General features: G+C 56.8%; 103 protein-coding genes, 1 tRNA gene, 1 other RNA gene and 2 pseudogenes (2 of these 107 cut by a window edge). 40 read left to right on the top strand and 67 right to left on the bottom strand.

Translation table 11 applies throughout. The features are described 5' to 3' along the window. The 4 genes in view from ACUZ79_RS09830 to ACUZ79_RS09815 are tightly spaced (at most 24 nt apart) and all read right to left on the bottom strand, a layout consistent with a single transcriptional unit that may run on beyond the window. On the bottom strand, window positions 1–1,920 hold the 5' portion of the coding sequence (locus tag ACUZ79_RS09830) for a PD-(D/E)XK nuclease family protein (protein ID WP_449251471.1). Its footprint begins 1,068 nt before the window's first position; 1,920 of the gene's 2,988 nt are visible here — the first part of the coding sequence; the start codon lies at window positions 1,918–1,920; its stop codon lies beyond the left edge, outside the window. Beyond that, window positions 1,917–5,228 carry a UvrD-helicase domain-containing protein gene (locus ACUZ79_RS09825; protein WP_449251470.1) on the bottom strand — a complete coding sequence of 1,104 codons (3,312 nt, stop codon included), beginning with the start codon at window positions 5,226–5,228 and terminating at the stop codon, window positions 1,917–1,919. Before ACUZ79_RS09825 ends, ACUZ79_RS09830 begins: the two co-directional genes overlap by 4 nt. Window positions 5,229–5,236: 8 nt before the next feature. Further along, a complete protein-coding gene (locus ACUZ79_RS09820; RefSeq protein ID WP_240824318.1) occupies window positions 5,237–6,541 on the bottom strand; it encodes an ATP-dependent 6-phosphofructokinase in 1,305 nt (434 codons plus the stop codon). A gap of 24 nt (window positions 6,542–6,565) precedes the next feature. Continuing rightward, window positions 6,566–7,126, bottom strand: coding sequence for an HD domain-containing protein (locus ACUZ79_RS09815; protein WP_449251469.1), 561 nt, complete (start codon window positions 7,124–7,126; stop codon window positions 6,566–6,568). Between the two features lie 182 nt (window positions 7,127–7,308). Between ACUZ79_RS09815 and ACUZ79_RS09810 the strand changes: the two genes are divergently transcribed. Both ACUZ79_RS09810 and metG read left to right on the top strand, forming a co-directional pair. Then, window positions 7,309–8,379 (top strand): PSP1 domain-containing protein, encoded by a 1,071-nt coding sequence (locus ACUZ79_RS09810; RefSeq protein ID WP_449251468.1) that lies wholly within the window; start codon window positions 7,309–7,311, stop codon window positions 8,377–8,379. A gap of 23 nt (window positions 8,380–8,402) precedes the next feature. Then, the gene (gene metG, locus ACUZ79_RS09805) at window positions 8,403–10,415 is read left to right on the top strand and encodes a methionine--tRNA ligase (protein WP_449251467.1); all 2,013 of its coding nucleotides are present in this window, start codon (window positions 8,403–8,405) and stop codon (window positions 10,413–10,415) included. A 98-nt stretch (window positions 10,416–10,513) separates the two neighbouring features. Here the strand turns inward: metG and ACUZ79_RS09800 are convergent, their stop codons facing one another. After that, entirely contained in the window at window positions 10,514–10,705 is a 192-nt protein-coding gene (locus ACUZ79_RS09800; protein WP_192111773.1) for a hypothetical protein, read from the bottom strand. A 113-nt stretch (window positions 10,706–10,818) separates the two neighbouring features. Between ACUZ79_RS09800 and ACUZ79_RS09795 the strand changes: the two genes are divergently transcribed. The 4 genes from ACUZ79_RS09795 (at window position 10,819) to ACUZ79_RS09780 (ending at window position 13,810) form a co-directional block, all read left to right on the top strand. Next, the gene (locus ACUZ79_RS09795; protein WP_449251466.1) at window positions 10,819–11,616 is read left to right on the top strand and encodes an undecaprenyl-diphosphate phosphatase; all 798 of its coding nucleotides are present in this window, start codon (window positions 10,819–10,821) and stop codon (window positions 11,614–11,616) included. Window positions 11,617–11,682: 66 nt separating this feature from the next. Beyond that, window positions 11,683–11,759: transfer RNA gene (locus ACUZ79_RS09790), tRNA-Met, on the top strand. A 248-nt stretch (window positions 11,760–12,007) separates the two neighbouring features. Next, a complete protein-coding gene (locus ACUZ79_RS09785) occupies window positions 12,008–12,379 on the top strand; it encodes a RidA family protein (RefSeq protein WP_449251465.1) in 372 nt (123 codons plus the stop codon). Between the two features lie 429 nt (window positions 12,380–12,808). Then, a complete protein-coding gene (locus tag ACUZ79_RS09780; RefSeq protein WP_449251464.1) occupies window positions 12,809–13,810 on the top strand; it encodes a GNAT family N-acetyltransferase in 1,002 nt (333 codons plus the stop codon). Between the two features lie 47 nt (window positions 13,811–13,857). On the opposite strand, the gene ACUZ79_RS09775 is transcribed toward ACUZ79_RS09780, so the two are convergent. Further along, the gene (locus ACUZ79_RS09775) at window positions 13,858–14,685 is read right to left on the bottom strand and encodes a class I SAM-dependent methyltransferase (protein WP_449251463.1); all 828 of its coding nucleotides are present in this window, start codon (window positions 14,683–14,685) and stop codon (window positions 13,858–13,860) included. 314 nt (window positions 14,686–14,999) lie between these two features. Between ACUZ79_RS09775 and ACUZ79_RS09770 the strand changes: the two genes are divergently transcribed. After that, window positions 15,000–16,241: an ISL3 family transposase gene (locus ACUZ79_RS09770; protein ID WP_449250523.1), complete on the top strand. Its 1,242-nt coding sequence runs from the start codon at window positions 15,000–15,002 to the stop codon at window positions 16,239–16,241. Here ACUZ79_RS09770 and ACUZ79_RS09765 read toward each other — a convergent pair. Beyond that, a complete protein-coding gene (locus ACUZ79_RS09765) occupies window positions 16,236–17,525 on the bottom strand; it encodes a dicarboxylate/amino acid:cation symporter (protein ID WP_449251461.1) in 1,290 nt (429 codons plus the stop codon). The genes ACUZ79_RS09770 and ACUZ79_RS09765 overlap by 6 nt on opposite strands. 668 nt (window positions 17,526–18,193) lie before the next feature. Between ACUZ79_RS09765 and ACUZ79_RS09760 the strand changes: the two genes are divergently transcribed. The 4 genes from ACUZ79_RS09760 (at window position 18,194) to pgm (ending at window position 23,939) form a co-directional block, all read left to right on the top strand. Beyond that, entirely contained in the window at window positions 18,194–19,663 is a 1,470-nt protein-coding gene (locus ACUZ79_RS09760) for a 30S ribosomal protein S1 (protein WP_449251460.1), read from the top strand. 14 nt (window positions 19,664–19,677) lie between these two features. Next, the gene (locus ACUZ79_RS09755; RefSeq protein WP_449251459.1) at window positions 19,678–21,105 is read left to right on the top strand and encodes a DegQ family serine endoprotease; all 1,428 of its coding nucleotides are present in this window, start codon (window positions 19,678–19,680) and stop codon (window positions 21,103–21,105) included. Between the two features lie 53 nt (window positions 21,106–21,158). Beyond that, window positions 21,159–22,184 carry a glycosyltransferase family protein gene (locus tag ACUZ79_RS09750; protein ID WP_449251458.1) on the top strand — a complete coding sequence of 342 codons (1,026 nt, stop codon included), beginning with the start codon at window positions 21,159–21,161 and terminating at the stop codon, window positions 22,182–22,184. A 105-nt stretch (window positions 22,185–22,289) separates the two neighbouring features. Then, the gene (gene pgm, locus ACUZ79_RS09745; protein ID WP_240824330.1) at window positions 22,290–23,939 is read left to right on the top strand and encodes a phosphoglucomutase (alpha-D-glucose-1,6-bisphosphate-dependent); all 1,650 of its coding nucleotides are present in this window, start codon (window positions 22,290–22,292) and stop codon (window positions 23,937–23,939) included. A 221-nt stretch (window positions 23,940–24,160) separates the two neighbouring features. Here the strand turns inward: pgm and ACUZ79_RS09740 are convergent, their stop codons facing one another. Continuing rightward, window positions 24,161–25,324 (bottom strand): pseudouridine synthase, encoded by a 1,164-nt coding sequence (locus ACUZ79_RS09740; RefSeq protein ID WP_449251457.1) that lies wholly within the window; start codon window positions 25,322–25,324, stop codon window positions 24,161–24,163. Between the two features lie 467 nt (window positions 25,325–25,791). On the opposite strand from ACUZ79_RS09740, the gene rdgC reads away from it, so the two are divergent. The 7 genes from rdgC to ssrA all read left to right on the top strand — a co-directional run bounded on the left by rdgC (window position 25,792) and on the right by ssrA (window position 31,713). Further along, window positions 25,792–26,415 carry a recombination-associated protein RdgC gene (gene rdgC / locus ACUZ79_RS09735; RefSeq protein WP_240824331.1) on the top strand — a complete coding sequence of 208 codons (624 nt, stop codon included), beginning with the start codon at window positions 25,792–25,794 and terminating at the stop codon, window positions 26,413–26,415. An 18-nt stretch (window positions 26,416–26,433) separates the two neighbouring features. Beyond that, complete coding sequence (locus ACUZ79_RS09730; RefSeq protein ID WP_192111784.1) at window positions 26,434–26,961, top strand: hypothetical protein; 528 nt, start codon at window positions 26,434–26,436, stop codon at window positions 26,959–26,961. 9 nt (window positions 26,962–26,970) lie between these two features. Beyond that, window positions 26,971–28,002 (top strand): ABC transporter permease, encoded by a 1,032-nt coding sequence (locus ACUZ79_RS09725; RefSeq protein ID WP_449251456.1) that lies wholly within the window; start codon window positions 26,971–26,973, stop codon window positions 28,000–28,002. Continuing rightward, window positions 28,002–28,838 (top strand): ABC transporter permease, encoded by an 837-nt coding sequence (locus ACUZ79_RS09720; protein WP_297891608.1) that lies wholly within the window; start codon window positions 28,002–28,004, stop codon window positions 28,836–28,838. Before ACUZ79_RS09725 ends, ACUZ79_RS09720 begins: the two co-directional genes overlap by 1 nt. Window positions 28,839–28,915: 77 nt before the next feature. Then, window positions 28,916–30,520, top strand: a complete 1,605-nt coding sequence (locus tag ACUZ79_RS09715; protein WP_449251455.1) for a DNA repair protein RecN — start codon at window positions 28,916–28,918, stop codon at window positions 30,518–30,520. 229 nt (window positions 30,521–30,749) lie between these two features. Next, window positions 30,750–31,286 carry a hypothetical protein gene (locus ACUZ79_RS09710; RefSeq protein WP_449251454.1) on the top strand — a complete coding sequence of 179 codons (537 nt, stop codon included), beginning with the start codon at window positions 30,750–30,752 and terminating at the stop codon, window positions 31,284–31,286. 47 nt (window positions 31,287–31,333) lie between these two features. Further along, window positions 31,334–31,713: a transfer-messenger RNA gene (gene ssrA / locus ACUZ79_RS09705) on the top strand. A 145-nt stretch (window positions 31,714–31,858) separates the two neighbouring features. Here the strand turns inward: ssrA and ACUZ79_RS09700 are convergent. The 20 genes from ACUZ79_RS09700 to fabG form a co-directional block, all read right to left on the bottom strand. Then, entirely contained in the window at window positions 31,859–33,070 is a 1,212-nt protein-coding gene (locus ACUZ79_RS09700) for an AMP-binding protein (protein WP_449251453.1), read from the bottom strand. Further along, window positions 33,070–33,945 (bottom strand): beta-ketoacyl synthase chain length factor, encoded by an 876-nt coding sequence (locus ACUZ79_RS09695; RefSeq protein ID WP_449251452.1) that lies wholly within the window; start codon window positions 33,943–33,945, stop codon window positions 33,070–33,072. The genes ACUZ79_RS09700 and ACUZ79_RS09695 overlap by 1 nt, the downstream gene beginning before the upstream one ends. Beyond that, window positions 33,942–35,159, bottom strand: coding sequence for a beta-ketoacyl-[acyl-carrier-protein] synthase family protein (locus tag ACUZ79_RS09690; RefSeq protein ID WP_449251451.1), 1,218 nt, complete (start codon window positions 35,157–35,159; stop codon window positions 33,942–33,944). The genes ACUZ79_RS09695 and ACUZ79_RS09690 overlap by 4 nt, the downstream gene beginning before the upstream one ends. A gap of 8 nt (window positions 35,160–35,167) precedes the next feature. Then, window positions 35,168–35,440, bottom strand: coding sequence for a phosphopantetheine-binding protein (locus tag ACUZ79_RS09685; protein ID WP_449251450.1), 273 nt, complete (start codon window positions 35,438–35,440; stop codon window positions 35,168–35,170). Further along, the gene (locus ACUZ79_RS09680) at window positions 35,437–36,339 is read right to left on the bottom strand and encodes an LpxL/LpxP family acyltransferase (RefSeq protein WP_449251449.1); all 903 of its coding nucleotides are present in this window, start codon (window positions 36,337–36,339) and stop codon (window positions 35,437–35,439) included. The genes ACUZ79_RS09685 and ACUZ79_RS09680 overlap by 4 nt, the downstream gene beginning before the upstream one ends. After that, window positions 36,329–37,516, bottom strand: a complete 1,188-nt coding sequence (locus ACUZ79_RS09675; RefSeq protein ID WP_449251448.1) for a DUF2062 domain-containing protein — start codon at window positions 37,514–37,516, stop codon at window positions 36,329–36,331. The genes ACUZ79_RS09680 and ACUZ79_RS09675 overlap by 11 nt, the downstream gene beginning before the upstream one ends. After that, window positions 37,504–37,986 carry an acyl-CoA thioesterase gene (locus ACUZ79_RS09670; protein ID WP_449251447.1) on the bottom strand — a complete coding sequence of 161 codons (483 nt, stop codon included), beginning with the start codon at window positions 37,984–37,986 and terminating at the stop codon, window positions 37,504–37,506. The genes ACUZ79_RS09675 and ACUZ79_RS09670 overlap by 13 nt, the downstream gene beginning before the upstream one ends. After that, complete coding sequence (locus tag ACUZ79_RS09665; protein WP_449251445.1) at window positions 37,983–38,348, bottom strand: hypothetical protein; 366 nt, start codon at window positions 38,346–38,348, stop codon at window positions 37,983–37,985. The genes ACUZ79_RS09670 and ACUZ79_RS09665 overlap by 4 nt, the downstream gene beginning before the upstream one ends. Further along, window positions 38,345–38,896 carry a hypothetical protein gene (locus ACUZ79_RS09660; protein ID WP_449251444.1) on the bottom strand — a complete coding sequence of 184 codons (552 nt, stop codon included), beginning with the start codon at window positions 38,894–38,896 and terminating at the stop codon, window positions 38,345–38,347. The genes ACUZ79_RS09665 and ACUZ79_RS09660 overlap by 4 nt, the downstream gene beginning before the upstream one ends. Then, window positions 38,893–41,076 carry a hypothetical protein gene (locus ACUZ79_RS09655; protein WP_449251443.1) on the bottom strand — a complete coding sequence of 728 codons (2,184 nt, stop codon included), beginning with the start codon at window positions 41,074–41,076 and terminating at the stop codon, window positions 38,893–38,895. Before ACUZ79_RS09655 ends, ACUZ79_RS09660 begins: the two co-directional genes overlap by 4 nt. A 175-nt stretch (window positions 41,077–41,251) precedes the next feature. Further along, window positions 41,252–41,980 carry an outer membrane lipoprotein carrier protein LolA gene (locus tag ACUZ79_RS09650; RefSeq protein ID WP_449251442.1) on the bottom strand — a complete coding sequence of 243 codons (729 nt, stop codon included), beginning with the start codon at window positions 41,978–41,980 and terminating at the stop codon, window positions 41,252–41,254. Then, window positions 41,980–42,303 (bottom strand): hypothetical protein, encoded by a 324-nt coding sequence (locus tag ACUZ79_RS09645; RefSeq protein ID WP_449251441.1) that lies wholly within the window; start codon window positions 42,301–42,303, stop codon window positions 41,980–41,982. The genes ACUZ79_RS09650 and ACUZ79_RS09645 overlap by 1 nt, the downstream gene beginning before the upstream one ends. A 71-nt stretch (window positions 42,304–42,374) precedes the next feature. Beyond that, complete coding sequence (locus tag ACUZ79_RS09640) at window positions 42,375–43,610, bottom strand: ISL3 family transposase (protein ID WP_096152604.1); 1,236 nt, start codon at window positions 43,608–43,610, stop codon at window positions 42,375–42,377. A 131-nt stretch (window positions 43,611–43,741) separates the two neighbouring features. Then, window positions 43,742–44,158 (bottom strand): hypothetical protein, encoded by a 417-nt coding sequence (locus tag ACUZ79_RS09635; protein WP_240824346.1) that lies wholly within the window; start codon window positions 44,156–44,158, stop codon window positions 43,742–43,744. Window positions 44,159–44,163: 5 nt separating this feature from the next. Continuing rightward, a complete protein-coding gene (locus ACUZ79_RS09630) occupies window positions 44,164–44,697 on the bottom strand; it encodes a lysophospholipid acyltransferase family protein (RefSeq protein WP_449252174.1) in 534 nt (177 codons plus the stop codon). A 202-nt stretch (window positions 44,698–44,899) separates the two neighbouring features. Then, a complete protein-coding gene (locus ACUZ79_RS09625) occupies window positions 44,900–45,169 on the bottom strand; it encodes an acyl carrier protein (RefSeq protein WP_022658786.1) in 270 nt (89 codons plus the stop codon). After that, window positions 45,166–46,407: a beta-ketoacyl-[acyl-carrier-protein] synthase family protein gene (locus ACUZ79_RS09620; protein ID WP_449251440.1), complete on the bottom strand. Its 1,242-nt coding sequence runs from the start codon at window positions 46,405–46,407 to the stop codon at window positions 45,166–45,168. Before ACUZ79_RS09620 ends, ACUZ79_RS09625 begins: the two co-directional genes overlap by 4 nt. Further along, window positions 46,389–47,846: a phytoene desaturase family protein gene (locus ACUZ79_RS09615; RefSeq protein ID WP_449251438.1), complete on the bottom strand. Its 1,458-nt coding sequence runs from the start codon at window positions 47,844–47,846 to the stop codon at window positions 46,389–46,391. The genes ACUZ79_RS09620 and ACUZ79_RS09615 overlap by 19 nt, the downstream gene beginning before the upstream one ends. Beyond that, window positions 47,846–49,060: a beta-ketoacyl-[acyl-carrier-protein] synthase family protein gene (locus ACUZ79_RS09610; RefSeq protein WP_449251437.1), complete on the bottom strand. Its 1,215-nt coding sequence runs from the start codon at window positions 49,058–49,060 to the stop codon at window positions 47,846–47,848. The genes ACUZ79_RS09615 and ACUZ79_RS09610 overlap by 1 nt, the downstream gene beginning before the upstream one ends. Window positions 49,061–49,066: 6 nt before the next feature. Beyond that, complete coding sequence (gene fabG / locus ACUZ79_RS09605; protein WP_449251436.1) at window positions 49,067–49,795, bottom strand: 3-oxoacyl-ACP reductase FabG; 729 nt, start codon at window positions 49,793–49,795, stop codon at window positions 49,067–49,069. 119 nt (window positions 49,796–49,914) lie between these two features. Between fabG and ACUZ79_RS09600 the strand changes: the two genes are divergently transcribed. Together ACUZ79_RS09600 and ACUZ79_RS09595 are read left to right on the top strand one after the other, a co-directional pair. Next, on the top strand, window positions 49,915–50,082 hold the full coding sequence (locus ACUZ79_RS09600; RefSeq protein ID WP_449251435.1) for a hypothetical protein: 168 nt from the start codon (window positions 49,915–49,917) through the stop codon (window positions 50,080–50,082). A 218-nt stretch (window positions 50,083–50,300) separates the two neighbouring features. Next, a complete protein-coding gene (locus ACUZ79_RS09595) occupies window positions 50,301–51,248 on the top strand; it encodes a hypothetical protein (RefSeq protein ID WP_449251434.1) in 948 nt (315 codons plus the stop codon). 115 nt (window positions 51,249–51,363) lie between these two features. On the opposite strand, the gene ACUZ79_RS09590 is transcribed toward ACUZ79_RS09595, so the two are convergent. Together ACUZ79_RS09590 and ACUZ79_RS09585 are read right to left on the bottom strand one after the other, a co-directional pair. Beyond that, a complete protein-coding gene (locus tag ACUZ79_RS09590) occupies window positions 51,364–52,296 on the bottom strand; it encodes a hypothetical protein (protein WP_449251433.1) in 933 nt (310 codons plus the stop codon). A gap of 64 nt (window positions 52,297–52,360) precedes the next feature. Next, window positions 52,361–53,428, bottom strand: coding sequence for a hypothetical protein (locus tag ACUZ79_RS09585; protein ID WP_449251432.1), 1,068 nt, complete (start codon window positions 53,426–53,428; stop codon window positions 52,361–52,363). 250 nt (window positions 53,429–53,678) lie between these two features. Between ACUZ79_RS09585 and ACUZ79_RS09580 the strand changes: the two genes are divergently transcribed. From ACUZ79_RS09580 to ACUZ79_RS09555, 6 genes are all read left to right on the top strand, one after another. After that, on the top strand, window positions 53,679–54,242 hold the full coding sequence (locus ACUZ79_RS09580; protein WP_240824355.1) for a LemA family protein: 564 nt from the start codon (window positions 53,679–53,681) through the stop codon (window positions 54,240–54,242). Continuing rightward, window positions 54,226–54,522, top strand: a complete 297-nt coding sequence (locus tag ACUZ79_RS09575) for a hypothetical protein (protein WP_240824356.1) — start codon at window positions 54,226–54,228, stop codon at window positions 54,520–54,522. The genes ACUZ79_RS09580 and ACUZ79_RS09575 overlap by 17 nt, the downstream gene beginning before the upstream one ends. 54 nt (window positions 54,523–54,576) lie before the next feature. After that, a complete protein-coding gene (locus ACUZ79_RS09570) occupies window positions 54,577–56,643 on the top strand; it encodes a DUF2207 domain-containing protein (protein ID WP_449251431.1) in 2,067 nt (688 codons plus the stop codon). Window positions 56,644–56,713: 70 nt separating this feature from the next. Beyond that, the gene (catA, locus tag ACUZ79_RS09565; protein ID WP_449251430.1) at window positions 56,714–57,364 is read left to right on the top strand and encodes a type A chloramphenicol O-acetyltransferase; all 651 of its coding nucleotides are present in this window, start codon (window positions 56,714–56,716) and stop codon (window positions 57,362–57,364) included. 114 nt (window positions 57,365–57,478) lie between these two features. Next, on the top strand, window positions 57,479–57,820 hold the full coding sequence (locus ACUZ79_RS09560; RefSeq protein ID WP_449251429.1) for a helix-turn-helix domain-containing protein: 342 nt from the start codon (window positions 57,479–57,481) through the stop codon (window positions 57,818–57,820). Window positions 57,821–57,832: 12 nt separating this feature from the next. Further along, window positions 57,833–59,125: a type II toxin-antitoxin system HipA family toxin gene (locus ACUZ79_RS09555; RefSeq protein WP_449251428.1), complete on the top strand. Its 1,293-nt coding sequence runs from the start codon at window positions 57,833–57,835 to the stop codon at window positions 59,123–59,125. A gap of 122 nt (window positions 59,126–59,247) precedes the next feature. Here ACUZ79_RS09555 and ACUZ79_RS09550 read toward each other — a convergent pair whose 3' ends face one another. The 25 genes and pseudogenes from ACUZ79_RS09550 to nikA all read right to left on the bottom strand — a co-directional run bounded on the left by ACUZ79_RS09550 (window position 59,248) and on the right by nikA (window position 85,047). Further along, window positions 59,248–60,672, bottom strand: a complete 1,425-nt coding sequence (locus tag ACUZ79_RS09550; RefSeq protein WP_449251427.1) for an NADH-quinone oxidoreductase subunit N — start codon at window positions 60,670–60,672, stop codon at window positions 59,248–59,250. A 31-nt stretch (window positions 60,673–60,703) separates the two neighbouring features. After that, window positions 60,704–62,227, bottom strand: a complete 1,524-nt coding sequence (locus tag ACUZ79_RS09545; protein ID WP_411330670.1) for an NADH-quinone oxidoreductase subunit M — start codon at window positions 62,225–62,227, stop codon at window positions 60,704–60,706. A 25-nt stretch (window positions 62,228–62,252) separates the two neighbouring features. Beyond that, window positions 62,253–64,043, bottom strand: a complete 1,791-nt coding sequence (locus ACUZ79_RS09540) for a Na(+)/H(+) antiporter subunit D (RefSeq protein WP_240824366.1) — start codon at window positions 64,041–64,043, stop codon at window positions 62,253–62,255. Then, window positions 64,036–64,287 (bottom strand): hypothetical protein, encoded by a 252-nt coding sequence (locus ACUZ79_RS09535; RefSeq protein ID WP_192111821.1) that lies wholly within the window; start codon window positions 64,285–64,287, stop codon window positions 64,036–64,038. The genes ACUZ79_RS09540 and ACUZ79_RS09535 overlap by 8 nt, the downstream gene beginning before the upstream one ends. Beyond that, window positions 64,284–65,777 carry a monovalent cation/H+ antiporter subunit D family protein gene (locus ACUZ79_RS09530; RefSeq protein WP_449251426.1) on the bottom strand — a complete coding sequence of 498 codons (1,494 nt, stop codon included), beginning with the start codon at window positions 65,775–65,777 and terminating at the stop codon, window positions 64,284–64,286. Before ACUZ79_RS09530 ends, ACUZ79_RS09535 begins: the two co-directional genes overlap by 4 nt. Window positions 65,778–65,789: 12 nt before the next feature. Next, window positions 65,790–66,116, bottom strand: a complete 327-nt coding sequence (nuoK, locus tag ACUZ79_RS09525; protein ID WP_192111823.1) for an NADH-quinone oxidoreductase subunit NuoK — start codon at window positions 66,114–66,116, stop codon at window positions 65,790–65,792. Further along, on the bottom strand, window positions 66,116–66,640 hold the full coding sequence (locus ACUZ79_RS09520; protein ID WP_449251425.1) for an NADH-quinone oxidoreductase subunit J family protein: 525 nt from the start codon (window positions 66,638–66,640) through the stop codon (window positions 66,116–66,118). Before ACUZ79_RS09520 ends, nuoK begins: the two co-directional genes overlap by 1 nt. Next, the gene (locus ACUZ79_RS09515) at window positions 66,640–67,080 is read right to left on the bottom strand and encodes a NuoI/complex I 23 kDa subunit family protein (protein ID WP_233482932.1); all 441 of its coding nucleotides are present in this window, start codon (window positions 67,078–67,080) and stop codon (window positions 66,640–66,642) included. The genes ACUZ79_RS09520 and ACUZ79_RS09515 overlap by 1 nt, the downstream gene beginning before the upstream one ends. 1 nt (window position 67,081) lies before the next feature. Next, entirely contained in the window at window positions 67,082–68,074 is a 993-nt protein-coding gene (gene nuoH / locus ACUZ79_RS09510) for an NADH-quinone oxidoreductase subunit NuoH (protein ID WP_449251424.1), read from the bottom strand. A gap of 11 nt (window positions 68,075–68,085) precedes the next feature. After that, the gene (locus tag ACUZ79_RS09505; RefSeq protein WP_449251423.1) at window positions 68,086–69,204 is read right to left on the bottom strand and encodes an NADH-quinone oxidoreductase subunit D; all 1,119 of its coding nucleotides are present in this window, start codon (window positions 69,202–69,204) and stop codon (window positions 68,086–68,088) included. Beyond that, a complete protein-coding gene (locus tag ACUZ79_RS09500) occupies window positions 69,201–69,779 on the bottom strand; it encodes an NADH-quinone oxidoreductase subunit C (RefSeq protein ID WP_449251422.1) in 579 nt (192 codons plus the stop codon). Before ACUZ79_RS09500 ends, ACUZ79_RS09505 begins: the two co-directional genes overlap by 4 nt. Before the next feature lie 179 nt (window positions 69,780–69,958). Beyond that, window positions 69,959–70,426, bottom strand: a pseudogene (locus ACUZ79_RS09495) (NADH-quinone oxidoreductase subunit B); the annotation flags it as partial. Beyond that, window positions 70,411–70,821, bottom strand: a complete 411-nt coding sequence (locus ACUZ79_RS09490; protein WP_192111829.1) for an NADH-quinone oxidoreductase subunit A — start codon at window positions 70,819–70,821, stop codon at window positions 70,411–70,413. The gene ACUZ79_RS09490 and the pseudogene ACUZ79_RS09495, both read right to left, overlap by 16 nt. A 620-nt stretch (window positions 70,822–71,441) precedes the next feature. Next, window positions 71,442–72,860: a [FeFe] hydrogenase H-cluster radical SAM maturase HydG gene (gene hydG / locus ACUZ79_RS09485; protein ID WP_449251421.1), complete on the bottom strand. Its 1,419-nt coding sequence runs from the start codon at window positions 72,858–72,860 to the stop codon at window positions 71,442–71,444. Between the two features lie 400 nt (window positions 72,861–73,260). After that, a complete protein-coding gene (locus tag ACUZ79_RS09480) occupies window positions 73,261–73,635 on the bottom strand; it encodes an iron hydrogenase small subunit (RefSeq protein WP_022658755.1) in 375 nt (124 codons plus the stop codon). Between the two features lie 12 nt (window positions 73,636–73,647). Further along, window positions 73,648–74,904 (bottom strand): [FeFe] hydrogenase, group A, encoded by a 1,257-nt coding sequence (locus tag ACUZ79_RS09475; RefSeq protein WP_240824376.1) that lies wholly within the window; start codon window positions 74,902–74,904, stop codon window positions 73,648–73,650. A gap of 84 nt (window positions 74,905–74,988) precedes the next feature. After that, on the bottom strand, window positions 74,989–76,017 hold the full coding sequence (hydE, locus tag ACUZ79_RS09470; RefSeq protein ID WP_449251420.1) for a [FeFe] hydrogenase H-cluster radical SAM maturase HydE: 1,029 nt from the start codon (window positions 76,015–76,017) through the stop codon (window positions 74,989–74,991). A gap of 374 nt (window positions 76,018–76,391) precedes the next feature. Next, window positions 76,392–77,624 carry a [FeFe] hydrogenase H-cluster maturation GTPase HydF gene (gene hydF, locus ACUZ79_RS09465; RefSeq protein WP_449251419.1) on the bottom strand — a complete coding sequence of 411 codons (1,233 nt, stop codon included), beginning with the start codon at window positions 77,622–77,624 and terminating at the stop codon, window positions 76,392–76,394. A 39-nt stretch (window positions 77,625–77,663) separates the two neighbouring features. Continuing rightward, window positions 77,664–79,100 carry an aspartate ammonia-lyase gene (locus ACUZ79_RS09460; RefSeq protein WP_449251418.1) on the bottom strand — a complete coding sequence of 479 codons (1,437 nt, stop codon included), beginning with the start codon at window positions 79,098–79,100 and terminating at the stop codon, window positions 77,664–77,666. Window positions 79,101–79,168: 68 nt separating this feature from the next. Continuing rightward, window positions 79,169–79,948: a class I SAM-dependent methyltransferase gene (locus ACUZ79_RS09455; protein WP_240824380.1), complete on the bottom strand. Its 780-nt coding sequence runs from the start codon at window positions 79,946–79,948 to the stop codon at window positions 79,169–79,171. A 34-nt stretch (window positions 79,949–79,982) separates the two neighbouring features. Beyond that, window positions 79,983–80,741, bottom strand: coding sequence for an ABC transporter ATP-binding protein (locus tag ACUZ79_RS09450; protein ID WP_449251417.1), 759 nt, complete (start codon window positions 80,739–80,741; stop codon window positions 79,983–79,985). Beyond that, window positions 80,734–81,609: an ABC transporter ATP-binding protein gene (locus tag ACUZ79_RS09445; protein ID WP_449251416.1), complete on the bottom strand. Its 876-nt coding sequence runs from the start codon at window positions 81,607–81,609 to the stop codon at window positions 80,734–80,736. The genes ACUZ79_RS09450 and ACUZ79_RS09445 overlap by 8 nt, the downstream gene beginning before the upstream one ends. After that, window positions 81,606–82,451, bottom strand: coding sequence for a nickel/cobalt ABC transporter permease (opp1C, locus tag ACUZ79_RS09440; protein ID WP_449251415.1), 846 nt, complete (start codon window positions 82,449–82,451; stop codon window positions 81,606–81,608). Before opp1C ends, ACUZ79_RS09445 begins: the two co-directional genes overlap by 4 nt. Further along, window positions 82,448–83,383: a nickel/cobalt ABC transporter permease gene (gene opp1B / locus ACUZ79_RS09435; RefSeq protein WP_449251414.1), complete on the bottom strand. Its 936-nt coding sequence runs from the start codon at window positions 83,381–83,383 to the stop codon at window positions 82,448–82,450. Before opp1B ends, opp1C begins: the two co-directional genes overlap by 4 nt. 65 nt (window positions 83,384–83,448) lie before the next feature. After that, on the bottom strand, window positions 83,449–85,047 hold the full coding sequence (gene nikA / locus ACUZ79_RS09430) for a nickel ABC transporter substrate-binding protein (protein WP_449251413.1): 1,599 nt from the start codon (window positions 85,045–85,047) through the stop codon (window positions 83,449–83,451). A 147-nt stretch (window positions 85,048–85,194) separates the two neighbouring features. Here nikA and ACUZ79_RS09425 point away from each other — a divergent pair, with 147 nt between their 5' ends. The 6 genes from ACUZ79_RS09425 to ACUZ79_RS09400 all read left to right on the top strand — a co-directional run bounded on the left by ACUZ79_RS09425 (window position 85,195) and on the right by ACUZ79_RS09400 (window position 92,389). Continuing rightward, a complete protein-coding gene (locus ACUZ79_RS09425) occupies window positions 85,195–86,784 on the top strand; it encodes an outer membrane homotrimeric porin (RefSeq protein WP_449251412.1) in 1,590 nt (529 codons plus the stop codon). Window positions 86,785–87,140: 356 nt separating this feature from the next. Next, window positions 87,141–89,237 (top strand): TonB-dependent receptor, encoded by a 2,097-nt coding sequence (locus ACUZ79_RS09420; protein ID WP_449251411.1) that lies wholly within the window; start codon window positions 87,141–87,143, stop codon window positions 89,235–89,237. A 50-nt stretch (window positions 89,238–89,287) separates the two neighbouring features. Beyond that, window positions 89,288–89,896, top strand: coding sequence for a class I SAM-dependent methyltransferase (locus tag ACUZ79_RS09415; protein ID WP_449251410.1), 609 nt, complete (start codon window positions 89,288–89,290; stop codon window positions 89,894–89,896). A gap of 12 nt (window positions 89,897–89,908) precedes the next feature. Continuing rightward, complete coding sequence (locus ACUZ79_RS09410; RefSeq protein ID WP_449251409.1) at window positions 89,909–90,730, top strand: metal ABC transporter solute-binding protein, Zn/Mn family; 822 nt, start codon at window positions 89,909–89,911, stop codon at window positions 90,728–90,730. After that, the gene (locus ACUZ79_RS09405; protein WP_449251408.1) at window positions 90,727–91,503 is read left to right on the top strand and encodes an ABC transporter ATP-binding protein; all 777 of its coding nucleotides are present in this window, start codon (window positions 90,727–90,729) and stop codon (window positions 91,501–91,503) included. The genes ACUZ79_RS09410 and ACUZ79_RS09405 overlap by 4 nt, the downstream gene beginning before the upstream one ends. A gap of 37 nt (window positions 91,504–91,540) precedes the next feature. Further along, window positions 91,541–92,389, top strand: coding sequence for a metal ABC transporter permease (locus tag ACUZ79_RS09400; protein WP_449251407.1), 849 nt, complete (start codon window positions 91,541–91,543; stop codon window positions 92,387–92,389). A 3-nt stretch (window positions 92,390–92,392) separates the two neighbouring features. Here ACUZ79_RS09400 and ACUZ79_RS09395 read toward each other — a convergent pair whose 3' ends face one another. Beyond that, a complete protein-coding gene (locus ACUZ79_RS09395; RefSeq protein WP_449251406.1) occupies window positions 92,393–93,196 on the bottom strand; it encodes an energy transducer TonB in 804 nt (267 codons plus the stop codon). Window positions 93,197–93,824: 628 nt separating this feature from the next. Between ACUZ79_RS09395 and ACUZ79_RS09390 the strand changes: the two genes are divergently transcribed. Further along, window positions 93,825–95,348 carry a nitrate- and nitrite sensing domain-containing protein gene (locus ACUZ79_RS09390; protein WP_449251405.1) on the top strand — a complete coding sequence of 508 codons (1,524 nt, stop codon included), beginning with the start codon at window positions 93,825–93,827 and terminating at the stop codon, window positions 95,346–95,348. A 6-nt stretch (window positions 95,349–95,354) separates the two neighbouring features. On the opposite strand, the gene ACUZ79_RS09385 is transcribed toward ACUZ79_RS09390, so the two are convergent. Then, window positions 95,355–96,590: an ISL3 family transposase gene (locus ACUZ79_RS09385; protein ID WP_096152604.1), complete on the bottom strand. Its 1,236-nt coding sequence runs from the start codon at window positions 96,588–96,590 to the stop codon at window positions 95,355–95,357. A gap of 144 nt (window positions 96,591–96,734) precedes the next feature. Here ACUZ79_RS09385 and ACUZ79_RS09380 point away from each other — a divergent pair. The 6 genes and pseudogenes from ACUZ79_RS09380 to ACUZ79_RS09355 all read left to right on the top strand — a co-directional run. Further along, window positions 96,735–97,277 (top strand): annotated as a pseudogene (locus ACUZ79_RS09380) (methyl-accepting chemotaxis protein); the annotation flags it as partial. Between the two features lie 129 nt (window positions 97,278–97,406). Continuing rightward, on the top strand, window positions 97,407–98,507 hold the full coding sequence (locus ACUZ79_RS09375; RefSeq protein ID WP_449251404.1) for a hydrogenase small subunit: 1,101 nt from the start codon (window positions 97,407–97,409) through the stop codon (window positions 98,505–98,507). An 11-nt stretch (window positions 98,508–98,518) separates the two neighbouring features. Further along, a complete protein-coding gene (locus ACUZ79_RS09370) occupies window positions 98,519–100,333 on the top strand; it encodes a nickel-dependent hydrogenase large subunit (RefSeq protein ID WP_449251403.1) in 1,815 nt (604 codons plus the stop codon). A gap of 51 nt (window positions 100,334–100,384) precedes the next feature. After that, complete coding sequence (gene cybH / locus ACUZ79_RS09365) at window positions 100,385–101,089, top strand: Ni/Fe-hydrogenase, b-type cytochrome subunit (RefSeq protein ID WP_449251402.1); 705 nt, start codon at window positions 100,385–100,387, stop codon at window positions 101,087–101,089. Between the two features lie 122 nt (window positions 101,090–101,211). Continuing rightward, entirely contained in the window at window positions 101,212–101,745 is a 534-nt protein-coding gene (hybD, locus tag ACUZ79_RS09360) for a HyaD/HybD family hydrogenase maturation endopeptidase (protein ID WP_449251401.1), read from the top strand. A gap of 204 nt (window positions 101,746–101,949) precedes the next feature. After that, window positions 101,950–102,402 (top strand): acyl-CoA thioesterase, encoded by a 453-nt coding sequence (locus ACUZ79_RS09355; protein WP_240824397.1) that lies wholly within the window; start codon window positions 101,950–101,952, stop codon window positions 102,400–102,402. A gap of 70 nt (window positions 102,403–102,472) precedes the next feature. Here the strand turns inward: ACUZ79_RS09355 and lolA are convergent, their stop codons facing one another. The 3 genes from lolA to efp all read right to left on the bottom strand — a co-directional run bounded on the left by lolA (window position 102,473) and on the right by efp (window position 106,274). Then, entirely contained in the window at window positions 102,473–103,144 is a 672-nt protein-coding gene (gene lolA, locus ACUZ79_RS09350; protein ID WP_192111850.1) for an outer membrane lipoprotein chaperone LolA, read from the bottom strand. 40 nt (window positions 103,145–103,184) lie between these two features. Further along, window positions 103,185–105,632, bottom strand: a complete 2,448-nt coding sequence (locus tag ACUZ79_RS09345; RefSeq protein ID WP_449251400.1) for a DNA translocase FtsK — start codon at window positions 105,630–105,632, stop codon at window positions 103,185–103,187. A gap of 84 nt (window positions 105,633–105,716) precedes the next feature. Continuing rightward, window positions 105,717–106,274 carry an elongation factor P gene (gene efp / locus ACUZ79_RS09340; protein WP_022658729.1) on the bottom strand — a complete coding sequence of 186 codons (558 nt, stop codon included), beginning with the start codon at window positions 106,272–106,274 and terminating at the stop codon, window positions 105,717–105,719. 184 nt (window positions 106,275–106,458) lie between these two features. Between efp and yihA the strand changes: the two genes are divergently transcribed. Further along, window positions 106,459–107,127 carry a ribosome biogenesis GTP-binding protein YihA/YsxC gene (gene yihA / locus ACUZ79_RS09335; protein ID WP_449251399.1) on the top strand — a complete coding sequence of 223 codons (669 nt, stop codon included), beginning with the start codon at window positions 106,459–106,461 and terminating at the stop codon, window positions 107,125–107,127. Window positions 107,128–107,324: 197 nt separating this feature from the next. On the opposite strand, the gene ACUZ79_RS09330 is transcribed toward yihA, so the two are convergent. The 7 genes from ACUZ79_RS09330 to ACUZ79_RS09300 all read right to left on the bottom strand — a co-directional run. After that, the gene (locus tag ACUZ79_RS09330; protein ID WP_449251398.1) at window positions 107,325–108,782 is read right to left on the bottom strand and encodes a cation diffusion facilitator family transporter; all 1,458 of its coding nucleotides are present in this window, start codon (window positions 108,780–108,782) and stop codon (window positions 107,325–107,327) included. Between the two features lie 181 nt (window positions 108,783–108,963). Further along, entirely contained in the window at window positions 108,964–109,695 is a 732-nt protein-coding gene (locus tag ACUZ79_RS09325; protein WP_192111853.1) for an outer membrane protein assembly factor BamD, read from the bottom strand. Continuing rightward, entirely contained in the window at window positions 109,688–110,614 is a 927-nt protein-coding gene (gene trxB, locus ACUZ79_RS09320) for a thioredoxin-disulfide reductase (RefSeq protein WP_449251397.1), read from the bottom strand. The genes ACUZ79_RS09325 and trxB overlap by 8 nt, the downstream gene beginning before the upstream one ends. Beyond that, entirely contained in the window at window positions 110,611–110,934 is a 324-nt protein-coding gene (trxA, locus tag ACUZ79_RS09315) for a thioredoxin (RefSeq protein ID WP_192111854.1), read from the bottom strand. Before trxA ends, trxB begins: the two co-directional genes overlap by 4 nt. Window positions 110,935–111,095: 161 nt before the next feature. After that, entirely contained in the window at window positions 111,096–112,157 is a 1,062-nt protein-coding gene (gene tsaD, locus ACUZ79_RS09310; protein WP_449251396.1) for a tRNA (adenosine(37)-N6)-threonylcarbamoyltransferase complex transferase subunit TsaD, read from the bottom strand. 74 nt (window positions 112,158–112,231) lie between these two features. Further along, a complete protein-coding gene (gene fbp, locus ACUZ79_RS09305) occupies window positions 112,232–113,239 on the bottom strand; it encodes a class 1 fructose-bisphosphatase (RefSeq protein ID WP_240824403.1) in 1,008 nt (335 codons plus the stop codon). Between the two features lie 216 nt (window positions 113,240–113,455). Beyond that, a protein-coding gene (locus tag ACUZ79_RS09300) for a hypothetical protein (protein WP_240824404.1) crosses the window boundary here: on the bottom strand, window positions 113,456–114,258 show its 3' portion. It continues 574 nt past the right edge of the window; only the last 803 of its 1,377 coding nucleotides appear in the window; its start codon lies beyond the right edge, outside the window; the stop codon is at window positions 113,456–113,458.

Genomic DNA, 114,258 nt, shown 5'->3' with positions numbered 1-114,258 from the left:
CAGTTGCTCCACAAAGCGGCTGCGGCTTTTTTTGCCGTCAAAAAGCGCAGAACGGCTGATGCCCTCCTGCCAGAAAAAGCGCACCTCCTGCGCTCCGGCGCAGAGCCGATACAGCGTGTGGGCAGTGGCGCGCTCACGCCTGCGGGCATCCGGCAGGCCAAGCACCTGCCGCAGCGAATCGGGCAGCAGAGGATCCTGCGCAGGGTTGCCTGGCAGTTTGTCGTCCGTGGCATCCACAATAAGTACCCTGTCAAAGTGCAGCAGGCGCGTTTCAAGCATGCCGAGCACCTGCAAGCCCGTGAGCGGCTCCGCCTCAAACGGTACTCGCTCCTGTTGCAGCACCTCGCGCACTATGCCGTGCAAGACGCTGGTGGGAAAGGGCGTCTGCGCAAGGCAGTTTTGCCGCAACACAGGGGCCGCGTGGCGGGCAAGGCGGTACATGGCCTCCGCATCCAGCGGAAAATGCCGCCACATGTCGCCGCCGTTGCGCAGCAGAAAATCGCAGATGTTTTGCAGGCACAGGGCCATGCCCTCGGTGGTGTCCACCTGCCCCGGCTGACGCACCAGCACATTGAGCGTGGCTTCAAAAAGCTCAAAAAGCGCAGGATGCATGCCCGGGGCGCACTCCCGCGCAACCTCGTTCATATCCACAAACCGCGCCCCGCCGCGAATCATGCCCTCAATGCGGCGCAAGACCTCGCGCAAATAAAGGGGCGTTGCGCTGCCGTCATCCACGCGCAGCAGGTTCAGGTAAGGATGCCGCAGACACTGAAGCAGATTGCGCCAGTAATAGCGGCCATCTTCCGTCCTGTTTTCCTGCAATTGCAGCAGAGCCTCAAGCAGGCGGTTAAGGGGCGAGCGCTCCAATGGGTAGCCCATGGAAACGTTGACGTCCTTGTTGGGCAGATGGTGCAGCACTGGCATGAGCAGGGCGCTGTCCGTGAGCACAACCGCCGTGGAAAGCCCGTCAGGCGCGCCTAAATCATTGCTGCCGCCCTTGCTGTCGCTCGGCGCCGCCAGTTCTTCATGCAAAGCTTTAAGCTGCGAATGGCAATCGTACCCGGCAAAAAACGATATGCGCGGCTTATGTGCGGCCTCGGCGTCCGTGGGCTCCACGGCAAGGCGAGCAGTGGCCTTCCAGCGGCGCAGCCACGCAGCCTGCGCGTCACATGCCCAGTGCGGCGCGGTACCCAGAGCCAGCGCCGGGTCTGCATGCAGGCATATCTGCCCGCCTGCCTGCCACAGCCTGTGCAGCAGGGCTTCCTCACTGCCGGTGAGCAGCGAAAATCCGGCCATCACAACGGGGCGGTCATCTGCGGGCGTAAAAAAACGAGGCAGGGCAAGTACGTCTTCGCTGACGGTAAAGGCGTCCAATCCCGGCGTTGTCCAGCGGCGGGCCTCCAGCGCGGCCGCATAGGCCTTGCCTATGCGGCCCAGAGCGCCCAGCAGGGCAGCCGCAGGGCCGGAAACCTCCTGCTCCACATGGCTGAGATCCACAGCAGCCACACGCTGGCCCAGCATTTCTTCCAGCAGGTTTGAAAGCCGCAAGCCCCAGGGCAGAAAGTGCGCCATGTCCATGCGGGCAAAACGTGCGGCAAGGCCTTCGTCATCCTGCGCGAGACCCATTACGCACTCGTGCAGCAGGGCGACCCTGTCCAGCACGTTGGCCGTGTGCAGAGGATCTGCGCTGGTTTGCGAGCGCCAGGCCGAGATAACATCCGCCAGAGTCATGACCTTGGGCAGCAAGCCCTGATAGCCTTCTTCCGCATAGAGCTTGGTGAGGTAACGCCAGGGCCGGTTGTGGGGCACGATCAGCAGGGTTGCACCTGCCCGCCCCTTGCCGATGCGGGTCAGAAAGGCTTTGAGGTCGGGCAGAAAGGGCCGCTGCCAGGGAAAAACAAGAATCGGCGATGCGCTCATGCCTGAGCCTCCGTGGCGGGCAAAAGATCGCTGCAACGCTCGGCAAGGGCCGAAACGCCGTGCGCTTCCACAAGCTGAAACCGCCGTAAATCAAGGTACACCAGCAGGCCGCGCGCACTGCCGGGGGCGCAGTCGTTCCCGGCTTCCAGACAGGCAAGGTAGGTCTGTAGCTGCGCCACATGGTCGGCTTCGGGCTGACCGCTTTTATAATCAAGCACCAGCGGCCCCCATGGCTCATGCACCAGCAAATCCATGCGCAGCAAGCGCCCTTCGGCATCCATGAGCGAATGTTCGGGCCAGCCCGTCTGCAGCCAGCGCGCCGCCTGCGGTTGCGAGGCAAACCATTGCAACGCCGCAGCGGCATTTTCCCGCAACGCGGCCTCGTCCGGCACTGGCAATGAAAAATGCCCAAGGCCGAAGTTCAGCGCCGACTGGGCGTCTGCCTGCGGATTGCCCGTTATGTGCAGATGTTCAAGGCACAGATGCAGAAAGCTGCCCCTGTCTTCAGCGCGAAAACTGAATCCTGCCAGCGGATTACGAAAAATCTTGAGGCGCGGCAACCATTGCATGGGCCGCCATGCGGGGTTGGCAAAACCAGCGGAATCCGCAGAATCATTGCCATGAGCACCATCCGCAGAAGTAGCTATTTCCTCTCCTTCCGGGCTTTCCGCAGTCTCTACCTTGCGGCCCCAAGGGGCCGAGGCAGAAGCTTTCGCGGCAGTTGCAGCCGGGGCGGCATCGTGCGCGGCTGGCTCCTCGCCCACGGTGTAAGGTGCGGTGAACCCGGCCTCTCCCATGAGCATGTCCAGCACATCACTGGTAGAACCCCGCCCGCCCACAGTGCTGGTACGCAAAACATAGAGCGCATCGCGCGCACGGGTAAAGGCCACGTAGAGCAGGTGGACGTTCTCCCGGCACTGGCGGGCAAGCTCCTGATGATAGGGTGCGCCCAGATGCTTTCTGTTGCCCACGGCAAGGCGCAGACCATCACGCTCGACCATCACGGTTTCATTGCCCATGCGGGCGCGCAGGTCTGTCCACGGCACAATGACCACCGGGGCTTCCAGGCCCTTGGATTTATGGATGGTCATGACGCGCACGGCATCCATGTTTTCGGGCATGGGCACCTTTTCTTCGCCGCTCTTGGCGCGCCAGTGCTCCAGAAATGTGGGCAGGGTGGCAAGGCCCTTTTCTTCCGCGCTGTGCAGCACTTCCATAAAGCGGCGCAAAAAGGTCTCCGCCTCGGGGTAGCGCCGCTCCACATCCAGCCGGGCAAACCATTCGAGCGTCATGTCATAGGGCGTCATGAGGCCGGACTGACTGTGGAACGGGGCAAGCAGCCGCTGCCAGATTTCGGGCCAGCGTCTTTTGAACCGCTGGAACAGCGGCCCGCCCTTGGATGCGGCGCACCAGCCAGCAATGTCCTCGTGCGCAAGGGCCGCAGCTTCGGGATGCTCCCTGAATATGCTGCCGCACACAAGACTCATAAAAGCAATGTCGTCCTCTGGATTATCAAGAAAGGAGAGCAGGGCCACGGACTGCACCACCAGAGGATGCGCGGCAAGCCGCAGGCTGTTTTCTGTAATTACAGGGATATTTTCGCGGATGAGCCTGTCGGCCACAAGGGTGGCCTTGCCGTTGCTGCGCACCAGAATGAGCACATCGGCCCAGGGATGGTGCGGCTCAATATCTTCACGGAGCAGGGTGCAGAGGCGTTCAAGCACATCTTCGCCCAGAGCCTCGGCATCCACGGAAAGGATGGTTTCCACGCGCACAAGGCCGCCCTCGCGGGCATTTCCTGGGCATTGCTGCTCAGTGCCCGCAAAGGCGCGTACAAGGCCCTGAGCGGCCTGTCCGCAGATTTCCGGCGGGGTGCCCGATGGCAAAAGTGCGGCCATGACCTTTGCGGCCATGTCTGGCTGCGCAAGCGGGCCGAAGATGCCGTTGTTATGCTGCACGATTTCGCGGCGGCTGCGCCAGTTGTAGGGCAGATTGTCGCGCTGGCCATCGGGCGCAAGGGCAGTGAGGCCCGCATCGTCAAACACGCCGTCAAAAAGTTCCGGCTCGCCCCCACGCCAGCCGTAAATGGACTGCTTGACGTCGCCCACCCAGGTGAGGGAACCACCGCGCGAGAGGGCTTCTTCCACAAGGGGGCGCAGGGCGTACCACTGCTCATTGCTGGTGTCCTGAAATTCATCCACCAGAAAATGCGTGAGGCGCGAGCCCATGCGGCACAGGGCCTCGGGCACGCCGTTGTCGCTTTCAAGCACCTGCCGCGCCATGTGCGGAATCAGCAGACCCGGCAGGCTGCCTTCCTGCCGCTGGTTTTGCACAAAGGCCTGCACAAGGGTACGGGCCAGCAAGAGCACGGGGGCAAGCCCCACAGCCTGACGCAGTAGGGGAGCTGTTTCCACCAGAACCCCGGCGGCGCGGGCAAAGGCCTCGTAGGTTTTTTGCACTTCGTCGCTGACTACGGGCTTTTTCAAAAACAGATCAGACGCGCTGTCCTTGCTCAGATACGCCGAAGTTTTGCACTGACCGGCGGCAATGGCTTCCACAGCCGCGAGGGCGTTTTTGCTGAAATGGTGTCCGCTTGCAGCCGCAGCAGCCAGAAAAATATTGGCATGGGTAACGGCCATGCTTTCTACTTCGCTCAGCCGCTTGTGCAGGTTTTCTGTGGACGAAATATCTTCAAAGCGCCCGAGCAGCACGTCATCCAGCAGGCCGCGCAACTGGTTGAGCAGCTTTTCGCCCGCAAGAAAGCCCGTGCTGTTCTCCCGCCAGGCCATGGCCCGATAGACCTCGCGCAGCAGGGAACGCATGGTTTCATCGCCTTGCCATGCGCGTTCAAGCAATACATCAAGGTAAGGGGTGAGCACTTCTTCCGTGGCAAAGACGGGCTGAAAATCCGGGTGCAGATCAAGTTCCAGCGCCGCAGCGCGCACAATGAGGTGCAGCAGGCTGTCGATGGTGCGGATGTTCAGCGCGCCCATATCGCGCATGATCACATCCACCCAGCGGGAGGCCTGCTCGGGTGATAGCGCAAGCCCGCCCATGGGCTGCCCAAGGGCCGCGCTCTTGAGCTGCCGGATAACGCGGTCGCGCATTTCGGTAGCAGCAGCGTTGGTAAAGGTAATGGCGAGGATGTCGCCCCAGCCGCAGCGGCCCCCCGGAAAAAGCGCGCAAGCCGAGGAAGCGGAAGCGCTTGCGGGCGGCCCGCTCTGCACCAGCCTTTGCAGAAAACAATGCGTCAATTCATAGGTCTTGCCGGAACCGGCAGAGGCCTTGACCTGTCTGAGATGCTTCATGCTGCCGGTTACGCCGGGGGCAGCATGCCGTGCAACATGCCCTGACCGGTGGATTCAAGCACAGCCCGCCACAGGTCGGAATAGATGTTGAGCTTGCGGCGCTTGCGGGTCACAAGCTCCAGCGGCAGATGGACGTAACGGTCCTGAATCTTGCCCACCACCATGTCTGTGCGACCGGCCATGGCGGCGTGCACGGCGTACTGGCCCAAAAATCCGCAATAGACCTTGTCATTGGCGTTGGCCGGGATGGAGCGGATGATATAGCTCGGGTCAATATATTTCAGCGAATGCTCAATGCCGCGCGCACCAAGATACGAGCTGATATTTTTGCGCAGCAGGTCAGACACATCTCCAAGTACGGGATTGCCCGACACATCCTTGGCTGCGTGGTTTTCCATAAGGTGCTGCCCCGCGCCCTCGGCTGCCACAATAACGGCATGCCCGCGCGAGCGCAGGCGTTCTTCCAGCGCAGGCAGAAGCCCGCCCTCGCCCTCAAGGGCAAAGGGAGCTTCCGGAATGAGCACAAAGTTCACTTCTTTCAGGGCCAGAGCCGCGCGCGCGGCGATAAAGCCTGATTCGCGCCCCATCAGCTTGACCAGCCCAATGCCGTTGGGTACGCCGCAGGCCTCGGTATGAGCGCATTCAATGGCCTCCGTGGCCTTGAAGGCGGCAGTTTCAAAACCGAACGACTGGGGAATGAAATTGATGTCGTTATCAATGGTCTTGGGGATGCCGATGACGGATATCTTGAGCCCGCGCGCCTGCACCTCGCTGCTGATGGCGAGGGCGGCCTTCATGGTGCCGTCGCCGCCAATGACAAAGAGAGCGTTGACGTTGCTGCGTTCAAGGGTATCCACAATTTCTTCGGCAGACTGCGGCCCGCGTGAAGAACCAAGCATGGTGCCGCCAAAACGGTGAATGTCCGCCACGCTTGAAGGCGTAAGCTCAAAGGGAGCATGCCCGTACTTGGGAATAAAGCCCTCAAGCCCGTAGGCGATGCCCAAGATGGAGGGCACGTTGTAGGCGTGGAAGGCCTCCATCACAATGGCGCGGATGACATCGTTGATGCCGGGGCAAAGCCCGCCGCAGGTCACGATGGCGCACTTGGCGCGGGTGGTGTCAAAATAGAGTTTTTTGCGCGGGCCAGCGGCCTCAAGGCATACGCTGAAGGGCGCGTTCACTTCTTCCGACAGTTCCTCATCCACAACAATCTGCACGGTCTTGTTGTCTGCCCAGGTGCGGTAGGGCAGCACAGAATCAAGCTTGCAGGGGCCAAGCGTGCGGATTTCCGTTTGCAGCGAACATTCTTGCATGGTGCAGCCTCGGCTGTTTTGGAGCTATTTGCTTAAACCAAGTTCCGCCGCACGGGCGCGCATGGCTTCGATGGACAGAGCCAGAAAAGCATCAAGCTCAAGCCCGGCCTCGGCGCACTGGCGGATGTTGTCGCGGCACACGCTGGCCGCAAAGGCTTTATCCTTCATCTTTTTCTTTATGCTTTTAACTTCCATGCCTTCCATACCCGTGGGGCGCATGAGCGCAGCGGCAGAGATAAGCCCGGTGACGGTTTCGCCACAGCGCAGGGCGTAATCAAAGCGCGAGGCAGGGCCAGCCGCGCCGTTCATTTCCGCATTATGGGCGCGAATGGCTGTAAGGGCCTCATCCGGCAACTGACCAGCCAGCATTTCTGCGGTGTCCAGGCCATGCCGGGCGGCGTTTTCCGCCGTGGCGGGGTAGTCGAGGTCGTGCAAAAGGCCCGTGAGGCCCCAGATGTCTTCATTTTCGCCAAAATGTTGGGCAAGAGCGCGCATTATGGCCTCGGAGGCCAGCGCATGCTGCAACAGGGAAGGCGGTGTTTTTTGCTCGGCCAGCAGAGCGAGGGCCGATTGACGATCTATCATGGCAAGTACTCCCTTATGTTTAAAAATGTAAATCAGGCAACCCGGCTTTGCAAGCCGCGCGAGGTGAATGGCCGATGCGCAGCCGTGGCCCGACCCGCAGCCCAGTTGACAGCACGGCATTAATGACGGAAAAGAACCTTTTCGGAATACATATTCCACTACCTTTGCCGAAGCGACTATTTATGCCCATATACGGTCTCCGTTTCAGAACGCTTGGACAAACAAGCTACTATACCGGCCCCTCCGGCTTCAAACGGGGGGATCATGTACTTATTGAGGCAGAGCAGGGCCAGACCCTCGCCGAAATAGTATCCGGCCCCGCAGAGCATTTGCCCGGACAGATGGAGCAGGAACTGCCCTCCATTCTGCGTCATGCCGGTTCAGAAGACATCCACCGTGGGGAAGCCAACGAGCAGATGGCGCGTGAAGCGCAGCAGTTCTGCCGCCAGTGCATCCGCGACCGCAACCTTGATATGAAGCTTGTGGATGTGGAGGTCTTTTTTGACCGCAGCAAGCTCATCTTTTACTTCACCGCGCCTTCCCGCATTGATTTTCGCGATCTGGTCAAAGACCTTGTGCGCGAATACCGCGCGCGTATCGAGCTGCGCCAGATTGGCGTGCGCCACGAAACGCAGATGGTGGGGGCTGTGGGCAACTGCGGCATGGTCTGCTGCTGCCGCAGGTATCTGCGCAAATTCGCGCCCGTGACCATCCGCATGGCAAAAGAGCAGAATCTCTTTCTGAATCCTGCCAAAATTTCGGGAATTTGCGGTCGCTTGCTCTGCTGCCTTTCTTACGAGCAGGACAACTACGACCATTTCCACCGCATGTGCCCGCGCCTCGGCAAGAAATACCAGACGGACAAAGGCCCCATGAAGGTTCTGCGGGCCAACATGTTCCGCAATTCCCTTTCTGTGCTGACGGAAAATAACGAAGAAGTCGAACTGAGCCTGGACGACTGGCAGGCGCTTTCGCCCCACAGGCCGGAGGCCCCCCAGGGCGTACAGCCAAAGCAGCCGCCCAAAGGCCCCATGAACGACAACGGCCTGCTTGTGGTTTCCGCCACGCCGGATACTCTTGACTCTCTTGATTTTATGGATGAATTCCGTCAGGACGAGCGCGATACCCAGACCGAGGAATCCGCCCCCGCCGAATCCGGCGAGCGCGCCCCCGGTGGGGAGGCTCAGGCCGAACCGGGCAAGAATCGCCGCAAACGCCGCCGCAACAAGTCGCAGCGGCCCGACCACGACTAGCAATTAAGCTTACGGAGCCTTGAGTGAACAGCTTTTTCATCACAACGCCCATCTATTACGTCAATGCCAAACCCCATCTGGGACATGCCTATACCACAGTGGTTGCCGACGCCATGGCCCGCTACCACAAGCTGATTGGCGAGGATACCATGTTCCTCACCGGTACGGACGAGCACGGCGACAAGATTGTTCAGGCGGCTGAAAAACAAGGCCAGACTCCAAAAGAGTTTGTGGACGACATCAGCGCCCGCTTCCGCGCCTTGTGGCCCAAGCTTGACGTTGCCAACGACCGTTTTGTGCGCACCACCGATCCCGAGCACATCAGCGCCGTACAGGCCTTTTTGCAAAAGGTCTATGACGCGGGCGACATTTATTTTGGCGAATTCGGCGGGCATTACTGCTACGGCTGCGAGCGGTTCTATACTGAAAAAGAGCTGGAAAACGGACTCTGCCCCCAGCACCTGACCAAGCCGGAATTTATCAGCGAGAAGAACTACTTCTTCCGCATGTCCAAGTATCTGCCCTGGCTCAAGGAGCACATCGAGGCCAATCCTTCGTTTATTCGGCCCGAGCGCTACCGCAGCGAAGTACTGGCCATGCTCGAATCCGGCGCGCTGGAAGACCTGTGCATCTCGCGCCCCAAATCGCGCCTGACCTGGGGAATTGAGCTGCCCTTTGACAAGGATTACGTCTGCTACGTGTGGTTTGACGCGCTGCTCAACTACATCAGCGCACTGAACTGGCCCGAAGGCGAAGATTTTAAAAAGTTCTGGCCTGGCGAACATCTGGTTGCCAAGGATATTCTCAAGCCCCACGCCGTATTCTGGCCCACCATGCTCAAATCTGCGGGCCTGCCGCTGTATGAGCATCTGAATGTGCACGGCTACTGGCTTGTGCGCGACACCAAGATGTCAAAATCGCTTGGCAATGTTGTGGAACCGAGCGACATGGCCCAGCGTTTCGGGCCGGATGCCTTCCGCTATTTCCTGCTGCGCGAAATGCATTTTGGTTCTGACGCCAGCTTTAGCGAAGACGCCCTTGTGGGCCGCATCAACGCCGACCTTGCCAACGACCTCGGCAACCTGTTCAGCCGCGTGCTTTCCATGACGGCCAAGTATTTCGGCAGCCGCGTTCCCATGCCGAAGGCGCTTCAGGAGGACGACAAGGCCATTGCCGATCTGTGCGCCAACTCCATGCGCAACTTTGTACAACTTTTCGGCAACGTGCAGTTTGCCCAGGGGCTTGAATCCCTGTGGGAACTTGTGCGCGCCCTGAACAAATACGTGGACACTCAGGCCCCATGGACGCTCTACAAGCAGGGCAACATGGAGCGCCTCGCAACCGTCATGTACGTCATGCTGGCGGCCATGCGCAAAACAGCGCTCTGCCTCTGGCCCGTCATGCCTGTGGCCTCTGGCAAAATGCTGGCCCAGCTTGGGCAGCAGGTGCAGGAAGGCCAGCCCCCGGTTGCCAATGTGGAAGACGAAATTGCCCATTTTGAAGGCCTTGAACCCGGCACCCAGGTGGCGGAAGGCTCCAACCTGTTCCCGCGCATTGAAGTGAAAAAGGACGGCGCGGACAGCAAGGAACCCAAGGCTCAAAAGAAGGACAAGCAGGCGGAAAAACCGCAGGAAAAAGCCGCACCCAAGCAGGCTGCACCCAATCAGGCTACAGCAGGGCAGGGCGGGGCGGACGCGCCCGCCGGCAAACCAAATGTAGAATTTGACCAGTTCAAGGCTCTGGATCTGCGCGTGGGCACAGTGAAAGTGGCGGAAAAACACCCCAATGCCGACCGTATTCTGCGGCTTGAAATTGACTTTGGCGAAGGTGAGCTGCGTCAGATTCTCTCTGGCCTGGCAGAACACTATGCACCGGAAGATGTGGTGGGCAAGCGCGTGTGCGCAGTGCTGAACCTTGCTCCGCGCAAGATACGCGGTCTGGTTTCGCACGGCATGGTGCTTACGGCCGGAACCGACAGCGCACTCGGCCTGCTTGCTGTAGACCGCGATGTGCCTGACGGCAGCGAAATAGCATAATTCGGGCGTGGTAAGCGGCGTCGCACCCCTTGCTCAAATGGGCGCGACGTCTGCAACCACCATCAGTAAACTGAATACAGAACGATGGACGGAATGCTCTAGTGGGCCTTGGCCTCTTCTTCACGGAACAGGCGCTCAAGGGCGGCGGCATCAAGCGGAGTAAGGTTGAAACGCATACCCGCTTCATCCAGAAGGGCAGACAGGCTCTTGCCGGTATGCAGGGCGCGCTGTTCCGCCAGATAGGCCGCAGCCTTACGAACAAGTTCACCTTGCGGCATAATGGTTGTCATGGAGATATCCTTTTTTATTCACCCATAGCCGTTGTGCCGCCTTTTGGCAATGCTCTGCCCGCAGGGCGACACATCCCACACTAGGCGACAGGATTTCGCGCCAGAGGGTTTTTATGGATAATCTGTTTACTGCGGTAATTTTGAGCATTGTCGAGGGGCTGACGGAATTTCTGCCTGTTTCCTCATCCGGCCACCTTATTCTGGTCGGCGATCTGCTCAACTTCATGGGCGAAAAGGCCGCCACCTTTGAGGTGGTTATTCAGCTTGGCGCCATCATGGCCGTGGTTGTGCTGTACTGGAAGCGCTTCTGGGGCCTTGTGCGCCCCCAGCCCTATGTGCGTTTTGCGGGCATGCGCGGCATCATGCTGCTTATCCTTACATCATTGCCCGCCAGCGTGCTTGGTCTTTTGCTGCACTCGACCATCAAGACCTATCTGTTCCGTCCAGAAACCGTGCTCATTGCGCTGGTTGTGGGCGCAGTGATGATGATAGTGGTTGAAAAGCGCAAGTTCAAACCCTCGTATATTACGCTGGACGACATGACGCCCAAGCTGGCCCTTGGCATCGGCTGCTTTCAGTGCCTTGCCCTGTGGCCCGGTTTTTCGCGCTCGGCTTCAACAATTATGGGCGGCATGCTGCTTGGCGGCAAGCGCTCGCTTGCGGCGGAGTATTCGTTCATCGCCGCCGTGCCCATCATGGTTGCCGCCACCGGCTACGACATGCTGAAAAGCTGGCATCTCTTCAGCACTGCGGACATTCCTTTTTTTGCCGTGGGCATGATCGGTTCGTTCCTCTCGGCCTTGCTGGCGGTCAAGGTGTTTATCGCCCTCATGGGCCGCGTGACCCTGGTGCCTTTTGCCGTGTACCGCCTGCTTATTGCCCCATTTATTTATTATTTCATGGTGAACTAAAAAAAATGCTTGCCAAGGGGCGGCAATTTTTATAAATAGATCGTCGCGCTAACGAGGCGCTGACACGGCAAGGTAGCTCAGTTGGTCAGAGCATGCGGTTCATACCCGCAGTGTCGGGGGTTCAAATCCCTCCCTTGCTACCAGAATTTCAAACCCGGAAGTCTTACGAGACTTCCGGGTTTTCTGTTTTTAGGCGCACACAGCGGTTGAGCAGCAGTGTGCGCCTAAGGCAACTCCCATACTTTTTTTCACTACCGCGACATGATGCTTTCAAAATTTTTGTAATGGTGTTATTCTAAAAGTCCTGCACCACACTCCGTCAGATCAACAATTTGCGGTCTTTCCGCCTATAAAAATGAAAAACAGCACCATTTAAAACAAAGAGAACACCATGAAGGCCATTATAAGAAAAACACCAAAGAGCATGTATCAGCCTGTTGGAAACTATTCACATACAACCATCATCCCCGCTGGTATGGACACCTATGTGTTTTCAGGGCAAATCGGTATTGGGGACGACGGAACTTTCCCTCCGGATTTTAACAATGAAGTGCAGCAACTTTTCAAGAATATTAGAGCATTGCTCGATACGGAAGGGCTGACCGGAGCAGATATTACCAAGGTTAATATTTGGTCCGTGAAAGAAATCAACTGGGACTATTTCGACAGCAAGTGGGATAAGCTTTTTGGCAGCTCTGGGCTGCAAAACAACCTCAGGGCTAAGTGCAGCAGGGTGCTCTTCATGAGCAGAAGGGCGCCCTAACCACATGGATAGCTGGCATATTGCTCTGGCAGGGGAATTGATAACCTGCACCATACATGGTAATTTATTGAAAGTTCTTCATTGGCTACCTTGGGGGCATTATGAAAGAAAAAACTGTCTACCGCTGCAAGCGCTGTGGCGACGTTTTTTATTGCCCGACTGGCATGCTGGACAAAGCCTTCTTCAATTTTCGGCTCTTTTTCAAGTTATTGTCCTGCCCACGATGTGGGAGTACGCTCATACATGAAGAAGAATACGTAGCTGAAAAAAGGAAACAGGACGACTCAGCAACAGACAAATAGCCTGATTTTGTAATGTACAGGCAGCAAAGCTGGATCGTATTATAAACCAACATATACGGCGTTTATGCCTTGTGGTGTGCACGAGCGCACAGGGCATAGACGCCTTGCCTTTTACTCCGGTGCCTTCATGCAGTTTATACATTTGCCCCACAACGCCAAGCCCGAGCAATACGCAACATGGCACAGCGCAGCGCTGCACAGTGCTCAAGCCGACCCTTTCAGTTGCACGCCAGCATGGCAACTTGCTTTTCATGATGCCTTTGGCCCCAAACGGCGTTTGCTGTTTGCAGAAGCTGACGGAAGCGTTATTGCCCTTGCGGAAGGCCTTGTTTCGGAAGAAGAAATATATATCACACCTCTTGAGCCCTCGTGGTTCTTTGGCTGCCCGCTGCTGGGCAGCAATGCCCCGCAGCTTTTTGCCGAGGCCATGCACTTTTTTTCCAAGACCTATGCCCCCCAATTTCCCAATGTTCTTGTGGGAGGCCTTGGCCCTGGCCTGGATTATGTGCAGAACATGCTCAACAAAACGCGCATGCCCCTCCAGGCGCACCTCGTAAAAGCGGGTATTCAAGGATCGGCTTCGCTTGCTGGCGGGCTGGACGGCTATCTTTCGCGCCGCTCGGCCAATCTGCGCCGCAATCTTAAGCGTTCGGCAACTAAGGCGCACGAGCTGGGCATCTATTATGAACGCGTGCTGCCTTCAACGGAAGATGAAGCAAAGGCGACTTTCTCCCGCATGATCGCCGTTGAACGCACAAGCTGGAAGGGGATTGATCACTGCGGCATGGCGGAGCCGGGCATATGCGATTTTTACGCATATCTGCTCCAGCGGCTCGCGCCAGAGAAAGGCGCACGCGTCATTTTTGCCCGTCGTGAAAATACGGATGTAGGCTTTATTTTTGGCGGCCTGGCCGGGGATATCTATCGTGGGCAGCAGTTCAGCTATGCGCAGGATTGCCATGAGCTTTCACTGGGCAACCTTATGCAGATTGAAAAAATCCGCTGGCTCAGTGAGGAAGGTGTGCAACGCTACGACATGGGGCCGCTCGATGGCCCCAAGATGCAGTATAAAACGCACTGGACAGAAACGGCCTTTCCCATCAGGACATGGCTCATAGAAAAGGCCTGAAAACCGCCAAAAGGGCAGTGGGCAACAGGCCCGCAGCTTTCATGTCCTCATAGGTTGGCGTTCCAGAAAAGCACGCCCACCCGCGAGCTGCCAGTTTCGTGCACCATGCCGTTCTTGCTTATGGCGCACAGTTTGTCTGCCAGGGCGATCTCTTGCTCCTCTGTGAGCTGGCCTCTGCTGTTAAAATGCCGCGTGTACATCACAATGGCTTCTTCCAGCGGGCATTCAGAATCCCACGTGCGCTCAATATATTCCACTTCGGGATAATAGCCCTGCAACCACAGAATATTGAAGGCGCTGTACAGCCCCCGGCGGGTATAGTCATCGTGATTTTCGGCGCCAACAACAGGCGCAAGTTCCCTGCGCACAGAATTGTCGCCCGTAACCTGCGTGATAAGGCAGCAGTAGCCCCGCGAGGCCTCTGTCATTTTTTCAAGGGTAGCACGGTCATATACGGCAGGCGTGCGCGAGGCGAAAACAAGCTGAAACCTTTTTTGCCAGCCAAGCTGTTTCATATCCACAGTATCCCAATCAAGCACACGAAAACAGGCGTTTTCCGTTCCCGCACGCTGCGCATTTTCATTTGCGTATTCGATCATGCCGGGCGCGATATCAAACCCCTCAACCTTGCCAGCCATCTCCGCAAAAATCAGGGCATGCCTGCCCGGCCCGCAGCCGATGTCCAGCACTGCATCAGCCTTGCCAACCTTGGCGCGCGCCGCAACCTTTGCAGCTAAATTACGGCGGTACGCACTGGAATCTGCCTCGGCAGAATGGGTATTGAACGACTGGGCACGGCGGCTCCAGAACTCCGCCAGATCTGACCGATCCGGCTGCCTGTCTGCCCAGAATGCTTCAAATTCTTTTATTTCCATGTTCAAAACCTTTGTTTGCGCGCAATGCTGCGCCGTATTCCCAATGTTTTGCAAGGTTACAAGGAGACGATGTGGGAATAAAGAAAAATCAGCCCGACATATTTGCGGGCTGACAGGCATTCGATGAGTGGGTTTTGAAAATCTGTGAAGCAGGGGGATCTGCCCCTGCCCGGTCAATATTACCGGGCAGAGGCTGTCTATGAAGGCTAAACAGTGGGGACGGGCTGGCCGACTACTTTTTTGGTTCTTCGTCGTTTGATGTGGAATTGACCGACCTCAATCAGTTTGGATAGCCCTCCTTTAGGAGGACTGCCATGCAAGCTGAAGAAATCTTTGCCTTGGGCCTCGGCCTCACGCCGCCCTGGAAAGTTATGAGCCAACGTCTTGATACCGACCATACGCCAACCAAGCTCCACCTGGAGATCGGTGCCGACCGCGGAGCGCTGTATCCGTGTCCCGAGTGCGGAGCCGCGTGCAAGGCTCACGACTTCAAGGAATTCACGTGGCGGCATCTCAACTTCTTCCAGCATCACTGTTACCTCACAGCCCGACTGCCGAGGATCAATTGCCCGGAACATGGAATCCGACGCGTCGAAGCCCCATGGGCCAGGGAAGGCAGCCGGTTTACCCTGCTTTTTGAGCAGGTTGTCATGAGCCTCGTTCGAGAGATGCCGGTCAATGCCGTAGCGCGTCATGTCGAGGTCACGGATACCCGCCTGTGGCGCATCGTCCATCACTATGTGGCCAAAGCCATCAATGCGCTGAACTTGAAAGACATCAAGGCCATCGGTCTGGATGAGACCGCGTCCAAGCGTGGGCACAATTACATCACCGTCTTCATTGACCTGGATCGTTCCGACAGGCCCGTGATCTTCGCGACTCCAGGTAAGGGCAAGGAATGCCTGACTCAGTTCTGCGCGTTCATTGAAGCCCATGAAGGCTGTCCTGAAAACATCGTCGAGGTAGTTTGCGACATGTCGCCTGCGTTCCTCTCCGCCGTCGAACAGAAGTTCAAGTCTGCCTCGGTGACAGTCGACTGGTTTCATGTCGTCCAACTCTTCACCAAGGCCGTCGATGACGTCAGAAAGCTTGAGGCCAGGCAGTCAAAGCTGCCGGACCACACCCGTTGGGCCGTACTCAAGGGCGCCGAGACAATACGCACGCAGAATCAGGAGAGTGCTCTCCTGGAACTCGTCGAGCAGGGCTTCGCTACCGCCAAGGCCTACCGTGTCAAAGAACTTCTGCGCTGGGTTCGACGGGCCGAATCGAAGCAGGCCGCCAAGTGGCGCATAACCCATTTTCTCAAGCATGCCGCCGAGTACGCGGCCGACTGCCCGCTATTGGAACCCGTGCGCGGAGCATTGGCCAGCTTTGAGAGGCATTTGCCGCGAATCCTTCATCGTTGGCATTCCTTGCACACCAATGCGAGGCTCGAAGGCTTCAATGGCCTGTTCCAGGCGGCAAGGGCCAGGGCCCGAGGATACCGGAACGTGGAGAACTTCATCACCATGGTCTACCTGATTGCGGCCCCGATTCAGGTCGTAGTGGCTTCATGAATTCCACATCAAACGACGAAGAACCACTTTTTTGCGGTCAAGCTCTTCATGCAGCTTTTCCACATCCAGATTGCCGGTAACCCTTGAAACAAAGATGGTCGCAACGCCATTGCCCACAAGGTTGGTGAGCGCGCGGGCTTCAGACATAAAGCGGTCGATGCCGAAGATAACGGCAATGCTCTCGGGCGGGATGTTGCCAACAGAACTCAGCGTTCCGGCCAGCACAATAAAACCGCCGCCGGTAACTGCAGCCGCCCCCTTGGACGAAATAAGCAGAATACCCAGGAGCACAAGCTGATCGCCCATCGGCATGGGTGTATTGGTGGCCTGGGCAAGAAATATTGCCGCCATTGTGAGATAAATGGCTGTTCCATCAAGGTTAAAGGAATAGCCAGCGGGAATCACAAGATCCACAACACTTTTGTTGCAGCCAACTTTTTCCATTTTGCGCAGCATGTTTGGCAGCACAGATTCGGAAGAAGAGGTGCCAAGCACGATAAACAGTTCTTCACGAATATAGCGCACAAACTTGAAAATGCTGAATCCGCAGCTGAAGGAGATGGTCCCCAGAATGAACACGACAAAAAGAATGCTTGTAACATAGAAGCACACAATGAGCTCGCCAAGAACAAGCACAGAGCCAATACCCTCCTTGCCAATGGTAAAAGCCATTGCGCCAAATGCGCCGATGGGGGCCACGTGCATGATGATACCGATAACCTTGAACAGCACTTCAGAAAGGCTCTTGATGAGGTCAAAGCACAGCTTGCCCTTTTCGCCGCTATAATTGAGGGCAAAGGCAAACAGCATGGCCACCAGCAGCACCTGGAGGATTTCGCCGCTGGTAAAGGCAGAAACAAAGGTATTGGGAATAATATTGAGGAAAAAGTTGACGATGTTGTTGTCTTTTGCCTTGCCAGCATACTGGGCGGCAATGTTCTTGTCCGCAGCGTTGAAGGTGCTTACGTCAACGTTCATGCCAACACCGGGCTGGGCCAGATTGACCACCACAAGGCCAATGGCAAGGGCCGTAAGCGTGATGACGGTAAAATAGACAAGCGCTATTCCGCCAGTTTTGCCCACAGCCTTGATATCTTTCATGCCGGCTATGCCGGTAACAACGGTTGAAAAGATCAAGGGCGCGATGATCATTTTAATGAGGTTGATGAAGCCCTTGCCCAAAGGCTGCATCTTGACGGCCAGTTCAGGATAAAAGTGACCCAAAAGAATGCCAATGAATATGGCAATGAGAACCTGCACATACAAAATTTTCAAATATTTCATGGCGGGAATCCTGGCTTATGGCCTGATGTAAGTCTGGTTTCTCAGCTCCTGATACAGCAATAATATGTTATCCACCCAGTTTTTATTCAATATCACTAGGGCGGCAACATTTTTCCATATAGATATAAAATTGAATTATTCATTTTTGAAACAGAAAAAAAATCATTTTTATTTTTTTCAACTACTAAATAAGAAATACTAAAATCATATATTAAATGGATGCTCAGCGTATTCAATATTTCCATACACAATCTCGCTTCATATGCAAAACTGTTTGATCATTCCAACAACAATTCGATGAACTATGCACAGGCAAAAGGTGTCTACAATTAACACTGCACACAATAAAAATGCAATCAAAATATTTTTTTAACTAGTTGCATAACAAAAGTTATTGTTTGATCAAACAATACAGTTTTAATTCTTAGTACACGTAAATAAGTATCATTTCCCTCCATTATTATTTCTCGGCCTGTCCTGAATTTTCATTTTTGCTTGCCACTTGAGAGGGCAGCATGCTTAAAAAATATCCACCTGTATAAATTTGATTCAGCCCCAACCAAAGGCCCGGAAAAATCAGGACTAAAAAGACAATTGTTTTCCTTGTTCGGATGGCGTAATATGGCGGACTTGAGCAATAAGCCCAGCTTGTAAGGAGCAGGAAAACTATGACCGAGGATAAGTTCGCAACCTCCGTGTCGGAGGAAGGCGCTGAGGATTTTGCCGCCATGCTGGCGGCCCACGACACCGCTTCAAACCGCCTGCAGCCCGGCCAAAAAGTGACCGGGACTGTAATCGCCATCACTGGCGACAGCGTTTTTGTGGACGTGGGCATAAAGGTTGACGGCATCATTGACCGCAAAGACATTCTTGATGCCGAGGGCAATGAAAGCGTTAAGCCCGGCGACAGCCTCGAAGCGTGGGTTACTGGCGTTTCCTCGCAAGAGATTCGCCTTTCCCGCTCCATGAGCGGCAGCGGCGTTGCCGCGCTTGAAGAAGCCCGCGATGCGGCAGTGCCGGTTGACGGCCGCATAACCGCAGTGTGCAAGGGCGGCTACACGGTTGACGTGCTTGGCAAGCAGGCATTCTGCCCAGGCAGCCAGCTTGGCGTTGCCACGTCTGAAGACGCCGCCGAGGTTGTGGGCCGCAGCATGCCGTTTCTGGTTATCCGCGTTGAAAATCGCGGCAGAAACGTTGTGGTTTCGCACCGCGCCATTGTTGAGCGCGAACGCGCCGAACAGCTCGACGCCCTGCTTGAAAGCCTCAAGCCCGGCGATATGGTTGAAGGCAAGATCACGCGCTTCGCCGCTTTTGGCGCGTTCATGGAGCTTGCTCCTTCTGTTGAAGGCATGATCCACCTTTCCGAACTTTCCTGGTCGCGCGTGGGGGCTCCTGACGAAGCCGTGTCGCTTGACGACACAGTGCGGGCCAAGGTTATCTCCATCAGCAAGGACAGCAAAGGCCACGTGCGCATTTCGCTTTCGCGCAAGCAGGCCGAGGGCGATCCGTGGCAGGATGTGGCCACCAGGCTTGAACCCGGCACGGTTGTTTCCGGCAAGGTTGTACGCCTCGCGCCCTTTGGCGCGTTTGTGGAACTTCTGCCCGGCATTGAAGGCCTTGTGCATATTTCTGAACTGTCGTGGACAAAGCGCGTTGCCAAGGCCGAAGACGTGCTTGCGGCGGGCGAAGTCGTTTCGGTTAAAATCAAGGAAATCAACCTTGAAAACCGCCGTATTTCTTTGAGCCTGCGCGATGCGGAAGGCGACCCGTGGAAGGAAGCCGCCCAGCAGTTTGCCGTGGGTTCAACGGTGAGCGGCACGGTTGAAAGCCGCACCCCCTATGGCCTCTTTATTACGCTGGCCCCCGGCATCACTGGTTTGCTGCCCGCTGGCGTCATCAAGAATTCCAAGCAGGGCAAGCAGTACAGCAAATTGGACAAGGGCGATGCCGTTACCCTTACTGTACAAAATTTGGACACCAGCGCCAGGCGCATCAGCCTTGCCCCTGAAGGTGAACAAGCTGCCGAACCCGCCGAAGACAAGGCGTGGAAGCAGCATGCATCCGCCGCAAGCTCCAACAGCGGGTCTGGAATGAACATCATGGCACAGGCTTTGCAGAAGGCTCTGAAAAATAAGTAACCAGGAGCTTTTCCATGATGATAAAAAAATGTCTTGCAGCCATGCTTGCCGTGACCTTTCTTGCGGCATCGCAGCTTGCCCAGGCAGCCAATCTGCCCGACTTCAGCGAACTGGCGGCCAAAAGCGGCCCGGCAGTCGTAAACATCGGTACGGAACGGAAGGCCAGCGGTAACAGCCAGGACGATCTCATGGGGGAAATGTTCCGCAATATGCCGCCAGGATTTGACAAATTCTTTGACCAGTTCGGCGGCAAGCGCGGTGGCAAGCGCCCCCAGATGAAACAGAAGTCTCTGGGATCCGGCTTTATTGTCTCCGCTGACGGCTATATTGTTACAAACAATCATGTGGTTGCAGATGCGGATGTTATCCGTGTGACCCTTGATCAGAGCAATGGCAAAAGCGAAGCCATCACGGCCAAGCTGGTTGGCGCGGATGAAGAAACCGACCTCGCCCTGCTGAAAATTGAAACCAAAAAGACCTTGCCTTTCCTTGCGTTCGGCAATTCGGACGAACTGCGGGTAGGTGAGTGGCTGCTGGCCATCGGCAATCCCTTTGGCCTCGACCACACGGTGACGGCAGGTATTCTTTCGGCCAAAAACCGCAACATACACGCTGGCCCCTTTGACAACTTCCTGCAGACGGATGCCTCCATCAACCCCGGCAACAGCGGCGGCCCGCTGCTGAACATGGCCGGGCAGGTGATCGGCATCAACACGGCCATTATGGCAAGCGGGCAGGGCCTTGGCTTTGCCATCCCAAGCAACATGGCCGCCAAGATCATCGACCAGATCAAGTCCGGCAAAAAAATCAGCCGTGGCTGGATTGGCGTTGGTATTCAGGATGTTGAAGAAAATACCGCCAAGGCGCTGGGCCTCAAGGACGCCAAGGGCGCGCTTGTGGGCAGCGTTATGGAAGGCGAACCCGCTGCCAAGGCTGGCATGAAAGACGGCGACATCATTGTTTCCGTTGACGGCAAGGCCATTGAAGACGCTGCGGCCCTGCTGCGCGTGATTGCCGACAAAACCCCCGGCAGCAAGGCTGCAATAACGGTGTGGCGCGATGGCAAAACCACTGACCTTACTGTGACGCTTGGCGAGCGCAAAACGTCGCAGACTGGCGATCAGAACGGCAAGGATCAGAAGCAGAAGGACGAAGGGTTGCTCGGCATTTCCGTCCGTCCTCTGACGGATGAAGAACGCCGCGAACTCAAGATTGAGAAAAACGAAGGGCTGGTCATCATTGACGTCAATCCTGACAAGCCCGCCGCCGAAGCTGATTTGCGCCCCGGCGACGTGATTCTCAAGGCCAACCTCAAACCCGTTCGCAGTGCTGCGGATCTGTCGAAAATCGTCAACGATGAGGGCGTCGCTCGAGGCGCAGTCATGTTGCAGATTTCACGGCGAGGCGATGTGTACTTCCGAACTGTAAGCCTGAGCAAGTAGCAGGCACAAACTACACGGGCTGCCTCTTAACCGGGGCAGCCCTTTTTTTATCCATGAGCTTACGCATACTCAACATTGGCGGGTCGTATCTGGCACCAGCCCTCAAACGCCTTGGACACCACATCATCACGGCGTATCCAGCAGCTGACGCCGACATTCCCTCACCACACCCATACTCTGTGCGGCGGCTCCTGAGCCGCCTTGACGCGCTCGGTTTTGCCCCTGACGCACTGTTCTACTGCGATGACGGCAACATGCCGCAACTGCTTGATCCGGAAAATGCCCCCTGGCCTTCGGTGCGTTATTCCATTGATACCTACTGCAACCCCTGGCACATCCCGTATTCCAATGGTTTTGACGCAACCCTTGTGGCGCAGAAAGACTATGTGGAAGTATTTTCGCACGAGGGCATACCGGCGCACTGGTTTCCACTGTTTTATCCCCAGCTTCTTGAGCCAGTGGGAGATTTTACATTACGCGATATCCCGGTGGCCTTCGTGGGAACCCTTGGGCACAAAAATAATCCAGACCGCGCTCCTTTTCTCAAGGCCTTCCGCGCCAGGCACCCTCTGGTGGCAATTTCTGGCGATTACAAGCCCATCTTTACGCGCAGCCGCATTGTTCTTAACCAGACGGCGGCTTCGGAAGTGAATTTTCGCTGCTTTGAGGCTATCGCCTGCGGCGCGGCCCTCCTGATGGAAACCTGCGGCAACGGCCTGAACGAACTCTTTGTCCCCGGCGAGGAAATTCTGCCCACCTACCAGCGCAACGATGCGCAGGCAGCTGCGGCCATTGCCGCCACTGCGCTTGCAACCCCCGAAAGGCTCGCGGAGGTTGCGCAAGCCGGGAGCCGGGCAGTAGCCCGGCACCATACGGACACGGCGCGCGCGGTCAGCCTGACGCAGATGCTCGCTGAAATGTGCGCCACTCAGGCTCACCGTGAGCGGCTTGAACAATCGCTTGAAAAACGCACAGCTCTTGTACGTGGCGCTTATGGAATGCTTTCCAGCGAGCTTTTTGACCCCCAGCTTGAAGGACACCGCGATTTTTTTGAAAAAATGTGCCTTCATCAACAATAGCGACCATAACTACTTGCAGTAACACATCAAGGGATGCATCCTGCATTGCAGGCATGCGCGATAGGGCATATAGTCGGCAGAGCACCACTTTTTGGAGGAATATCAATGCCAGTTGTGCATAGCGACGCCGGGCATCTGCCCGGGCTGGATAAGCTGGAGAACATCCCCGCGCTCATGAGCGCGTACTACACCGAATTTCCCAATCCGGCGCTTGCGGCCCAGCGTGTTGCCTTTGGCACCTCGGGGCATCGCGGCACGTCAGTGCTGTGCAGCTTTAACGAGGAGCACATCTACGCCATCACTCAGGCGGTGTGCGACTACCGCGCCGCCAAGGGCATTGACGGGCCACTGTTTCTTGGCGGCGATACCCATGCCCTGTCTGAAGCCGCCTTTCGCTCCGCGCTGGAAGTGCTGGTAGCCAACAATGTGAATGTGCGCATTTCTGCTGGCGGGGCCTACACTGCCACTCCGGCGATTTCCCACGCAGTGCTCAAATGGAACGCGGGCCGTGTTAACGGCTTGGCCGATGGCATTGTCATCACGCCTTCGCACAACCCCCCGCGTGACGGCGGCTTCAAGTACAATCCGCCCCACGGTGGCCCTGCAGAAGCCGAAGTCACCAGCCAGATTGAAAAATGCGCCAATACCTATCTCGAAAACGGCAACAAGGGCGTAAAGCTCACCCACCTGCGGGCGGCGCGCGCCTCTTCGCTTGTGGAAGAATACGATTTCATCGGCAGTTATGTGGAGGATCTGGCAGGGGTGCTGGACATGAAGGCAATTGCCTCCTCTGGCCTGCGCATCGGCGTTGACCCCCTTGGCGGCGCAAGCCTGCCCATGTGGGAACCCATTGCTGAAGCCTACAGAATTGACCTTGAAGTGGTGAACAGGGCAGTGGATCCTACTTTCCGCTTTGTTCCCTGCGACAAGGACGGCAAAATCCGCATGGATTGCTCCTCGCCCTATGCCATGAGCCGCCTGCTGGATCTGCGCGACCATTTTGACCTGAGCTTCGCCTGCGACCCGGATTCCGACCGCCACGGCATTGTGACGCGCAACGAACTGATGAACCCCAATCATTATCTGAGCGTTGCCGCATGGTATCTGTTCCGCACCCGCAGGGAGTGGCCCGCACAGCGCGGCATAGGCAAAACCCTTGTGACAAGCGCCATGCTCGACAGGGTAGGGAAGGATCTTGGCCGTCCGGTTGTTGAGGTGCCTGTTGGCTTCAAGTGGTTTGTGCCCTATTTGCTCAATGGGCGTTGCGGCTTTGGCTGCGAGGAAAGCGCGGGCGCTTCCTTCCTGTGCTTTGACGGCACGCCCTGGAGCACAGACAAGGACGGCCCCCTCATGTGCCTGCTGGCGGCTGAAATGATGGCAGTGGAGCAGTCCTCGCCCGATGAACTTTACACAAAACTGACCGAGCGCCTCGGTGCGCCCGCCTATCAGCGGCTTGATGCCCCGGCGGATGACAACGTGCGCGCAAAGCTTGCGGCGTTGACGCCTGAAAGTGTGAACCTTAAAACGCTGGCAGGCTCACCTGTTACCAGTGTGCTTACCCGCGCACCCGGCAATGATGCGGCCATCGGCGGTGTTAAGGTGGTCAGCGATGACGGCTGGTTTGCCGTGCGTCCCTCTGGTACAGAAGCCATCTGCAAAGTATATACGGAAAGCTTCAAGGGAGAAGACCACCTGCAAGCCTTGCAAAAGGACGCCATCGATTTTCTCGAGCACTTGCTGAAAGGTGATGCCTGATAGAGTACAGGTAAGCTTTTTTTGCTATGCGCGCGTAGCGCGCGGCAATTTTTTACGGTTCAAAAAAAGGTAGCTTGCTCTTCAATCAGCAAAGCGCAGTCGCAATACCGGGTATCCGATCATTGCGACTGCGCTTTTTGTAAATAATTCTGGCTAAATGTACGATCTTGCCAAGGGGATTACTGACTACCAACAGGCAAGATTGCCAGACCAGCAAAGGTCTATCGCGCGGCGGGCAGTCCTGCGCTTTCACGCAGGCGGGCAACCTCGGCATCCGTAAGGGGCCGGGCCTTGCCGCTGGCCAGATCCCCAAGGCGCAATGAGCCTTGGGCGACGCGGCACAAGCGCAGAATGGTCAACCCCAGATCGCGGCACATGCGGCGTATCTGGCGGTTCAGCCCCTGGCGCAGCACCATCTGCAACTGGGTATTGCCGCCTACCTGCTGAGCGATCACGTCCACAGGCATGATATCTTCACCTTCGGCAAGGTGCATGCCGCGCCGCATGGTCTTGAGCGCCCCTTCAGGCGCAGTGCCGCGCACAAGCACCTCATAGGTCTTGGGCTGGTGATGCCGGGGATGGGTGAGACGCTGGGCCAGTTGACCATCATTGGTGAGCAGCAGCAATCCCTCAGAAAAATAGTCAAGCCTGCCAACAGGATACAGCCTGAGCGCCTTGTATTCAGGCGCAAGGCAATCCAGTACGGTGGGCCTGCCTTCCGGATCGCTCACTGTGCAAACCACATGCACGGGCTTGTTGAGCATGAGGTAGGTATAGGACTGCGGGGCCGACAAAATGCGCCCATCCACGGCAATGCTTTCAAAGGGCAATACCTGACGCCCAGGGCTGGGCTCCGGCTTGCCGTCAACACTGACGCGCCCGGCAAGAATAAGCTCGTCTGCCTTGCGGCGCGAGCATAGACCAGTTGCGGCTATGGCCTTGTTAAGGCGTATGCCGTCAGCTGTATTGGCGTCAGCATCGGGCTGAGGTTTTGAGGGTGCGGCAGGGCTTGCAGAATGATTGGCGTCAGATTTGACGGCCTGGGGCTGCGCAGGTTTGCGTTGCGAAAAGCCGTCTCGGGCCTCACGGGCGTTCGGCTGCGTACCTGACCGTGAATCTGTCCGCGAACCAGAACGGCCATTTGGTCCATTGGCAGACCAGCTATCAGAACGGGGGGCATGATTCTTGCGCGCGTCCGCAGGCTGTTCCTTTTTATGGGAGCTGGCGGACGAACTGTTTTTGCTGCGGTTTCTGGCGGATGATCCGGCATTGCCGGAATGTTTGGGCGGCACGGTGATTCTCCTTGGCAAGATGCGCTCATGGTGCGTGAAGTGGGGCATGCCGTCAAGGGCAAGCAAGAGGTGCATGCATGGCTGACACGGCATTACGGCGGCTTCCAAACTTCAAAAGTTTACATAATTATCATTATGGGACATTTTTAAATACTGTATGTAAGGTGAACCAGGATTCAAAACAGACTCAAAAACACGCTTAGAATGTCACTGGCGGCACCACTGTCAAACCATCCATGTTCAGAAAATTAGAAATGAACGAACCGCCATGAATTTTCCCGCCGTTCCATGAATTCGGATCAGCTCAGCCCGTGTATTCAGTTTTTTCGCAATCATTTGATCCTTTCCTTATATATAGATGTCCCCGATCGCCGCTCATGAATCCTGTCCAGATCGACCAGCCCAATAAGGCCGAAATGCCCACCTTCCAGATTCACGGCCACAACTCGCTACTCAACCTCCTTAACGGGCGTAAAACCAGGGGCCAGCCTTGCACTTGCTCCCGAAGCGGCTCTGACGTACAACACTGCCAACACTGGTTTTCACAGCAAGGAGTTTCCATGGGCTTTGCCAACAGCTCTTGCAGCTTTACACGGTTCCGCATTCTTGATCCTGTTCCGGCCACGCTCTGGCCGCAGATACCGGACAAACTGAAACAGTTCGCCATGCGCGACATTGACGATATTCCTGAAATGCAGGGCCAGGGATGGACCTGTTTTGAGGACATGCTTGATACTGACTGGGTGACGGCCCCGCCCCAGAAAGGCGCGTACATCGTGTTTTCTCTGCGGCTGGATATGCGACGCATACCAGCTGGCGTGGTCAAAAAACACGTTGCCCTTGCCCTGAAGGAAGAAAAAAAACGCATGGGCGAACAGGGCAAGAACTACATTGCCCGCGAGCGCAAAAAAGAACTCAAAGAACAGGTGCTGCTGCGCCTGCGCTCCCGCTTTTTGCCCGTTCCCGGCGAATTCAACGTGCTCTGGGCCACAGACAAGAACGAGGTCTGGTTTGCCTCCACCCAGAACAAGATGATCGATCTCTTCCTGGAAGAGTTTCTCAAAACTTTTGAGCTGCACCTGGAGCAACTGACGCCCTACAATCTGGCGGTCTCCATGCTGGACGAAGAAAGCCTGATCCGCCTGGACAAGCTGGAACCCACGCAGTTCGCTCCCCTTTCCTGATGACGGCACGGAGACCCCATGAACATGCCTTATCTTGGCGAATCCACTGACAGCATTCTCGGCAAGGAATTTCTGACCTGGCTCTGGTACCAGAGCGACACTGCCCCCGGCGCGTTCACTGACAAGGACGGCGCGCCCTTTGCCGTTTCCATGGAACAGCGTATCGTGGTGGAAGGCGGCGAAGGCGATGCCCGCGAAACAGCCTCTGTTTCCGGCTCGCTCTCCCCTCTCCGCGAGGCCCGCTTTGGCCTTGGCACCGGCAAACAGGTCAGTCGCGCCCTGCTGCGCCTTGAAAAAGAAGAACTCGCCTTTCAGGTCAGCCTCAAGGCCGAGGATTTCTGCCTCAACAGCCTCAAGACCCCCAAGCTCGACAAGGGCGACAGTGATGACGACCCGGACGCCCTGCTGCTTGAAAAGTTCTATCTGATGGAAGTGTGCACCGGCCTGCTGGATGCCCTGTACGCCCGCTTTCTGAAGCTGCGCCTCTCGTCTGGCTGGCAGAAGGAAGTGGACGACATGCGCCAGTGGATGACCCGCACGGAGTAAGCTTTTTTCATGTCCACCCTGCCCGCATCAGCCGCAAAAGGCCGTTTTTCCGGCCCGCTACTGCACGTTTTACGCAAAACGTTGTGGATGCTGCTTGTGCTGTGGGGCATCACCATCATCAGCTTTTGGGTCATCCATCTGGCCCCCGGCTCGCCCACAGATATGGAAACCACGCTCAATCCGCTGGCTGGCGCTGCGGCGCGTCAGCGGCTTGAGGTGCTTTACGGGCTGGATCGCCCCCTCTATGTGCAGTACTGGGACTGGCTGACCCGCATCGTGCATCTGGATTTCGGCAACTCCATGTCTGCTGATTCCCGCCCGGTGCTGACCAAGATTCTTGAGCGCCTGCCCCTCACCGTGGGCATGAACGTTATTTCGCTGGTGCTCACCCTGCTCATTGCCATTCCGGTGGGCATTGTTTCCGCCTGCCGGCAGAACTCGCTGCTGGACAAGTCGGTCACCGTGCTAGTTTTTCTGGGTTTTGCCATGCCGTCCTTCTGGCTGGCCCTGCTGCTTATGATGTTTTTTGGCATTGAGCTGCAATGGCTGCCCATCTCCGGCCTTACATCCATGAATTACGAACAGTTGAACGCCTGGGGCAAGTTTTGCGATCTGGCGCGGCATCTGGCCTTGCCCACACTGGTGTATACCGTGGGCGGGCTGGCGGGCATGTCGCGCTACATGCGCGCCTGCATGCTTGAAGTGCTGCGGCAGGATTATATTCTTACAGCGCGGGCCAAGGGGCTGGGCGCTGGCGCGGTTATCTGGCGGCATGCCCTGCGCAACGCCCTGCTGCCTGTCATTACCTTGCTGGGCCTTTCAGTGCCGGGGCTTATCGGCGGCAGCGTCATCATTGAGTCCATCTTTGCCCTGCCGGGGCTGGGCCAGCTGTTTTACGGCGCTGTTATGGCGCGCGATTACACTATGATCATGGGTAATCTGGTGCTTGGGGCGGTGCTCACACTCGCGGGCAACCTGCTGGCGGATTTCTGCTACGGAATCGCGGATCCGCGCATCCGCAACGCAAAGGACAACGCCTGATGCTGCCCCGCGCCGTCAAAAAGCTGCTTGGCCGTAACCTCATGCTTGCATTGGGGCTTGTTATTGTGCTTGCCATGTCGCTGGCGGCGCTTCTTGCCCCATGGATTGCTCCCTTTGACCCCAACGCCCTGCATCTGGATAATATTCTGGAGCCGCCCTCCTCCCGCTTTCTGCTCGGCACAGACCGCCTTGGACGCGATGTTTTTTCGCGCCTGCTATACGGCGGCAGGGTTTCTCTTTGGGTAGGCTTTGTGGCTGTGGGCATATCGGTTAGCATCGGGACTGTTCTTGGCCTTGTGAGCGGCTATTTTCGCCGCTGGGTGGACGAGTGCATCATGCGCGTGGTTGATATCATGCTCTGCTTTCCGTCATTTTTTCTTATTCTGGCGGTTATTGCCTTTCTTGAACCCAATCTTACCAATATCATGGTGGTTATTGGGCTTACCTCGTGGATGGGCGTTACCCGCCTTGTGCGCGCAGAGGCGCTTACCCTGCGCGAGCGGGAATTTGTCGATGCCGCGCGGCTTGCAGGCACATCCACTGCGGGCATATTGTTTCGACATATACTGCCCAATGCCCTTGCGCCCGTGCTGATAACCGCTACACTTGGCGTTGCCGGGGCCATACTTGTGGAATCAAGCCTCAGCTTTCTAGGGCTTGGCGTGCAGCCCCCGGCAGCCAGTTGGGGCAACATGCTCATGGACGGCAAAGCCGTGATTGAAACCGCGCCCTGGTTGTCGGTGTATCCCGGTCTGGCCATCCTGGTAACGGTATTGGGCTATAACCTTCTGGGTGAAAGCCTGCGGGATATCTTTGATCCGCGCCTTCGCCAATAGTTTGAAATGTAAGGGCATCCAAGATAGTTAAAGTTTTACATTAAGCACATAAACCGCCATAAAAATACGTTAAAGCCATGCTTGAATACCTGCGCATTCGTAATCTGGCCCTCATTGAGGACATGGAACTGGAGTTTTCGCCCGGCATGAACGTGCTGACGGGTGAAACCGGGGCGGGGAAGAGCTTTATCCTTAAAGCGCTGGGTTTTCTGCTTGGCGACAAGCTTTCGGCGGATATGGTGCGCGCGGGCGCTGAGCGCGCGCAGGTGGAGGCCCTCTTCAGCACAAAAGATGCCGACATGGTTCTGCGCCGCGAGATTGTGGCGGAGACAGGGCGCAGCCGCCTGTACATCAATGATGAACTGCGCTCGCAAGACAGCCTGCGCGACCTGCGCAACCGCCTTGTGGCCCACACCAGCCAGCACGCCCAGCAAAAACTGCTTCAATCCTCATTTCAGGCCAAACTACTGGAAAGCGGCCTGAGCTGCCCCGAGCTTCTACACCAGCGGGACGACCTGCTTGCGCGCCTTCAGGCCAATGCGGCCCAGCGCTCTGCCCTGCTTGAGCGTCAGGCCGGGCTGGGCGAACGGCGCGAACTGCTTGAAATGCAGCAGCAGGAGATCGACAAGGTCTCTCCAGAAGAAGGCGAAGAAGAAAAGCTGGAAGAAATCCGCGCGCTGGCCCGCTCCATGGAGCACCAGCAGGAGAATTACGAACAGGCGCTCATTTTGCTGCAAGGCGATGAGCAGGAAGGCGTGATCGACCAGTTGGGCCAGCTTGAAAAACTCTTGCAGCGCATGTGCCGCGAGGACGATTCCCTCCAGGCCGATGCCGATGCGGTGGCAGCCCTGCGGCAGCAGTTGGCCCACCTTGGCGGCAGGCTTCGCCGCCCGCCTGCCTTGCCGGGGCTGGACGAAATGCCCGACATGGATCATCTGGAAGAACGCCTGTTTGCCCTTGCGCAACTCAAGCGCAAGCTGCACAGAACCCTGCCGGAGATTCTTGCCCTGCGCGAAGAAATTTCCGAAAACCTTTCCTTCCTTGATGTCTGCGCGCTGGACATCACCCGGCTGAACAAGGAAGCGGCAGCTCTTGCCGCAGAGCTTGCCGCCGTGACTGCCCGCATCATCCCGGCGCGCCGCGAGGCAGCAGCCGTCATTGCGACCAAGCTCGAAAATGAACTGCGCCAGCTGGGCTTTTCGGACCAGGTGCGGGTATTGCCGGATTTTGCCGTGCAGGAAATCTGGCCCGACGTTACGGACGAACGAGGGCGCATCCTATGGGCACCCAACCCCGGCCAGCCCCCGCAGCCACTGGATAAAATAGCATCGGGCGGCGAGCTTTCGCGCTTTTTGCTGGCCCTTGCCAGTGTGCAACAGGATGACGAAGGCGCTACATTCATATTTGACGAAGTCGATGCCGGCGTTGGCGGCATGACCCTGAACAAGCTGGCCGAAAAGCTCTACGCACTGGCCGAAACGCGCCAGATGCTGCTCATCACCCACTGGCCGCAACTGGCAGCCCGCGCCCGCAGACACTTTCAGATTGTTAAGATGGTGCGTGACGGGGAAACCTTTACCCTCTGCTCCCCACTTAACAAGTCAGACCGCCACGCTGAGCTTGCACGCATGGCAGGCGGCGGCGAACAGGGCGAGGCGCTGGCCCGCAGCCTGGAAAAATAGCACTCTGCAAAATTTGCCGTATGGTTTATGCCATGCGGCATTTTTCTTTCATGCTTGCCGCGACATTATCGTACTGCGGCCAGTATCTACGCATCTTTCTGACAATTTTTTGACTTTTTCTAAACTTTTTGCCCTTTTTCAGGCCTGCAATGAGAACTGGCACTTATCTTGCTAATACCTTCCCCAGATAACGAAAAGGCAAATTTGACCATAGCCACAGGGGGAGCATGTGACTAACGAAAATAATAATTGCATAAGCGCCATGCTCCATATGCAAACTGGCGCTCCCGAAGCCGCCTCGCATGTTCGGCACGGGCAGATTGCGGGGCAACCGCTTTCGGGCCTGGACGAAGCATCGGTCAGGACTTTGAGATGTCTGGCAAAGGATGGCGAAGGGCTTGTTACGGCGCTTGAAGCACGGCTTGATTCGCTTCAGGAAGCCTTTATGGACATGCTGAACACCCAGCTTGAAGAACGCCACCTCCGGCCCGAAGACCGCCTGCATGTGTATGTTTCGCCAGAGGGAACCCTGGTGGTTGAAGGCAACGACAACGACGCCAACCTGCTGTGTGACATCATCACGCGCAAGCCGGATTTGCAAAAGAGCTTCAAGCAGATGGCCCAGGTGGCCATGCTCTCGCACGGTGTAGAACTGGCAACCCAGATCCATAACGATATTATCGATCAGGTTGAAGACACCAATCCCCTGCTTGGGCACTACCATATGTGCCTTAAGGGCCCGCTCTCGCATTTCTACATCCGTTAGAGCTTGCCAAAGTCGAACAAGCGACTTATTGTAATGCTTGACCAAATGGGGGCGCACTGGTTTCGACGGGGACGTGGAAGCCTTAGCGGCAGGTCGAGGCGCCGCTGGCCTCGTAAAAAGCGGCAACAAAAGTAATTGCCAACAACGATTACGACTACGCTTACGCTGCCTAAAAACAGCGAGGCAACGATCGCCTAGGCGGTCACGTCATTCTGGGCCATGTCTGATAACCCTGAATGGCGACACTTATCAGGCTGGCGGAAACTGGCTCTTACCGGGGTTTTCCGCGAGGAGTTTACCGGCGAGATTGCCGTGAGGCGCCCGGTCAGGGGCTACCACCACGGTGAAATTAATACCTGACATAAACCTGTAGATGCTTCGTGTGGACAGTTCTCGGACGGGGGTTCAACTCCCCCCGCCTCCACCAACCCCCACAAATTAAAGTGGCTTATACGATCTGAATAAGACGTATAAGCCACTTTTCGTTTCCCAGAATTTCTTCCTCATTGTACGTACTGTTATTTTTTTACAGTCCGTACCCAATATCATTCAGTGACATCTTGGGGCCGTCCCTACCAATCCATCGGCTTGCCAAGCGGCCCTCGGGGGATATCCGGCCCAAAGCTATAGGCACCGGGGCGTTGTACGTCGCTCAGTTCACGGCGGGCATGCAGAATCAGCTCCTTGTGAAGTGCTGACACGTCATAACCCGGATGCGGCACCACAAAGGCTTTGAGTCTGTAGCCCTCGTCCTGCCGCATCAGCCGCACTAGGCACTGCTTAACCCCTTCGTGGCGCTCGATGACCGAGGCCACATACAGGGGAAACACATTGATGCCGCCCACCTGCACGGCTTTGTCGATGCGCGCGCCCGGTCGCAAGTGTCGCTGGCCTGTCCAGGTTACGTTATCCATCAGCGGGTAGTGCTGCACCACGCCATCCGGAAGGCAGCGCACCAGCGCGTTGCCGTGCTCCCCTTCTCCCCGCGCCACATGCGGCAGCAGTTCATAATCGGCTTCCGGCTCAAAACGGCAGCAAACCACACCCATCTCTGACGAGCCAAAAAATTCCATTACACGAAAGCCCTGCCGCTCCAGCGCATGCATCACCTCGGGCGGCGTGGGCGAAGTACCAGTCAGCAGGGTAATGCCCTGCCCCGCCTCTGAGCTGGAAGCCTGCCATCCGCGCATATCCACAAGGCGCGACAGCAACAGCGGTATGCTGATAACAAGATCGCCGGGGCGCATCTGCGCCTCAACCATTGTTGGCAAAGGCGGCACACTGCGGAGAGGAACCCCGAGGCTCAGGGGCAGCAGCAAGCCAAACGTAAAGCCGTACATATGATGCATGGGGACGGTGATCAGCGCCGAGGTTCTGTCCGCGACAATGGGGGCCAGACTGGTCACTTCCTGCCGGATATGGCTTTCTTTATGCGTACAGGGCTTGGGTTTGCCAGTTGAACCGGAAGTAAAAAAAGTGAGCGAGCGGTCGCTGTTTTCCCACTGCTGCAAAACCCGTTGCGAAAAATCGCCGCACAGCTCGCCAACTTTGGGCGCTACCGCAGTGGTGTGAAACATGGCATTGCAGCGCTGCGCCATATTTTCCAGCGCAGTTGCATCAAGCCCAAGCGCTTCCCAGCGCATGGATGCAAACTCGTGCGGCGCGCGCGACTCAAAGCTCAGGGGATTGCGCTGGCTCAACTCTGCCTGCGCCACGGATTGCACAATCGCCGTAACAGCCCTGAAATCAAGAATTGCAATCCGCTCAAGCGGCCAGGATTCCATTACGCACCCCGCACTTCGATTAATGCCTGTCTGCCGCTTGCAGCAGCAGCGCAGACGCAGTTAACAGCTTCGGCCCTGGTCGTCTGCGGCATGTTTAAGGCCAGCAGCACATCCAGAGCCTGCGCCAGCGGCCCATGACCGTACAGATGTTCATGATTTGTCCAGCCCGGCCCGGATGCAGCACCCGAGGCAAAAACAGGGCCGCCCGTCTCCGGCTCTTGCCCCCAACGCACTTGCAGAGAGGGCGCACCCGCAGCTTGCCTGCCCAGACACAGGGCAACGGCCCCTTCCGTTTGGGGGTACTTGCTGCTTAAATATTCCGGGCAGCAGCGGGAAAAACGGCTGTCGGTTTCGTCCACCGCGCACAGCAGCACCCTCTCGGCCCGGCCCGCGCCCAGCAGGGCTGCCGCCGTGCTCACAGCACCGGCGAAAGAAAGCTCGAACTGCGAGATGGTAAAACACGGCCCCTCAATGCCAAGCATCAGGCTGAGCAGACCAGCGCCCATATTGTTGACGGCATGCGAAAAGGCAGTTGGCGAAGAAAGATGCGGCCCGTTGTCCAGAATGGAATCCATAAAATCCATGCTCATTTGCGAGCTGCTGTAGGCCGTGCCAAAAACAAGGGCTGTACGGTGCAGGACTTCTTTTTGCCGCCAGCCCGCCGCATCCAGAGCCTGCACGCAGGCCAGAAGCGCCATACGCGCATACCGGGGAATGCGGCGCAGCGACACGCCCGGCAACAATGCCGCGAGAGAAGAAATATCGGGGGCAGATATGGCAGGCGCTTGCCCTTGCTGTATGGCTGCAAGGGCATCCTTGCCGCCAATGCTGTGCACAAGCCCGGTTCCCGTCACAGAAAGCGCAGCGCTGCTCATGGCTTTACCCTCCCCAGAACCAGAGCGGCATTGCCGCCGCCAAAACCCAGCGAGGTTGAAAGCGCAAATGGAGAAGATGCCGCAAGGGCGCTCTGCGTGGGCGCAAAACCTATTTCAGGGTCAATAGTGTAAAACCCCGGCGAAGCCGGAACCGTGCCGTTGCGCAGGGCCGCGAGCGTCAGCACGGCTTCCAGCGCGCCAGCGGCCCCGAGGGTGTGCCCCGTGCCGCCCTTGCTGGCCCATACGGGCACTCCCGGCAGCAGGGTGCGCAAAAGCCGCCCTTCAACCTTGTCGTTCTCACGGGTAGACGTGCCATGCGCGTTCACAAAGGCCATATCCGCCGCTGTGAGGCCTGCCTGATCCAGAGCCGAGCCAATGGCAAATGCCAGCCCCCGCCCTTCTGGATGCGGCGCGGTAAAATGATGCGCGTCTGAGGCGTTGCCGTAGCCCAGCACATGCCCGAGAACGGCGGCATTGCGTTTGCGGGCATGCTCAACGCTTTCAAGCACCAGCGCGGCTGCGCCTTCGCCAAGATTCAGGCCTTTGCGGTCGCGGTCAAAGGGGCGGCACGGCTGGTCGGAATATATCATCAACCGCGCAAAACCCGTATGCGGTACGAGGCTCAGGGCATCGGCGCCGCCGCACAGCACGCACTGGCACTGGCCTGTGGTGATGAGATCCATTGCCAGACCAATGGCGTCCGCGCCCGATGTGCAGGCGTCGGTAACGGTCAGGCGCGGCCCGTGGGCCTCCACGTCCATCTCCAGCGCAAGATTGGCGCTAAAGTAGTCGTCACGGTCAGCCCCCTGTGCGCAGTTGCATACAGGCGGTGCCGACGCAGCAACCTGCTCTGGCGTGGTTCCACGGCTGGCGGCGTAAGACTCCAGAAAATGCGATGCGCTCCCGGCGGTTGTGCCAAGCACAATGCCCGCCGCAAGCAACAGATGCTGGGGCAGCGCTGCCTCGGCCAGCGCGCTATGGCACACGGCCCTTGCGAGCGTGAGGGTATCCTGCGCGGAATGCTTGCGCCCGCCGGGAAAGTGCTTTTCAGCAAGTCCGAAAAACGGATATGGCAAGGCCCGGCTGTCCAGCACACTAGCCGCAACAAGTCCGCCCCGCCCGCTTTGCAGGCCATCCAGAACCGCAGCCGGGCTGTCACCCGCCGCGCACAGACAGGCCATGCCTGTTACAACAACGCCTGAACCGTGCTGCATTGCTTTTCTCACGCCTGCGCTTTGCGGGCGCAGATAAAGTCTGCAAGGCCGCTCACTGAGGTAAAGGCCTTGCGGGCTTCTTCCGCATCAGCAATGGCAACGCCAAAGTGCTTTTCAACCACTACCACAAGCTCCACCGCATCCAGCGAGTCCAGCATCAGGCCGGAATCCCCAAACAGCGGGGCCGAGGAATCAATGTCTTCCACAGTAACGTCTTCAAGGCGCAGGCCATCAATAATCGCCGATTTCAGGGCGGCTTCCATTTCGTTTTTTGTCATCATTGCGACCACATATCGTAAAAATTAAAGAACTGGTACGGGTGCCGTTCCACAACAGTCTCCAGAGCTGCGGCAAACTGTTGCGCATACGGCTGAAAAACAGAAACATCACGGCGCGGCAAACCAGCGGGAACCGCCAGCCGCTCCGCCTTAAAAACCTTTGTGACGCCTTTTTCCCGCACGGTAAAAAGCATGAGCAGTTCCGCCCCCGTAATGGAAGCCAGTGCATAGGCGCTGGCAGGGATGCGGATGCTCCCCCCCATAAACATGACCTCAACGCCCTGCCCGGCCTGACGTGTGCCGTGCAGCCGATCGCCCATGAGGCAGACAACCTCGCCACGCCGCAGCGCTGCCGCAGCCTCGACCATGGAACCCACAGGGTCCGCAGAATCAATGATCTTGAAAGGCCTGCCCCTGCCGTGCTGGAAGTAGTGTTTGCCCTGATCCTCAGGATTGTGCAACTGCACCACGTTCACCGGGCGGTCAAACTGCTCCAGCCCCGCAATCCCCACCTGCCATGCGCCAATGTGGGCCGTCAGCACAATGCAGCCATGCGGGTTGGCCCCTGCCTCTGCAAATCGCTGCCGCACATACTGGTCAGTTTCGCAAAAAGGAAACCGCCCTGTGACCCCGGCAATCATCCTGTCCAGCAGCACCTGCCCGAAATTCAGATACAGGCGGTAGGCATGCACAAACCTGCTCCAGGCTCCGGCGCGGGGGAAGCGGCGGTCAATATAGGCCGCGCAGCGCTGGCGCACATGGGGCAGCATGGCATAGTACAGAACAACAAAGGCCAGTACCATTCGCGCTGCAAAGACCATCCTGCAACGCACCAGTACTTCAAAAAAGCCGTACTGAAGCCGGGAGCCAAGCGCGGCGACCACTGGTCGCTTATTCTGCATGGCTGCCGCCGTTGCCGCTTTCTTGCCGCATGCGCGTCATGCCGCGCGCCGCAAGATAGGCCAGCGCGCCCACTACGGCCCCTGACAGCAGGCCAAACAGCGGTGCAAGAACAAGCGCGCCCACAAACCAGTCGAGTATGCGCTGGGGAGCTTCATAGCCGAGGGTCTGCAAAGAAAATTCCGTCAACCAACTTCCCTTGCGCAGCCTGTAACCAAGCAAAACCCCAAGGCCCGGCACAAATGGGGGCCACGTGAGCGGGATCATTGCCAGCGCGCAAAGCCTGTTCAACCGCAGCCAGCCGATGCACAACAGGAGCAGAATGCTCTGCAAACCCGGCAAAGGCAGTGTGGAAACAGCTATGGCAACTGCCGCCGAACGCCCCAATTGCCACGGTGTGGCCCTGTCTGCAAGCAGGCGGCGCAGGGAATCCATAGGGCGCAGCAGAGAAATGCGGCCCTGCCCGTCCACGCTGTGCTGCCGAAAAGGCACAGGCACCAGGGCGCGGATAGTCAGCCGCGTGTTCAGCAGAGAAATACGGATATTGTCCTTGAGCGCCTTGAAATGTGAAACGCGCTCTTCCCTCGGCGGATAGTACACCCGAATGTCAATTTCGCGCACGTCAAACCCGGCCCATGCGGCGCGCACCAGCACTTCAACCTCAAAGGCGTAGCCCGGCTCCGTGAATTTCAGGCAATCCAGCACACGCAAGGGATAGGCGCGGAAGCCGCTCTGCATGTCGCGCACCCGCTCCCCTGTCTGCACGCGCATCCAGAAGGCGGAAAACGCCCTGCCAAAACGGGATGAACCCGGCACATGCGGCACGTTGAAATCGCGGCAGCCTACAATAATTGCGCCGGGGTGCTGCGCAATGGCCTGCAAAAAAAAGGGGATATCCTCCGGGTAGTGCTGCCCATCGGCATCCAGCGTAATCATGTACGTTGCGCCAAGCCGTGCGGCTTCCGCCGCGCCAGCCAGCAGGGCCGCGCCCTTGCCGCCGTTGCGGGGCAGACGCACAAGCGTGATGGGCAGGCCTTCCAGACTGTCAGCACTGCCATCTGTGGAGCCATCGTCCACCACAATGACCGTGCTGCACTGATTCTGGGCGCGCTGCACCACATCGCGCAGGCTTTCACGGTGGTTGTACACCGGAATGACCACGGCGATTACTGGCGGCATACGACCTTGCCCTGACGCCACTGGGCGCAGAATTCGCGGTAAAAGGCTGGCGGCTCCATGAGCAGCTTGCCGTCCAGATCGAGCATGAGCTGGGTTGTGCTGGCGGTGGTGGTCACAAGGCCTGCCGCATCTTCAATGCGGTATTCAAAATCCAGCACTGCAGCCTCATTCCAGAACAGCTCGGCGTGGATGGTGTATGTCTGGCCGTAGAGCAGCGGGTGGTGAAAATCCAGATGAAAAAGCTTGAGCGGCACAACAACGCCATTATCACGAAAATCGAGATAGCTGATACCATAGGCACGGCCCATGGCCTCCCGGCCATCCTCAAGCCAGCTGGCATAGCGGCCATGCCACATGAAGCGCACGGCATCCACCTCTTCAAAGCGCACCGTGCGCTGAGCGCTGACGCAGAGAGAAGGCACCTCCGGCGTGCTGCGACGGCGAGGACGTGAAGCGCGGTGCAGGCTCATGGGGCGGCAACCTCCACCTGTATGCGGGCTGCCAGCGTTTCACCGCTGTGCAGGGTGCATTCCCAGCGCCCCTCACGCCGTCCCTTGTTCAGGGTCAGCAAAATATCCACATCCGGCCCAAGCGGCGCAAGAAATTTGGCCTGCGGCACACATGCCAGATCTGCGGATTGCCCCATTGCTTCAAGTGCAGCCTGAACCATGAGCACCTGAACAACAGCGGGCAACACAGGATGCCCCGGAAAATGCCCGGCAAATACCGCACTGTCTGCCGCAAAACAAAAGCTCTGCCGCCACGCGCCCTGCTCTGGCGAATGTTCCAACTGGCTGGCCGCATGCAGCACGGCATCACGCATCACGCTCATAAATGCGAAATCTCCACAAAATACATGTCGATGGTCATTCCATCGTGCTCACTGTACACGCCATTCAAGCCATCCGCAGTCGGGCTGAACCGAGCCTTCCAGCCTTTGCCCTCAAGGTTCGTCAGCGCCGGATCCTGACCGAGAGCTGGCAATATTCTGTATACGGCCACACCAGCGCGAACAAGCAGGCTGGCGGCCTCCCTGCCCATACCTTCCGCCGGGATGCATTGCATTTTTACAGACTGCGCACTTGTTGCACCCTTTGGCTCACTGTCTAACGCAACATCCGGGCTGTACGTGCAGACGCCCAAAGTTCTGCCATGTGGCAGAATAAGCGCCAGACTCCCGCCGGATTCAGTCATTTGCACTTCGCCCTGCACAGGCGCGCTCTGCCCGGCAAGGGTCAGCCGCGCGCCAAACTGCGCCACAAGCGAATCGCTCTGCTGGCTTGCCTGAAGCGGCGGCAACTGCATTGTGCGCTTTTGCGCACCGCAAGCGGCAACAAGCCCCAGAAGCAGCAGCAAGCCTAGGTAGCGCACGGCCTTCATGCCTGTTTTCCTTGCACCCGGCAGAGTCTGGGCAAAAACCACAAGGCCACAGGAACCTCCACAATCAATCCCCAGAAAATAACTTCACCCATAGCTTTAAGGGCCGGGTGTTGCGCAAGGGCCAACAGCCCCATGCCTGTAAACGTGGTGAGCGAAGACACCACAACAGCACGTTCCACACCCATTTTCACCCCGCTGACAAGATCGTGCGTGACCACAATACCGTGATCTGCCGCAAGGCCAAGCACCAGCGGCATTGCCGCCATGCCCGCCAATGTCAGGGGGTGGCTGGTGATGGACATCCACGCAAGTATACAAGCAACGGAACACAACGGTGGCAAAGATGCAAGCAAGGTTCGCCGCGCATCGCGGAAGTATAAAAACAGAAGCGCCAGGCAGGCCATCCAGGCCAGGGGCACAAGCCTTTTTTCCATGGCAAGCTGCTGCAACAGCGTTGTTTCAAGCTCGCCGGGGGCCAGCGCAATGGTTTGCGCGGCGAGGGCAGGCTCCAGACGGCTCACATCCGCTTTTTTGTCGGTAAAGAGCAAAAGCCGAGCTGTGTGGTCATCAGCCTGCGGCGCATGCAAAAAGACGTCTACCATTTCGCCAAGGCCTGCGGCGCGCAGCACTGCAGGGTCAAATTGCGCCACCGGGCGTTCAAGCAACTGCGCAAAGGGGGCAAAGGCGTTAGCGGTGAATCCATAACGCTGCGCCGCAGAGGTCAAAAGCGCCTGAACACGCGGCCCTTCCGCCTTTGCAAAGGCTTCCCACCGTTGCACGTTGGCCTGCGCCTGTTCTGGCGAAGGCCACACATCGGTAAGGGTGCCGATCTTGTTTTCCGGTTCCAAAACGCGCAGGGCCTGCGCTACGGCGCGGCCATTGGCAAGGGCGGCGTCCGATGTCGGGCCTTCAACCACGAGGATGTCGCTGTCGCGCGATCCCCAAATGGACTTGAGCTTCTCGCCATCCTGCTGCAATTGCGCCATATCCGCCCCCATGGTGCGGGGCGAAACATCCACGCGCACAAGAGAAAACAAGGCGTAGCACAACAGCAATAATCCAAAAACACTGACAAAAACACGCAGGGGCACAGGCTGACGCGGCGCTGTATTTTCCTTGCGCACAGGCAGGGGCGGCGTATTGAACCAGGGGCACACAGGGAGCACAACAACAGCCAGCGCAAAGCCCGCGCTCAAGGTCAGCAGGGCAAAGAGGGCCAGCTGCCGCACCGCCGGAATGCCCGAAAGCAACAATACGGCAAAGCCGGAAGCATTGACCAGATATCCCTGAAACAGGGGCGGCGTGATATGCTCCAGTACACTCTCAGTTGAGTCGCCGCTGCGCAGGGCAAAATGCATATGCACGGCGTAGTCTTCCGCCACGCCAAGTACGGACGCGCCGAAACCCAGGGCCAACCCGGAGAGTGCTGGCGAGAGCAGGGTCATGCCGCCCAAGGCAAAGCTGGCGGCAAACGCAGGCACCAGCATAAGCCACAGCGCGCCACGCGAGCGCACCAGTAGGGCGTACACCAGCACAAACCCCAGCATGGAAAAAAAGACGATATTGGTCACATCGCGCTGGATAACCTGCGAATTGACGGCGCTGTGCCTGTGCCCGCCCACCACAAGGCCCTGTATATCCGGCGCGAGGTGTTTTTGCATGGCGGCATAAATGGCGTCCATCAACTGAGCGGCGGCGCTGACATCGTGCAGGGAATGGGCTGGTCGCAACACCAGCAACAGGTGTTTGCCGTCCGCACTTACCGGATAGCCCAACACAGGATCGGGCATGGCTCCGGCATGTTCTGCTGGCAGGCGCGAAAGCACAAATCGGCGCAAACCCAGTGGATCAGCCCGCAGCCATTCCTGGGCAGGGCCAGCGGCAAGGAGGCTGTTCAGATTGTCGTGAGCCGAGCGCACGGCAACATCAATCTGCGAGGCATCGGCTGCCTGTTGCAGGTGGCCCAACGTGGCATCATCCATAAAATAGGGCAACAGAGCCATGAGAGCCTGGGCATCGGGCATGCCCACGGCCCCCACCCTTTCAGCCATATCCGGCGGCAGATCGCCCACGATGGCATCGGCAGCGCTTGCAAGCGCATACTTTCCGCCCTGGCGCTCTGTGGTAAGATCAATAAACAGCAGGCCAGAAGCCGGGGAAACATCCAGGGCTTTGGCCATGCGGCGCACCTGCGGCGCATCATCGGGAAAAAAGGCCAAACTGCTGGAATCTGGCTGTATTCGGGCAGCCAGCAAGGCAAAAACCGCCCAACAAACAAGAACCAGGCTGAATCCCAGAATCTTGTGCGAGCGTAACCAGCAATGAAGCCTGACAATAAAAGGCTTGCCCATAGGCCTACTGACCACCGCTCCCCGCTACCTCAAGCACGGCGCAGGGCGTTGGCAATGCCTCGTTGACCCGAGTTTGTTTAAAGGCAATGCGCACCGTATCGCCGTTACGTTCCGCAAAGGTCAACTGGCGTACACTTCTGAGATCATCGGAGAAGGTTACTTCAAGGCTTGCAAAAAAAGACTGACGAAGGGGATACAGCAGCAGCATGGGTTTGTCGGCCTGCGGGCGCTCAAGCCTGTAGGTGGCGCGCAGGGCCGCCGGATCAATGCTGATCCAGTCCAGAACATTCCGGATTATCGCTGTAATAACAGTGGATTCCCGCTCATTGGCAGGGCGCGTTGCTTCCGGTGAGCCTTCCCACAGTGCGCCCTTTCCATTCTTGTAAATGAAGCCAGAGGCAAGAGGACGAGTATACGCCCAAAGCAGGCTGTCGGCTGTTTCAAAGCCCTTGTCATCCCTACTGGCTGCACGCGCCGGGGCATTGGCAGCATTGGCGCCACGGCGCAGACAAAAATAGCCTTGCGAGGTCATGGGGCGGGCCAAAACGGCCATGGATTTTTCCTGCACAAAATCAGCGCTCAGGCTGGCAATGCCAGCACTTTGCTTTGCGGCAGCATCCAGCAGAGCCTCAGCGCTTGCAAACGGCTGCCCCTGCGCAACCGCAGAGGTGGGCAGCGCGGTAAAAGCCATAATAAACCCAGCCAAAAGCAGCATGCCCGCAGATGAACGCATCAGGCCGTTTCCTCCGGCATAAATATCTTGAACTGCCCGGTGGCCAGCAGCTGTCCCTCTGCATGCACCTCGCCGTCAACAACCGCAATTTCGCCAAGTCTGGCTGAGACGCGCACTAGAACCTCCAGGCACTGCCCCACATGCGCGTCGGCATGCACGGTCACATCGCGCAGGGCGGCAAGGTAGCCCCAGCCCGCGCAGGCTTCACCTGCAGCAAGCAGGCTTGCCCCGGCCCCAGCAGCAAAGCACTGCGCCATGATTTCCGCATAGGCCACGCGCTCAAGTTTACCGTCAGGCCGCAGAAAGGGATTATCATCCCGCACTGCCGCCGTTGCCCGCGCTTCTTCGGAGCTAAAGCTTTCGGTTCTTCCGGGTTTTCCGTGGGTAACCCCTGTCAGGAACTGGCCGGGTAGAGGTTTAGACCGCCACAGAAGAAGTAGATGGCTGTCTTGAAATGCTCCCGGTTCCTATAACCGCAAGCCTTCCTCTTGATGGCCATGATCTTGCTGTTGAGGCCCTCGGCCACGCCGTTGGTGATCCTGTGGCGGCAGAAGGTCAGGATGTTCTCAAGATGTCTCTGAATCAGTCCGCCCACTTTGCGCATTGGGGCAAGATCTGACCTGTTCACCCAGACCAGCCATCGCTTCACAAAACGTCTGGCCCATCCCGTGCTCAGGTACTTCCAGACGTCGTTCAGGCTTTCCTTCATGGCCCAGGCCTTGGCCACCTTGAGGTTCGCTGTCTTCAAGGCCTCCAGGGCTGGCCGGTGTTTGTCCGGCAGATTCTCCTCCCGGTATAGCCAGAGGAATTTCGTGCCCTTGAGTCGATGGTCATCCTGACTTGTGAGTTCGCGGTGCTCTTGCTTGCGTACCCGGTCCACAGCCTCGCCTACGTGTTTCATGACGTGGAACCGATCGTGAACGATTTTCCCCGCCGCGTCCGGCACATGTTTGAGCGTAGCTTTAAAATAGGGCTCCCACATGTCCATGGCCACGGCCTTGATCCGCTCCAACTGCGCCTTGGTGAACTGAAGGTAGTACCCCTCAAGGCTTTCGGCCTTACGCTCGTCGGCCACATACTCCACCGTGCTGCCGATCAGATCACAAACCACGGTCACATAGTCGTGCCCCTTGCGGAATGCCTTCTCGTCAACGCCAAGATACCGCGAGGGATTCGATTGCTTGCGCTCCCGGCCCCGGCGCACCGCCCTTTCCATGACACCCCATGCTTCGTCCCAGGTGATGCGCAGGATGCGCCGCGCTCCTGTTACGGTGGCGCACTCGGTCAGCACGTCGATGATCAATCGCTCCATCAATATGGTGAAACGTGCCTTGGACTCGGCCCAAGGCACGTTGACCTGAAGGACGCCATGCTCGGGGCAGTCCACTCGGGGAATCCGAGCATGCAGGAACGTCTTGAACTGGCACGTGTCCAGATGGCGCCAGACACGAGGCTCGGCATGGTCGCGGCAAGCCAGCTCTCGACCACAAGTAGGGCAAAACCAGCGAACACCAGGACCATGCTCCACGCGGATGTCTACCCGACCTTCCGCCGTGTCCAGTTCAACAGCCTCAACAAACCAGGGCTCGGTCAGCCCGAGAATCCGAAAATATAGGTCCGTATCCTTCATTGGTGCCCTCCGGGAAGGACATTAGCAGATCAGCTACCCACGGAAAACCCGGAAGAGCCAAGCTTTCAAGCCCGCTCAGAAGAAGCATGGGGGCACGGTGCGGCACAAAGGCCGTAAGGGACTGCTGCAAATCAGTATTCACTGCTCGCCACATTCCGGCGGATGCTTTGGTCAAGAATGCCGACCCACTTGTTGTAATTGGGGTGGATAACAGCGCTGCCATCGCTCTTGGCCTTGTATTCCATGTTGGTGCTGGCCTTGTAGTTGATGCTGTAATGTGTGGCCGTATAGGGGATGGAAACCACCACAGTGTGCTTGTTGCGCACCATGATTGTGGCTTCAATAGTGTTGGAAGAAGGTTCAGAAACGCGCCAGCCTGTATCAGCGCAGGCTTTGACGATGGCATCGTGCATCTTTTTTTCAGAGATATTCTTGCTGGCTTCAGCCGAGGGGAAGTCATAGGCAAAGGTGCCCACAGGCTGGCCAAAACGGCAGCCAATAGCCGCAAGAGTCATCACCAGCACCGTAAGCAAAAGATATTTTTTCATTACAGTTACTCTCCTGTCGCACATGTTAGATGTTTTACATAAAGATTTCTGACATGCCGCATCATGGCGCGATGCGGTAAAAGTTCTCCGGCAAAGGCTTGCGGCCATACAGGATCAAGAAACTCCATATGGATGGTAGCAGGATGAAAGCCCTTGGCGCCAGGAGGAAACACCTGGAAGCTGTTGTGGATCAACAAGGGGAGCACAGGGCGACCAGCCTTTACAGCAACGTGGAAAGCGCCGGCCCTGAACTTGCCCAGAGCACCAGTGCGGGTACGGCTGCCCTCGGGAAAAATCGCCAGAGTAACCCCATCACGCAGACGTTCAAGGCACAAAGCCTCGACCTGTTCTGCGGGCAGACTCTCCGCATCAATGTATTCCGCGCTGCGCATGGTTGGCGCAAAGAAAAAAAGCAAGCGAAAGGGCCAGCTTTTGGTTATCAGGCACACATTGGCCTGATCCTGCGCCGCGAGCAGGTAAATATCCAAAAAAGACTGATGGTTGCACACAACAACCGACCCAGGATACTCCACTGCCATATGTGCGTTGCGAATACGCACCGGCAGCCAGGGCCGCAAAAAAAACAGCGTAGAGCGGCCATAAAGCCAGATGTACCGCCGATTGACCGCGCACATGACACCGGGAAAAATCTTGTGTAACGCGGAAATGCACAGTGTTAAAGGCAAAATAATAATTGTCCAGCAAACAAAAATTGCACTTATGGCAATGTTTGACACAATATTACTGTTCCGCCTTGACGGTTCCTTCATCGCGCAAGGCCTCGATGAATGCATAAATGTCCCCAAGTGTCTGAATTTTTACCAGGGACTCTTTGTTTTGCAATTTGAAGTTGAAGGCCTTTTCCAGCACGATGACCATATCCACGATATCAAGGCTATCAAGCCCGAGGTCTTCCTTGATATGCGCTGTAGGAACAAGCTGATCCGGGGACAATTCAAATTCTTCACTCAAGGCCGCGTCAATCGTCTCTCTAATTTTATTATCGTTCATTCTTTCCCAACATTCATTGAATTTTCACGCAAGCTATCAAATATGATAGTGCAATTGCAACCGCCAAGCGCAAAACTGTTTTTTAATACCAAACCGCTTGGTTTATGTAGATGCTCGTACATATGGTTCAGATTCCCACATCTGGCATCAGGATTACGCAAGCCGCGCGTTGGAAAATAGGTGGAAGACTGCAACATATCTATACACAAAATACTTTCCAGCGCGCCGCTGGCCGCCATGGTGTGCCCCAGGTGCCCCTTGAAACTGCTGACAGGTGTTGTTGAGCCAAAAACGTCTTCAATGGCCTGTCCTTCCGCAATATCACCGAATTCTGTAGCGGTGGCGTGGGCGTTAACATAGGCAACATCCTGCGGTTGCACGCCTGCATCTTCCAACGTTCTGCGCATGCAATCGGCAATGGCTGCCGCGTCGGGCTGAGCGATGCTGCCGGGTGATGAAGATATGGCTGCGCCGCGTATTTCCGCCAGTACAGGCGCATTGCGGGCCTGAGCACTTTCCAGACTCTCCAGCAGCAGGATGCCCGCACCTTCGCCGCAAACAATGCCTGTGCGCTCCGCATCAAAGGGGCGCGAGGCGCAATCCGGGTCTTCTGTGTGGGATGCCGCGCCAAGGCGGTCAAAGGTGGCGGAGGTCAAAAGGTGGAATTCATCCGCGCCGCCGCAAAGCATCATTTCTTCCCGCCCTGCCGCGATAGCCTCAAACCCTAGACACAGGCTCATGAGGCCAGAGGCACAGGCGGCGGCAGGCGCAAGCGTGCGGCCTGCGCAGCCGCAGGCCAGAGCCACATTGGCGGCGACCGTGTGGCTCATGACCTTGAAAAATACTGTACTGCGCATGCTCTCCACGCTGTGCTCGCGCAGAAACATTTCAAAAAACTCATGCAGCATGGTGGGGCTGCCCACAGTTGAGCCAACCGCCACGCCCATGCGCTGCCCGGGCCGGGTACTCAGCCCGGCATTGGCCAAAGCCTCCCAAGCCGCGAGACAGGCAAAAATGGACATGGGCGACATGGAACGCCGCAATTCCCTGGGAATGCGCTTTTCCTGCAATGGAGGCACCAGCCCGGCTACCCGGCATGACAGACCTTCAAGTTTATAGGCTGGCAATGGGGACAACGCGCAACGGTTATCACGCACACCTTCGTACATGGCTGCCACGCCCTCACCGAATGGCGAAACCGCGCCCATGCCGGTTACGACTACTCGCTTTCCGCGCATTCCCTGAACTCCTTGAGAACGTTATCGTGACCGAAGGAAAAGCCCACAGCCAGGGCAGCGCTGACCATGCCGCCCAGCACACCGGGCAGCAGGATGTTCTGCCCGGCCAGAAACAGCCCCGGCAGGCGTGTGACAGGCAGCATGGGCATGGCGCCAAGGTAGTGCTGCACGCCATAAAGGCTGCCCGTTGCACCGTAAACCCAGCGCCGCATGGTCAACGGGCTTGCCGCATCCAGAATGCGCCAGCGCCCTGCAAGCTCTGGCAAACGCTGTTCAATGTAGGCCTGCAATCGGGCAGCGGACTCACGCTTCCACGCCGCATAGCTTTGGGGGCGCGGATGAGGATCGCCGTTGGGCAAATCCTTGTCGTCCATAAGCGCCACGGCCATCACAGCCTTTCTGCCATCCGGTTGCGCCCTGTCACAAAAAAGGTATACGCTAGGGTGCGCGCTTTCCACGCCCGGGAACAGTTCTTCCGCTGAAGGCTCCGGCAGCAGATAAATACTTTCGTTTTCATTCAGGCAGTCCCGTGTTTCTGCAAACAGCAGCATGGCGGAACGCGTTTCCGGCAGCTCATTTATGCGGTGCAGGTAGGCCGGACGCATGAGGCCCTTGGGGATCAGCCCCTCAAGCTGCGAAGGATGCCCGGTAAAGAAACAACGCTCGCAGGCAAGGCGGGAACCATCACCCAATACCACGCCGCGCACGCCCTCGCTCTTGTCGGCCTCAATGCCCACAACGGCAGCGTTACAGCGCACAGTGACCCCAAGCTCGCCGAGGCCCGTCAAAAGCGCCTCAACCAGAGCCAGTCCACCGCCCTGCCACGAACCGCTGGACTGAAAATATGGCCCTGCCACAAGGGAATATTCTTCAAGCGAGGATTCTTCGGGCCGCACGCCGTACAAGAGGCACCGTGTGCCAAGCATGGCCCGCAAGTGAGGAGGAAAGCCCGCAGATGCAGCATGCTGCGCCACGCTGCCCGCGCTGTGGAGTGCAAAAGACGGTTCTGACCGCACAGCAGGATTCAGATAGGGGGAGTGCTCCAGCTCCGCATCCATGCGGTGCAGAAAAGCCTCCATGGCTGGCCCTGCGCCGGGGAATTGCCGTTCAACTGCTTCTGTTACCGCCGCTTGCCCTGCCGGGAGCTGAAAGGCCTTGCCATCGGCAAAGTGGAAGACCTCCGTGCGGCTGGTCGTGATCTGCCGCAAATGCTTTTCTACACCCAGTGCCCGCAGCCAGCGGCGCAAAACACCCCCGGCATGCAGGCCACCGCCACAGTGAAAGCCAGTATCAAAATACAGTCCATCACGCCAGAAACCACGCAGCAATGGGGCAATGCGCGCGCCCGCTTCCACTACGGCAACATCGTGGCCCTGCCGCGCCAGCAGCAAGGCGGCAGTCAGGCCGGTAATGCCGCTGCCTGCGACCACGCAGCGCATCAGCCGAGCCTCAAGGCGATACTGGCATTGCTGCCGCCAAAGCCCGCCGCATTATTCAGCACTACGCGCGGGGGTTGCTCCAGCCTGTGGGCAAGTACAGGAATACCTGCGGTATCGTCATCCGGCTCTTCATAATTTATGGTAGCAGCCGTAAAACCCGCCTGCGCCATAATGACGGCATAGGCCACCTGTGCCGCGCCAGACATCCACAGTTCATGCCCTGTGAGGCTTTTCAGCGCCATAACATCGGGGCAGGCGGCACCGAAAACGGCGCGCAGATTGGCGGCCTCCGCCGCATCCCCCTGAGGCGTGGAAGTGGCATGCGCGTTGACAATATCCACATCGGCAGCACTCAGCCCGCCTTCCGCCAGAGCCATACGCATGGCGCGCGCGAGCCCTGTGCGGCTGGGAACGGAAAGGGTCTCTCCATCCGCGCTGCAACCAAAGCCAAGCACTTCTGCCAGAATGCAGGCATTGCGCTTGCGGGCCGTATCGTAATCTTCCAGCAGCAGGGCCGCAGCGCCGCCGCTTGGCACCAGCCCGTCCCTGCCCTTGTCAAAGGGGCGGGAGGCCGACTCCGCAGGGATGCGCACAGAAAAAGCCCCCAGGCCGTCAAAGGAGCAGACAGACGGCCAGTTCATCTCTTGCGCAGCGCCGCAGACCACGCGGTCAAGCCGCCCAAGGCGGATCTGGTCTGTTGCCTGGCCGATGGCATATGCTCCGCTGGCGCAGGCGGCGCTTACCGTCCAGCTTGGGCCGGTATTGCCAAGCAGTACATTGAGATTCATGGTGATGGTGGAATTCATGCAGCGGAAAACATGGCCGCTGCCCATGCCGGAAGTGCAGCCAGCCTCCTGAAGCGCAGCCTGCTGGTCAACTACAGACTGCACTGTGGAATCATTGCCAAAAACAAGGCCGCACCTGTCCGAGCGCAGGTCTTCGGGTGCAAGCCCGGCCTGCTCCAGGGCATCCATGGTTGCCGCATGCGCCTGAATGGCAAAATCCGACATGCTTTTGCGCTGCTTTCTGTTTAGATGGCGCGCGCAATCAAAACCGTCTATGCGCCCGGTAAGTGGGCTGCGAAACCCATACTCCAGCCGTTGCGGGTCGGCAACTATGCCGGTAATTCCATTATACAGGGCGCTGGCGATCTGCTCACGGCTAATGCCCAGAACAGATACAAGCCCCACGCCAGTTATGACAACTCGCCGCATCGGGCCTCACATGTACAGTCCGCCGTTAACAGACAGCACCTGTCCGGTAACGTAGGAAGAGAGGTTGGAACACAAAAATCGCACGCATCCCGCCACTTCTTCCGGCAAACCCGGTCTGCCAAGGGGCACGCTTTTCATATATTCACCCACGGGCAGCCCGGCCGTCATCTCTGTGCTGATAAAGCCAGGGGCCACGGCATTAACGAGCACGTTGCGCCGCCCAAGCTCGCGGGCAAGGGCACGCGTTGCGCCGATAAGACCAGCCTTGGCTGCGGAGTAGTTCACCTGCCCCGCCATACCAGCCTGCCCCGAGGTGGAAACAACATTGACCAAACGCCCCGTGCGCGCCCGCTGCATATGCGGTACAACCTTGCGCGATACATGGAAAAAACCGTTGAGGTGCACACCGATGACGGAATCCCACTGTTCTTCGGACATAAGGCCAAAAACGGTATCGCGCGCAAAGCCCGCGTTGTTTATCAGGGCATAGGGGGTTTCCGTTGCGAGCAGTGGATCAAGGGCGGCTTCCACCGCATCTTTATCCGCCACATCAAAGGGCACTAAAACGCACTTTCGCTCCTGAGCCTCAATTTCATCGCGCACGGCTTCTGCGGCATCGTGGTCGTTGCGGTAATTCAGCCAGATATCAAAACCATCGGCGGCCAAGCCAAGGGCAATGGCCTTGCCAATTCCCTTGCTTGCGCCTGTTACCAGGGCTATGGGCGAATTTTGCATTTACTCCCCTGCTTGCATGTTTGCAGGCCTTTATTTATTAAAAAGGCACCAGATTGGACAGCCGCACAATATACAAGAGACTCTTTTAGGACAACTCTCAATTTAGGATGGAATTTATCATGCGGATTCTTGCAACAGCCATGATTGCGCTTTTTTTCTTTTCCAGCGGATGCAGTTGGGTTGGCAGAACTGCTGGCAAAGCCTCTGCAAAAATTGAAAGAAAGGTTGATGCTGTCCAGCAGGGCTATAGTGACGGCTACAAGGATGAACAAAAGAAAGCAGACTAGTTTGCTATGTTGATTTTGCGGTGTCGCGCTGCTTTTTGAAGAAAATAACTCAACAAGCATGATGCATTATCCCGCAAGAATTTATAAATCAGCATGTATATATTAAAAAAAACAATACAACGGACTCACTACTCCTAACTTTCCAGCTAGTAAAATAATTTCTAGCATAGTTGTTTGCTGCAAATTTCATTTCGAACTTAGCAATGGGAGATATCGAAATGCCCTACACCTATCATGATTTAGTCACACCGGATGAATTATCAGATATAAAAAAATATTTATTCCCTGAAGTATCCTCAAGTTTTGACGACACGATATTTCCCTCACTGGAAAAACCTGTCATCAAAAAACTCATTCTCATCTCAGAACGATTAGAATTTGTTCAAAATTTAAAAACATTAGAGGATGACATATCTAATAAGCACAGCAACAAGACATCTACTAAAATACAAAATGGAATCAAGATATGCACAGAAACATTTTCATGCACATATTTGGGAAATGATTTTTCTGGTGTCCAGTTTGATATTGATGCAATCAGGATTTATTTACTCATAACTTGCCTCGATACGATAGCTGGACAATCTGAATATATAGATCCATTTGTTTTTATTTTATCTGACATGCAAAATGATAATTCAAATTCATTAACACAAGAAAAATTAGAATCACTAGGTTCTCTCTATAAAGAGAGTTTTTCACTTAGCAAAAATTTTAAAAAACAATTTATAAATAACCTACATGACAATTTAAAAAACAAGTGGATCGAAAATTTTTGTGTGTCTGCGACAGTTGGGAGTTGTGATGGGAAAAATCATATTGGGGAATTTAACAAAGAGAGTTATGCAAGTTGGTATAACAAAAATACAAATGAAAAAATAAGCTCTATTGCATCAGCGCTATACGATATGCGTTCACAATTCACACACACATCCCTCCGGAACATATCTCCAAACCTTGATATCCGCAGCGCACTTAAAAACCATTCAAAGCATTTGATTAGACTTAATAATATTCATTTAGATACAATGCTTATTGCTACATTGCGCTGCCTTGCTGATCGATTTGTTGCGAGAAATACTAATTCAATAGAAAATTCACATCCAACAACAATCTTTTCCGAGAGTGATACCAGCAATGAATGGTGGTTTAGGAATTTGATTTAAATACAGCCTGTTAGCAAATTTATCACTTTGCAATAAAATGTGGCTCATACGTCCTCATCAGACATATAAGCCACGCTTTTATTCATTCCTTCAAGCAGGAGACTTCAATACCCCCCTACTTCCCCGCTGGCGCTCTTGTAAGGCTTATCTCCGCCAATGCGGCATCCAGATCAAGGTTCATGGCAAACCGCAGCCCTTCGCTGCCAAGCACAACACGCACGGGCTTATCCGTATTTTCCGTACTGCTCACAAACATGGTTTCAAAGGCCTCCCACATGCCGTCACTGGTTTGGGGGCAGTCCACGGCTTTCCCCTTGGGGGCGAGGGCCGCGCCCTGGGTGCCAAATACGCTTGTCTGGCCTCCGGCTTCCAGAACCAGCGGCAGCCAACCGTTCTTTTTCAGTTCTTCAAACATGGCCCCAATGGTTGTATTGGCAAAGGGCGCAGACAGGGCAACCGTTTCCAGTTCGCCGCCCTTGCCGTCAAACTGCAGGCCTTTGCCCGCGAGGTTCCACGATTGGTCGGCAAAGCACACGGCATAAGCGCCGGGTTCTTTAAGCCCATCATAGCCCGGCAGAGCGAATTCCTTCCAGCGGGCCACGTCCATTCCCTTGCGCATCAGCTGCACCAGCATGAACATGGGCACACCCGCCGGGGCCACATAGGCCTCGCCATCGGGCATGGTAATGAGCATGGAGGGATACTTGCGCTTTTCATTACGGCCTGCGGCATCCATTCCAAACTCGATTTCCTTGGCTGAGCCCGGTTCCGGCTCGTGATAATACTGCCAGCCCATACCGTTTTGCATGATCACGCCAATGCGCGTGCAGTCGTGCTCAGGAAATTTGGCCGGGCTTACCGTTTTGGAAGATTTTTTTGCCAATCCGTCAACAACAGGCTTTTTATCTCCATTGTTGCCCACGCAAAAAACGGCCTTGATGTCAGAACCCATGCTGTTTTTCAGCACAATCCCCGCCGCAAGCCCCGTTGACGGCAGAAAAACCAGCAGGGCCGCCACGCCGGCAACCCATTGTTTCAGCAAGTACATGCGAGACTCCTTGTGATGCAATTTAAGAGCTGATGCCTGCCGCACACGCTCAGAACCCTGCTCATCAATGCAGCGCTTCGCGCAGTTCCGCCAGGTTGGCATCGTCTTCGGGGTAATACAGTTCAACAACCGTGTTGACGTCATTGGTCAGTACGGTGCCGATGCCGCCTTCGCGAGTAGTAAAATCAACGGTGCCTTCGCCGGTGGTGATATTGATGCCCTTCAGCTTGCGGGCAAGATCAATGAGATCCGTGCCCCACTGCCCGTTTTCCACCTTTTTGAGCGGATACAGGCCAACTGCGTACCACACTTTTTCGTCCGGCTTGTCGTAGATTGTCCACTGGCCGGTGTGCGTTGTACGCCAGCCTTGGGGGATGTTTTTTTCCTGCGGTGCAGGGGAGGGGGCAGCAGGGTCTGCCAAGGCCGCAAAATCAGGCATGTCGCCAATAGGGTCTGCGGGTTCAACGGGCTTTGCATCGTCCGGACGATCGCCAGTCACAAGCCACCTGGTATTTTCAGGGCCTTGCGCAACTGCCAGCAGTTTGCTCAGAGGCGCTGCAGTCTTGGCCTTTGGGGAAATTTTCAGGCTTTTTACAATGGGCCCCGCGCCTCGGCAGGCATGCCCAACAGAGACTTCCATATATTTGTCGTCTGCAAGGCCAACCCAGTACCGCGCAATCTTGTCCGCAAAAACAACTCCCTTGCCTTCACCCAGAGTGCGCAAGTCGTTGCCGCCGGTTGTGCTGGCGGAAGCTTTTGCAAGCAGATCCAGATCGCCGTTAAAGCAATCCTTCTCAAGCATCGTCACATAGCAGTCTTCTTTTGGAGAGCTGAGCAATACCTGATTCCCCTCCTCTTGTGTTTTCCAGCCTGCGGGCACCTCGACCACCCAGTCGCCCACAGAACGGGGAGCCGCAATAGCTGAGAGGCCGGGGCAAAGCAGCAGGCATAGCAGCGCAAGCGCAGGCTTCGCGGCAGTCTGCACCCATGAAAAAGAAATCGCACTCCGGGGCATTCCCCAGCTGACACAAGGAGAGCCATTATGCGCGCACACGTTGGAAACACTCAAAAAGCCCATGTCGCAATCCCCCGGAATTTTATTGATGATTTCGGCCTGATCTTCCCTCTCCACTTCCTTACCTTCGTAACGTACCTATGCATAAATGTCTTTGGATGTTTTGGCCTGAAGCTGGCAAGGCGGCCCAAATTCACCAGAATGCGCAAACCTGCGGGGCTGACAGCACAGAAGCATTGACCGAATAGCGCACATATGCCAATTTTTACGACAACATTGACTGGCCTTTTGCCATGCAAACCGAGGCCGCGCGCAACACGCTGCTTCATAATCCTGCGCATGCCCCCAACAAATCCAAGGAGTTCGTATGAGCACCGGCATCTTGATCGCCACAGGGGCCGCTGTGGTTGTGTTTGCGGTCATTGTAGCCCTTTACAATGCCCTGGTGCGCGGCAAAAACATGGTGGACGAAGCATGGAGCAGCATTGATGTGCAGCTCAAGCGGCGGCACGATCTGGTGCCCAATCTGGTCAGCACCGTCAGGCAATACGCCAGCCACGAAAAGAGCCTGTTTGAAGAAGTGAGCGCGGCGCGTGCCCGCAGCCTCTCCGTACAGGGTGATGTTGCGGCCCAGGCCAAGGCGGAGAATCTGCTTTCCGGCGCGCTTGGCAAACTCTTTGCCATTGCGGAGGCCTATCCGGAGCTTAAGGCCAGCGAAAACTATCGCCAGTTGCAGCAAAGTCTTGCAACGCTGGAGGACGAAATCCAGATGGCCCGTCGCTACTACAACGGCGCAGCAAGGGAACAGAACGACCGCGTCCGCCAGTTCCCGGGCAATCTGGTTGCCGGATTTTTCCACTTTGCCCCTGTGGCGTATTTTGAACTTGATTCGCCAGCAGAGCGGGCGGTTCCTGATGTTGGTGCACAATAACAGGCAAGACGGGCTGGGCATCCGCTTGTGGCGGCAGGCCCTGTACTTCATAGTTGCCGCACTGATGGCGGCCTTGCAGCTTTGGTGCTCCGGCGTACTGATAATGGCGCGGCGGTCAGATGCCTTGCTTGGCTGCAATCTTGGCGCAGGGCTGATCTGGCTGTGGTATGCGCGGCGGTGCTATATGCTCGGCAATTTCGCGCGTATGGCCCTTGCGTTCATGGGCTTGCTCGGCTCTGTGGGGCTGGCGGCCTTGAGCCTGCCCGACCTGCTTTTTTAACCACGGCCAGCGTCACGGCATCCCCCCTCAAACAGCCTGCGCAAGGATGAAGCCATGCACACGCCCTATGCCAGCAGTTGTTTTACACGCCGCATTGCACTGAGCGTATGCGCCCTGCTGCTCTGCATCCAGGCCATGTGCTTTGCTGCATCCGCACAGGAACGCATAGAGAGTTTCGCCTCCACCGTCACAATCCATCAAGATGGCAGCATGCATGTTCGCGAAGCAATTGTTGTGCATGCGGAAGGCAATCAGATTAAAAAAGGCATATATCGCGAACTCCCCCTGCTCTATTCCGGCCCGGCAAACTACAGCGGTACGGTGCCTTTCACCGTTACATCCGCAAGCATTGACGGCGTGCCCCTCAACCCGACCGAAACCGAAATCAGGGGCGATTACATTCGGGTGCTCATGCGCGGCAAGGAGCCGCTCTCCACGGGGCAGCACCGCTTTGTGCTTGAATACGACACATCCCTGCACCTGCGCTTTTACGAATCCAACGGGGAACTCAACTGGAACGCCACTGGCGTATGGGGCTTCCCCATCCTCAGCGCTTCGTGCCGTGTCATTCTGCCCAAGGGCGTAACCGTGCAGCAAACCGCCGCGTGGGCCGGGCTGGCTGGCTCCAGAGATTCCGACCATATCACTATTGGCAGACCGCAAGCCAACGAAGCGACCTTTATCCTTGCCAGGTCCCTTGAGCCGGACACTCAGTTTACGGTGGCTGTAGCCTTTGACAGGCAGAGCGTTGCCGACCCGGTACTTCCGCTTGCACTACAGCAGCAACGGGAAGAAGAGGCCTTGGAGCTGACCCGACAAGAAGAGGAGCGCGCCATCAGGGAGCGGGGGCTGCTCTTTGAAGTGCTGTACGATAATCCCCTGCTGCCTGCGCAGTGCCTGGCTTTTTGCGCTGTGTTTCTTTATTATTTTCTGCTTTGGCAGCGCCTCGGTATTGACCCGCCCAAGGGTGCCATCTTCCCCCGCTATTACCCGCCCAAGGTCGCTCAATGGGGCAAAAAATCTGCTGCTGAGACTACGCCGCAAGCGCTTTCGCCGCTGGCGGTGGAGTTCTTCTACAAGTCGGCCCGCATCTCTGGCCGGGGGCTTGCCGCCACGTTTCTGGCTCTGGCATTCAAGGGCTTGTGCCGCATCAGCAAGGCAGACGCCAAAACCTACGCGCTGGAACTGATAGCAGCATCAAACGGGCGCACAGAGGGGCTTACCGCAGAAGAACAGACCGTGTACCGCGAGCTTGCGCGCAGTACGGGTAAGGGTGAAAAAGTCTTGCTGCGCCCCAAGAATGAAGATATCCGCAGTATTTTCAACGCAGCCAGGGCAAACCTGAAGCAAAACTTTAAGGGAGCATGGCGGCTGAACACCTGGGTTGCGGTGCTTGGCTGGTTTTTGTTGCTGCCGCTGGCCTTTGCGGCGAGCTTTTGGGAAGTTGATCCTGCATTGCTTGCCCCAGAGAACTCGCAACTGTCGCTGATTCTGCTGTTGCTCGCGGTTTGCCTGGCCTTTTGCGCAGCGCTGGCGCTCCCCCTGCTGCTGATGCGGCAGCAGGCAAAATCCCTGCTGGTAACTCTGGGCCTTATGGCTTTGCCACTGGCCGGGGTAACTGCGGTTGGTCTTCAGTTTTATTTTTACGATCTTGGGTGGCTGCTTCTTCTGCTCATGATCATCACGTCCATTGTCTTCACAGCCGTCATCAAGGCTCCCAGCCCCGCAGCGCGCCAGGTATTGGACGAAATTGAAGGCCTTGCCATGTACATGCGAACCGCAGAGCTGCCACGCATGGAGCAGGTAGGCGCCCAGGACGAAAAGCCCGAAGACACGCCCGAGGTTTTCCGCCGTCTGCTGCCCTATGCGCTGGTGTTGGGGCTGGAAAAAACGTGGTGCAACAGGTTTGCCGAACAGCTTCAGGCAGCAGCGCTTGAAGACTCCGGCGTTGATGTCGCCCTTGTGCACGGGCATGACGGCTGGAGCGACTTTTCCAATGGTTTTGGCAGCGCCGTGAGCGCCTCCTCCGCGTCTGCCGAATCCTCATCCGCCAGCGGTTTCAGCTCCGGCGGGGGCGGCGCAGGCAGCGGCTCTGGCGGGGGTGGAGGCGGCGGCCTGTGAACGGCAAAAAACTACTCAGGGCTTGCGTACTTTCGTGACGAGCAAGCAATAGCAAAAGGACTGTTTTTTCATGTCATTTAATGTAATCGAGTTGGACACCTGGAAAAGAAAATCTTATTATCAGCATTACGTTCATACTGTTCGCTGTACTTACAGCATCACAGTAAATATAGAAATTGATTCACTTGTAAAAGAATTGAAACTTCGTGGAATTAAGGCATACCCTGCACAAGTATACATACTTTCACGCGCAGTTAATAATTTTCAAGAATTCAGGATGGCTATAAATACTCATGGCGAACTTGGCTACTGGGAATCAACAAGCCCGAGTTACACGATTTTAAACAAAAACACTGAAACTTTCAGCAGCATATTCACGCCATTTGATAGTGATTTCAGCAAATTTTATGACAAATGCATTCACGACATGGAAAAATATGGCAACGCTGATACGCTTTTTCCTCAAAACAACATGCCTGAAAACTTGTTCACAATTTCATCCTTTCCCTGGCAGAGCTTCACCGGCTTCAATCTGAATGTTTACGGCGAGGGAACATACCTCCCTCCCATTTTTACTATTGGACGTTATCTGGAACAAAACGGAAAGACACACATGCCGCTTTCCATTCAAGTGCATCACGCAGTGTGCGACGGCTATCATGTGGGAAAATTCATAGATGCCGTTCAAGGCCTGGCCCAGAACTTCAGCGATTGGCTGTGACCAGACTGACTGGCCCCACCGTCCCCGAGCATAGCGGCGAAGTTGAGGGCATTTCCACTTGACCAGTTCTTATTTGTCTATATATTGACAAAAAATGGCAAAAAAATATCATTTATGAGCAAATCATCGGCTTCCATAGATGCGCTGCCCCCCAGAGTTCTGGCAAAAATTGAAGACCTGGGGCGCAGAATAAAACTGGCGCGAAAACGGCGGGGTCTGACCCTGAACGAAATGGCCAGACTCATGATGATTTCGGTTGGCTCGCTCAGAAGGCTCGAAAGCGGCACGCCAGGCACGAGCCTAGGGGCGCTCGCGACGGCCCTGCTCACCCTCGGGCTTGAAAACGACCTGGACAACGTGGCCGCCATGGAAACGGACATGATCGGCCTTGCCCACGAACGCAGGCTGCTTGAAGGCAACACGGACGACAAGAACAAAATTTCCTACGATTTTTAAGGGAGACTGGTCATGATAACCCGCGTGGCGTATGTGCATATGCACCTTGGGGGCAGCTTTGTTGTTGCCGGACGCCTGCGCTATGTTCAGGATGGTCGTTTTAGCCAGTGCTTCTTTGAGTATTCCAACCGTTATCTGGAGCGGCCTGACGCGGTGGCTGTTGACCCTGTCGCCTTGCCCCTGCAGCGGGAACACACCTACGAGGGGCCGCTGGGCGGCGCGCTATTTAACGGTCTGCGCGATGCCTGCCCTGACGACTGGGGCCGTCACGTTCTTGATATCGCCGCCGAATCCTCCGGCTCCCACCTTGGCGAATTTGACTACATGCTCTATGCCGGGCCAGACAGAATCGGCGCGCTTGGTTTCAGCAGCGCGCCCGATGCCGCCCCCTTTACGGATACGCCGCCCTGGGCGCGGAACCTCCCCGGCGCGGAGCTCGACCTTCAGGGCATGCTCCTTGCCACGGATACGGTGGAACAGGCAGACGAACTCAATCCACAGTACCGGCGCTTTTTTGTGCGCGGATCCTCCATTGGCGGCGCAAGACCCAAGGCCTCGCTTGAGCAGGATGGCAAATTCTGGATTGCAAAATTCAGCAAGGAGCGCGAAGCCTGGCCCACCTGCCGCATAGAGCATGCAAACATGCTCCTTGCGGAAAAGTGCGGTATCAACGTGCCGGAAACGAATCGGATTACGGTTCTGGACAACCGCGATATCCTTCTGGTTGAGCGTTTTGACCGCCAAATTCAAAACGGCGCCCTGCACCGCCTGCCCTTTGTTTCAGCCATGACGCTCATAGGCGCAGCCGGGCCGGAGGCTCGCGCCGCGTATACCGACATTGTAACAGCTATGCGGCGGGATTTTTACAGCGCCGAGGCCACGCGCAACGATATCCGCGAGCTGTATCGGCGCATGGTTTTCAACGTATTCTGCAATAATTCCGACGATCACCTACGAAACCACGGTTTTTTGTATCCAGATGGACAGGACGACCAGCCAGGCTGGCGACTCTCCCCGGTGTATGATGTTGTGCCGCAGCCCGTCATGGACGATGCCCCACGGGCCTTACACCTGAGCGTGGGGCCGGATGGCAGGCGCGCAACCGAAGGCAATGTGCTGGCTGCGGCCCGGCACTTTGGCCTTGCTTCTGGGGAAGCGCAGATGATTGTTGAAGAAGTAAGGGGCACGATCAGGCAGAACTGGGAAACCCTGCACCTGAGCGCGGGGGTGCCGCAGCGCAACCTTGCAGAAGTGCGCAACTGCTACGCCCTCGCCCTGCTGCCGGATGCTGGCGCACCCGCATAAGCCGCCACCATGCCCCCGTATATGCCAGCAGGCAGCCGCCTGTAAAAACGACCTGCTCCGCCGCGTCAATGCCAGCAAAGCAGGTCGCCCTGTGTATATAACGTCATTCTTGTAAAATCAGCCTACCATGCGGCTTGCACCGCTTCCTTGGCCAGCTGGAGCATGCTTTCAGGCGCGATGCCAAGGGCCAGAACAAGCCCCACAAGGCATATGCCCGCCATACGCGCGCCAACATGCGGCACAATGGGTTCCGCATCATGCTGCGCGGCTTCGGTATACACGGCGCGCACCACCTGCAAATAATAGTAGATGCCAATGGCTGTGTTGATGGCGGCAATGATAACCAGGGCCGTATGCCCAGCCCGCCACGCGCCCGTCAGCAACATGAACTTGCCCATAAAGCCCACAAAGGGCGGAATGCCCGCCAGTGCAAACATGCTCACGCCGAGCACAAAGGCCAGCATGGGCGAGCGCCGCGAAAGGCCGTTCAGATCCTTGATACTCAGATTCCGCCCATCGGGCGAAACCACGCACAGCACCAGAAATGCCGCCAGCATCATAAACAGATAGCCGGTGGCATAATAGAGCGCCGTGGCAATGCCCCAGCCTTGCAGGGTCGCCATACCCATGAGGATGTACCCGGCATGCGCTATGCCCGAAAAGCCAAGCATGCGCTTGACGTCAGTCTGCACCAGCGCCGTGAGGTTGCCGTAGCACATGGACGCGATGGAAAGCCCGGTCAGCAGCAGCGCCACGTGCCCCTCGCCGGGATATGCCATGGCGCAGAACCGCGCCAGCACGGCCACGGCCACAATCTTGGGTATGGAGGCGATAAAGGCCGTGGTGTCGTTGGATGCGCCCTGGTACACGTCCGGCGCCCAGAAGTGGAAGGGAAACACCGCCAGCTTGAAAAACATGCCGCAAAAGAGCATCAGCAGCCCCACCAGAGGGGCGGCGTGTGAACCGGCTGTCCTCATGGCTGGCAATATCTGGTCGAGGTAGGTGCTGCCCGCGATGCCAAAAATCCAGCTCATGCCAAAAAGCATGATGCCAGACGCCGTCACCCCAAAGAGCAGATACTTGATGGCCGCTTCCATGGGCGCGCGCATGCTGTCCGATGGTGTGCGCATGGGCACCAGCAGATAGAGCGAATACGAGGACAGCTCAAGGGCGATGAACAGGGTGATCAGCTCCACACTGCTTGAAAGCAGGGTCAGGCCCAGCAGGCTTGTGAGCAGAAAGAAATAATATTCCGGGCGCATGCGCACGGAAATACCCTTGGTGTCCGCCCCAAAAAGCAGCATCAGGGTAAAACCGATGGACATCACGCATTTTACCAGCTGCGAAAACAGGTCTACCCTGTAGGCTCCGTAAAACAGGGTTCCCTTGGCAAAAAGACAAAGAACGGAGGTGGCGGCAAAGGCAACCCCAACGCAAAGAACCAGCAGGCGCAGGGTTTGCGTCCGGGCTTCCGTCAGAGTCATGCAAAATGCCAGCAGACACCCCGCAAGAAGAACCAGTTCCGGTGCAAAAAGATGTGCGTTCATGCGTAGGCCTTATGTCTGTGCTTGGGGTTCATCAACGCGCAATAAGTTCAGCAAGGGCCAGTGCGCTCGGGGCATGGTAGCCTGTCTGCGCCAGCAGATGGTCAAGGCTGGGCCTCATGACGCGCAAAAACGGTTCCGGGGCCAGCCCAATCCAAAAAACAAACGCCAGCAGCGGGGCCAGAGTCACGGCCTCGCGCCAGCCAAGATCATACATGCGCGACTGGTCGGGATTATTGGTGCCGCCCCAGATCACCCGCTGCAACATGCGCAGCATGTAGGCCGCCGCCAGTACTGCGCCGGGGATGGCGCAGACCGCCACGATCTTGTTGTTGAAAAAGGCCCCGGCAAGAATCAGAAACTCGCCCACAAAGCTGTTTGTGCCGGGAAAGGCCAGCGACGACAGCGAAAAAAACGTCAGATACGTCACATAGATGGGCATGAACTTACCAAGCCCGGCCGCGTCCGAAAGCTCGCGGCTGTGCGAACGCTCGTACACCATGCCCACGCAGAGGAACAAAGCCCCTGTGGTGACGCCGTGGTTGATCATCTGCAGCAGCGCGCCCTCAAGCCCGCGCTGGTTCAGGGCAAAGATGCCCAGAGTCACAAAACCCATGTGCCCAACGCTTGAGTAGGCAATGAGCTTCTTCATGTCCTGCTGTGCAAGGGCAGTCAGGCCGCCGTAAAGGATTCCCGCTACCGAGAGCCACTGCAAGGCAGGCAGCAGGCCGATAGCCGCGCCGGGCGTGATGGGCAGGCAAAAGCGCAAAAATCCGTATGTACCCATCTTGAGCAGCACAGAGGCCAGAATCACCGAGCCTGCTGTCGGGGCTTCCACATGAGCCGCAGGCAGCCATGTATGGAAGGGAAACATGGGAACCTTGATGGCAAAAGCGATAAAAAAGGCCAGAAACACCAACAGCTGGAAGCGTTCGGAATACTGTTGGCCCATGAGCGCGGGGATACTGAACGTACCCTGATTGATGTACAGAGCCACAATGGCCACCAGCAGAAATACCGAGCCTGCCAAGGTGTACAGAAAGAACTTGATGGAGGCGTAGCTCTTGCGCGGCCCGCCCCACACGGCAATGAGCAAATACATGGGAATAAGCATGGCTTCCCACAGCACGTAGAACAATACCAGATCCAGCGCCATGAACACGCCAAGCATGGATGTTTCCATCACCAGCAGGCAGATCATAAATTCTTTTACGCGTTTCTGAATGTACTTCCACGACCCGAGCACGCACAGCGGCATGATGAGGGTTGTCATCATCACGAGCAGCAGCGAAATACCGTCCACACCAAGGGTGTAGTTGACGTTAAAGCTCGCAATCCACGGGTGGTGCTCCGCAAACTGGTACAGGGCGGATGTGGGGTTGAACCGCGTAAACAGCGGCAGTGAAACAACGGCGTTTGCCAGAGTGACCAGCAGCGTCCACACCCGCACGCTGTTTTCCCCCGGCAGCAGAGGCACAATGACAGCCCCTGCCAGCGGCAGAAAAACAAGGATGCTGAGGATGGGATACCCCAAGGTGTTCATGCTCAGAAAATCCATTGTGGCGATCTCCTTTCACCCCGGCTCAGACAAGAGCCAGCAGCGTGAGCACCAGGGCCACCACTGCGGCCATGGAAATAATGTTTATTTGCAGGCTGCCGCTCTGCACCTGCCGCAGCACGCCGCCAAGAGCGCGCACGCTGCGGGCCGTGCCGTCAACCACCGTATCAATGCAGTGCCAGTCAAACCATGACCAAAAGCGCGCCGTGCGCATGAGCGGCACTATGCCCTGTCGGTTCCAGGCCTCGCCCACGGTATTGTCCACAGACTGAACGGGCTTGCGCGCAAACCAGTAGAACAGCCTGCCGCCCATGCGGTAAAACCAGTCCAGATCCAGACTGATGGTGGGTTCGGGCGTGAGCTTTTTGAGCAGCAAAAAGAATCCCAGGGCCGTAAACAACAGTATCTGCAAGGTTTCAGAAATATGCGCCGCGCTGTACGGATGGTACTGCGCCGCCACATCGGGGAAGGGAAGCATGTCGTACAGGTACGGCGTGTAGCAGCCTATGAAGATGCACAAAAACGCCGCCACAGCCATGGCCGCCTGCATGTTGAGCGGAGGATCGCCCGCGCGCTCCCATGTTTCCTTTGAGCAGTTGTTTTTGCCAAACCAGATGAAGTACGGAACCTTCAGGCCCGTGTGCAGGAAGGTGCCCGCAGAGGCCAGGGTGAGCAGAAAGCCCGCCCAGTAGTTGTGCGCTTCAAATCCGGCGGCCACGATCATGGCCTTGGTCACAAAGCCGCTGAACAGCGGAAAGGCCGAAATGGAAAGTCCGCCCACCAGGGTGAACACAAAGGTCTTGGGCATCTTTTTGTACAGGCCGCCCAACTGGGTGAACTTGCTCACGCCCGTCATGTGCAGCACAGAGCCGCAGCCCATAAACAGCAGTCCCTTATAGAGAATGTGGGCAAAAGCGTGTGCGCAGGCACCGTTGATGGCCAGCGGCGTGCCTATGCCCACTGCTGCCACCATGTACCCAACCTGACTGATAATGTGGTAGGCCAGCAGACGGCGGGCATCGTTTTCAAGCACAGCGTACACAACGCCGTACAGGGCCATGCACACGCCAAGGGGCACCAGAATCTCCATGCCCGCAAAGCTGCGCGCCAGCACATATACGGCGGTTTTGGTGGTAAAGGCGCACATGAATACCGCGCCCGTCACCGTGGCTTCGCCGTAGGCATCGGGCAACCATGCATGCAGGGGCGGCACCGCCGCGTTGAGGATAAACCCGGCCATGATCAGGTAGGTGTAGAGCTGCGGATCAGCCACGCCGATGGGGCCGAAGGTCAGATCGCCCGTGGCCCGGTAGCGCAGCACAAGCCCTGCCAGCAGCAGCAAACCGCCAGCAGTGTGCACCAGCAGATATCGGTAGCCGGAGGCCAGCGATTCCTTGCGCCGCCTGAACCACACCAGAAATACGGAGGAAAAGGCCATCAGCTCCCAAAAAAGGAAGAGCGTCAGGTAATCCCCGCAAAAAATGACGCCCAGCGATCCCGCCACATATGTCCAGGCGGCGGAATGCTGCGCGGCTTCTTCCACATGCAGGCCGTAGACGGAGCCGATCACGCACATGAGGGTCATGATGTAGGCAAAGACCATGCTCAGCGCATCGACCTTGCCGAATATCAGTTGCCATTTCATGAAGGGCAGCACGCCATATACTCCATTGTGCCCCTGCATGAGCAGCACGGCGCAAAAGGCCAGCACCGGCACAAGAACAATACAGATACGGCGCAGGGCCTTGGGCAGCAGCGGCAGAATTACCGCGCCCAGCAACAGAACTGCGGAGGGGTGAATCCATGGCTCAGTCATCGTAATAATCCTCGCGGGTCATAATGCCCAAATGGCCGAACCACTTGGAAACGATGATAATCACAACGCAGGCGACAAAGCCGAACGCGGCCCAGAACCCGGGTATGCGCTCCACAAAGGTGTGCACATGCTCTTTTGAAACAAACAGGGCGTCCCACACCACCAAGGCGGCCAGCACTACCAGGCACACTCGGATGGTGGCCTTGAGCCTGGCGCGGAAAAATTCGATGATGTTCACTATCATCCTGTCACCACCTTCACGAAGGACATGATGGCATCGGGGTAAATGCCGATGAACACGGAAACGCCAGCCGCAATGAGGATGGGTACCACCATGCTCAGCGGTGCTTCACGAATGCCCGTTTCTTCACCTTCCGGCCTTTTGCCGAAAAATGCCTTGTAGGTCACAGGCGCAAAATAGGCCACGTTCAAGAGCGTACTTGCCAGCAGCACCAGTAGTATGCCCATGGAATGCGTGGGCATTTCCATTGCGCCCACCAGCAGCTTCCACTTGGTCACAAACCCTGCCACGGGCGGCGCGCCGATCATGGAAAGCGAGGCCACGGCAAAGGCAGCAAAGGTAAAGGGCATGGAGCGCCCAAGGCCGCTCATCTCAGAAATGCACTTTTTGTGCGTTGCCACATAGATCGCGCCCGCGCAGAAAAAGAGCGTTATCTTTGAGAATGCGTGGTTGGCGATATGCACTATGCCGCCCTGTATGCCGTCTACGGTCAGGAGCGCCACGCCAAGCACGATGTAGGAGAGCTGGCTCACCGTTGAGTAGGCCAGCCGTGCCTTGAGGTTGTCCTTGGTCAAGGCAATGATGGAAGCCGCAAGAATGGTGAACGAAACAAAGTAGGCCGTGGGCACGCCAAGGTTCAGGCTTTTCATCAAATCAGTGCCAAACACAAAGAGCATGACGCGCGTGGTGCAGAACACGCCTACCTTGACCACCGCCACCGCATGCAACAAGGCCGAAACAGGCGTGGGAGCAACCATTGCGCCCGGCAGCCAGTGGTGGAAGGGCATGATGCCGTTCTTGGCAAAACCCAGGATGCAGCAAACGTACAGCACGGTTGCCAGCGCATCGCTGGCCCCGGCGGACAAGATGCCCGTGTGGCTGTTGTGGGCAAAATCCAGATTGCCCGTGAGCACGTAAATGACAATCATGGCTGGCAGTACCAGCCCTTTTGCCGTGGTGGTCAGGTACACAATATACTTGCGCGCGCCGTCATAACCCTCGGCATCCTGATGGTGGGCCACAAGCGGATAGGTGCACACGCTCACCACCTCATAGAACAGGTAGAGCGTAAACAGGTTGTCGGCAAAGGCCACGCCCATGGCCCCAAAAAGCGTCAGGGCAAAACAGGCGCTGAAGCGCGTCTGGGCATGCTCGTTCAATCCGCGCATGTACCCTGCCGCGTAAAAAACGGTGATAATCCACAAAAATGAGCCAACCAGCGCAAATACCATGGAAAAAGCATCCGCCCGAAAACTTACCGAAAGCCCCGGCAGGATGGGAAAAAGCGTAAGGTGCAGCGTGTGGCCCTGCCCCATGGGCGCAGGGGCAACATCGCCGATCATGGAGGCGATGATGCAGAACATGACCACCGCCGTTACAAACGAAACTGTTTCGCGCACGTTGGGCCGACGCCCCGTCAGCATTATCAGGCATGCGCCGATCAACGCTGTAAGTATGGCGGCCAGGGGTCTGACGGATTCAACAATATCCATATGCTGTTCCCCTTAACCTTTGAGGTCCGACGGAGCGTCCGTTTCAACCGATCTGTACAGCCGGTACACCGCAATGATGATGGAAAGCACAATGACCGCTTCCGCCGCTGCAATGGCCATGACAAACAGGGCCGCGATCTGCCCGGTTGCCGTGTCTGGCGCGCAAAACCGCCCAAAAGCCATAAAGTTGACCGATGCCCCGCAGAGGATAAGCTCGGACGCAATGAGCATGCCTATGAACGTGCGCCTCATTGCCATGCCAAACAGCCCCAGGCCGAACAAGGCCGCGCCGATGACCAGATAGGTTTCAAGAGACTGACTCAAGCTGGCGTAGTGCATCACTTGTCCCTCCCGTGGCGGGCCAGTGCGAGCGCCCCCACCATGGCTACCACCAGAACCACGGAAATAAGTTCAAAGCTCATGGAATACGTGCTCAGCAAGGCCTGCCCGATGCGCTCGATGGTTCCTTCCATCTGGGCCGGGGGCGTCTCCGGCCAGGGAGCCACGATGGATTGCACCACAAGCGCCGCTGTGATGGCGCAACTGGCCGCAGCGCCAAGAAACAGGCTCAGCTTGTTGCGGCGCGGGGCGCGGTTTGCGTCCGATGTCTCAGCCAGCATGATGGCGAATGTAATGGTGACGCACAGCGCGCCCACATACACAAGCATCTGCATAAAGGCCACAAAGGGGCTGGAAAGGTAGTAATAAAGCCCCGCCACGCCAGTGAAGCACAGGGCAAGCCCGGCAACGCGGCGTATGAGCGTGCGCGCCGAAACAGCCAGCACCGCGCCGCAAAACGTCACCAGCACAAAGAACCAGAAAATGCCCTCGGCCAGCGTTTGCATAGTTTCATGACTGGACATCAGGGACGCTCCTTGAGCCGCCGTACAAGGTCAAAGTGGTACTCCGCCTCGTCAAATCCGGCCAGATTGTAGTCATGAGAGAACGTCAGCGCGTCTGTGGGGCACGATTCCACGCACATGCCGCACAGGCTGCACTTGGTAAAATTCAGTTTGTAGCTCGTGAGAGTCTTTTTCTTGGCCCCATCCAGCTTTTCGCCCGCAAGCTCTATGCAGCCCGAGGGGCAGGCCTTCTGGCACGATCCGCACACAATGCACCTGTCCGTGCCGGTTTCCGGGTCGTACACAAGGTCGATATGGCCCCTGTAGCGCGGTGTTATGGGCAGCACCTCGCGCGGGTACGACTTTGTAACCACCGGCTTGAAAAAATAACGAAGCGTTATGCCCATGCCCACAAAGAGGCTCCACCCGCCTGAAAAGATATTTTTAAAATATGCGTTCATACTACAGCACCTTGAGCAACGCGCTGGTAATGATGAGGTTGACGAGCGCAATGGGGATAAGCACCTTCCACGAGAGGTTCAGCAGGCCGTAGAAGGTCGTGCGCGGAAATGTCCAGCGCACCCAGATAACGGTAAAAATGACCCCGTAAAGCTTGATGGCGAACCAGTGCGCCCCGGGCCAAAGCCCCAGCGGGCAATCCCACCCGCCAAGAAACAGCAGGGTCAGCAGACTGGCGCCAACCACCACGTTGGCGTACTCGCCCATAAAGTACACGCCAAAACCCATGCCTGAATATTCCGTAAAAGCGCCTGCGATCAGCTCGCTTTCCGCCTCGGCCATGTCAAAGGGGGCGCGGTTTGTCTCCGCCAGCATGCAGATGAAAAAGATGATGAACGAAACCGGCATGAGCGGGCTTGCAGAAAGGCGCAGCACGTTCCAGTGCCAGAACCCGCCTGACTGCGTGGCAACGGTTTCGCTGAGGTTGAGGGTGCCCGTGACCATCACAAGGCTCACCACAACCAGGAGCATGGGGATTTCGTAGGCCACGTTTTGCGAGACAACGCGCGCGGCGGAGATAACCGCGTACTTGTTGCGCGAGCCCCACGCCCCGAGCAGGAGGCCCAGCACGTTTACCGAGGCAAAGGCGTAGATGGCCAACAGCCCAAGGTTGAGGTTACGCGCCACAAGGCCTTCGGTGTAGGGAATAGTCACAAAACTCATGAAGGCCGGGGTCATGACCAGCACAGGCCCAAGGCAGAACAGCACTCCGTCCGCATCCTTGGGAATGAACACCTGTTTGGTCATGAGCTTGAAGCCGTCCGCCAGCGGCTGCAACAGGCCATAAGGGCCAACTTCCTTTGGCCCTATGCGCCGCTGTATGTGCCCTGCCACCTTGCGCTCGACCCATACCAGATAGGCCGCGTTAAGCGCCACAAAGACAAGGAATCCTACAGGATACCCCAGAAGACGCAGCATTTCGGAATAAAACGTCATGGCTGTGTTCCTTAGCGGTCAATATCCGGAATCACCAGGTCAAGGCTGCCGAGCAGCGCCAGGGCATCGGGCAGCAGCATTCCCCTACCCGCCTCGCCAAAAACAAGCAGGTTTGAAAAACAGGGGGTGCGCCACTTGAGCCGCCAGGGGGTGCCGCTGCCATCGCTGACGGCGCGGATGCCCAGAAGACCGCGCGCCGTTTCCACAGCGTGGTAATAGTCGCCCTTGGGCGGTTTGATGGTTTTGGGAACCTTGGCCGCCATAACCGGCCCTTTGGGCAGATAATCGAGGGCCTGCTCAAGAATGCGCAGGCTCTGCTCAATCTCGTCCATGCGCACCTTGTAGCGGGCCATGGAATCACCCTCGGAGTACACGGGCACGTCAAAAGTAAAGCGGTCATAAACGCCGTATGGCTCGTGCTTGCGCACGTCATAGGCAATGCCAGCACCGCGTGCCACAGGCCCTGTTGCGCCGTATTTGCGGCACATCTCTGCAGGCACAAAACCCACATCCACAAGGCGCTGCTGGATAATGAGGTTTTTGGAAACGAGGGAATGGTACATGGGCAGGCGCTTGCGCATACGTGCGATAAAGGCCCGCGTGCCTCTTACAAAGGCATCGTCAACATCGTTGTACACGCCGCCAAAACGGAAGTAGCAGTATGTGAGCCGCGACCCGGTAACGGATTCCAGTAGATCAAGGATCTGCTCGCGGTCGTCAAAAGCGTACAAAAGCGGCGAGAACCCGCCAAGGTCAAGCACAAAAGCTCCAAACCAGAGCAGATGGCTTGAAACCCGGTTCAGCTCGTTGGTGATGACGCGGATGAACTCCGCGCGTTCCGGCACTTCAATGGAAGCAGCGCGCTCGACCAGGCAGGCATAGCCGTGGTTGTAGGCCAGGGCATGCAGGTAATCCATGCGGCCCGTATTGGGCATAAACTGCGCCCAGGTGCGGTTTTCGGCCATTTTTTCGTGCATGCGGTGGATGTAGCCAAGCACAGGCTCGGCCTCCACTATATACTCGCCGTCCATGACCATCTTGACGCGCAAAACGCCGTGCGTAGCCGGATGCTGCGGGCCAAGGTTCAGAACAAACCGCTCGTCTGTGGGACTTTGGGCAAGATAGTTCATGCGCTGTAGTCCTTGAGCAAGGGGTGGTATTCCGCGTCTTCGGGCAACAAAAGGGGGATGAGATAGGGATGCCCGATAAAGACGATGCCAAAGAACTCGTGAACCTCGCGCTCGTGCCAGTGGGCTATGGGATAAATCTCGGCGATGGTGTGGATCTGCGGGTTGGAGCGCGGCGTGCGCACCCGCAGGCATACCCGGTGGCGGGTGGCATAGAGGTTGAAGTCGTACACCACTTCAAGTTCGTCTTCCTGCGGTATGGGATTCTGCGCAGGGGTTTCAGGTGGGGCGGCCTCGCTGGCATCCGGCGCGTCCTCTGCATTGGCAGCGGCGGCTTCGGCTGCCTTTTTGGCCTTGGCTTCGGCCTCCTTGCGCAGGGCTTCGCATTCGCCAAACCAGTCTACCCCGGTCATACCTTCAAGAAAGTACCCTGCTCCGTCCATGATGCCCACTGCGGCAAGCAGGGAGCTTTCCGGCAGTGCCACATCAAGATCATAGCCTACAGAGGCATGATCTGCGGCGCGGACTCTGGCTCCGGGCAGGGCCGCCAACTGTGCGCCAAGGATTTCTGCATTCATGACGTATGCCCTCCTGCTTCCTTGCCCGCCTTGTCATCCCCGGAGGTTCCCCCAGAAGTTCCCACGGGGGCACCCCCATCGCCCGCAGCATTCTCGGCAGGTGCCGGGGGCGCTTGCGCCTCCGCCTGCATCTTGGCCGCCTGCGCCGCCGCAGGGCCGGGAAGCCCGGGGGGCGTCACCACAGGCCAGCGCCGGGTGCCTGTGAGCTTTTCTTCCAGCTTCAGTATGCCTTCGATCAGGGCTTCCGGCCTTGGCGGGCAACCGGGAATGAACACATCAACAGGAAAAAGCTTGCCCACGCCTTCCACTACGCCGTACTGCCCTTCGTACACAAAAGGCCCGCCGGAAATGGCGCAATTGCCCATGGCAATGACCCACTTTGGCTCGGGCATCTGGTCGTAGAGAATCTGCACAGCCGGGGCCATCTTCTTATTGATGGTGCCGGAAACGATCATCACATCGCTCTGCCGGGGCGACGGCCTGAACACCTCGGCCCCAAAGCGCGCCAGATCAAAGCGGGACGCGCCGGTGGCCATCATTTCAATGGCGCAGCAGGCAAGGCCGAATGTCATGGGCCAGAGCGAATTGGCCCGGCACATGTCCAGCAGCGAATCCAGCCGCGAAAAGTGGACTACCGATCCGAATATATTTTCCGTTGCCACTGGAACACTCCCTTTTTCCACGCGTACAGAATGACAAGGGACAAAATGCCCACGAACAGAAAAACTTCCGCGAACGTCAGGAAATCACTGATGGGAGAAGCCTTGTTGTAGATAACCGCAACAGGGAAGAGAAAGAGAATATCAACCGCAAAGGCGAGGAACAGCAGCGAGTACATGTAATATACCGCGCCGAATTTAATCCACGCATCGCCGATGGGGTCAATGCCGCACTCAACAATCTGGCGGGTTTTGCCCACAGTGTTGCGCGTAAGGCGAGGGGCAAGAAAAAAAACTATTACAAATGGCCCAAGAGCAAAGCTCATACCGCCAAGGCAGAATGCCATTATGTAGACAATGTCAACAAGTTCGCTGCTAGACATAAATTTTTCCTTGTAATAGGAATAAAATTTACGAAAAGATATACTTGATCAATCCACAAACAATTAAAACAACAGTTGTTTGTGAATTTATAAATTAAGTTAAATACTACTCCCCCAGAAACTTTGTGTCAATAATTGTTAAAAAAAATACATGCTTCTGTTCAAAAATGTACAATTAAAGGAATTTTTTGTTCAATCATATTAGCATATTAATCATTTATCCGAAATTGCGTGCGATCACAAAAAGTGAAAAAAACAATTTTCTTTTCAGTCCTGGTGATAATCAGATCAAAAGCAGCGCTTAAACAGCCTGAAGTTATTTACTATTTTAGTTTTGTGCTATTTTTTTAAAAAAAAGTATTACTAAATTTCATAAGAATGACCGTTTGGTACACAGGGTTGAATGACGACCAGGGCATTGCGGCAGCTCCAAATGTGCTTTGCGGGGAGGGGGGCACGCGGTGGCTTGCGACTGTGGGCAACTGAGAAACCGAGGCTCCCGTGCAGATAAAAAATATCCTCAGCTCTAGCGAGGGCTACATACAAAAAAGGCGCATTAGAGTAACTCCAATGCGCCTAATTCTTTTATCTTCCAGGCAAAACCTTCAGAAAAACTTACCTCAAAATCGAAAGTCCCTCTGGCCTTTTTCAATGGCGGCAAGGTATTCCACAGCCTTGTTGCGCACTTTGTCGCTGGGAATTTTTTTCAGTTCCTGCTCTATCATGGCAAGGCCCATCTGCCGTGTTTGCGGCGAGGCGTAGTCCTGCAAGTATTCCTTGAGAGTCAGCAGCGCGTTGGGGTGACAGCAGTTCAAAATCTGCTGGCTCTTGCACAGGGCCATAAAGCGGTCGCCGGTGCGGCCCTCGCGGTAACAGGCCGTGCAAAAACTCGGCACATGCCCCTGCTCCATGAGCCAGCGCACCACCTCGTCCAGCGTGCGGCGGTCGCTCACATCAAACTGCGCGGAATTGTCTTCTTCCGGCTCCGGCTCATAGTACCCGCCAACGCTGGTGCGTGAACCTCCGCTGATCTGCGAAATGCCCAGCGGCAGCACCTTTTCACGCACAGCCTTGCTCTCGCGCGTGGAAACAATCATGCCCGTGTACGGCACGGACACGCGGATACAGGCGCAGATGCGGGCAAAAGTATCGTCGCTGATGCCGTTGTCGAACACATCGGGGTTGATGTCGTCAGCGCGGCGAATGCGCGGAACGCTGATGGTGTGCGGGCCAACGCCGTGCACGGCTTCAAGGTGCTCTGCGTGCATGAGCAGGGCCGCAAACTCGTAGCGATAGCCCTCAAGGCCAAAAAGGACCCCCAGGCCCACATCGTCAATGCCGCCCTGCATGGCACGGTCCATGGCCTCGGTATGCCAGGCGTAGTCGTGCTTGGGCCCTGCGGGGTGCAGCTTTTCGTAACTCTGCTTGTGGTAGGTTTCCTGAAACAGAATATAGGTGCCGATGCCTGCATCCTTGAGCATTGCGTATTCTTCCACCGTGGTTGCCGCGATGTTCACGTTCACCCGGCGGATGGCCCCGTTCTTATGCTTGATGCTGTAAATAGTCTTGATGCACTCAAGTATGTACTCAATGGGGTTCATGGTGGGGTGTTCACCCGCCTCAAGCGCAAGGCGTTTGTGCCCCATATCCTGCAATGCAACCACCTCGCGGGCCACTTCTTCCTGAGTAAGTTTTTTGCGGGCGATATTTTTGTTCTGCGAGTGATATGGGCAGTACACGCAGCTGTTGATGCAGTGGTTTGAGAGATACAGCGGCGCAAACATGACAATGCGGTTGCCGTAAAAGTCGTGTTTGATCTGGTTGGCAAGCCTGTACACCTGCTCCACTTTCTCCGGCAGCTCGCAGGCAAGCAAAACCGAGGCCTCGCGATGGGTCAGGCCTTTTTTTTGCGCGGCCTTGGCAATGATGGCGTCAATAAGTTCTGCATCGCGCGCGTGCTCGGTTGCATAACTCAAGGTATCGAGCACTTCACTGTGGTCAATAAATTCATCTGCGCGCAACGACTGGGGATTGTACATAAAAAAACCTCCGGCAAGACCCATATTCTCAGGCGGTGCGGGCGGGTGACCAGCCATATTGGCATAGAGAACTCGACAGGCAGACTGTGAAAAAACATCCCGTGGGAATTGCTTTTTCGCAAAAAGAGAAAATACAGGCTGCAAACTTGACGTTTTTGCTGGCGGCAGGCTCCGCCACTGGATATCTCACCGAAATCAAAAAATTATTTATAGGGCTGTGCACTACGTATGCGAACAGCCCGTGTGCGCTGTGTGCGCTGTCGCGGGCTGCCAGATGACCTGAATAAATGGCCAGGGACAGCCCAGCATTCAAACTGGCCGACACGGGGGGCAATACCGTGTCGGCCGTGGGTCTGGCCCGAGGGGTCTTGGGGTCCCTCAGGTGGAAAAGGCCGTGGCTTTATTCGTACGGATAGGCGGTACCCTCAAACTCCTTGTGGCGAGGGTTGGGGTATTCGCCTGAAGCCGTAAGAGCCTTGAGGCCTTTTGATTTATCAAACCACTTGGTGTGGAGGTTTTCTTCTGATTTATGGCTCAGGGGTTTGCCGAGCCATGAATCGTAAAGCGCCTTTACCTGCGTATTGTCCTGACTGGCGCGCTTGGGAAAGGCCGAATCGGCACTGTACACAGCGGCAGAGCGATCGCTCATGTAATCCTTGAAATCCTTGGCGGCGGCGTAGGCCTTGTTGGCCATGCGAACCCCAAGCAGCAACCCGCCGGAGAGAATACACGCGCCTTTCAGAAATCCGCGTCTGGTGGTGGCAATGATAGACATGGGCGGCCTCCTCTAGGCTTTGGGCTGGGTGTTGGCAAGACGCTGCTTCAATCCGGCAAACAGGCTTGTGGCCTTGCGTTCCGCGCTTTGCAGCACATTGGGCATGATGGGTTGCCCCCCGCCGCACACGCACCCGCCGGGACAGGCCATAAATTCAATGAAATGATACGGCGATTTGCCCGCCCGCACTTCATCGCACACCTGGGCAAAGCGCTTGGCCCCATGCACAACCGCCAGATGCAGTTCAATGCCGTTGACGGTTACCGTATATTCTTTCAGGCCTTTGAGGCCCCGCACCTGCTTGAAATCCCACGATTCCGGCCGCTTGCCGGTTACGGCCTGATAGGCGTAGCGCAAGGCTGCTTCCATAACACCGCCGGACACGCCGAAGATGGTCGCGCCGCCGGTGGATTCGCCCATGAGGCTATCACGCTGACCGTCGGGCAGCTTGGTAAAGTCAATGCCCGCCTGACGGATCATGTAGGCCAGTTCGCGCGTGGTCAGGGTGGCGTCGATGTCGCGCAGGTCATTCTGTGCATATTCCTGGCGCAAGCCTTCGTATTTTTTGGCTACGCAGGGCATGATGGAAACAGTATACAGGCTCTTGGGGTCGTACTTGGCCTTTTCTGCACCATAGGTTTTGGCAAGGCGGCCATTCATGGCCACAGGCGATTTACAGGATGAAAAATGCGGCAACAGGTCGGGATAGAAGGTTTCCGCATACTTTTGCCAGCCGGGACAGCAGGAGGTGAATTGCGGCAGATCGCGCTTTGCGCCGAGGCGCTCCACAAATTCCGAGGCTTCTTCCCAGATGGTCACGTCAGCAGCAAATTCCGTATCCCAGCAATTGGAGAAACCAAGCTGCTTGAGGGCTGCCAGCATTTTGCCTGTTGTAACGCTGCCGGGGGCCAGGCCAAAGGCTTCGCCCAGCGCGTAACGCACAGAAGGCGCTGGCATGGCAATACATTTGACGCTTTTATCCTGCAATTTCTTTTGCAGCTCCGGCACCCAGGTCTGCACCTCATAGATGGCCATTTCGGGGCAGTGGGTCAGGCACTGGGCGCAGTTGATACATGGTTCGGGGTGGGCAATCTTGTGAGTGAGGCCGGTTTCGCCATAAATGGCGCCGCTGGGGCAGTATTCCTGACAGGAATCGCAGCCGATGCATTTTTCGGGATCAATCTGCACAAAAAACATCTTGTCGCCGTCCGCGCCCTGGGGGGGCACATTGAGCTCGTACGCGATGTGTTCCATTTCAATGCGCGGCATTACAGCCTCCTGGCGGGTAACAGGTTGATTTGTTCACAGCGGCGCGTTTGCGTCCGCCCGGTAATTCTGCAAGTAAATTAAGCCCTAGGCCGATGCGTGAGGCGCGCCAGAAGCTGCACAGGGCACAAGGCCTGAAACAACATCCTGTGCCGCTGGCTCCTGCCAACAGGCAAGGGTGTGGCTGCGCCCCGCCCCTTCAATGGCCTTGCGCGCGCCAAGCATGTCCACACGGTTCTTGTTGTCGTAAATGCAGTACTGACTGCCGTAAGCTGACGGCGTAAACGAGGGCATGAGCACATTGCCGCCCGCCAGCAGGCCGTTGCGTTGCCCGCCTTGCGCGTCCACCGTTGCCAGTGCCGTAGTGGCGGGAATGTTGGCCCAGGGCATGACAATGCGCATGACGGCCATCACACGCAGTGCGAGCTGCGCGCTGCCCGCAGGATACGCGCCAAGCGGCGTGTCGTGCTGCGGAATGAACGGCCCGGCCCCGCACATGGAAACCCCAAGCCTGCGGGCCAGAATAATGTCGTCCGCCAGCGTGTTCAGGCTCTGACCGGGCAGGCCCACCATAAAACCGGAGCCGATTTCGTAGCCAAGCCGCTGCAAAACACGCAGGCTGGCAATGCGCTCTGCCAGCACATGCCCAGGGTGCAGGGCCTCGTAGAGCAATGGATCGGCGGTTTCGTGCTTGAGCAGAAAACGCACTGCGCCAGCTTCTTTCCACAGGGCATATGCCGCGCGCGGATGCTCGCCAACGCTCAGGGTCACGGGCACGTTGAGCCCGCCGCGCAGGCAGTCAATCACGTCGGCCAACCACATGGGGTCAATGGCGTATTCACCCGATTGCAGCACAATGGTGTCTGCACCCAAGGCAACGGCCCGCGTGGCGGCTGCCATGATCTCCGCCTTGGCAAGCGTGTACCGCCGCAGATTGCCGTTCTCGCAGCGCAAACCGCAGTAGCGGCAGTTGCGCCTGCATGAATTTGAAAATTCTATGAGGCCGCGAACATGCACGTGTGCGCCTTTTTCTTCTTCCAGCACACGGGCGGCACGTTCGCACACCGCCTCAACGGGCTGTGCAAACAGGAGATCAAGTATTTCTTCGCGACGCATGCTTTACCATCCAATCCTGTGCCATGAACCGCCACTGCCAGCCAAACCAGCACGTGTGCAGCCCGATATGTCCAATGCCCTGAAAATATGTGTTACAAAATTTAAAAAAGTAACACCAGACAAGCAAAAAATACCCGAAAAAGATTCCACACAGCTGTGTTCGCCCACGCAAGCGTTGCCGCTATAGTTATGACAGCACGGCATGTGCGCACAGTGTTTTGAGCAGATTGCTCTCTAGTAACACTTTTGTCAATTACGTAACAACATTTTATTTAACAAAAAGGAACCATCTTGCTCAACGCACAATTTAACATCTGTTAATTAAGACAGTTAGCTTGTTTTGCCCGCAACCGGATTTCAGGCGCACTACCCGCTCAGGCCTGTGAAACGGCGTCAAAAGCCGTCAGGGCAGCGGGAAAAGGCTCAAGAACCCTGCGCAACACGCCCTGCACATGCGAGATAGCCAGCCCGTAGTTGGTCATGGGAATCCCCTGCTCTTGGGCACGCCCCAGGCGCGCAAGCATGCTCTGCCGATTGAAGGTGCAGGCTCCGCAGTGGATTATGAGCTTGTAGGGGCTAAGATCGTCGGGGAAATCCCGCCCCGCCAGATTATCCACGCGGATGTCGCCCCCGGCGTATTGCCTGAGCCAGCGCGGTATCTTGACCCGTCCGATGTCGTCCGCCGAAGGATGATGCCCGCAGGCCTCGGACACCAGCACGGCATCGCCGGGCTGCAACTGGTCTATGGCAGCCGCCCCCCTGGCAAAAGCCGCCAGATCGCCCTTGAACCGGGCCATGAGGATGGAAAACGTGGTCAGTGGGATATCTGGCGGCGTGTCCGCCACAGTCTTGAGCACAATCTGCGAATCGCAGACCACGAGAGCGGGTTTATTGTTCAGCCGGGCCAGCGCAGGGGCCAGTTCCCGCTCTTTCACCACCATGCAGGAGGCGTCGCTGTCGAGAATATCGCGTATGGCCTGCACCTGCGGCAGTATGAGCCGCCCCTTGGGCGCGCCAAGGTCGATGGGAACCACCAGCACTGCCAGCTCGCCCGCTGGCAGCAGGTCGCCCAGCAGGCGCGGCTCTGCAAACCAGTGTTCCGGCGCAAGGGCCGCCAGAGCTTCACGCACCTGCCCCATGCCCTTGCCTGTCATGGCGGATACGCTCATCCAGCGGATACCGTCCTTATCCAGCCCGCCAAGCTGCCCGGCAGAAGGGGCCGCCAGATCGCACTTGCCAAAAACCACACCAAAAGGAATTTTGCGCTCACGCAACTGGCCTACAAAAAAATCTTCATACTCGCCCCACTGCCCCGGCTCTACGGCCAGCAGGGCAACATCCGTGCGCTCAAGGGCCTTAAGCGTGCGCTCCTTGCGCAGCTCGCCCAGCGCGCCCACATCGTCAATGCCCGCAGTATCAATAAATACCACAGGCCCGAGGGGCGCCAGTTCCAGCGTTTTTTCCACAGGATCGGTGGTTGTGCCGGGCGTGTCGGAAACAATGGAAACCTGCTGCCCCGCCAGTGCGTTGAGCAGGGAAGACTTGCCAACATTGCGCCGACCATAGATGCCTATGTGCAGGCGCAGACTTTTGGGTGTTTCATTCATGCCAGAAGCTCCGGTTGCGTAAATTACCCATCTGATGCCCTACCTGTGTCCAAGCGCGGTTGCGGCCTCTGCGCTGAGCAGGCTGTCCACATCTTCCGCCTTCATCAGGCCCATCTCCAGCACCACGGCGCGCACGCTCTGCCCTGTTTTGTGCGCCTGGGCGGCAATTTCGCCCGCAAGCGCATAGCCAAGCACCGGCACAAGCGCAGTAACCGTGGCAAATGACCTGGCAAGATGACGGGCGCAGGCGGCTTCGTCAGCCTCAAGGCCCAGCACGCAATTTTCGGCCAGCATGGTATTGGCCTGCGCCAGCAGATGCATGCTGCCAAGCAGGCAATCCGCCAGCAGCGGCATGAATGCGTTGAGCTCCAGTTGCCCCAGAAATGCGGCCTGAGTCACGGCGCTGTCATCGGCCATGACCCGCAGAGCGGCCTGTGATGCGGCCTCGCATATTACGGGGTTGACCTTGCCCGGCATGATGCTTGACCCAGCCTGCATTGCAGGCAGTTTAAGCTCGCCGATTCCCGCCGACGGGCCGGATGAAAGCAAGCGCAAATCAGCGCAAATTTTGAATAAATTTACTGCATGAGCTTTAAGAATGCCGGAAACTTCAACCAGTGGATCAACATTCTGCGTGGCGTCCATCAGATTTTCTGCCCGCGAAAGGCCCAGCCCCGTGACCTCGCGCAGCTTTTCGACCACCAGAAAAATGTATTTGCGGGGGGCGGTTATGCCCGTACCCACCGCCGTGCCGCCAAGGTTGACCACGCGCAGCCGCTCTGCGCACTTGAACACGCGCCAGCGGTCGCGCGAGAGGCATTCCGCCCAGGCGGAACACTCCATGCCAAGGGTCACGGGCACGGCATCCTGCAACTGGGTGCGGCCCACCTTGAGAATATGGCGAAAGGCCAGTTCTTTTTCCTGAAAGGCAGATTGCAGGGCGGCAATGGCCTGTTCCAGATCCTTGAGCAGAAACAGGGCGGCAACCCTCACCGCAGTTGGGTACACATCGTTGGTGGACTGGTGAAGGTTCACATGACGCAGGGGGGCTATGCGGGCGTAAGAGCCAAGGCTGCCCCCAAGCAGTTCTTCGGCCCGGTTGGCGAGTACCTCGTTCATATTCATGTTGGTGGACGTTCCCGCGCCGCCTTGCAGGGCATCCACCACAAAGGCATGAGCCAGACCGCCATCGGCAACCTCGCGGCAGGCATGGGCAATGGCCTGCGCCTCGGCCTGGGGCAGATAGCCAAGCTCCTCGTTGGCGCGACAGCAGGCCAGCTTGACGAGAGCCATCGCCCGCACAAGCTCCGGCCTGACGGCACGGCCCGAAAGTGGGAAATTTGCCAGCGCACGGGCCGTATGCACGCCCCAGTATGCCGACAGGGGAACATCCACTGCGCCCAGTGCGTCCGATTCCTGCCTGTACGGCTGCGTAGTTAGCTGCGCAACACCCGCCTGCGCGCCGGAACTGCTCATCAGTCACCCCTCCCTGCAACGGTCATTTCCTCCGCCACAGCTTCAAACCAAGCCCCACCCGCTGGCTGCTACTTTATCGCCCGCAGGGCAAACATGGGCACAGGATTGTATGTTTCATCGCGGTGGGCGTAGATGCGCGCGCTCAGGCCGTGGTCGCACCAGCAGTCTGAAAAACCAGAGCTGCGCAGGGTCTGCACGTCCCATACCGGGCGGGATTCTGAACTGAGCGGCAACTGGCGGCGAATGTTTTCGCATTCAAGCATCATGTCGTCATTTACGCCCGCATGGGCGTGAACGCCCGGCTGATGCGCCAAATCCAGAAAAGAAACCGAGCCGTAGTCAGCGTCAAAATTCAGGAGCACCCCGCCGGGCCGCAGCACCCGGTTCCACTCCCGGTATGCGGCAGCGGCATCCTGAAGTGTCCAGGTGAGGTTGCGCGAAATCACCGCGTCAAAACTTGCGGATTCAAACTCAAGGCAACAGGCGTCCATGCGCTGAAAGGCCACATCGCACCCGGCTTTCCGGGCAAGGGCCGCGCCTTCATCCAGCATGGCCTGGGTCATGTCCACGCCGCAGACGCAATGTCCCTGCTCTGCCAGCAGTATGGCGAAAAATCCGGCCCCTGTACCCACATCAAGGATGCGCAATGGCCTAGCCTCTGGCAGATGGGGCATGATTTCCGCCAGCCACAGGGATTTTTTCTCACAGGCAAGCTCATGACGCCGTATTTCGCCATAGCTTTCGGCCCGGCGCGACCAGTAGTTTTCTATGCGGCCCGTGAGCGTCGGGCCGGGGACGGGCAGGGCATCCGGGATGGCGCAGGCTGTATCTGCGGCGTAGCGGTTCATAACTGCTCCTTTACTGTTAACGTCTTGATGCGGCTTATCCATTCCAAGCCGAACGAAACAGGATTGCCGAACTCACCAATTTTTGCGCGTAGGGGTGCGAAACGCCAGCCAGCCCTGTGCCTGCGGCCTGTTCCACAATGCGGCCCTGATGCATAAAAAGAATATCATCGCACAGATAGGTCACGGCCTGAAGGTCGTGCGCAATAAAAAAATAGGTCATGTTGCCCTTGAGCTCGCGCATCAGGTCAAGAATGCGGGTCTGCACCGAAACATCCAGCGAGCTGATGGCCTCGTCAAAGACCACAAAGCGGGGATCCGTGGCGATGGCGCGGGCAATGCACACCCGCTGCAACTGACCGCCGCTGACCTCATGGGGCAAGCGGTCTGCAAGGTTTGCGGCAAGGCCCACGCGCTCCATCAGCGCAAGCACTGCCCTGTCCGACCCTGTGCCTCTGCCGCAGGCCAGCAAAGGCTCGCGGATGATGCTGCGGATGGTGTAGGCCGGATTGACCGAAGTTGTGTAATCCTGAAAAACCACGCTCATACGGCCAGGATTGCACCGCAGCCACTGGCCCACACTCTGCCCTTCTAGCAATACCGTGCCGCTGCTTGGGCGCTCCAGCCCGAGAACAATGCGGCTCAGCGTGCTTTTGCCGCTGCCGCTCTCGCCCACCAGCCCCACTGTCGCGCCCACGGGGATGTGAAAACTCACGTCATGCAGCACAGGCTTTGGTTCTGGATTCCACAATCCGCCCTTGCCATAGCTTTTGCAGATATTTCTTACCTCAAGCATGGGCGCACTCCAGCATGGCTTCAAAGCCCCGCGTCAGCGCAAGCCTCCTGCGGATGAGATACTGCGTATATTCGTGCTGTGGCGCGTTGAACACTGTTTCCGCAGGGCCGTATTCCACGCAGCGGCCATCCTTCATCACAAGCACGGCATCTGCCAGACGCTGCACCACGCCCAGATCGTGCGAAACAAAGATCATGGCGGTATTGCACTGTGCCCGCAGTTCCAGAAACCGTTGCACGACCTCAAACTGCGTTTCCGCATCCAGTGCTGTGGTGGGTTCGTCGGCAACAATGATCTGCGGCTCAAGGGCCAATGCTAGGGCGATCATGCAGCGTTGCAGCATGCCGCCCGAAAGCTCGTGCGGGTAGCTGCGCAAAATTTCCTGCGGTGCGTCAAGGCGCACGCGTCCGAACATGGTTACGGCCAGATCATCGGCCTGCCCGGCGGTGTACGCCCCATGCGCAGTCAGGGTTTCTCTAAACTGCGCCCCCATGGTGTACAGGGGGTCAAAGGCCGTCATGGGCTGTTGCAAGACCATGGCAATCTTGCTGCCCCGGAGCTGGCGCATCTGCTCCGCCGGGGCATGCACAAGATCAATACCATTAAAAACAGCTGTGCCCTCTCCCGCAAGCGTGGGCGGCAACAGGCCCATGATGCTGCGACAGGTCAGGGTTTTGCCGCTGCCGCTTTCGCCCACAATGCCAAGGCAGGCCCCGGCGGCAAGCGTAAAGCTCACGCCGTGCACAAGCTCCTGCCCGTTTGCGCGCTGCACCACGCGCAGATCGCGCACATCAAGGACATCGGGCACATGGGGTGCTGCGCCGCAGAACGGTTCCTGCTTTTGGCAATCTGTATTGAACGCGCTCACAGGCTCACTCCCTGCAGGGTAGTGTGGGCTGGGTCAATGGCATCGCGCAGGCTGTCGCCCAAAAAGTTGAAGGCCGCCACAACCAGCAGGATTGTCAGCCCTGCGGGCAGCATCTGCTGCGGATACATGGACATGATGTCCTTGGCGTCGCTGAGCATGGCGCCCCACTCCGCCGTGGGCGGCTGTACGCCAAGGCCCAGAAAGGACAAAGCCGAAACCGACAGGATCACCGACCCGGTATCGAGTGTTGCCAGCACAATGATTTCGCCCAGCGCGCCGGGCAGCAGATGCCTGCGGAAGATGTGCCACATGCCGCAGCCCGCCACACGGGCAAAGCGCACATAATTGACGTCCGTATACTGCATGACCACAGAGCGAACCATGCGCGAATACCAGGGCCACTTGGCAATCACGCTGGCAATGACCACATTGCCAAGCCCCGGCCCAAGCATGCCCACTATGGCTAGAATGAGTACCTCGCTGGGGAAGGACATCATCACATCGCAAAAGCGCATGATGGTTTCGTCAACCTTGCCGCGACAGAAACCCGCCACAATGCCCAATCCGCTACCGATAACAAGGGTTATGCCCATTGTGAGCAACGAAAAGCCCAGGGTGGCGCGCCCGCCCCAGATAAGCCGGGACAATACGTCCCTGCCGAGCTGATCTGTGCCAAGGGGATGCACCAGAGACCATGCCGCAAATTTGTTTTTTATATCAATGGCCGTGGGGTCCCACGGAGCCGTCAGGGGCGCGCACAGGGCAAGCACCGCTACGGCAAGCAGAAAGCACAGGCAGATCATGCCCACAGGGTCGTTGCGCAGCCGCCGCCATACCCTCATGCCTGCCCCCTGGCGCGCAGGCGCGGATCAATGACTGCGCACAAGATGTCCACCAGCAGGTTGCAGCCCACAAACATCACGGCCATCAGCAGCACATAGGCCTGAATAACGGGGAAATCGCGGTTAAAAATGGCGGTGACGCACAGCCAGCCGAGGCCGGGCCAGGCGAAAATGGTTTCTACCACAAAAGTTCCGGCCATGAGCTTTGGCAGCGACATACCGAGCCCGGTCAGGGTGGATTGCAGGGAATTGCGAAATATATGACGCCAGATCATGCCCCGCGTGAGGCCCCTTGCCCGCGCATAGAGCACGGAAGGCTTCTGCTTGTTCAGCACCATGCTATTACGCAGAAGCCGCGCATAGGTGGAAATATAGGACAAGGAGAGTGTCGCTGCGGGCAGAATGACCGAGCTTGCGCCCTGCATGCCGCTGGTGGGCAACCAGTTGAGCTTGACGGAAAAGAGCCACATGAGCAGCAGCCCGGCCCAGAAACCGGGCGTGGCCGTGCCAAGAAAAATGAAACTCCGCAACAGGTAATCCACGGTGCGCCCCTCATACATGGCGCACAAAAAAGCCATGCCCACGCTGCACACCGCCATGAACAAGGTTGCCGTCAGCGCCAGCCACAAGGTGGGGGGCAGCGCCCGGGCCAGCTCCTGCGCAACGGGCTTGTTGTCCACATAGCGCCTGCCCAGATCGCCCTGCGCTACAGCGCACATCCAGTCCGCATAGCGCGTCAGAAAAGGCTTGTTGAGACCAAGCTGCTCACGCGTGAGCGCCAGCACTTCATCCGTGGGCACTATCTCATTGACGCGGACTGCCACCTCGGCCGGGTCGCTTGGGCTGAGCTGGATGATGACGAATGAAACAAAGGAAATCCCCAGCAAAAGCGGGATTGTCAGCAAAAGGCGGCGTAGAATGTATGCTTTCATATATGTGGAGCATGGGGCACGGCCTCGCGCTGTGCAAAGCCGCGCCCCCGAACTGTGCCTGCTTTCTAGCGGGCGGGGGTGTTCTCGAAATACATTTTTTCAAAGGGTACTTCGTACTGCGACACGCCGAATCCAACGCCCTGCAATGCTTTGGAATGCACTGCCTTGGTGCGCGAGTATGAAATGGGAATATACACGCCCTCGTCATGCACGTAGGTCAGAATTTCCTTGTACATGGCTTTGCGAGTGGCTTCATTTGGCTCGATCATGAGCTGGCTGATGGTTTTATCCAGCCATTCCTTGCGTTCCATGCCCACCTGCGCCTGATAATCGCCGTGCGCGGGGATGCGCCAGGACGAAAGATAGGACTGCGGGTCATAAGGGGTTCCCCACGAAAGCGAGTATTGCAATTCAAAATCGCCAGTGCGCTGACGGTCAAGAAATGCCTGCTTTTCCTCGCCGATGATCTTCATTTCTATACCGACCTTTTTCAGATCGCTCTGCACGTATTCGGCAAGGGTGCGCTCCTGCGCGTTCTGCGAATTATAATACAGGCGCACTATGGCCTTTTGCCCGTCTTTGGCGCGCAAGCCATCGGGGCCGAGCTTCCAGCCAGCAGCCTCAAGCATGGCTGCGGCTTTTGCCGGGTCATAGCCGCGCGCGGGCAGGCCAAGGTCGCAATAGGGCACAGTGGACGAAATAAGCGTGTCGGCCACACTTTCCGTGCCGTTCAGAACGCCGTCCACGATGGCCTGCTTGTTGACCGCATATTGCAGGGCCATGCGCACAGCGCGGTCTTTGGTCACGGGCTGGTGCGCGTTGAGCAGGATAGCGCGCGAGGCAATGGGCTTGCTGATTAGGGTGGCGTACTTGCCTTCTTTTTGCAGCGCGTTAAAGGCGTCCATGTTCAGCATGTCGCCGTCTGCGCCAAAAACAAGGTCAATTTCACCCTTTTGCAGGGCAAGCATGATGGTCTGGTGGTCAGGCATGACGCGCCAGCGCACGGCCTGCAGCTTGGGCTGAGCGCCCCAGTAATTCTTGTTGGCCGTAAACAGCGCGTACTGCTTGTCCTTATGTTCGGTCAGCACCCAGGGGCCAGTGCCCACATAGCCGGAAACGCCGTCCTTGGTCTGACCGTTGATAAAGCAGTTGGGTGAAATCATGCGGAAAGGCCGCACAAGCCCCAGCTCCACCAGGGTGGGATAGTACGGGTGCTTGAGCACAAGCCTGTATGTGTGCGTGTCCACAACTTCGTTGCGCTCGATTTCGTTCACCATATCAAGCCATGCGTGGCGCAGCTTGTTGGCAACAATGGCGTCCATGTTCAGCTTGACGGCGGCGGCGTCAAAGGGCGCACCATCAGTAAAAGTCACGCCCTTGCGCAAATGGAATGTGTACACGCGGCCATCGGGCGAAATTTCCCAGCTTTCGGCAAGGCAGGGCTTCACACCCTCGGGGGTATTCACCACCAGCGGCTCAAAAACCATATTCTGGGCGGCCATTTCCCCGGAGTAAAGATGGGGATTGATGATGCGTATGTCCTTGGTGCTGGCGTAGACCATTTCGGTACGCTGCGCCTGGGCAGTGGATTTTTCATCATTCTGGCAGGCGGATATGTTCAGGCAGCAGATCAGGGCCGCCAGTACAAAACCGATTTTTCGCATATCGCGCTCCATGCGGCGAGGCAGATTTAGGGGTTGACAGTAGTAGCACTTTTTCTGCAAAGATAACATCGCCGTTGCAAGCAAATTCAGTAGCACGAACTGACAAAACGTGTCCATATGAAATCTTACGTCACTATCGAGGGAACGATGCGGAAAAAAGTTTTATCGCTTCTGGCTGCCGCAGCCTTGCTGCCGGGCCTTGCCGCCACTGCGCAGGCTGTGGACTTCAAGACCAAGGGCGTCTGGGTCATGAATTTTGAATATGGCGGCGGCGGCAATTTTATGGAACGGGGGCGCTCTATCAATGGCGTGCAGGCCAACCGCACCACAGGTTGGGGCCGTTATAATGAAGACCAGTTCGAGGCCAAGTCGCGTGTGCGCCTTCAGCTTGACGCCGTGGCATCAGAAGCGCTTTCCGGCACCGTATACTTTGAAATTGGCCGCCAGTACTGGGGGCAGTCCGGCAACAAGTCCGGCGCGGCTCTGGGGGCCGACGGCAACAACGTCATCAAGATCAAGCACAGTTACCTTGACTGGACCATGCCGCAAACCGATGTAAAGGTTCGCATGGGCATTCAGCGTATCTTTCTGCCGGACTACGTGACAGAAGCCTCGCAGTCCTTTGACGCCGACACCGCAGGCATAACGGTTTCCGTGCCCGTTAACGAACACCTCTCGATCACAGGATTCTGGGCGCGCGCCTACAATGACAACTGGGCCGGCAATGACAATTCTCCACAGAGCTATCTGGACAACTTTGATCTTTTTGGCCTTACCGCTCCCCTGCGTTTTGAAGGCGTCAACATCACGCCCTGGGGCCTTGTGGGCGCATTTGGCAGCAACACCTTTCGCAAGGGCAATGATTTTTACGGCAAGAACAACGATGGCGCGGGCGCGCTGGGCGTAGCCCCCGCCACCTATGCCCTCAGTAACGGAAAGGTCGGGCGGCAGATCGCCAATGCCTATTCCACCATTTTCTGGGCGGGCCTGACAGGCGAAGCCGTGGCCTGGAATCCCTTCCGGCTGGCGTGGAGCTTTAACTACGGGCAGTCGGACACAGGCGTTGAAACCCTGAACCGCAAGGGCTGGTACGGCTCCCTGTTGGCAGAATACAGCATGGATTGGGGTGTGCCCGGTATCTACGGCTGGTATACAAGCGGCGACGACGGCAACGTGAAAAACGGCTCCGAGCGCATGCCCACCATTGAAGCCAACAACGAAAGCACCAACGGGCTGGACAGCTTTGGTACGCTTGGCACACTCACCCTTGGGCGCGATACCCTGCTTGGCTCCACCTTTGTGGGAACCTGGGGCGTGGGCGCGCGGGTCAAGGACGTGAGCTTTCTGGACAAGCTCAAGCACACCTTCCACGCTAACCTGCTTGGCGGCACCAACAGCCCCACCATGGCCAAGTACATCAAGGGACAGAAGGATGTGGACGGGCAAACCCTGTTCCGCCCCGATGTAACCCCCGGCAGCATGGGCGACTTTAACACGGCCAACTACTACGGCCTGTACCTGACCTCGCGCGACTACGCTGCGGAATTTGGCGTCACCTCCACCTACCAGATGTACGACAACTTCAAAATTCTGGTGGAAGCCAACTACATTGCCCTGTGGCTTGACCAGTCCAAGGATGTCTGGGGCGGCTACAGCACCACAAGCGGCGCTCGTATGGGCGGCGTCACCACCCAGGACGCCTGGAACGTCAACATGAGCTTTATCTACAAATTCTAAAGGCTCCGCGCCAAGCATATACCACTGAGTCCGGCAGGGAGGCTGATCCAGCAGCTTCCCTGCCGGGTACAATCCCCCCTCTTTTGCCAGCATACCACGCGGGCATTCTTGCAGATATTCATGGTATCACAAGCTTGACTGTACCTTAGTCAAGCTATAGTTTGTGTTACAATTTTTTAAAAAATAACATAAATTAACAAGATGGGCGGCATCCTTGCGCCCTTTTGCTGTATACGTGCGCCCACTCTGTAACACTTTTTTGTATTACATAGCACACTAAAAGATTGTGCAGCAATCCCCTGCGAAAAGCCCACGCGCACCCCGCGCGACAGGTATAAGAAGGAGGAAGACGTGTAATGAACAAGGTTTCAGCAATTGTGGCGGCTGCCGTGCTTGCAGGCCACTGTCTTTGCGTTCAGCCGGGCTGGGCGGCAGAGACTCCACCCGAAACAGGAGGCCAGGAGGCCCCTGCCCCAAAGGCAGACCTCACGCAGGGCAGCCTGACAGCCTACGACCTGCCCGCCGTAACCACCTTCGGCGTGGCCGATCAGGCGCCCACGGTTCCTGTGCAGACGCGGTTCGGCACACAGTACAACGTGGTGACTGAAGAGCAGATCCGCCTCCAGAACTCCCTTGATTTTTATGACGCCCTGCGCAACGTGCCGGGCGTCATGTATCAGAAAAAGAACATCATCGGCGGGCAAACCAGCGCGAGCCTCTATGTGCGCGGGCGTGGCGCAAGCCATCCCAGCCCTGACATCAATATCTTTTTTGATGACGTGCCGCGTAGTGGCGTGTTGTACGGGCAGGCCCTGGCTGACGGCATCCCGGTATACGCCCTCGGGGGGATGGAAATTTATAAGTATCCCCAGCCTTCGCGCTTTGGCACCGGTTATGCCATGCTGAACTTTATTCCCAAATACATGACCAAGGAAGGTTATGAACTGCGCATCGGCGCAGAGGGCGGCAGCTTTGGCACCGTGGCCGAAAATGTGGGCATGGGCGCAAAAAAAGACAATGTAGATATTTACGCCGCGCAAAGCCTTGTCAGCACGCTGGGGCACAAGGATCACACCGCCGCCTACCAGGCGAGTTACTATGGCAACATGGGCATAGGCCTGTCTGACAACTGGTCATTGCGTATGATGGCCAACCGTGTGGATGCCCAGACTCAGGTTCCCAACAATCCCATTACCAATACCCGCACCACAGACCGCTATGATACACAGACAAGCCTTGCCACGCTGAGCCTCATCAATAAGTACAATAATGCCAATGGGTACCTCAAAGGCTATTACAACGACACCCTGTTTTACCTGCGCGGCGAAAATTCCAACAAAACCACATCAGTGCAAACCAACAATCTGTACGGATTGCGAGGCCGCGAAACCTATTCCATTTGGGAAGGCAGCGAGATCGTCAACGGCTTTGACCTTGATATCAGCGACCTGCGCAACGACCAGCGGACGTATGCCACAGATTCCACAACATCGTGGGAATTTCCGCAGCACAGGATGTTTTCGCCCTACGCCGCCGTCAGCCAGATGTTTGGCAGCAAGGAGAGCTTTCATGTTACGCCTTCCGCTGGTCTGCGCCTGTACACAAGCAACCTTTTTGAAGACAAGACCGCCCCGCAGGCTGGCCTTGTGCTTGGCTACAACAACACCAATCTTGGCCTCAACTACGCGCGGGGCGTCAACTATCCAAGCCCTGTCATCCTGCAAAATCTGCTGACCAACAAAACATCGCTGCCTTCCGGCCTGAATACCAAGGATATTCGCCCCGAAGTGGTGGACCACTATGAAATGTCGCTCAGCCACACCCAACCGGGGCTGTTCACGGCAAGCGCCACGGTTTTTCACGATGACGGCCGCGACAGGCTACGCGCCTATATGTACGGGAACGCCAACCCCACCAGCGACTTTTTCACCTCTTCCGCTTCTGAATACAAAATTGACGGACTTGAACTTGCTGGCAGCGTCACGCCCACAGACAACCTTGAGCTCTTTGTGGGCGCAACATGGCTGAAAACATGGGCCAAGGGCGATGACGGCGAAACTACAAACAAAATGCCTTATACGCCTGCCTTTACCTTGCAAACCGGCTTCAAGTGGAAGTTCTTTGACCACTTCCAGCTCAGCGGCGATTACCAGTATCTCAAGGATGTTTACGCAGGCACATGGGGGCGTACTGCAAATCCAAGATCACCGTCCAGCAACGTGACCACGCTGAATGAAATAAATCGGCTGCCCGACATCAACGTGTTCAACGCAAGGCTGGACTACACCTTCAGCTACGACGACATGCACATTGAAGAAGGCAAGGTCTTTGTGGCGGTAAACAACATTTTTAACACGCCCTACGCTTACAGCATGGAGATTTCCGGCAACAACCGGGGGCTTTACAACATGCCCGGCACAAACGTCATGGTTGGTTTTGACCTCAAGTTCTAACCAGTAAAGCGCCGCCTTGCGTTCAGGGCGGCGCTTTTTCAGGAGGCAGCATGAGCAACAACCCTGCACAACAGGCTGAAAGAACGGAATTTTTCAACGCGCACGCCACCGGGTGGGAGGCCCGCAACTATCCGCCGGAAAAACTCAGGCAGGTTGACCAGCTGGTTCAGGGACTGCCCCTGGTGCATGCCCGGGTTATTCTGGATGTGGGCTGCGGCGAAGGGGTACTACAGCCTTTTTTGCAAAAATATGCCGAGGCTGATGCGTCATTCCTGGCACTCGACCCTTCCGCAGCAATGCTCAAATGTCTTTCCGCGCGCTTTTCCCATGTGCGTACATATCAGGCTGCAGCAGAATGCATGCCCCTGCCGGATGCCAGCGTGGACATGGTTATCTGTTTTTCGGCCTTTCCGCATGTGGCAGACAAAAAAGCCGCCGCTCGCGAATTTTATCGTGTTCTGCGCCCTGCTGGCCGGGCCTATGTGCTGCACATAGATGGCCGTGAAAAACTCAATCAGCTTCATGACAGCCACCACGCCGTTGAAGGCGATCATCTGCCCTGCCCCACGGGCATGCGCATCATCTTTTCCGAGGCTGGTTTTACGAACATTGAGGCCAACGAAGGGCCAGACCACTTCCACTTTTGCGCTATAAAATAGCTGGGATACGCCATGAAAAAATTTTCCGCCCTTCTGTGGCTTGCCCTGATCCTCATTCCCCTTTCCGCAACGGCGGCAGAACCGCTGCGCGTTGTGGCCGGAACTTCGCTTATTTCAGATATTGTTGCCGACCTCACTGATGGCAAAAGCGAAACGCTCACCCTGATTCAAGGTTCAAGTTGTCCCGGTCATGAGAATGCCAGCACCGGGGATTATGTTTTTGCCGCCAAGGCTAACCTGCTGCTCGTTCACCCGTTTCAGCGCCATCTGCAGCAGGTCGATGCCATGCTCCAGGCTGTGGGCAACCCTTTGCTTGCTATTGTTGAAGTAAGTCCGCGTGGCAGCTGGCTCATACCCGATATACAAAAGCAGGCCGTGCAGGAAATTGCAGCGGCGCTCGAAGGCGCGGCCCCAGAGCTTGCGCCGGTTGTCAGGCGGAGGACGCTGCAAAGGTTGCAAAAAATTGACGCCATTGCCGCAGAATGCCGCTCTGCGCTTGCTGCCACGCAGGGATTGCCTGTTATCGCCGCTTACATGCAGGCAGAATTTGTAAAATGGGCGGGCTTTGACGTGATACACACCTTTGGCAGGGCTGAAGACGTTAACGCACGCGGGTTGGCTGAGATTTTGAGCGCAGTCAAAGGCATCCCTGTGGCGGGTGTGATGGATAATTATCAGAGCGGGCCAGACGCGGGGCTACCGCTGGCGCTGGAGCTTGGGGTGCCACACGTGGTGCTTTCCAATTTTCCCGGCTCCAGCGACGACGCGCCGGACTATTTCAGCCTGTTGCGCCGTAACGTAGCACAATTGCAAACCATAAAGGCAAAGCCGTGAACCCGTGCCTGGCCGAACTGAGCAACGTCAGCGTTCACTACGGCAAGCGATGCATCCTGAACGGTATAAACCTGCGCATCGAAAAGGGTGATTTCTGGACGCTCATCGGCCCCAACGGCGCGGGCAAGTCCACGCTGATGGGGCTTTTTAACGGGCTTACGCCACACAATGGCGGCACGGTGTATTTTAAAGGTAAAAGTATAAGATCAGACATGCTGGGCGAGGTACGCCGTCAGGTGGCGCATGTTTTTCAGGCTACCGACCTTGATCCCAAGATGCCGCTTTCTGTCTTTGCTTCCGTACTCAGCGGCACCTATGGGCGGCTGGGGCTTTTTCGCTGGCCGGGTAAAAAAGAAAAAAAACTTGCCATGCAATCACTTGAAGTCGTTGGCCTTGAGCACCTGGCCCAGCGGCCTATCGGACACCTTTCTGGCGGCGAAAGGCAACGGGTGGCGCTTGCCCGCGCCCTGGCGCAGGAGCCGGAACTGCTGCTGCTTGACGAACCCACAGCAGCGCTGGACTGGCGCGCGCAACGGGACATTTGCAATGCCGTTGCCACGCTGCGTGAAGCATTCAACCTCACCGTCATCATGGTGACGCATGACCTCAACGCAGTGTTTGCACTGGCCCAAAAGGTTGCCATGCTGCGGGCTGGCGGCATGCTCTGGCAGGGCGTGGCGCAGGATGCAGTCAATGCTGACCTCCTGAGCAGGCTGTATGATGTGCCCATTCAGATAGCGCACAGCGGCGAGCGCATGGCGGCCCTGTTTTAACCAGGCGGCCTGCATGACAAATAACTCCGGGTGAAATATGGATGACTTTTTTCAGTATGCCTTTTTGCAAAGGGCATTGCTTATGGCCTTGCTTGGCGGTTCTGTTTGCGGGGCAATGGGCGTCTTTGTGGTGTTGTGGCGCATGAGTCTGGTGGGAATGTGCGTTTCGCACGCCGCCTTTGCCGGGGCACTGCTTGCTTTGTGGCTTGGCGCTCCACCGCTGGCCGGAGGGCTTGCGGCCAGCCTTGGGGCAGCCTCTGCGGTGGGGCCGCTTGCCGAAAAGCCCGGTTTCAGCCTTGATACTGCCATGGGTGTTGTTTTTTCGGTGGTCATGAGCCTGGCCATGCTGGCATTGGGCCTCATGCCCGGCGCACGGACAGAAGGCCTGCGCCTCATATGGGGGAGCCTGCTCACGGTCACCCTCTTTGACCTGCAACTCATGGCCGCAACGGCCTTGCTTCTGTTTGGATTTGTCTTTCTGTTTTTCAAAGAAATCGAGGCAATCATGGGGCAAAGGCACGCTGCGATGGCTGCGGGAATCCCCGTCAAGGGCATCCACTATGCCTGCCTCATTTTGATGGGACTGGTGGTAGCTTTTGCCCTCAAGGCAATCGGCGGCTTATTGATATATGCGCTCATTGTTACACCAGCAGCCACGGCACTGCAGATCACCTATCGCCTGAGCCGCATGTTTCTGCTGGCCGCCCTGTTCGGCGCGATGGCTTCCGTTGCGGGCCTGTGGCTTTCATTCCACTGGGCTGTGCCGCCGGGGGCCGTTATTGTGCTGGTGTCTTCCGCCTTACTGGTTGCAGCCATGGTCTTTTCGCCCAAGAAGGCATGCCGGATCGAACACGCATCCCCTGTGGAACAGAGCAATCAGGGCTGATCATTATGGCCCTTTAAGCACAAAAAGCATGGGAATACGCACCACACAGGGAATGGCCTTGCCCTCACGCTGGGCAGGCTTGAACGATGAAGACTGCACACAGGCCAGCGCCGCATCGGCAAAATCTTCATGATCAGCCAGTAACACGCGGGCGCGGAGCAGCTTGCCATGCGTATCAAGATAGGCTTCCACAACCGCCTTTCCTTCAAGATTACGGCGCTGGGCAGCGCGGGGGTACCGCAATGGAGCCTGCCGTAAAAATCGCGGCCCGCCCTGAGCATTCCAAGGCATAACCTGCGGATGGGGGGAACCATCCCCCTGCACAGCGCCCGTGGCCTGCTCCATAGAACCAGAGCCGCTGCTGGCAGAGCCTTGACCGCCATCACCACCAGACTGAGCTGGCAGGCCGGTTTGGGCAGACTGCCCAGTGGCGGTGGTTACTTGCTGGGGAGTTGGTTCGACCGATTGCTCCTGCCTGCGTTGCGGGGGCTGCGCCTTGTGATTGCCAAAGGGCCTTTCTGCCTGTTTCGGTTTAACGGAATGCTTTTTTACAGGAACAGCCTCAGCCACCTTTTGCTCGGCTTTTGCTGCTGTTTCTGTCATTGGCTGCATAACTGGAACATTCTCAGCCATGCCGTCCGCAGCCTGTGCCTGCTGCCCCACCTCTCCTGCCAATGAACTCCCCACACCTGCCAGACTGACCATCACTGCCCCGCCTGATTGAACCGGAAGATACCGGGGCAAGGCATAGGCTCCTGCCAGCAGGCATGTCGCAAGAACAACATGCAGAATGACGGAAAAACCCATCCCGCGTGCAAACAGACGTTTGCTGCGTCGAGGCGGCGGACAATCAAGGGGCAACAAGGGACCCTCCAGAACAGTGCAGGTCAGGAATATATGAAACCAGACTGCAATTATGGCCCAAATTGTGAACACGAACTTCTAAATCATAACACGAAGAGTAGTAGTACAAAAAAAATAAATATGCCACTACCACGCCTTGCGCCATCCCTCCCGATCCAAACCAGCTCGGGCTATTCGAAAATTGTAATTTTTTATACTTAAAAACAAGTGTGTTAAATGTTTTAAAAACTAATTACTAGCTATAAACACTATATCTTACTTATTATTGCGTTACTATCTACTATTACCAACTGACTAAACAACTGCTAAATAACTATCTATAACCATCACAAATATAAAACTATATTCAAATTACATTAAAATATTTAATACAAACAGTAACTTGATTGATATTCTCTCAACAACGTTATTGTCTTTTGCTTTAATTATGCTACTACAAACGTTAAATACTTTGGCAAAATTGCAACACATTTATTATATGCAATTATTAGCTTGCTATATAGATGCCATAAAAATGCAACCGTAAAACAAGAAAATGAAATAAGACAAACGTGTTACGGAGGAAGCCACCATGCTTGCCGATCTCAAGATTGCCCGCAAACTCAGTCTTCTGCTCGTATTGCCCATGGCGACTTTTCTCTTTGTTGTTTCAGCAGAGAATATTCAGCGCTGGAAGACGATTGACCACCTTAAAGCCATAGAGCGCTCGCTGGTTGTCAGCCTTTCTGCTGGTGAACTTATCCACGAGCTGCAAAAGGAGCGCGGTTACACGGCTGGGTTCCTGGGCAGCAAGGGTAAAAGATTTGCTTCCGAGCTGACGGAACAGACAGACAAGTCAAATTCCGCCTACAAAAACTTTACTGCCGTGCTTGCTGGTGCGGATAGTCAGGAAAATGGTTCCCTTGCCAGAATATTTGCTGCATCCAATCAAAAGTTTACAGACCTTTCAGCAACCAGAACCGCCGCAAAAGATGCCCGCATTGACGCCCTCCAGGCCATTGCGGCGTACAACACCAGCATCAATGAACTGATCTCTGCGATTTCTGAACTGAACGCCCTCGCAGATCTTGCCTTTACATCAATCATTCAGCTTTTGCACGGCAAGGAGATTGCCGGACAGGAGCGTGCCACGCTCAACGCCGCCTTCTCTGCCGGAACCTTCAGCAAGCAGCTTTATCGCGACTGGCTCTACAGGGTCAGCTCACAAAACACCTACCTGCACTCGTTTGAGGAACTGGGCGGCAAGCCAGCGCAAAACCTGCTGCGAGGCAAAATGCAATCCGTTGACGACGAGGTGACGAAATTTCGCGATACTGCGTACGCCAACCTTGAAAAATCCAGCCTGGAGGCTGATCCGCAGCAATGGTTTGCCGCCGCCACACGCCGCATAGACAAGCTGATGGAAGTGGAAAAAAACTGGGGCGAACTGTTGCTGGAAAATGCCCGCGAAAAAATTCGTTCCGCACAACAAGAGCTCGTTGTTGATATTTCAGTGGCACTTCTGGTGGCTTTTTTCACCATTCTGCTGGGCTGGAGAATTTGCATCACTATCGGCAGGCCGGTACGCAGCACCCTGCGCTATGCCCAAGGCATCACGCAAGGGGATTTTGATTCGGTTCTGACAGTCAAACAAAATGACGAGATCGGCGGCCTTGCCGATGTGCTGCGCGAAATGGTCGCCCGCCTGAAAGAACAGATTCAAGTAGCCCAAAAGCAGCATGCCCTTGCTGATGAACGCGGTAAACTGGCGGAACAGTGCAGAATAACTGCCGAGCATGCTGAGAAGGAAGCAAATACAAGAGCCAGCACCCTTGCAACGGCTGTAGACAAGATTCATGGCGTTGTGGAATCGCTCAATTGCGCGCTCAACAACCTTGAGGAACAGGTGCGCATTTCTACACAAGGCGCAAGCAGCCAGTCCAACAGGCTTGATACCACAACCAGCGCCATGCAGGAAATGAGTACTACCGTCATTGAAGTTGCAAAAAATGCTGCGGATGCCGCCCAAACGGCAGAGAATTCACACACCAAGGCAAGCGAAGGCTCCACAGTTGTTGCAAATGTTATTTGGTTCTTCCGGGTTTTCCGTGGGTAACCCCTGTCAGGAACTGGCCGGGTAGAGGTTTAGACCGCCACAGAAGAAGTAGATGGCTGTCTTGAAATGCTCCCGGTTCCTATAACCGCAAGCCTTCCTCTTGATGGCCATGATCTTGCTGTTGAGGCCCTCGGCCACGCCGTTGGTGATCCTGTGGCGGCAGAAGGTCAGGATGTTCTCAAGATGTCTCTGAATCAGTCCGCCCACTTTGCGCATTGGGGCAAGATCTGACCTGTTCACCCAGACCAGCCATCGCTTCACAAAACGTCTGGCCCATCCCGTGCTCAGGTACTTCCAGACGTCGTTCAGGCTTTCCTTCATGGCCCAGGCCTTGGCCACCTTGAGGTTCGCTGTCTTCAAGGCCTCCAGGGCTGGCCGGTGTTTGTCCGGCAGATTCTCCTCCCGGTATAGCCAGAGGAATTTCGTGCCCTTGAGTCGATGGTCATCCTGACTTGTGAGTTCGCGGTGCTCTTGCTTGCGTACCCGGTCCACAGCCTCGCCTACGTGTTTCATGACGTGGAACCGATCGTGAACGATTTTCCCCGCCGCGTCCGGCACATGTTTGAGCGTAGCTTTAAAATAGGGCTCCCACATGTCCATGGCCACGGCCTTGATCCGCTCCAACTGCGCCTTGGTGAACTGAAGGTAGTACCCCTCAAGGCTTTCGGCCTTACGCTCGTCGGCCACATACTCCACCGTGCTGCCGATCAGATCACAAACCACGGTCACATAGTCGTGCCCCTTGCGGAATGCCTTCTCGTCAACGCCAAGATACCGCGAGGGATTCGATTGCTTGCGCTCCCGGCCCCGGCGCACCGCCCTTTCCATGACACCCCATGCTTCGTCCCAGGTGATGCGCAGGATGCGCCGCGCTCCTGTTACGGTGGCGCACTCGGTCAGCACGTCGATGATCAATCGCTCCATCAATATGGTGAAACGTGCCTTGGACTCGGCCCAAGGCACGTTGACCTGAAGGACGCCATGCTCGGGGCAGTCCACTCGGGGAATCCGAGCATGCAGGAACGTCTTGAACTGGCACGTGTCCAGATGGCGCCAGACACGAGGCTCGGCATGGTCGCGGCAAGCCAGCTCTCGACCACAAGTAGGGCAAAACCAGCGAACACCAGGACCATGCTCCACGCGGATGTCTACCCGACCTTCCGCCGTGTCCAGTTCAACAGCCTCAACAAACCAGGGCTCGGTCAGCCCGAGAATCCGAAAATATAGGTCCGTATCCTTCATTGGTGCCCTCCGGGAAGGACATTAGCAGATCAGCTACCCACGGAAAACCCGGAAGAGCCTGTTATTTCTGCAATCGCTCAGGTGCAAGAGCAGTCCAACAAGATGAAGGTAGATATGGGCCTGCTCGGTCAGCAGGCTGAGGGCATTGGGCAAGTGCTCGATGTCATCAGTGATATTGCCGACCAGACCAATCTGTTGGCGCTCAATGCTGCCATTGAGGCTGCGCGCGCAGGCGATGCAGGGCGAGGTTTTGCCGTGGTCGCCGATGAAGTGCGCAAGCTGGCTGAAAAAACCATGACAGCGACCAAGGAGGTGGGAGAAGCCATCCATGCGGTTCAGGGCGGAACACGCAAACATATCTCGCATGTGGAGCAGTCCGCTGCAACCATTGAACAGGTCACGGTTCTGGCCCGGCAGTCTGGCGAAGCATTACAGGCGCTCGTGCAGCTGGCAAACGCCTCCACCATTCAGGCCCAGTCCATCGCCACAGCTTCTGAAGAACAGTCCGCCTCCAGCGAAACCATTCACAGCAGCCTTGAAGATATCAATCAGCTTGCCCTTAACACCGCAAACGCCATGGATCAGGCGACCTCAGTTCTCAACGAGCTGCGCACGCAGACCGACATTCTGGTCGGCGTTATGGCGGATTTAAACAGTTCCGGCATCAAGAAATCTGTTTTGATGTAAGGAGGTCAGCTAGAGTACATCTAAAATCTTGTACTTACAACAGTATACAGGCGCAAGGAGTACTGATATTTATTAACTGTGTCGGGTATTATTCAACCACCCTGCAACCATGTTCTTCTCGAGGTACTTATGGCTCATCTCGAAACTACTGAACAAGCCTTGCGTAATCGTGGTGTCAGCCGTCGAGATTTCATGAAATTCTGTGCGCTCACAGCCGTTGCCATGGGCCTTGGCCCCGGAGCGGATCTGGCAATCGCACAGGCATTGTCAACCAAACCGCGTGTCCCCGTGCTCTGGATTAACGGTCTTTCCTGTTCTTGCTGCACTGAATCGTTTTTGCGCACAGCCCACCCGCTGGCGACAGACATTGTGCTCTCGATGATCACAATGGACTATCAGGACACCATCATGGCTGCCGCAGGCGATCAGGCCAATGAAGCCTATGAAGAGGCCATCAAAAAGTACAAGGGCCAGTATATTCTGGCGGTTGAAGGCAACGTCCCGCTCAACGGCCAGGGCATGTACTGCATTGACGGTGGCAAGCCTTTTTATGAAAAGCTCAAGGAAGGTGTGGAGCACGCCAAGGTTCTCGTGGCATGGGGAACCTGCGCCTCATGGGGTTGCGTGCAGGCGGCCCACCCCAACCCAACGGGCGCTACCCCGCTGCACAAGCTGTTTCCCAACAAGCCGCAGCTCAAGGTTCCCGGCTGCCCGGCCATCCCTGAGGTCATGAGTTCAATCCTGACCTACATCATCACATACGACCGCCTTCCCACCCTTGACTCGCAGGGCAGGCCGGAAATGTTTTACGGCAAACGCGTGCACGACCACTGCTACCGCAGGGCCCATTTTGACGCGGGCGAATATGTGGAGTCGTGGGACGATGCGGGCGCGCGCGCTGGCCTGTGCCTGTACAAGATGGGCTGCAAAGGCCCCACCACCTACAACGCCTGCCCTTCCACACGCTGGAACAACGGTGTCTCCTTTCCCATTCAGTCCGGGCATGGCTGCATAGGTTGCTCGGAACAGAACTTCTGGGATCAGGGCTCGTTTTATGACCGCATCACCACCATTCCGCATCTCGGCACCAACGCAACGGCTGAAACCGTGGGCGTGGCCGCTGTGGCGGGCGTGGCTGCGGGTGTTGCCGTGCACGGCGTTGCCAGTATGGTGCGCCACGCAGGTAGCAAGAACACCAAGAACTCCTCCGACACCGACTCCAACAACTGAGGAAATACCCCATGGCATACGAATACACTACTTCTCAGGGTTATGCCGTTAAGGACTCGGGCCGCCGCGTGGTTGTAGACCCCGTTACCCGCATTGAAGGGCACCTGCGTTGCGAGGTGAACCTTGACGACAGCAACGTCATCACCAATGCGGTTTCGTGCGGCACCATTTTCAGAGGTATTGAAATCATCCTCAAAGGCCGCGACCCGCGCGATGCCTGGGCCTTTGTTGAACGCATCTGCGGCGTCTGCACGGGTACGCATGCCCTTTCCTCCGTGCATGCGGTGGAAGACGCGCTTGGCATACAAATACCAGACAACGCCAATATTATCCGTAATATCATGCACCTGTGCCTCATGTACCATGACCATCTGGTGCATCTGTATCATCTTACCGGTCTCGACTGGGTGGACGTTGTGTCTGCCGCCAAGGCTGATCCCAAGGCAACATCGGAACTTTCGCACAAGCTCACCCCCTGGCCCAATTCTTCGCCGGGCTACTTCAAATCCATCAAGGATCGCCTCAACCGCGTGATTGAATCCGGCCAGCTGGGCATTTTCACCAACGGCTACTGGGGGCACCCTGCCTACAAGCTGCCGCCCGAAGCCAACCTGCTCGTGGTGGCCCACTATCTGGAAGCCCTGGATTTCCAGAAAGACATGGTTCAGATACATACCATCTTTGGCGGCAAAAATCCGCACCCCAACTGGCTTGTGGGCGGCGTACCCTGCTCGCTGAACCTCGATGCGCACGGCGCTTCCGACGTTATCAATCAGGAACGTCTGGAACTGGTGCTGCAACTTATTGAGCGCTGCCGTGATTTTGCTCAACAGGTTGTCATACCTGACACTCTTGCGCTGGCCGCCTTCTATAAAGACTGGCTGAACATAGGCGGCGGGCTTTCCAAGCTTTCCGTGCTTGCTTACGGCGCAATCCCCGACATTGCCAATGACTACTCTGAAAAAAGTCTGCTGCTGCCTCCTGGGGCCATCATCAACGGCAACTTCAACGAAGTACTGCCTGTTGACCTGCGCAATCCTGAAGAAATTCAGGAATGCGTGTCCCACTCCTGGTACAAGCCCTACCCCGGCGGCAAAACCGGTCTGCACCCCTTTGACGGCATGACCGAACCCAACTACGCCCCCGGCCCCAATATCAAGGGCACGCCCACCGACCTCAAGCAGGTGGACGAGCGCGACAGATATTCGTGGATCAAAACGCCGCTCTGGCGCGGGCACCAGATGGAAGTTGGGCCGCTGGCGCGCCTGCTGGTGGGCTATGCCAGGAAGGACACCGAAATCAAGGGCCTCATTGACGAATTCCTTGGTCAGGCCAAGGCTCCGGTTTCTGTGCTGCAATCCACCCTTGGTCGCATTGCAGCCCGCTCGCTTGAGCTGGCATGGTCTGCTGACAAGATGCGCTACTTCTACGACAAGCTTGTGGCCAACCTCAAAAACGGCAACCGCGCAACAGCCAACACCAAGCTGTGGAAGCCCGAAAGCTGGCCCACCGGCACCCTGCGCGGCATTGGCTTTACGGAAGCACCGCGCGGCGCTCTGGGGCACTGGGTCACCATCAAGGACAGGAAGATCGAGAACTACCAGTGCGTTGTTCCCACCACCTGGAATGGTGCGCCCCGCAGCCCCGATGGGCAACTCAGCGCCTACGAGGCCTCGCTCATGGGTACCAAGATGGCGGTTCCCAACCAGCCCCTTGAAATCCTGCGCACCCTGCACAGCTTTGACCCCTGCCTGGCCTGCTCCACGCACATCATTGGGCCGGACGGATCAGAACTCATATCGGTGCGGACAGACAACTGCTTCTAGCGTTCGGGCAATCCGAGACGCGGAATACAAGCCTTCCGCCGGGAGAACGTCATGAGCGAACAACATCTTCTGCCGCAACTGCCAATGGGCAAAAGCATATACGTTTATCAACTGCCCATACGCATCTGGCATTGGGTTATGGTTGCCTGTGTCATTGTGCTTATTGTCACTGGCTACATTATCGGCAAACCCTGGCTTTCCGTCACTGGCGAGCCGTACGAAACCTTTTACATGGGCTACACCCGCATGGCCCACTTTATTGCGGGCTTTGTACTGATTATTTCAACAGTGCTGCGCTACATATACGGCCTTGTGTGGGGCAACCGCTTTTCGCGCGAGCTTATCATCGTGCCGGTGTGGAGCAAGGACTGGTGGAACGACCTGTGGCAGGACGTGCGCTGGTATCTGTTCCTGAACAAGGAATGCGCCGCGCATGTGGGGCATAACCCGCTGGCGCAGCTGGGCATGGGCACGGGCATGATCTTCATGCTTGTCATCATGCTCACGGGCCTTGGCATGTACGCGCAGGACAGCCACGTGCCGTTCATCCACTTCTTCACCTTTGTGCAGGACTGGATAAACAACTGGTTTGGCGGCAACGGGCAGATGACCCGCAGCTTGCACCGACTGGGCATGCTGCTGCTCATTACCTTTGTGACCGTGCACATGTACATGGTCATACGCGAAGAAATCATGGGCAAGACCACCCTGGTTTCGTCCATGTTCAGCGGATTCCGCGAACGCCGCAAGCCATAACCTGAGGTAGCCTTAGAGTACGTGAGGCGGCCCATCCGGGCCGCCAAACAGATAACAAAACACGCCCGCGTGGCTTGGCCGCCAAGGGCGGCACTTCTGCCGCAAAGGTGTATGGAAATCTCATGGAACAGATCGTCATTCTTGGTCTTGGCAATATTCTGTACGGCGATGAAGGCTTTGGCGTACTTTTGGCGCAGCGGCTTTACGCCCATTGGGATTTTCCTGAAAACGTGGAAGTCGTGGACGGCGGCACCCAGGGGCAGACCCTGCTGACCTTTGTGGAAAGGGCTGACAAGCTGCTGGTGCTGGATGCGGTAGATTTTGGGCTGGATCCGGGCGAACTGGTGCTGCGCGACAATGTGCCGGCATACCTGACAGCGCAAAAGATCGGCCCGCACCAGAACAGCTTTTCGGAAGTGATGGGTCTTGCCGCCCTGCGCGGCACAGCCCCGGAGCACTGCGCCCTCATTGGCGTGCAACCGACGGCCATGACCCTGGCAGCCCCCCTGTCCACTCCGGTCAGCGAAAGTTTTGAAGCAGCGCAAAACATTGCGCTGGATGTGCTGCGGCAATGGGGCATTGACCCGCAGTTGCGGGCGCAGCCGCGCCATCTTTCCGCAGCTGTGCTCGACAGCCTTGTTCAGGGTTGCGTGTAGGGCGCACAAAACAGCAAGGCCGAGGGTATGGCAAACGCGTAACAAACGGCTTGTCTGACTGCCCGGCAAAACGTGCCCTGACAAATTTGTAACAACCTGTTCTATCAACCAGAAGACACGCGGGCTAATTAACGCAAGCCCGCGTGTCTTTTATTTTTTACCTGCAAGGGGTATGGTCTGCGCCATCACAAATGCGGAGGAAACATGGCTCGGATCAACATATACACGCAGCAGATCACGGTTGGACAGGATGATATTGACATGCAGCGCCGCGTCAGCAACCTGCGCTTTGTGGCATGGATGCAGGATGTGGCGGTTGCGCATTCTGCCGTTTGCGGTTGGCCCATGGAGCGGTACGAAAGCATCGGGCAAGGCTGGGTGGTGCGCCAGCACACCATCACCTACAAGCGCCCGGCCTTTCTGGGTGATGTGATTACAGCCGCTACATGGATTGCATCCTACGCTTCGCGCCGCAGCCTGCGCCGCTATGCTTTTTGGAACGCAAAGGAAAAAGCCCTGCTTGCCGAGGCAGAAACACAGTGGGTCTTCATTGATATGACCAGCGGAAAACCTGTCAGTGTGCCTGTCGAGCTACAGGAGTCTTTTCCCATAGTAGACGAAGATGCACCGGGTGTATTCCGGCGCTTGTGCGTGTAGCCTTAGTCCATATAAGCACAAAAGGCCGTGGAGTTAAACCCCACGGCCTTTTTGTTGAGTCGTAATCAGCTTACTTAAAGAGTTCCTTTTCCTGTACCTTGCGGTCAATGCGGTCTTCAACTTCCACGCCCTTGGGCGCGGTAAAGGTGAAGTCCGATTCTTTCAGCGAGGTGTCGGGCTTGAACTGCGTAAAGCGCACGTCATTGGAATTGCCGTAAAAGTCAATGATGCTCGCCCTGCGGATATAGCCGGTGGAAGGCTCAACCCACAAAAGGGCTTCAACCATCTGCGGGGCGGGTTCCTTGGGGTAAAGGTGCAGTTTGGCGAGGCCATTTTCCTGCCCGGCTTCCTTGACGTCAAAATCCTTGGTCAGTGCTGCCTGCCCGGTGATGACCTGAATAATGGTGCGTGAATCGCGCACAAGCTCCAGGGGGTAGCGGTAGGCAATTTCTTCATCAGCAAGATAATCCCAAATTTCCTTATGTGTGACCACAAGGGTTTCTTCATGGGGTTTATCTGTCTGCCAGCGGATAAGCAGGGGCTTCTGGAACAGCAGGTTGCCCTGCCGTTTCTCCACCGAGCCGCTTTCCTTGTGGGTCAGCGTTTGCTCAAACGTGGCGGAAAACGTGCGCAGCTTTTCATACCGCGCCTGGATGGTCGCCGCTATATCCGCAGCCTGCGCGGCTGAAGCCACAAGAAGAACAAGCCCGGCCGCCAGGGCCAGCATGCCATTTATGCGCATAACACCTCCACGGCATAAGCCGCCAGTTGTGCTGTTTGATTTATTTGACCACAGCGCGCGGCTTGCTGCCGTCTGCCGGGCCGATGATGCCATCGTGCTCAAGCTGTTCAACCAGGCGCGCTGCGCGGTTGAAACCAATCTTGAAGCGGCGCTGTACCAGAGATATGGATGCACGCCCCTGCTCACTCACAAAGGCCTGCACTTCGCCGTACAGGGGATCCTGCGCGGCATCGCCGCCTCCGCCGCTACCGCCGCCGCTCACGGAGTCCAGCCCCCACTGGGCAAAGTCCACTTTATAGGAGGGGCTGAGCTGCCGCTTCCAGTAGCCCACTACGCCCTGCACTTCTTCATCGCTGAGGAAGGGGCCGTGCAAACGCTGCAAACGCCCGCCGCTAGGTTTGAAGAGCATGTCGCCACGGCCAAGCAGATGTTCTGCGCCCACCTGATCAAGGATGGTGCGCGAATCGTGCTTGGACGTAACCTGAAAGGATATGCGGCACGGAAAGTTCGCCTTGATAAGCCCTGTCACCACGTCCACGCTGGGACGCTGAGTGGCAAGGATCATATGAATACCGGCGGCGCGGGCCAACTGCGCAAGGCGCACAATGCTGGTTTCCACCTCGCGGGCGGCGGTCATCATGAGGTCTGCCAGTTCGTCAATGACAACAACAAGATATGGCAGAGGCTCAAGGTCTGCAAAATCCGGCGGCAGATCATTTTTGCAGGCGGCCAGCTTCTGGTTGAACCCGGCCACGTTGCGCACACCAAGGCGCGCCATTGCTTCGTAACGGCGATCCATTTCGTGCACGGCCCAATCAAGGGCGTTTTTGGCCTCGTTCATTTCCGTGACCACAGGATGCACCAGATGTGGTTCATCCGCGTACACAGCCATTTCAATGCGCTTGGGATCAACCAGCAACAACTGCATGTCTTTGGGCTGGGTGCGGTACAGCAGGCTGATAAGAATGCCGTTGAGGCAGACGCTCTTGCCCGCGCCCGTAGCGCCAGCCACAAGCAGATGCGGCATACGCGTGAGGTCTGCCATGACAGGCTTGCCCGCAATGTCCTTGCCCAGAATCATGGTCAGGGGGCCACAACCCTTGCGGAAAGGCTCAGAAGCGGCAAGCTCCCTGAAATTGACGGTTTCGCGGTTGTCGTTGGGTATTTCAATACCCACCGTATCCGTACCGGGAATGGGCGCCTGAATACGCACGGCAACGGCCTTGAGGGCCAAGGCCAGGTCATCGCTGAGGTTGGCTATGCGGCTCACGCGGATGCCGGGGGCCGGGCGCACCTCATACATGGTGACCACAGGCCCGGGCGTGACATGCACAAGCTCGCTCTGGATGTCAAAATCCTTGAGGCAGGCAATAAGGGCCTTGCCTCGCGCCTCGCGGTCTTCCTTATTATTGTTGCCAGGCACTTTGACAGGCGGGGCCAACAGCTCAAGCCCCGGCAGCGGAATGGCGGCCTTACGGCCTGTCATGCCAGAAAGCAGCCCGGTCAGGCCACCCTGCTTTTTGGGGGCTTCAGCAACAGGGACGGCAGCACTTGCAGCCTTGCCGCCAGTGTTCGGGACAGAAGCGGCGGGTGAAGCAGCATGAGCCGCGTCATCCTGAGCCAAATCATGGGCCGCATCATTTACAAGATCATGGGCCGGGGCATTGCCCCCCTGCTCGTCAGCATAGGCCGCGCCAGCAGAAGCAGCAGGCGAAATGGGCATACCGTTGATGTCTACCGCCACGGCAAAAGGATCGTCAGCATCTACTTGTGCTGCCGGGCGTGGTGCCGCTGGCTCATTTGCCTGCAAACGGGCCGCCTTGGTTTTTTGTTCTTCAAAAACATCAGGCAGCGAGTCAGCCGTGGGTTGAATGTTGCCAAGGCGGTCGCGCCAGCGCTTCCAGAATTCCATGGACGGCAGGCGCAGATCAAGCAACGACCAACGCCGCTTGCCTTCTTCGCCTTCTGCGGGGCTTTCTGCAACAACAGGCCCGGTTGCGTTGCCCGCACGGGCGGCAAGCCGCGCCTGCGCCCAGTGCAGCACACGTGCCGCCACATTGAACCATGAGATATTGCCCGCAAGTTGCATACCCACAAGCGCAACAAATATCCACACCAGGGCAGAACCGCCCGGGCTCAGATACCGGCTGGCGTTGAGGTGCAGGGCATTGCCCACCATACCTCCGCCCCACATGTCGCCAAGGGTGATATCTGAAGCGGAACCTATGACAAGCAGGCAGACGGTGAGCAAAAAGAAGCCAAGCCAGCGCGACCAGTGCAGGCTGTACGAAGGAGAAACGTAGGCCGCCCCCAACGCACCGAAAACCAGTGGGCAGAGATAGGCGGCCACGCCAAACACATCGTTAAGAAAACCTGCAGTGTACGCGCCGAAAAGGCCAGCCTTGTTCTTTACCTTGACAACACCGCTGACCACATGGTTAAGGCTGGGGTCGTTGGCGTCAAAACTGAGCAGGCTGAGCAAAAGCAACAGCGCCCAGAAGATAAGAAAAAGGCCAAGAAGCTCGCGGCTGAATTTATGGGCGTCCGTAGGGCTACCCTCCCGAACCGGTCATCATTCCCGGCCCAGGTATTCCTTGGTGCGCGTGTCAACCTTGATGCGATCGCCTTCGTTGACAAAAATGGGCACCTGAACCGAAATACCGGTTTCAAGCTTGGCAGCCTTGGTGACGTTGCTGACGGTGTCGCCCTTGGCGCCCGGCTCGGTTTCAACAACCGCAAGCACGAGGCTCAGCGGGATGTCGATATCAAGGGGGCTGCCCTTGTACAGCAGCACGCGGCATTCCTGACCGTCCTTAAGAAAGCCTTCCTTGCCATCCGTGGTGGTGATGTGCATCTGGAGCTGTTCGTAGGTGGTCATATCCATGAAGATAAGGTCGTCGTCCTGACGATACAGAAACTGCATGTCGCGGGTTTCCAGATCGGGCTTGTTGACCTTTTCACCGGAACGGAAGGTTATATCCTGCATGCGACCAGTAAGGATGTTGCGCAGCTTGGTACGGACCATAGCGCCACCCTTGCCGGGCTTGAAATGCTGAAAATCAACGATTTCGTAAGGGGTGCCTTCGACTTCGATCTTCAGACCCTTGCGAAAGTCTGTGGTAGAATACATTTGTCCTCCTAACATGTCGCCGCAAAATGGCGCAAACGGGCGTAAGGCCGATCATTTGCCAACTGCGGCAAGAGCGGCTACCTTATACGAAGTTGGCTGAAAATGTCAGCCCTGAATTGAAAATATTTGCTGAAAGATGCTTGCTTGTCAAGACACAAAGTTAAAGTATTACATGAGGTTTATCATGAATCCCGTTCTTACCCTTGAAACTACAGCCTATACTCTTGAGCAGCTCATATCACTGCCCGAGGCGCAGATAGCCCTTGCGGGGCGCTCCAATGTGGGTAAATCATCGCTTATCAACGCGCTGGCTGGCCGCAAAAAACTGGCAAAAGTCAGCTCCACGCCCGGCAAAACCCGCTCGGTGAATTATTACCGCGTGACACCCCATGACTTTTATCTCGTTGACCTGCCGGGTTACGGCTATGCCCGCGCAAGCCATACGGAGCGCGAAAAATGGGCGCGCCTGCTTGAGCGGTATCTGGTGGAATGCGCAAGCCTCAAGGCCTTGGCCCTGTTGCTCGACAGCCGACTTGAACCCCAGAAGCTCGACAAAAATCTGGCGTCCTTTGCCCGCACCAACGGCCTGAATATTGTGCCCGTGCTGACCAAGGCAGACAAGTGCAGTCAGAGGGAACGCGCCAACCGCCAGAATGAATGGCAAGAACTGCTCGGAACCCGGCCCATCGTCACGTCTTCCAGCAACCGTTACGGCATTGATAACCTCTGGCGCGCGCTCGTTGAAACAGCGGTTCCCCAGCGCGTGGCCCCCGGCACGCTTGATGCCGCTGACGCGGAATCTGAGCCCCAGAGTTGTACTATTCCTGAGCAGGAGCCGCAGGGACAGGCTTAAAGCCAGAAATGATTCACAGCAGGAATATCTGTGGACTTCGCTTTTTTGCGTACAGGACGCAATCTCCAAAAAGCAAAAGGATTACGGCGCTGATCGCACAGCGCCGTAATCAGGACTCAGATCGGCAACTTGTTGCACTGCCTGTAGCTGGGCGCGGTGATTTCCAAAGCCACCTGCAGGCAAATGCGCTGAGGCTGTTATGCCGCAGGGGTATTTGACACAACTGCCGGTTCCATGTGGATGCTCAAGCGGCCCAACTGGGGTACTGCGGCGCGAATGCGCTTTTCAAGGCGCGTACAGACGTTGTGCGCCTCTTCCACAGACAGCCCCACACTCACATTGCAGTGAAATGAAATGCAGACCCCCTGCTCCGGCAGTACATAGGTAGAAAATTTGTGCGGCATAGCCGCCAGAGGTTCATTTTCCACTGCTGCCTTGATTTCACGCCAGGCCATCTCTGAAAAAGGCACAGAAACCGAAGCGCCCGGCTCAAGCGCGGCGCTTGGGGCCTTGGGTTCCATGTGACTGACGATTTCAACACCTGGCAAGGCCTCCCGCAGTGTGTCTTCAAAAGCCTTGACCCGCGCATACGCCCGGTCAAAGGGCATCTGACCCGGCAGTTCAACATGCAGCTCAATATGACAGGCGCTGTCTGCGCTCAAAATATGCACATCATGAACAGCAAGCCCATGCTCAGATGCGGCAACCTGCACCAGGGCAAAGGGATTGTTTTCATCAATGCGGCACGATTTGCGAGGCTCAACATGCACGGTCACGTCCGCACCGGGCAAAACGCCAGCAACAGCTTCCTCAGCCTCATGCGCAAGGCGATGTCCATCGCTGACCTTCAGCCCCGGCGCAACGCCCACAGTCAAATCCACAAAGCTTTGCGGCCCGCTGGTGCGCACACGTACCCGCGTGACTTCGGAAATGCCCGCGATTTTTTGCACAGCCACCACAATGGCTTCGCTCGCCTGTGATGAGCCAGAATCCATCAGCATATTCACGGCATCCGAGGCCATGTGCATGCTTGCCCGAAAAATAATCGCAGCCACAAGCAGAGCCGCCACCGTATCTGCCTGCGAAAGTACGCGGCTTATGGGCTCAGGCAGTTGCAGGGCCTGTGCAAGCCATACAGCCAGCACACCCACAAGCACGACGGCAGAAGAAAGAATATCTGTGGAAAAATGCAGGGCATCAGCTTCTAGGGCCTGGCTGTTGAAGTTTTTGGCAACCCGCCGCAAAACACGTACCCGGTTGATGTCAACAGCCATGGAAATCGCCATGACACCAACACCCCAGAGCGAAGGCACAACAGGGCTTGAGCCTGAAGCGAGGCGCTGAACGCCCTCGTACACCACCCACACGCAGGTGGCGAACAAAAGCACCGTCTGCGCAAGAGCCGAGAGGTTTTCGGCCTTGCCATGCCCGTAAGGATGCCGCGAATCTGCAGGTTTGGCTGAAATTTTCACCGCAGCAAGGGTAAGGGCAGCCGCCAGCAGATCAAGCCCGCTGTGCAATGCTTCAGACAATATGCCAAGGCTGTTGGTATACAGGCCAACCGCAAGTTTGATGCTGGTAAGCCCCAGTGCCGCGAGCAGCGACAACATGGCTGCGCGGCTTTTTTCGCTAGCGCCGTTATCCATAACGTTCATAGCACGTTTCCTGCAGAAGGATTAAATATACGGAATTTACAGAGGTTGGCGCGAGAAAGGCGCTGATTGCAAGCGTAGTTAGAAAAATGTGTGGGGCTTATGTGACACAAACCGGCTGTTTTTTGCAAAACAGCCGGTTCGTAGTAATCTGACAACCTTCAGGAATAACCTTTACGGATTGTTACAGCCAGGTAAACCACCGCTTCCAGCTGCCTTCACGCTTTTCACGGACTTCCTGCGACTGCGCCTCACGATAGTTGTGGTAAGCAGCGAGGCTCTTTTCCTTGGCATGGTCGGCAACTTCAGGCACGTCCTTGAAGTTTTTCATAATGTATTCGTAACGATGCCAGGCCGGACCGTACTTTTTCATGTGCCAGAACACGTCTGCAATATACAGTTCGTGTTCGGCCATGAGCTGACGGCACGTGCGCATGTGTTCTTCCGCGCTCTTGGAATACGGAGAGTCGGGGAAGGTCTGACGCAAGCGGTCAAAGTAGTCGTAAGCTTCCTTGAGTTCTGTGGTGGCCCTGTCGATGGAGCGGAACTGCTTCATGAGCGACATGCCCGTCTGGTACAGAACATAGGGGATAGCTTCGTGGCGAGGATGCAGCGACTCGAAATCCTTGTAGGTTTCGGCAGCAAGCTCATATTCCTCGTCAAGGAAGTAGGCATCTGCAAGCGACAGTTCCGCATCAACCGTGTACGGGCTAAAGGGATACGTATCGCGAAGTTTGTTGTACAGCTCCACGGCGCGCACGTAGTTTTTCTCACTCATGGCGTCATTGGCGGCTTCAAAAACCTCCTGGGCGGTGTCTTCCGCCGGCGGCAGGTAGATCATATCAATGATGCCGCAACCGGAAACCGCAAACATGCTTATGACAAGCAAAATGGAGCGAAGCAGTTTTTTATGCATGGAGCTGTTCCAAAAATACAAACGCCGCCTGCGCGGCAGTTGCGCCGTCACCGGCGGCAGTGATTACCTGACGACAAAGCTTGGAGCGAATATCACCGGCTGCGAAAACGCCCGGAATGCTGGTGCGCATTTCCGTATCGGTGATAATGAAACCTTGCGCGTCAAGTACGACCTCTGCGGGCAAAAAGCCGGTGGAGGGTTCATAGCCCACGTAGACGAAAAGCCCGTCTACGGGCAAATGACGTTCCTCTCCGGTCTTCAGTTCCTTAACCGTCAGACCTGTCAGCTCGTTTTCGCCGTGCAAACGGCTCACAACGCTGCTGCGCAGGATCTCGATCTTGTCGCCATAGGCGTCAAGCTTATCCTGATAAATCTTGTGCCCGCGGAATTCATCGCGGCGATGGATAAGATAGAGCTTTCCCACGATCTTTGCAAGATAAAGCGACTCTTCCAACGCCGAATTACCACCGCCTACAACCGCCACGGTCTGATTGCGAAAGAAATTGCCGTCGCAGATGGCGCAATAGGAAACGCCATGGCCGCGCAGCCGGTCTTCGCCCTCAAGTCCGAGCGGCTTGTGGTGCGCTCCGGAACAAACAATGACCGTCTTGCCGATATAATCCACGCCTCCGGCGCGAACAGCAAAACGACCCGCCGAACCGGTTACGGATTCAACAGCCGCAGCTGGCCGATCAACATCAAGACCGGTCAAATGCGCTTCAAAAAGATCCGCCAGCTCATAACCCTTGATGCCCTTGGGAAAACCGGGATAGTTTTCCATGGCCTCAGTCTGCAAAATCTGGCCACCCGCTGCCAGTTGCTCGGGCATAAGCACCGAGCAACCAGAGCGGGCCAGATACATTGCTGCCGTAATGCCAGCGGGGCCGCTGCCTATGACTACGGCATCATATTCTTTCATGCCAGAGCCTTTGTATCGATAAGGTCTTTCAGGGCAGCCTTGGTCACAGCACCTGTGATCTGCTCTACCGTTTCACCCTTTTTGAAAAGGACAAGAGTCGGGATAGCGCGGATGCCAAACTTGGTGGGCGTGGCCGGATTTTCGTCCACGTTCATTTTTACGACACGCACCTTGCCGTCATACTCAGTGGCCAGTTCGTCAATGATGGGGCCAACAGCGCGGCAAGGACCGCACCAGGGAGCCCAAAAATCAAGCAGAACCGGAAGATCGGACTTGAGCACAACGCTTTCAAAGGTGGCGTCAGTGACCTGTTCAGCCATAACTATCTCCTTACGTTGCTTTGTATCGCTCCACGGCCACTATTGGCCTGTGACGCGAACAGAAGCGCATTTAAAGTGTATGCTTCTGTATTGACTAAGAGTAGATACCAATGTGCTCTCTGTCAAGACAATCTCTTGTTTTGCATGGTCTCTTGACACTTTCAGCACAAGCTGCACAACATGTCATCGGGGATGATTTTGCCACGGGGTATGGTTTCCATACGCAAATCATGGCTGAAACCTCGTGCGCCCAAGAGCCAGCCAGCATGGGCAATCATTGCGGCATTATCGGTACACAACAGGGGGCCGGGAATATAAGCCTGGCCTCCCCTGCCTTGCATGAGCAGTTCAATCCGTTCACGCAGCAGTGAATTGCAGGCTACCCCACCAGCCATCAGCAGTGTTGTAACACCGGGGTTGCGGTCAAGTGCCCGAGCCACCTTGGCGCACAAGGTATCTACAACAGCCAGATTGAATGAAGCGCAATAATCTTTAAGCGCTTGAGGCGCATGGGCAATATCTGTCAGCGGACGAGGCCACTCCTGCCCCGCCAGCTGATGCGCGGCAAGACCTGTTGCGGCGGTCTTGAGACCGCTGAAGCTGAAATCCAGATTGTCATTATCAAGATAAGGCCGGGGAAACATGGTTGGCGTGGCATGCCCTGCCCTGGCCAGAGCATCCATAAGCTTGCCGCCAGGATAAGCCAGACCCAGAAATTTGCCAACCTTGTCAAACGCTTCACCAGCTGCGTCATCAAGAGTGCGCCCAAGGAGGCGGCAATCCCAAGGCGATTCAAGCCGATAGATATGCGTGTGCCCGCCCGATACCAGCAGACCAAGGGCTGGAAAAAGCAATTTCTGCTCCAGCCCTACTGCCAGAAGGTGCGCATGCAGGTGGTTGACCCCAAGAAAGGGTTTGCCAAGGCCAAGGGCCAGCCCTTTGGCAAAGGCAACGCCCACCAACAGACTGCCAAGCAGGCCTGGGCCGCGCGCCGCTGCCACAAGATCAATATCAGAATTGGACCTGCCGCTGCGCCGCATCAGTTCGTCAAACAACGCGCCCACAAAGCGGTAATGCTCGCGCGAGGCAAGTTCCGGCACCACACCGCCAAACAGGGCATGCACATCGGCCTGGCTTGCAAGCACGGCATCCACAAGCCGCCCGTCTTCAACCAGCGCCAATGCGGTTTCGTCGCAAGAACTTTCAATTCCCAAACACAACATGCGGTTCGCCATTTAAGGTCAAAGGCCGGTACAATAAGGCAGCCGCCGCAAACACGCGGGGGCTGCCGCAAAAGCTATCTGCCCGCGTGACGGGCGTAGATTTTTTCCACAGCCTCAACATCCAGCGTCGAGCCTATGTACAGGGGGGTGCGCGCATGGAGCTTGTCCGGCACCCTTTCAAGAATGCGTCCGTGCCCGTCGCTCGCCTTGCCGCCAGCCTGCTCTGCAAGAAAAGCCAAGGGGTTGGCCTCGCACATCAGGCGCAGTTTGCCATTGGGCTTGTTGGCATCGGGCGGATACATGTAAATACCGCCGTTGATGAGCGTGCGGTGAAAGTCGGCCACCAGCGCGCCCACATAGCGTGAAGAATAGGGTTTGCCGTCCGAAGTTTCGCAACCGTGGAACCAGTTGACGGCATCGCGGGCTGGCGCGTCCCATTTTTTCCAGTTGCCTTCATTGACCGAATAAATGTGTCCCTGCTCGGGAATGCGCATATCAGGGTGAGACAGCAAAAATTCGCCCACACCAGGATCTAGGGTAAAGCCGTGCACGCCCTGCCCTGTGCTGAGAACCAGCATGGTGGAAGGGCCATACAGAATATACCCAGCCGCTACCTGCTTGATGCCGGGTTGCAGCACTTCATCCAGCGCAACCTCGCCGGTATGTCCTTCAGGCCTGCGCAAAATGGAAAATATGGTGCCAACATTAATATTCACATCAATATTTGATGAGCCGTCCAGTGGATCAAAAATCAGAATATAGTCTCCGCGCGGGAATTCCTTGCTCACCCGGATAAGTTCTGCTTCTTCTTCCGACCCCATCGCGCAGAGAGCGCCGCAACGCTCCATGCGATAAAGCAGGATGCGGTTGGCGATGGAATCCATCTTCTGCACATCTTCACCCTGAACGTTTACTTCGCCCGTGCCGCCCAGGATATCAAGCAGGCCAGCCTTGGCGATACGACGGGAAATGCTTTTTCCCGAAAGGATCAGGTCGTACAGAAGACCAGTAAACTGGCCCGTTGCCTGGGGGCTACGCTTTTGATGCAGCAGCAGGTGTTCCGTAACCGTGATGTCAGCCATTGGGGGCTCCTTACAACATCCAGAAAATTGAGAGGAACAATTGAGCCTTTACGCCTGAAAGGGAAAACCCGCCAAGTTAGCAAAAAACTTTACGAATCTTCCACCGCAACAAAATTGCAAGACAAAACTGGTTGCCAGCGTGCGGACTTTTCAGGTTGCACATCTTCCAAAATACTTGCGCCGCCTCGGGGCGGCGCAAGTTTAATCCAGAATGCGTCAGTTCCGTGGCCCGAAGGGGCTTGGCCGCCCGCCAGGCAGAGCCGCTGGCGCTTCGCCAGCCGGGGCTGCGGAATCAGGCTTGGCGGCTGCCGGGGCAGCATCTGGCGCAGCAGCCGGGGCATCGGTCTTGGCGCGGCCTGCGCTGCCAGTGTCAGCAGGCTTTGCAGCGTCATCGCCGTCCTTGGGGCCAAAGGGGCTGGGGCGCCCGCCAGGCAAGGTAGCGGCATCGTCATCAGGCGCTATGCCCAGACCGACAGGCGGCTTTTCCTTGCCCTTGGGTGCAGAGGCGCTGGGTGCGCGGTCAACAGAGGCATTTTCACCTGCAAGTTGACGTTCCTGCACCTTCCGGCGTTCGGCATTTTTACGCTTGAGCAACATGCTGTCCTTGCTGCCGGGCTGAATGTCCGCCCCGCCAGCAGGCTTGGCAGAAGGCTGATCAGCCGTGGCAGTGGCCTGTTCAGGCGTAACGTCCACGTTCAGGCCTTCTTCAAAGCGGTTTTTGTTCTTGCGCACTTCGTGAGGCGGCGGGGTAAGCTTGGGGCGATCCTTGGGGAAGAACGCAAGCCCCTGCTCCACACTGCCATTGCCCTGAGGGAAATTGCCCGACTCGGCCACGGCAAAGACCAGAGGCACATTACCCAGGAAGCGCACATTATAGTAGAAGGTTCCGTTCACGTTGGTGCAGGTGCCGGAAGTACTCTTTGCAGTCACTTCGTCCCAGTTCACGCCAGCAAGCGGAGTAGAGGCGAAATCATACTTTCCGGGCCACAGTAAAGCCTGCGGCGAAAGAATGACAACGT

This window comes from Desulfovibrio faecalis (assembly GCF_053570625.1).
The sequence above is the reverse complement of the archived record's forward strand: the minus strand, read 5'-3'. Positions and strand labels throughout refer to the sequence as shown.

Excerpts from the sequence above, each read along its gene's own strand:
- ACUZ79_RS09825 (WP_449251470.1), bottom strand. The coding sequence starts at position 5,228 with ATGAAGCATCTCAGACAGGTCAAGGCCTCTGCCGGTTCCGGCAAGACC.
- ACUZ79_RS09820 (WP_240824318.1), bottom strand. The coding sequence starts at position 6,541 with ATGCAAGAATGTTCGCTGCAAACGGAAATCCGCACGCTTGGCCCCTGC.
- ACUZ79_RS09815 (WP_449251469.1), bottom strand. The coding sequence starts at position 7,126 with ATGATAGATCGTCAATCGGCCCTCGCTCTGCTGGCCGAGCAAAAAACA.
- ACUZ79_RS09810 (WP_449251468.1), top strand. The coding sequence starts at position 7,309 with ATGCCCATATACGGTCTCCGTTTCAGAACGCTTGGACAAACAAGCTAC.
- ACUZ79_RS09800 (WP_192111773.1), bottom strand. The coding sequence starts at position 10,705 with ATGACAACCATTATGCCGCAAGGTGAACTTGTTCGTAAGGCTGCGGCC.
- ACUZ79_RS09795 (WP_449251466.1), top strand. The coding sequence starts at position 10,819 with ATGGATAATCTGTTTACTGCGGTAATTTTGAGCATTGTCGAGGGGCTG.
- ACUZ79_RS09785 (WP_449251465.1), top strand. The coding sequence starts at position 12,008 with ATGAAGGCCATTATAAGAAAAACACCAAAGAGCATGTATCAGCCTGTT.
- ACUZ79_RS09780 (WP_449251464.1), top strand. The coding sequence starts at position 12,809 with ATGCAGTTTATACATTTGCCCCACAACGCCAAGCCCGAGCAATACGCA.
- ACUZ79_RS09775 (WP_449251463.1), bottom strand. The coding sequence starts at position 14,685 with ATGGAAATAAAAGAATTTGAAGCATTCTGGGCAGACAGGCAGCCGGAT.
- ACUZ79_RS09770 (WP_449250523.1), top strand. The coding sequence starts at position 15,000 with ATGCAAGCTGAAGAAATCTTTGCCTTGGGCCTCGGCCTCACGCCGCCC.
- ACUZ79_RS09765 (WP_449251461.1), bottom strand. The coding sequence starts at position 17,525 with ATGAAATATTTGAAAATTTTGTATGTGCAGGTTCTCATTGCCATATTC.
- ACUZ79_RS09760 (WP_449251460.1), top strand. The coding sequence starts at position 18,194 with ATGACCGAGGATAAGTTCGCAACCTCCGTGTCGGAGGAAGGCGCTGAG.
- ACUZ79_RS09755 (WP_449251459.1), top strand. The coding sequence starts at position 19,678 with ATGATGATAAAAAAATGTCTTGCAGCCATGCTTGCCGTGACCTTTCTT.
- ACUZ79_RS09750 (WP_449251458.1), top strand. The coding sequence starts at position 21,159 with ATGAGCTTACGCATACTCAACATTGGCGGGTCGTATCTGGCACCAGCC.
- pgm (WP_240824330.1), top strand. The coding sequence starts at position 22,290 with ATGCCAGTTGTGCATAGCGACGCCGGGCATCTGCCCGGGCTGGATAAG.
- ACUZ79_RS09740 (WP_449251457.1), bottom strand. The coding sequence starts at position 25,324 with ATGCCGTGTCAGCCATGCATGCACCTCTTGCTTGCCCTTGACGGCATG.
- rdgC (WP_240824331.1), top strand. The coding sequence starts at position 25,792 with ATGGGCTTTGCCAACAGCTCTTGCAGCTTTACACGGTTCCGCATTCTT.
- ACUZ79_RS09730 (WP_192111784.1), top strand. The coding sequence starts at position 26,434 with ATGAACATGCCTTATCTTGGCGAATCCACTGACAGCATTCTCGGCAAG.
- ACUZ79_RS09725 (WP_449251456.1), top strand. The coding sequence starts at position 26,971 with ATGTCCACCCTGCCCGCATCAGCCGCAAAAGGCCGTTTTTCCGGCCCG.
- ACUZ79_RS09720 (WP_297891608.1), top strand. The coding sequence starts at position 28,002 with ATGCTGCCCCGCGCCGTCAAAAAGCTGCTTGGCCGTAACCTCATGCTT.
- ACUZ79_RS09715 (WP_449251455.1), top strand. The coding sequence starts at position 28,916 with ATGCTTGAATACCTGCGCATTCGTAATCTGGCCCTCATTGAGGACATG.
- ACUZ79_RS09700 (WP_449251453.1), bottom strand. The coding sequence starts at position 33,070 with ATGGAATCCTGGCCGCTTGAGCGGATTGCAATTCTTGATTTCAGGGCT.
- ACUZ79_RS09695 (WP_449251452.1), bottom strand. The coding sequence starts at position 33,945 with ATGAGCAGCGCTGCGCTTTCTGTGACGGGAACCGGGCTTGTGCACAGC.
- ACUZ79_RS09690 (WP_449251451.1), bottom strand. The coding sequence starts at position 35,159 with ATGCAGCACGGTTCAGGCGTTGTTGTAACAGGCATGGCCTGTCTGTGC.
- ACUZ79_RS09685 (WP_449251450.1), bottom strand. The coding sequence starts at position 35,440 with ATGATGACAAAAAACGAAATGGAAGCCGCCCTGAAATCGGCGATTATT.
- ACUZ79_RS09680 (WP_449251449.1), bottom strand. The coding sequence starts at position 36,339 with ATGCAGAATAAGCGACCAGTGGTCGCCGCGCTTGGCTCCCGGCTTCAG.
- ACUZ79_RS09675 (WP_449251448.1), bottom strand. The coding sequence starts at position 37,516 with ATGCCGCCAGTAATCGCCGTGGTCATTCCGGTGTACAACCACCGTGAA.
- ACUZ79_RS09670 (WP_449251447.1), bottom strand. The coding sequence starts at position 37,986 with ATGAGCCTGCACCGCGCTTCACGTCCTCGCCGTCGCAGCACGCCGGAG.
- ACUZ79_RS09665 (WP_449251445.1), bottom strand. The coding sequence starts at position 38,348 with ATGAGCGTGATGCGTGATGCCGTGCTGCATGCGGCCAGCCAGTTGGAA.
- ACUZ79_RS09660 (WP_449251444.1), bottom strand. The coding sequence starts at position 38,896 with ATGAAGGCCGTGCGCTACCTAGGCTTGCTGCTGCTTCTGGGGCTTGTT.
- ACUZ79_RS09655 (WP_449251443.1), bottom strand. The coding sequence starts at position 41,076 with ATGGCCAAAGCCCTGGATGTTTCCCCGGCTTCTGGCCTGCTGTTTATT.
- ACUZ79_RS09650 (WP_449251442.1), bottom strand. The coding sequence starts at position 41,980 with ATGCGTTCATCTGCGGGCATGCTGCTTTTGGCTGGGTTTATTATGGCT.
- ACUZ79_RS09640 (WP_096152604.1), bottom strand. The coding sequence starts at position 43,610 with ATGAAGGATACGGACCTATATTTTCGGATTCTCGGGCTGACCGAGCCC.
- ACUZ79_RS09635 (WP_240824346.1), bottom strand. The coding sequence starts at position 44,158 with ATGAAAAAATATCTTTTGCTTACGGTGCTGGTGATGACTCTTGCGGCT.
- ACUZ79_RS09630 (WP_449252174.1), bottom strand. The coding sequence starts at position 44,697 with ATGGCAGTGGAGTATCCTGGGTCGGTTGTTGTGTGCAACCATCAGTCT.
- ACUZ79_RS09625 (WP_022658786.1), bottom strand. The coding sequence starts at position 45,169 with ATGAACGATAATAAAATTAGAGAGACGATTGACGCGGCCTTGAGTGAA.
- ACUZ79_RS09620 (WP_449251440.1), bottom strand. The coding sequence starts at position 46,407 with ATGCGCGGAAAGCGAGTAGTCGTAACCGGCATGGGCGCGGTTTCGCCA.
- ACUZ79_RS09615 (WP_449251438.1), bottom strand. The coding sequence starts at position 47,846 with ATGCGCTGCGTGGTCGCAGGCAGCGGCATTACCGGCCTGACTGCCGCC.
- ACUZ79_RS09610 (WP_449251437.1), bottom strand. The coding sequence starts at position 49,060 with ATGCGGCGAGTTGTCATAACTGGCGTGGGGCTTGTATCTGTTCTGGGC.
- fabG (WP_449251436.1), bottom strand. The coding sequence starts at position 49,795 with ATGCAAAATTCGCCCATAGCCCTGGTAACAGGCGCAAGCAAGGGAATT.
- ACUZ79_RS09600 (WP_449251435.1), top strand. The coding sequence starts at position 49,915 with ATGCGGATTCTTGCAACAGCCATGATTGCGCTTTTTTTCTTTTCCAGC.
- ACUZ79_RS09595 (WP_449251434.1), top strand. The coding sequence starts at position 50,301 with ATGCCCTACACCTATCATGATTTAGTCACACCGGATGAATTATCAGAT.
- ACUZ79_RS09590 (WP_449251433.1), bottom strand. The coding sequence starts at position 52,296 with ATGTACTTGCTGAAACAATGGGTTGCCGGCGTGGCGGCCCTGCTGGTT.
- ACUZ79_RS09580 (WP_240824355.1), top strand. The coding sequence starts at position 53,679 with ATGAGCACCGGCATCTTGATCGCCACAGGGGCCGCTGTGGTTGTGTTT.
- ACUZ79_RS09575 (WP_240824356.1), top strand. The coding sequence starts at position 54,226 with ATGTTGGTGCACAATAACAGGCAAGACGGGCTGGGCATCCGCTTGTGG.
- ACUZ79_RS09570 (WP_449251431.1), top strand. The coding sequence starts at position 54,577 with ATGCACACGCCCTATGCCAGCAGTTGTTTTACACGCCGCATTGCACTG.
- catA (WP_449251430.1), top strand. The coding sequence starts at position 56,714 with ATGTCATTTAATGTAATCGAGTTGGACACCTGGAAAAGAAAATCTTAT.
- ACUZ79_RS09560 (WP_449251429.1), top strand. The coding sequence starts at position 57,479 with ATGAGCAAATCATCGGCTTCCATAGATGCGCTGCCCCCCAGAGTTCTG.
- ACUZ79_RS09555 (WP_449251428.1), top strand. The coding sequence starts at position 57,833 with ATGATAACCCGCGTGGCGTATGTGCATATGCACCTTGGGGGCAGCTTT.
- ACUZ79_RS09550 (WP_449251427.1), bottom strand. The coding sequence starts at position 60,672 with ATGAACGCACATCTTTTTGCACCGGAACTGGTTCTTCTTGCGGGGTGT.
- ACUZ79_RS09545 (WP_411330670.1), bottom strand. The coding sequence starts at position 62,227 with ATGGATTTTCTGAGCATGAACACCTTGGGGTATCCCATCCTCAGCATC.
- ACUZ79_RS09540 (WP_240824366.1), bottom strand. The coding sequence starts at position 64,043 with ATGACTGAGCCATGGATTCACCCCTCCGCAGTTCTGTTGCTGGGCGCG.
- ACUZ79_RS09535 (WP_192111821.1), bottom strand. The coding sequence starts at position 64,287 with ATGATAGTGAACATCATCGAATTTTTCCGCGCCAGGCTCAAGGCCACC.
- ACUZ79_RS09530 (WP_449251426.1), bottom strand. The coding sequence starts at position 65,777 with ATGGATATTGTTGAATCCGTCAGACCCCTGGCCGCCATACTTACAGCG.
- nuoK (WP_192111823.1), bottom strand. The coding sequence starts at position 66,116 with ATGCACTACGCCAGCTTGAGTCAGTCTCTTGAAACCTATCTGGTCATC.
- ACUZ79_RS09520 (WP_449251425.1), bottom strand. The coding sequence starts at position 66,640 with ATGTCCAGTCATGAAACTATGCAAACGCTGGCCGAGGGCATTTTCTGG.
- ACUZ79_RS09515 (WP_233482932.1), bottom strand. The coding sequence starts at position 67,080 with ATGAACGCATATTTTAAAAATATCTTTTCAGGCGGGTGGAGCCTCTTT.
- nuoH (WP_449251424.1), bottom strand. The coding sequence starts at position 68,074 with ATGACGTTTTATTCCGAAATGCTGCGTCTTCTGGGGTATCCTGTAGGA.
- ACUZ79_RS09505 (WP_449251423.1), bottom strand. The coding sequence starts at position 69,204 with ATGAACTATCTTGCCCAAAGTCCCACAGACGAGCGGTTTGTTCTGAAC.
- ACUZ79_RS09500 (WP_449251422.1), bottom strand. The coding sequence starts at position 69,779 with ATGAATGCAGAAATCCTTGGCGCACAGTTGGCGGCCCTGCCCGGAGCC.
- ACUZ79_RS09490 (WP_192111829.1), bottom strand. The coding sequence starts at position 70,821 with ATGTCTAGCAGCGAACTTGTTGACATTGTCTACATAATGGCATTCTGC.
- hydG (WP_449251421.1), bottom strand. The coding sequence starts at position 72,860 with ATGTACAATCCCCAGTCGTTGCGCGCAGATGAATTTATTGACCACAGT.
- ACUZ79_RS09480 (WP_022658755.1), bottom strand. The coding sequence starts at position 73,635 with ATGTCTATCATTGCCACCACCAGACGCGGATTTCTGAAAGGCGCGTGT.
- ACUZ79_RS09475 (WP_240824376.1), bottom strand. The coding sequence starts at position 74,904 with ATGCCGCGCATTGAAATGGAACACATCGCGTACGAGCTCAATGTGCCC.
- hydE (WP_449251420.1), bottom strand. The coding sequence starts at position 76,017 with ATGCGTCGCGAAGAAATACTTGATCTCCTGTTTGCACAGCCCGTTGAG.
- hydF (WP_449251419.1), bottom strand. The coding sequence starts at position 77,624 with ATGAATGAAACACCCAAAAGTCTGCGCCTGCACATAGGCATCTATGGT.
- ACUZ79_RS09460 (WP_449251418.1), bottom strand. The coding sequence starts at position 79,100 with ATGAGCAGTTCCGGCGCGCAGGCGGGTGTTGCGCAGCTAACTACGCAG.
- ACUZ79_RS09455 (WP_240824380.1), bottom strand. The coding sequence starts at position 79,948 with ATGAACCGCTACGCCGCAGATACAGCCTGCGCCATCCCGGATGCCCTG.
- ACUZ79_RS09450 (WP_449251417.1), bottom strand. The coding sequence starts at position 80,741 with ATGCTTGAGGTAAGAAATATCTGCAAAAGCTATGGCAAGGGCGGATTG.
- opp1C (WP_449251415.1), bottom strand. The coding sequence starts at position 82,451 with ATGAGGGTATGGCGGCGGCTGCGCAACGACCCTGTGGGCATGATCTGC.
- opp1B (WP_449251414.1), bottom strand. The coding sequence starts at position 83,383 with ATGAAAGCATACATTCTACGCCGCCTTTTGCTGACAATCCCGCTTTTG.
- nikA (WP_449251413.1), bottom strand. The coding sequence starts at position 85,047 with ATGCGAAAAATCGGTTTTGTACTGGCGGCCCTGATCTGCTGCCTGAAC.
- ACUZ79_RS09425 (WP_449251412.1), top strand. The coding sequence starts at position 85,195 with ATGCGGAAAAAAGTTTTATCGCTTCTGGCTGCCGCAGCCTTGCTGCCG.
- ACUZ79_RS09420 (WP_449251411.1), top strand. The coding sequence starts at position 87,141 with ATGAACAAGGTTTCAGCAATTGTGGCGGCTGCCGTGCTTGCAGGCCAC.
- ACUZ79_RS09415 (WP_449251410.1), top strand. The coding sequence starts at position 89,288 with ATGAGCAACAACCCTGCACAACAGGCTGAAAGAACGGAATTTTTCAAC.
- ACUZ79_RS09410 (WP_449251409.1), top strand. The coding sequence starts at position 89,909 with ATGAAAAAATTTTCCGCCCTTCTGTGGCTTGCCCTGATCCTCATTCCC.
- ACUZ79_RS09400 (WP_449251407.1), top strand. The coding sequence starts at position 91,541 with ATGGATGACTTTTTTCAGTATGCCTTTTTGCAAAGGGCATTGCTTATG.
- ACUZ79_RS09395 (WP_449251406.1), bottom strand. The coding sequence starts at position 93,196 with ATGGGTTTTTCCGTCATTCTGCATGTTGTTCTTGCGACATGCCTGCTG.
- ACUZ79_RS09390 (WP_449251405.1), top strand. The coding sequence starts at position 93,825 with ATGCTTGCCGATCTCAAGATTGCCCGCAAACTCAGTCTTCTGCTCGTA.
- ACUZ79_RS09385 (WP_096152604.1), bottom strand. The coding sequence starts at position 96,590 with ATGAAGGATACGGACCTATATTTTCGGATTCTCGGGCTGACCGAGCCC.
- ACUZ79_RS09375 (WP_449251404.1), top strand. The coding sequence starts at position 97,407 with ATGGCTCATCTCGAAACTACTGAACAAGCCTTGCGTAATCGTGGTGTC.
- ACUZ79_RS09370 (WP_449251403.1), top strand. The coding sequence starts at position 98,519 with ATGGCATACGAATACACTACTTCTCAGGGTTATGCCGTTAAGGACTCG.
- cybH (WP_449251402.1), top strand. The coding sequence starts at position 100,385 with ATGAGCGAACAACATCTTCTGCCGCAACTGCCAATGGGCAAAAGCATA.
- hybD (WP_449251401.1), top strand. The coding sequence starts at position 101,212 with ATGGAACAGATCGTCATTCTTGGTCTTGGCAATATTCTGTACGGCGAT.
- ACUZ79_RS09355 (WP_240824397.1), top strand. The coding sequence starts at position 101,950 with ATGGCTCGGATCAACATATACACGCAGCAGATCACGGTTGGACAGGAT.
- lolA (WP_192111850.1), bottom strand. The coding sequence starts at position 103,144 with ATGCGCATAAATGGCATGCTGGCCCTGGCGGCCGGGCTTGTTCTTCTT.
- efp (WP_022658729.1), bottom strand. The coding sequence starts at position 106,274 with ATGTATTCTACCACAGACTTTCGCAAGGGTCTGAAGATCGAAGTCGAA.
- yihA (WP_449251399.1), top strand. The coding sequence starts at position 106,459 with ATGAATCCCGTTCTTACCCTTGAAACTACAGCCTATACTCTTGAGCAG.
- ACUZ79_RS09330 (WP_449251398.1), bottom strand. The coding sequence starts at position 108,782 with ATGAACGTTATGGATAACGGCGCTAGCGAAAAAAGCCGCGCAGCCATG.
- ACUZ79_RS09325 (WP_192111853.1), bottom strand. The coding sequence starts at position 109,695 with ATGCATAAAAAACTGCTTCGCTCCATTTTGCTTGTCATAAGCATGTTT.
- trxB (WP_449251397.1), bottom strand. The coding sequence starts at position 110,614 with ATGAAAGAATATGATGCCGTAGTCATAGGCAGCGGCCCCGCTGGCATT.
- trxA (WP_192111854.1), bottom strand. The coding sequence starts at position 110,934 with ATGGCTGAACAGGTCACTGACGCCACCTTTGAAAGCGTTGTGCTCAAG.
- tsaD (WP_449251396.1), bottom strand. The coding sequence starts at position 112,157 with ATGTTGTGTTTGGGAATTGAAAGTTCTTGCGACGAAACCGCATTGGCG.
- fbp (WP_240824403.1), bottom strand. The coding sequence starts at position 113,239 with ATGGCTGACATCACGGTTACGGAACACCTGCTGCTGCATCAAAAGCGT.